The organism is Paenibacillus sp. PAMC 26794, from assembly GCF_000316035.1.
In the GTDB taxonomy this organism is placed as follows: Bacteria; Bacillota; Bacilli; order Paenibacillales; family Paenibacillaceae; genus Paenibacillus.
On sequence record NZ_ANHX01000004.1, the window covers coordinates 173,014 to 288,356 of the forward strand.

104 protein-coding genes, 2 tRNA genes, 1 other RNA gene and 1 other annotated feature (2 of these 108 only partly in view) are annotated in these 115,343 nt (G+C 46.3%); of the genes, 98 read left to right on the forward strand and 9 right to left on the reverse strand.

Annotated elements, in window-relative coordinates:
• The 15 genes from D829_RS0102430 to rnpB all read left to right on the forward strand — a co-directional run.
• Window positions 1-1,599, forward strand: the 3' portion of a protein-coding gene (locus D829_RS0102430; protein WP_017687244.1) for an HDIG domain-containing metalloprotein. The gene continues 651 nt to the left of window position 1, outside the view; only the last 1,599 of its 2,250 coding nucleotides appear in the window; its start codon lies beyond the left edge, outside the window; it ends in the stop codon at window positions 1,597-1,599.
• Between the two features lie 34 nt (window positions 1,600-1,633).
• Window positions 1,634-2,131, forward strand: a complete 498-nt coding sequence (gene ybeY, locus D829_RS0102435; RefSeq protein ID WP_017687245.1) for an rRNA maturation RNase YbeY — start codon at window positions 1,634-1,636, stop codon at window positions 2,129-2,131.
• A complete protein-coding gene (locus tag D829_RS0102440) occupies window positions 2,131-2,502 on the forward strand; it encodes a diacylglycerol kinase family protein (RefSeq protein WP_017687246.1) in 372 nt (123 codons plus the stop codon). Before ybeY ends, D829_RS0102440 begins: the two co-directional genes overlap by 1 nt.
• A 263-nt stretch (window positions 2,503-2,765) precedes the next feature.
• Window positions 2,766-3,179 carry a cytidine deaminase gene (locus D829_RS0102445; protein ID WP_017687247.1) on the forward strand — a complete coding sequence of 138 codons (414 nt, stop codon included), beginning with the start codon at window positions 2,766-2,768 and terminating at the stop codon, window positions 3,177-3,179.
• Between the two features lie 37 nt (window positions 3,180-3,216).
• Window positions 3,217-4,116 (forward strand): GTPase Era, encoded by a 900-nt coding sequence (era, locus tag D829_RS0102450; protein ID WP_017687248.1) that lies wholly within the window; start codon window positions 3,217-3,219, stop codon window positions 4,114-4,116.
• Window positions 4,117-4,220: 104 nt separating this feature from the next.
• A complete protein-coding gene (locus D829_RS32760) occupies window positions 4,221-4,361 on the forward strand; it encodes a YqzL family protein (RefSeq protein ID WP_017687249.1) in 141 nt (46 codons plus the stop codon).
• Between the two features lie 33 nt (window positions 4,362-4,394).
• Window positions 4,395-5,147 (forward strand): DNA repair protein RecO, encoded by a 753-nt coding sequence (gene recO, locus D829_RS0102460; RefSeq protein WP_017687250.1) that lies wholly within the window; start codon window positions 4,395-4,397, stop codon window positions 5,145-5,147.
• 410 nt (window positions 5,148-5,557) lie between these two features.
• A complete protein-coding gene (gene glyQ / locus D829_RS0102470; RefSeq protein ID WP_017687252.1) occupies window positions 5,558-6,445 on the forward strand; it encodes a glycine--tRNA ligase subunit alpha in 888 nt (295 codons plus the stop codon).
• The gene (gene glyS / locus D829_RS0102475; RefSeq protein WP_017687253.1) at window positions 6,438-8,513 is read left to right on the forward strand and encodes a glycine--tRNA ligase subunit beta; all 2,076 of its coding nucleotides are present in this window, start codon (window positions 6,438-6,440) and stop codon (window positions 8,511-8,513) included. The genes glyQ and glyS overlap by 8 nt, the downstream gene beginning before the upstream one ends.
• Window positions 8,514-8,721: 208 nt before the next feature.
• A complete protein-coding gene (locus D829_RS0102480; RefSeq protein WP_047843776.1) occupies window positions 8,722-9,210 on the forward strand; it encodes a YaiI/YqxD family protein in 489 nt (162 codons plus the stop codon).
• A 47-nt stretch (window positions 9,211-9,257) separates the two neighbouring features.
• Window positions 9,258-11,078, forward strand: a complete 1,821-nt coding sequence (gene dnaG / locus D829_RS0102485) for a DNA primase (RefSeq protein ID WP_017687255.1) — start codon at window positions 9,258-9,260, stop codon at window positions 11,076-11,078.
• 43 nt (window positions 11,079-11,121) lie between these two features.
• The gene (gene rpoD / locus D829_RS0102490; protein WP_017687256.1) at window positions 11,122-12,261 is read left to right on the forward strand and encodes an RNA polymerase sigma factor RpoD; all 1,140 of its coding nucleotides are present in this window, start codon (window positions 11,122-11,124) and stop codon (window positions 12,259-12,261) included.
• A gap of 184 nt (window positions 12,262-12,445) precedes the next feature.
• Window positions 12,446-13,204 carry a class I SAM-dependent methyltransferase gene (locus D829_RS0102495; protein WP_017687257.1) on the forward strand — a complete coding sequence of 253 codons (759 nt, stop codon included), beginning with the start codon at window positions 12,446-12,448 and terminating at the stop codon, window positions 13,202-13,204.
• A complete protein-coding gene (locus D829_RS0102500) occupies window positions 13,180-14,295 on the forward strand; it encodes a Nif3-like dinuclear metal center hexameric protein (protein WP_017687258.1) in 1,116 nt (371 codons plus the stop codon). Before D829_RS0102495 ends, D829_RS0102500 begins: the two co-directional genes overlap by 25 nt.
• 82 nt (window positions 14,296-14,377) lie before the next feature.
• An RNA gene (gene rnpB, locus D829_RS32305) (RNase P RNA component class A) lies at window positions 14,378-14,787 on the forward strand.
• Window positions 14,788-15,045: 258 nt separating this feature from the next.
• On the opposite strand, the gene D829_RS0102505 is transcribed toward rnpB, so the two are convergent.
• A complete protein-coding gene (locus D829_RS0102505; RefSeq protein ID WP_017687259.1) occupies window positions 15,046-16,275 on the reverse strand; it encodes a PLP-dependent aminotransferase family protein in 1,230 nt (409 codons plus the stop codon).
• A gap of 107 nt (window positions 16,276-16,382) precedes the next feature.
• On the opposite strand from D829_RS0102505, the gene D829_RS0102510 reads away from it, so the two are divergent.
• Window positions 16,383-17,903, forward strand: coding sequence for a PLP-dependent aminotransferase family protein (locus D829_RS0102510; RefSeq protein WP_017687260.1), 1,521 nt, complete (start codon window positions 16,383-16,385; stop codon window positions 17,901-17,903).
• 86 nt (window positions 17,904-17,989) lie between these two features.
• On the forward strand, window positions 17,990-18,247 hold the full coding sequence (locus D829_RS0102515; protein ID WP_017687261.1) for a hypothetical protein: 258 nt from the start codon (window positions 17,990-17,992) through the stop codon (window positions 18,245-18,247).
• Window positions 18,248-18,347: 100 nt separating this feature from the next.
• On the opposite strand, the gene D829_RS0102520 is transcribed toward D829_RS0102515, so the two are convergent.
• Window positions 18,348-20,222, reverse strand: a complete 1,875-nt coding sequence (locus D829_RS0102520) for a S8 family peptidase (RefSeq protein ID WP_017687262.1) — start codon at window positions 20,220-20,222, stop codon at window positions 18,348-18,350.
• Between the two features lie 283 nt (window positions 20,223-20,505).
• Between D829_RS0102520 and D829_RS0102525 the strand changes: the two genes are divergently transcribed.
• From D829_RS0102525 to thiI, 6 genes are all read left to right on the forward strand, one after another.
• Entirely contained in the window at window positions 20,506-21,012 is a 507-nt protein-coding gene (locus D829_RS0102525) for a YpuI family protein (RefSeq protein ID WP_017687263.1), read from the forward strand.
• 165 nt (window positions 21,013-21,177) lie between these two features.
• Complete coding sequence (locus D829_RS32765; RefSeq protein WP_074095869.1) at window positions 21,178-21,396, forward strand: DUF1540 domain-containing protein; 219 nt, start codon at window positions 21,178-21,180, stop codon at window positions 21,394-21,396.
• 35 nt (window positions 21,397-21,431) lie between these two features.
• Window positions 21,432-21,845, forward strand: coding sequence for a hypothetical protein (locus D829_RS0102535; RefSeq protein ID WP_017687265.1), 414 nt, complete (start codon window positions 21,432-21,434; stop codon window positions 21,843-21,845).
• Between the two features lie 149 nt (window positions 21,846-21,994).
• Entirely contained in the window at window positions 21,995-22,747 is a 753-nt protein-coding gene (locus D829_RS0102540) for a lytic transglycosylase domain-containing protein (protein WP_017687266.1), read from the forward strand.
• Window positions 22,748-22,919: 172 nt separating this feature from the next.
• Window positions 22,920-24,068, forward strand: a complete 1,149-nt coding sequence (locus D829_RS0102545; RefSeq protein ID WP_017687267.1) for a cysteine desulfurase family protein — start codon at window positions 22,920-22,922, stop codon at window positions 24,066-24,068.
• 5 nt (window positions 24,069-24,073) lie between these two features.
• Window positions 24,074-25,315 carry a tRNA uracil 4-sulfurtransferase ThiI gene (gene thiI / locus D829_RS0102550; protein WP_026080966.1) on the forward strand — a complete coding sequence of 414 codons (1,242 nt, stop codon included), beginning with the start codon at window positions 24,074-24,076 and terminating at the stop codon, window positions 25,313-25,315.
• Between the two features lie 123 nt (window positions 25,316-25,438).
• Here the strand turns inward: thiI and D829_RS0102555 are convergent, their stop codons facing one another.
• A complete protein-coding gene (locus D829_RS0102555) occupies window positions 25,439-26,149 on the reverse strand; it encodes a TerC family protein (protein WP_017687269.1) in 711 nt (236 codons plus the stop codon).
• 87 nt (window positions 26,150-26,236) lie between these two features.
• Here D829_RS0102555 and D829_RS0102560 point away from each other — a divergent pair, with 87 nt between their 5' ends.
• The 7 genes from D829_RS0102560 (at window position 26,237) to D829_RS0102590 (ending at window position 32,420) form a co-directional block, all read left to right on the forward strand.
• Window positions 26,237-26,893, forward strand: coding sequence for a TerC family protein (locus D829_RS0102560; RefSeq protein WP_017687270.1), 657 nt, complete (start codon window positions 26,237-26,239; stop codon window positions 26,891-26,893).
• Window positions 26,894-27,015: 122 nt separating this feature from the next.
• Window positions 27,016-27,357: a hypothetical protein gene (locus D829_RS0102565; protein WP_017687271.1), complete on the forward strand. Its 342-nt coding sequence runs from the start codon at window positions 27,016-27,018 to the stop codon at window positions 27,355-27,357.
• A 247-nt stretch (window positions 27,358-27,604) separates the two neighbouring features.
• Window positions 27,605-28,099: a hypothetical protein gene (locus D829_RS0102570; protein WP_017687272.1), complete on the forward strand. Its 495-nt coding sequence runs from the start codon at window positions 27,605-27,607 to the stop codon at window positions 28,097-28,099.
• Window positions 28,100-28,276: 177 nt separating this feature from the next.
• Window positions 28,277-30,121: a translational GTPase TypA gene (gene typA, locus D829_RS0102575; RefSeq protein WP_017687273.1), complete on the forward strand. Its 1,845-nt coding sequence runs from the start codon at window positions 28,277-28,279 to the stop codon at window positions 30,119-30,121.
• A gap of 299 nt (window positions 30,122-30,420) precedes the next feature.
• A complete protein-coding gene (locus D829_RS0102580) occupies window positions 30,421-30,717 on the forward strand; it encodes a YlaH-like family protein (RefSeq protein ID WP_017687274.1) in 297 nt (98 codons plus the stop codon).
• 90 nt (window positions 30,718-30,807) lie between these two features.
• A complete protein-coding gene (locus D829_RS0102585) occupies window positions 30,808-31,869 on the forward strand; it encodes an LCP family protein (RefSeq protein ID WP_017687275.1) in 1,062 nt (353 codons plus the stop codon).
• Between the two features lie 98 nt (window positions 31,870-31,967).
• Window positions 31,968-32,420: a pyridoxamine 5'-phosphate oxidase family protein gene (locus D829_RS0102590; RefSeq protein WP_017687276.1), complete on the forward strand. Its 453-nt coding sequence runs from the start codon at window positions 31,968-31,970 to the stop codon at window positions 32,418-32,420.
• 7 nt (window positions 32,421-32,427) lie between these two features.
• Here the strand turns inward: D829_RS0102590 and D829_RS0102595 are convergent, their stop codons facing one another.
• On the reverse strand, window positions 32,428-33,123 hold the full coding sequence (locus tag D829_RS0102595; protein ID WP_017687277.1) for a YhcN/YlaJ family sporulation lipoprotein: 696 nt from the start codon (window positions 33,121-33,123) through the stop codon (window positions 32,428-32,430).
• A 152-nt stretch (window positions 33,124-33,275) separates the two neighbouring features.
• On the opposite strand from D829_RS0102595, the gene D829_RS0102600 reads away from it, so the two are divergent.
• Both D829_RS0102600 and D829_RS0102605 read left to right on the forward strand, forming a co-directional pair.
• Window positions 33,276-34,610, forward strand: a complete 1,335-nt coding sequence (locus tag D829_RS0102600; protein ID WP_017687278.1) for a PhoH family protein — start codon at window positions 33,276-33,278, stop codon at window positions 34,608-34,610.
• A 221-nt stretch (window positions 34,611-34,831) separates the two neighbouring features.
• Window positions 34,832-36,103 (forward strand): extracellular solute-binding protein, encoded by a 1,272-nt coding sequence (locus D829_RS0102605; protein ID WP_017687279.1) that lies wholly within the window; start codon window positions 34,832-34,834, stop codon window positions 36,101-36,103.
• Between the two features lie 2 nt (window positions 36,104-36,105).
• Here D829_RS0102605 and D829_RS0102610 read toward each other — a convergent pair whose 3' ends face one another.
• Window positions 36,106-37,185, reverse strand: coding sequence for a hypothetical protein (locus D829_RS0102610; protein WP_017687280.1), 1,080 nt, complete (start codon window positions 37,183-37,185; stop codon window positions 36,106-36,108).
• A 182-nt stretch (window positions 37,186-37,367) separates the two neighbouring features.
• Window positions 37,368-37,604, reverse strand: coding sequence for a DUF2626 domain-containing protein (locus D829_RS0102615; RefSeq protein ID WP_017687281.1), 237 nt, complete (start codon window positions 37,602-37,604; stop codon window positions 37,368-37,370).
• 313 nt (window positions 37,605-37,917) lie between these two features.
• Between D829_RS0102615 and D829_RS0102620 the strand changes: the two genes are divergently transcribed.
• The 37 genes from D829_RS0102620 to D829_RS0102805 all read left to right on the forward strand — a co-directional run bounded on the left by D829_RS0102620 (window position 37,918) and on the right by D829_RS0102805 (window position 80,882).
• Window positions 37,918-38,568: an RsfA family transcriptional regulator gene (locus tag D829_RS0102620; RefSeq protein WP_017687282.1), complete on the forward strand. Its 651-nt coding sequence runs from the start codon at window positions 37,918-37,920 to the stop codon at window positions 38,566-38,568.
• A gap of 150 nt (window positions 38,569-38,718) precedes the next feature.
• Window positions 38,719-39,678 carry a 2-dehydropantoate 2-reductase gene (locus D829_RS0102625; RefSeq protein ID WP_017687283.1) on the forward strand — a complete coding sequence of 320 codons (960 nt, stop codon included), beginning with the start codon at window positions 38,719-38,721 and terminating at the stop codon, window positions 39,676-39,678.
• The gene (locus D829_RS0102630; protein WP_017687284.1) at window positions 39,678-40,052 is read left to right on the forward strand and encodes a DUF3397 domain-containing protein; all 375 of its coding nucleotides are present in this window, start codon (window positions 39,678-39,680) and stop codon (window positions 40,050-40,052) included. Before D829_RS0102625 ends, D829_RS0102630 begins: the two co-directional genes overlap by 1 nt.
• Window positions 40,053-40,205: 153 nt before the next feature.
• Window positions 40,206-41,903: a peptide ABC transporter substrate-binding protein gene (locus tag D829_RS0102635; protein ID WP_017687285.1), complete on the forward strand. Its 1,698-nt coding sequence runs from the start codon at window positions 40,206-40,208 to the stop codon at window positions 41,901-41,903.
• Between the two features lie 191 nt (window positions 41,904-42,094).
• Complete coding sequence (locus D829_RS0102640) at window positions 42,095-43,027, forward strand: ABC transporter permease (RefSeq protein ID WP_017687286.1); 933 nt, start codon at window positions 42,095-42,097, stop codon at window positions 43,025-43,027.
• 2 nt (window positions 43,028-43,029) lie between these two features.
• Window positions 43,030-43,956 carry an ABC transporter permease gene (locus tag D829_RS0102645; protein WP_017687287.1) on the forward strand — a complete coding sequence of 309 codons (927 nt, stop codon included), beginning with the start codon at window positions 43,030-43,032 and terminating at the stop codon, window positions 43,954-43,956.
• 17 nt (window positions 43,957-43,973) lie between these two features.
• On the forward strand, window positions 43,974-45,743 hold the full coding sequence (locus D829_RS0102650; RefSeq protein ID WP_017687288.1) for an ABC transporter ATP-binding protein: 1,770 nt from the start codon (window positions 43,974-43,976) through the stop codon (window positions 45,741-45,743).
• Window positions 45,744-45,899: 156 nt separating this feature from the next.
• Window positions 45,900-47,531: a bacillithiol biosynthesis cysteine-adding enzyme BshC gene (bshC, locus tag D829_RS0102655; RefSeq protein ID WP_017687289.1), complete on the forward strand. Its 1,632-nt coding sequence runs from the start codon at window positions 45,900-45,902 to the stop codon at window positions 47,529-47,531.
• 45 nt (window positions 47,532-47,576) lie between these two features.
• On the forward strand, window positions 47,577-48,842 hold the full coding sequence (locus D829_RS0102660) for an adenosylhomocysteinase (RefSeq protein WP_017687290.1): 1,266 nt from the start codon (window positions 47,577-47,579) through the stop codon (window positions 48,840-48,842).
• Window positions 48,843-49,115: 273 nt separating this feature from the next.
• On the forward strand, window positions 49,116-49,553 hold the full coding sequence (gene mraZ / locus D829_RS0102665; RefSeq protein WP_017687291.1) for a division/cell wall cluster transcriptional repressor MraZ: 438 nt from the start codon (window positions 49,116-49,118) through the stop codon (window positions 49,551-49,553).
• Window positions 49,554-49,571: 18 nt separating this feature from the next.
• Complete coding sequence (rsmH, locus tag D829_RS0102670) at window positions 49,572-50,522, forward strand: 16S rRNA (cytosine(1402)-N(4))-methyltransferase RsmH (protein ID WP_017687292.1); 951 nt, start codon at window positions 49,572-49,574, stop codon at window positions 50,520-50,522.
• A gap of 27 nt (window positions 50,523-50,549) precedes the next feature.
• Window positions 50,550-50,978 carry a hypothetical protein gene (locus D829_RS0102675; protein WP_017687293.1) on the forward strand — a complete coding sequence of 143 codons (429 nt, stop codon included), beginning with the start codon at window positions 50,550-50,552 and terminating at the stop codon, window positions 50,976-50,978.
• A gap of 12 nt (window positions 50,979-50,990) precedes the next feature.
• A complete protein-coding gene (locus tag D829_RS0102680) occupies window positions 50,991-53,324 on the forward strand; it encodes a penicillin-binding transpeptidase domain-containing protein (protein WP_017687294.1) in 2,334 nt (777 codons plus the stop codon).
• Window positions 53,325-53,418: 94 nt separating this feature from the next.
• Window positions 53,419-55,371, forward strand: a complete 1,953-nt coding sequence (locus tag D829_RS0102685; protein ID WP_017687295.1) for a stage V sporulation protein D — start codon at window positions 53,419-53,421, stop codon at window positions 55,369-55,371.
• Between the two features lie 140 nt (window positions 55,372-55,511).
• Window positions 55,512-56,999 carry a UDP-N-acetylmuramoyl-L-alanyl-D-glutamate--2,6-diaminopimelate ligase gene (locus tag D829_RS0102690; RefSeq protein ID WP_017687296.1) on the forward strand — a complete coding sequence of 496 codons (1,488 nt, stop codon included), beginning with the start codon at window positions 55,512-55,514 and terminating at the stop codon, window positions 56,997-56,999.
• Complete coding sequence (murF, locus tag D829_RS0102695; protein WP_026080968.1) at window positions 56,999-58,411, forward strand: UDP-N-acetylmuramoyl-tripeptide--D-alanyl-D-alanine ligase; 1,413 nt, start codon at window positions 56,999-57,001, stop codon at window positions 58,409-58,411. Before D829_RS0102690 ends, murF begins: the two co-directional genes overlap by 1 nt.
• 12 nt (window positions 58,412-58,423) lie before the next feature.
• Complete coding sequence (gene mraY, locus D829_RS0102700; protein ID WP_017687298.1) at window positions 58,424-59,392, forward strand: phospho-N-acetylmuramoyl-pentapeptide-transferase; 969 nt, start codon at window positions 58,424-58,426, stop codon at window positions 59,390-59,392.
• A 3-nt stretch (window positions 59,393-59,395) separates the two neighbouring features.
• A complete protein-coding gene (gene murD / locus D829_RS0102705; RefSeq protein WP_017687299.1) occupies window positions 59,396-60,817 on the forward strand; it encodes a UDP-N-acetylmuramoyl-L-alanine--D-glutamate ligase in 1,422 nt (473 codons plus the stop codon).
• Window positions 60,818-60,865: 48 nt separating this feature from the next.
• Entirely contained in the window at window positions 60,866-61,963 is a 1,098-nt protein-coding gene (gene spoVE / locus D829_RS0102710) for a stage V sporulation protein E (RefSeq protein ID WP_017687300.1), read from the forward strand.
• 7 nt (window positions 61,964-61,970) lie between these two features.
• Window positions 61,971-63,080 (forward strand): undecaprenyldiphospho-muramoylpentapeptide beta-N-acetylglucosaminyltransferase, encoded by a 1,110-nt coding sequence (murG, locus tag D829_RS0102715; RefSeq protein WP_017687301.1) that lies wholly within the window; start codon window positions 61,971-61,973, stop codon window positions 63,078-63,080.
• Between the two features lie 149 nt (window positions 63,081-63,229).
• Window positions 63,230-64,135: a UDP-N-acetylmuramate dehydrogenase gene (murB, locus tag D829_RS0102720; RefSeq protein WP_017687302.1), complete on the forward strand. Its 906-nt coding sequence runs from the start codon at window positions 63,230-63,232 to the stop codon at window positions 64,133-64,135.
• Window positions 64,136-64,152: 17 nt separating this feature from the next.
• Window positions 64,153-65,436 carry a UDP-N-acetylglucosamine 1-carboxyvinyltransferase gene (gene murA, locus D829_RS0102725; RefSeq protein ID WP_017687303.1) on the forward strand — a complete coding sequence of 428 codons (1,284 nt, stop codon included), beginning with the start codon at window positions 64,153-64,155 and terminating at the stop codon, window positions 65,434-65,436.
• 58 nt (window positions 65,437-65,494) lie between these two features.
• On the forward strand, window positions 65,495-66,262 hold the full coding sequence (locus D829_RS0102730; RefSeq protein WP_017687304.1) for an FtsQ-type POTRA domain-containing protein: 768 nt from the start codon (window positions 65,495-65,497) through the stop codon (window positions 66,260-66,262).
• 293 nt (window positions 66,263-66,555) lie between these two features.
• Entirely contained in the window at window positions 66,556-67,836 is a 1,281-nt protein-coding gene (ftsA, locus tag D829_RS0102735) for a cell division protein FtsA (RefSeq protein WP_017687305.1), read from the forward strand.
• Window positions 67,837-67,986: 150 nt separating this feature from the next.
• On the forward strand, window positions 67,987-69,102 hold the full coding sequence (ftsZ, locus tag D829_RS0102740) for a cell division protein FtsZ (protein WP_017687306.1): 1,116 nt from the start codon (window positions 67,987-67,989) through the stop codon (window positions 69,100-69,102).
• 261 nt (window positions 69,103-69,363) lie between these two features.
• On the forward strand, window positions 69,364-70,344 hold the full coding sequence (spoIIGA, locus tag D829_RS30265; protein ID WP_017687307.1) for a sigma-E processing peptidase SpoIIGA: 981 nt from the start codon (window positions 69,364-69,366) through the stop codon (window positions 70,342-70,344).
• Between the two features lie 11 nt (window positions 70,345-70,355).
• On the forward strand, window positions 70,356-71,078 hold the full coding sequence (gene sigE, locus D829_RS0102750) for an RNA polymerase sporulation sigma factor SigE (RefSeq protein WP_017687308.1): 723 nt from the start codon (window positions 70,356-70,358) through the stop codon (window positions 71,076-71,078).
• A gap of 111 nt (window positions 71,079-71,189) precedes the next feature.
• Complete coding sequence (gene sigG, locus D829_RS0102755; protein ID WP_017687309.1) at window positions 71,190-71,972, forward strand: RNA polymerase sporulation sigma factor SigG; 783 nt, start codon at window positions 71,190-71,192, stop codon at window positions 71,970-71,972.
• A 174-nt stretch (window positions 71,973-72,146) separates the two neighbouring features.
• Window positions 72,147-72,539: a YlmC/YmxH family sporulation protein gene (locus D829_RS30270; RefSeq protein WP_017687310.1), complete on the forward strand. Its 393-nt coding sequence runs from the start codon at window positions 72,147-72,149 to the stop codon at window positions 72,537-72,539.
• Window positions 72,540-72,590: 51 nt separating this feature from the next.
• Window positions 72,591-73,490, forward strand: a complete 900-nt coding sequence (gene pgeF / locus D829_RS0102765; protein ID WP_017687311.1) for a peptidoglycan editing factor PgeF — start codon at window positions 72,591-72,593, stop codon at window positions 73,488-73,490.
• A 6-nt stretch (window positions 73,491-73,496) separates the two neighbouring features.
• Window positions 73,497-74,198 (forward strand): YggS family pyridoxal phosphate-dependent enzyme, encoded by a 702-nt coding sequence (locus tag D829_RS0102770; protein ID WP_017687312.1) that lies wholly within the window; start codon window positions 73,497-73,499, stop codon window positions 74,196-74,198.
• Window positions 74,189-74,656 carry a cell division protein SepF gene (locus D829_RS0102775; protein ID WP_017687313.1) on the forward strand — a complete coding sequence of 156 codons (468 nt, stop codon included), beginning with the start codon at window positions 74,189-74,191 and terminating at the stop codon, window positions 74,654-74,656. Before D829_RS0102770 ends, D829_RS0102775 begins: the two co-directional genes overlap by 10 nt.
• Before the next feature lie 7 nt (window positions 74,657-74,663).
• Complete coding sequence (locus D829_RS0102780) at window positions 74,664-74,933, forward strand: YggT family protein (protein ID WP_017687314.1); 270 nt, start codon at window positions 74,664-74,666, stop codon at window positions 74,931-74,933.
• A 15-nt stretch (window positions 74,934-74,948) separates the two neighbouring features.
• Entirely contained in the window at window positions 74,949-75,731 is a 783-nt protein-coding gene (locus D829_RS0102785; RefSeq protein WP_017687315.1) for a YlmH/Sll1252 family protein, read from the forward strand.
• Window positions 75,732-75,971: 240 nt separating this feature from the next.
• Entirely contained in the window at window positions 75,972-76,481 is a 510-nt protein-coding gene (locus D829_RS0102790; RefSeq protein WP_017687316.1) for a DivIVA domain-containing protein, read from the forward strand.
• A gap of 57 nt (window positions 76,482-76,538) precedes the next feature.
• Window positions 76,539-76,832 (forward strand) — a binding site (T-box leader).
• A gap of 426 nt (window positions 76,833-77,258) precedes the next feature.
• A complete protein-coding gene (gene ileS, locus D829_RS0102800) occupies window positions 77,259-80,357 on the forward strand; it encodes an isoleucine--tRNA ligase (protein ID WP_017687318.1) in 3,099 nt (1,032 codons plus the stop codon).
• A 165-nt stretch (window positions 80,358-80,522) separates the two neighbouring features.
• Entirely contained in the window at window positions 80,523-80,882 is a 360-nt protein-coding gene (locus D829_RS0102805) for a DUF5665 domain-containing protein (RefSeq protein ID WP_017687319.1), read from the forward strand.
• A 31-nt stretch (window positions 80,883-80,913) separates the two neighbouring features.
• Here D829_RS0102805 and D829_RS0102810 read toward each other — a convergent pair whose 3' ends face one another.
• On the reverse strand, window positions 80,914-81,651 hold the full coding sequence (locus tag D829_RS0102810; RefSeq protein ID WP_017687320.1) for a TraR/DksA C4-type zinc finger protein: 738 nt from the start codon (window positions 81,649-81,651) through the stop codon (window positions 80,914-80,916).
• Between the two features lie 221 nt (window positions 81,652-81,872).
• Between D829_RS0102810 and lspA the strand changes: the two genes are divergently transcribed.
• The 8 genes from lspA to D829_RS0102850 all read left to right on the forward strand — a co-directional run bounded on the left by lspA (window position 81,873) and on the right by D829_RS0102850 (window position 88,391).
• The gene (gene lspA / locus D829_RS0102815; RefSeq protein WP_017687321.1) at window positions 81,873-82,367 is read left to right on the forward strand and encodes a signal peptidase II; all 495 of its coding nucleotides are present in this window, start codon (window positions 81,873-81,875) and stop codon (window positions 82,365-82,367) included.
• Complete coding sequence (locus D829_RS0102820) at window positions 82,351-83,322, forward strand: RluA family pseudouridine synthase (protein WP_026080969.1); 972 nt, start codon at window positions 82,351-82,353, stop codon at window positions 83,320-83,322. Before lspA ends, D829_RS0102820 begins: the two co-directional genes overlap by 17 nt.
• A 110-nt stretch (window positions 83,323-83,432) precedes the next feature.
• Entirely contained in the window at window positions 83,433-84,686 is a 1,254-nt protein-coding gene (locus tag D829_RS0102825; protein ID WP_017687323.1) for an LL-diaminopimelate aminotransferase, read from the forward strand.
• Window positions 84,687-84,889: 203 nt separating this feature from the next.
• Entirely contained in the window at window positions 84,890-85,780 is an 891-nt protein-coding gene (locus tag D829_RS0102830; protein WP_026080970.1) for a decaprenyl-phosphate phosphoribosyltransferase, read from the forward strand.
• Window positions 85,781-85,798: 18 nt separating this feature from the next.
• On the forward strand, window positions 85,799-86,431 hold the full coding sequence (locus D829_RS0102835) for an HAD family hydrolase (RefSeq protein WP_017687325.1): 633 nt from the start codon (window positions 85,799-85,801) through the stop codon (window positions 86,429-86,431).
• Window positions 86,419-86,748, forward strand: a complete 330-nt coding sequence (locus tag D829_RS0102840; RefSeq protein ID WP_017687326.1) for an EamA family transporter — start codon at window positions 86,419-86,421, stop codon at window positions 86,746-86,748. The genes D829_RS0102835 and D829_RS0102840 overlap by 13 nt, the downstream gene beginning before the upstream one ends.
• Window positions 86,735-87,055: an EamA family transporter gene (locus D829_RS0102845; RefSeq protein ID WP_336886750.1), complete on the forward strand. Its 321-nt coding sequence runs from the start codon at window positions 86,735-86,737 to the stop codon at window positions 87,053-87,055. Before D829_RS0102840 ends, D829_RS0102845 begins: the two co-directional genes overlap by 14 nt.
• 31 nt (window positions 87,056-87,086) lie before the next feature.
• Window positions 87,087-88,391: a DUF6080 domain-containing protein gene (locus tag D829_RS0102850; protein ID WP_017687328.1), complete on the forward strand. Its 1,305-nt coding sequence runs from the start codon at window positions 87,087-87,089 to the stop codon at window positions 88,389-88,391.
• Window positions 88,392-88,481: 90 nt separating this feature from the next.
• Here D829_RS0102850 and D829_RS0102855 read toward each other — a convergent pair whose 3' ends face one another.
• Window positions 88,482-91,157: a YhgE/Pip domain-containing protein gene (locus tag D829_RS0102855; protein WP_017687329.1), complete on the reverse strand. Its 2,676-nt coding sequence runs from the start codon at window positions 91,155-91,157 to the stop codon at window positions 88,482-88,484.
• Window positions 91,158-91,865: 708 nt separating this feature from the next.
• Here D829_RS0102855 and pyrR point away from each other — a divergent pair.
• The 21 genes from pyrR (at window position 91,866) to D829_RS0102960 (ending at window position 114,355) form a co-directional block, all read left to right on the forward strand.
• The gene (gene pyrR, locus D829_RS0102860) at window positions 91,866-92,429 is read left to right on the forward strand and encodes a bifunctional pyr operon transcriptional regulator/uracil phosphoribosyltransferase PyrR (protein ID WP_017687330.1); all 564 of its coding nucleotides are present in this window, start codon (window positions 91,866-91,868) and stop codon (window positions 92,427-92,429) included.
• Window positions 92,426-93,340 carry an aspartate carbamoyltransferase catalytic subunit gene (locus tag D829_RS0102865; RefSeq protein WP_026080971.1) on the forward strand — a complete coding sequence of 305 codons (915 nt, stop codon included), beginning with the start codon at window positions 92,426-92,428 and terminating at the stop codon, window positions 93,338-93,340. The genes pyrR and D829_RS0102865 overlap by 4 nt, the downstream gene beginning before the upstream one ends.
• A 127-nt stretch (window positions 93,341-93,467) precedes the next feature.
• Complete coding sequence (locus D829_RS0102870; protein ID WP_017687332.1) at window positions 93,468-94,772, forward strand: dihydroorotase; 1,305 nt, start codon at window positions 93,468-93,470, stop codon at window positions 94,770-94,772.
• A 367-nt stretch (window positions 94,773-95,139) separates the two neighbouring features.
• Window positions 95,140-96,282 carry a glutamine-hydrolyzing carbamoyl-phosphate synthase small subunit gene (gene carA / locus D829_RS0102875; RefSeq protein ID WP_017687333.1) on the forward strand — a complete coding sequence of 381 codons (1,143 nt, stop codon included), beginning with the start codon at window positions 95,140-95,142 and terminating at the stop codon, window positions 96,280-96,282.
• 1 nt (window position 96,283) lies between these two features.
• Complete coding sequence (gene carB / locus D829_RS0102880) at window positions 96,284-99,502, forward strand: carbamoyl-phosphate synthase large subunit (protein ID WP_017687334.1); 3,219 nt, start codon at window positions 96,284-96,286, stop codon at window positions 99,500-99,502.
• 102 nt (window positions 99,503-99,604) lie between these two features.
• Window positions 99,605-100,345, forward strand: coding sequence for an orotidine-5'-phosphate decarboxylase (pyrF, locus tag D829_RS0102885; protein ID WP_017687335.1), 741 nt, complete (start codon window positions 99,605-99,607; stop codon window positions 100,343-100,345).
• Entirely contained in the window at window positions 100,342-100,983 is a 642-nt protein-coding gene (pyrE, locus tag D829_RS0102890; protein ID WP_017687336.1) for an orotate phosphoribosyltransferase, read from the forward strand. The genes pyrF and pyrE overlap by 4 nt, the downstream gene beginning before the upstream one ends.
• A gap of 272 nt (window positions 100,984-101,255) precedes the next feature.
• Window positions 101,256-102,203: an ATP-binding cassette domain-containing protein gene (locus tag D829_RS0102895; protein ID WP_017687337.1), complete on the forward strand. Its 948-nt coding sequence runs from the start codon at window positions 101,256-101,258 to the stop codon at window positions 102,201-102,203.
• Entirely contained in the window at window positions 102,166-103,275 is a 1,110-nt protein-coding gene (locus tag D829_RS0102900; RefSeq protein ID WP_017687338.1) for an efflux RND transporter periplasmic adaptor subunit, read from the forward strand. The genes D829_RS0102895 and D829_RS0102900 overlap by 38 nt, the downstream gene beginning before the upstream one ends.
• Window positions 103,275-106,196 carry an FtsX-like permease family protein gene (locus D829_RS0102905; protein ID WP_017687339.1) on the forward strand — a complete coding sequence of 974 codons (2,922 nt, stop codon included), beginning with the start codon at window positions 103,275-103,277 and terminating at the stop codon, window positions 106,194-106,196. The genes D829_RS0102900 and D829_RS0102905 overlap by 1 nt, the downstream gene beginning before the upstream one ends.
• Before the next feature lie 2 nt (window positions 106,197-106,198).
• Window positions 106,199-107,065 (forward strand): ABC transporter ATP-binding protein, encoded by an 867-nt coding sequence (locus D829_RS0102910; RefSeq protein ID WP_017687340.1) that lies wholly within the window; start codon window positions 106,199-106,201, stop codon window positions 107,063-107,065.
• A 20-nt stretch (window positions 107,066-107,085) separates the two neighbouring features.
• Complete coding sequence (locus tag D829_RS0102915; RefSeq protein ID WP_017687341.1) at window positions 107,086-108,537, forward strand: extracellular solute-binding protein; 1,452 nt, start codon at window positions 107,086-107,088, stop codon at window positions 108,535-108,537.
• A gap of 106 nt (window positions 108,538-108,643) precedes the next feature.
• Window positions 108,644-108,835: a hypothetical protein gene (locus tag D829_RS33315; RefSeq protein WP_047843730.1), complete on the forward strand. Its 192-nt coding sequence runs from the start codon at window positions 108,644-108,646 to the stop codon at window positions 108,833-108,835.
• 71 nt (window positions 108,836-108,906) lie between these two features.
• Window positions 108,907-108,980, forward strand: a tRNA-Met gene (locus D829_RS0102925).
• 56 nt (window positions 108,981-109,036) lie between these two features.
• Window positions 109,037-109,110, forward strand: a tRNA-Ile gene (locus tag D829_RS0102930).
• A gap of 183 nt (window positions 109,111-109,293) precedes the next feature.
• Window positions 109,294-109,716 (forward strand): hypothetical protein, encoded by a 423-nt coding sequence (locus D829_RS0102935; RefSeq protein ID WP_017687343.1) that lies wholly within the window; start codon window positions 109,294-109,296, stop codon window positions 109,714-109,716.
• A 195-nt stretch (window positions 109,717-109,911) separates the two neighbouring features.
• Window positions 109,912-111,462, forward strand: coding sequence for a hypothetical protein (locus D829_RS0102940; protein ID WP_017687344.1), 1,551 nt, complete (start codon window positions 109,912-109,914; stop codon window positions 111,460-111,462).
• A gap of 180 nt (window positions 111,463-111,642) precedes the next feature.
• Window positions 111,643-112,458 (forward strand): alpha/beta hydrolase, encoded by an 816-nt coding sequence (locus D829_RS30275; RefSeq protein WP_017687345.1) that lies wholly within the window; start codon window positions 111,643-111,645, stop codon window positions 112,456-112,458.
• A 500-nt stretch (window positions 112,459-112,958) separates the two neighbouring features.
• Complete coding sequence (locus tag D829_RS0102950) at window positions 112,959-113,633, forward strand: hypothetical protein (RefSeq protein WP_017687346.1); 675 nt, start codon at window positions 112,959-112,961, stop codon at window positions 113,631-113,633.
• Between the two features lie 116 nt (window positions 113,634-113,749).
• Window positions 113,750-113,866, forward strand: a complete 117-nt coding sequence (locus tag D829_RS32770; protein WP_017687347.1) for a YjcZ family sporulation protein — start codon at window positions 113,750-113,752, stop codon at window positions 113,864-113,866.
• Between the two features lie 159 nt (window positions 113,867-114,025).
• A complete protein-coding gene (locus tag D829_RS0102960) occupies window positions 114,026-114,355 on the forward strand; it encodes a DUF1904 family protein (protein ID WP_017687348.1) in 330 nt (109 codons plus the stop codon).
• 41 nt (window positions 114,356-114,396) lie between these two features.
• Here D829_RS0102960 and D829_RS0102965 read toward each other — a convergent pair whose 3' ends face one another.
• On the reverse strand, window positions 114,397-115,343 hold the 3' portion of the coding sequence (locus D829_RS0102965; RefSeq protein ID WP_017687349.1) for an MFS transporter. Its footprint extends 277 nt past the window's final position; only the last 947 of its 1,224 coding nucleotides appear in the window; the start codon falls outside the window, past its right edge — the gene reads right to left on this strand; it ends in the stop codon at window positions 114,397-114,399.

The window sequence follows — 115,343 nt, forward strand, 5'->3', positions numbered from 1 at the left end:
GTGAGTGTCAGTTCTCTTAGTAAGCGTACGCAACGTGAGGTCGTGCAAGAGCTTGCTCGCCTCGTAGTGACCGCTAACCGCTTCTACGATGAAGAGGGAACCAAGGAAGCGAAAGTTCAGGCGCGTGAGAACACGCAAACCGTCTTTATCAAGCAAGGGGACACATTAGTTGCCAAAGGTGAGATGATCACCCCGGAGATGTATACTTTGCTGGATGAAAATGATTTGCTGAAAAATGAAGTGAACTACTGGCCGCAGCTTGGACTTCTTATGTTCTCCTGTCTGTTGTCGGCAGCAATTCTGATGTATATTCAGCAATGCAGCGGAACGCATTTTAAATATAATAATGCGCAGCTGTTGATGCTTGTTCTTATTTTTATTATTACGATTGTAGTTATGCACGTGACGGCGATTATTCAGACCAATGAGACGTCATACGTGGGCTTCCTTGCACCTGTTGCGGTAGGGGCAATGTTAATCGCGTTGTTGCTGGATACGTCGCTCGCCTTTGTATGTTCGATCTTGATCGGTATGTTGTCCAGCATCATTTTGAACACGCATCAGGGTCAGCTTTTTGACTTCGAACTAGGGTTCTTCGCCGTGGTAGTTTCGTTTGTTGCGATCTTCGCAACGCATCGGGCTAGCCAGCGATCGACGATCCTGAAAGGGGCCATTATGGTCTGCCTGTTCGGGTCCATAGCCGTCTTCACCCTGGCTTTGATTGACTCGGGAGATTGGAACCGAACCACGACACTGTATGGCATTGGATTTGCATTTGCGGGTGGCGTATTAACTGCCATACTGGTCATTGGGCTGATGCCATTTTTCGAAACTTCATTTGGCATTTTGTCAGCGCTCAAACTGGTGGAACTGTCTAATCCGAACCATCCGCTTCTACGCAAGTTGCTCACGGAGACACCGGGTACCTATCATCACAGCGTTATGGTAGGGAATCTGTCCGAAGCTGCAGCAGAAGCCATAGGAGCTAACGGATTGCTCTGCCGAGTCGGTTCGTATTATCATGATATTGGCAAGACGAAGCGCCCCATCTATTTTATTGAGAATCAGAACAATATGGAGAATCCGCATGATTCAATTGATCCGAAACTGAGCAAGTCCATTATCGTTGCCCATGCGCGCGATGGTGTGGAAATGCAGAAGGACTACAAGCTGCCCAGACCTATTCGGGATATTGCGGAACAGCATCACGGCACAACATTTCTCCACTATTTCTATCACAAAGCATTGCGCCAGGCTGAAGAAGCAGGCGTTGAGCCTGATTTCACGGAAGAAGATTTCCGTTACCCTGGGCCGAAGGCTCAGTCCAAGGAATCGGCTATTGTTGGCATTGCCGATAGTGTGGAGGCTGCTGTGAGATCTTTGCGCAAACCGACAGTGGAGCAAGTGGAGTCCATGATTGAGAAGATTATAAAAGGACGATTGGACGATCATCAATTCAATGATTGTGACCTTACGATGCGTGAACTGGATATCGTCGCCAGAACATTGAAGGAAACGGTGATGGGTATCTTCCACTCCAGGATAGAATATCCGGAGGAGATTAAGAAACCAAAGCCGACTTCACCCGAAGCAGGCTAATTCAATAATATTAGTAGACAGGAGTTATGAAAGAATGAGTCTTAACCTGGCATGGAATAATGAACAACAGGATAAAGAAATTACAGAACCGATGATTGCAATGCTGGAACAGCTGCTGAATCTTGCCGGAGAAGCGGAAGATGTAGCAGACGGGGAAGTGGCTCTGACTTTTGTGAACGATGAGCAGATCCATGAGTTGAACCGTGATTATCGCGGTATTGACCGTCCTACGGATGTATTGTCTTTTGCAATGAACGAAACGGTGGATGAAGAACTCGATATTATCTATGAGCTGGACGAAGATGAAGAAATGGAAGAAATGCCGGATGTTCTTGGAGACATTATCATTTCCGTACCACGGACCATCCTGCAAAGTGAGGAGTATGGACACTCATTTGAACGTGAGCTTGGTTTTCTGTTTGTCCATGGTTTCTTGCACCTGCTCGGATACGACCATCAGGATGAAGCTAGTGAGGCTGAAATGATGGGCAAACAAGAAGCGGTATTGGCCCAGGCCGGGTTGACACGATAATGAAAAGACGCTCCTGGGGTCTGGTATTCCGCAATGCTGCGGAAGGAATCGCATATGGGTTGCGGACTCAGCGTAATGTGAGAGTTCACACGGGAGTGGCTATTTTGATGTGTGTAGCCGGCTTTTTTTTCAGAATCTCAAGAACGGATTGGATGTTTGTGCTGACCGCTGTCTTTTTGGTCCTGGTGACTGAATTGATGAACACGGCTGTAGAGGCAGCAGTTGATTTGGCACATCCCCATATCCATCCGCTGGCAAAAGCGGCGAAGGATACCGCGGCCGGGGCAGTTCTGCTGGCTGCGGTATTCGCCGTCATCATCGGTTGTATCGTTTTTATTAAGCCGGTGATGAGCTGGCTAGGTTTGTACTGATTTTGTATTAACTTTGATTCGTTTTGATTTGATTTTAATACTACACACTAATATAAATTTACTTGATGCAAACACGATAACGGAGAGGTCAGAAAAAACCTGAAGAAACGGAGTGTGCGCCTTTATCCCCGGAGTTCCCCTTAATTAAAAGGGATCAAAAAAATCTGGGGATAACAGCGCTCGGAAGGTTGTTCTGACAGCGGAGTGTCCAGTGTAAATGCACTAGTTTGATTTTATATTGCACCCTAAGGGAGAGAATAATGATGGATAACGGTTTGTTAATGCAAGAAGCAATTAAGGCACGTACGAAGGCGTATACGCCTTACTCCCATTTTGGTGTTGGCGCGGCTTTGCTTGACAGTGAAGGTCATGTGCATCATGGTTGTAATATTGAGAATGCTGCGTATACACCAGGTAATTGTGCTGAGCGTACGGCGATGTTCAGTGCCATTGCAGGTGGGCAGAAGCCTCGAAGCTTCAAAGCGATTGCCATTGTGGGAGACACGGATGGTCCGATTGCCCCATGTGGCGTATGTCGTCAGGTCATGTACGAACTGTGTGAACCCGATATGAAGGTCATCTTGGGGAACTTGAAAGGTGATCTGCAAGAGACCACCGTTGCTGAACTGTTACCTTGGGCTTTTGGGCCTTCTGATCTGAATTCTGCCAAAAAATAAACCGATATTCCAGGCCTAGGCGCCTGAGGAGGAACATATGAAAAAACAAAAATTCAAATCCGGTTTTGTAGCCATTATCGGACGTCCTAACGTTGGTAAATCCACTTTGATGAACCAAGTCATCGGACAGAAAATTGCAATTATGTCGGACAAGCCGCAAACAACCCGTAATAAAATTCACGGTGTATATACATCGGACAATCAACAGATCGTTTTTCTGGATACACCAGGGATTCATAAACGTCAGTCCAAATTAGGCGATTATATGAACCAGACCGCTTTGAACACACTGAGTGAAGTAGAAGCAGCCTTATTCTTGATTGATGCTTCCGAAGGTATGGGTGGTGGTGACCGCTATATTGCGGAACAGCTGAAAAATATCCGTACGCCTGTCATTCTCGTCATGAACAAAATTGACAAAATTGAGCCGGAAGCGCTGTTACCACTTATTGAAGAGTATCGCAAATTACACGATTTCGCTGAAATTGTCCCTGTGTCTGCCAAGCATGGCAATAATGTCAGCACATTACTGGAACAGCTCGGCAAGTATTTGCCTGAAGGTCCACAGTACTATCCTGATGACCAGGTTACTGACCATCCGGAGCAGTTTGTATGTGCCGAGTTGATTCGTGAGAAAATTTTGCAAATGACTCGTGAAGAAGTGCCTCACTCCATTGCTGTAACGATCGAAGATATGAAAGTGCAAGATAACGGTGTCGTTTATATCTCAGCTGTCATATTTGTGGAACGGGATTCGCAAAAAGGGATCATTATCGGGAAGCAGGGTGCCCTTCTGAAAGAAGTGGGTAAACGAGCTCGACATGACATTCAAAACTTGCTTGGCTCCAAAATTTTCATGGATCTGTGGGTCAAAGTGAAAAAGGACTGGAGAAATCAGGATCGAGTTCTGCGTGATCTTGGCTTCGGGCGCGACTAATAATCCAAGTTGTATCCAGTAATTGCAACACATAGTTTACCTTGCAAGACTCCATCCTATTTGGTAGATGCAGACGTCATTTCCGAAGAGAGGATGAAATTCCGATGCGAGATTTTTCGTGGAAGGTTTTTGCGATGACGGGGGATGTGGAGTCCTATTTGTTATATACCGAGGCGTGTAACTCGTTAGGACAGGAGTCGGATAATGCAAGCGAAGTGATTGAAGATGAAGAAGTCGAAGGATAACTGGCTGATTCGGGAATGGTTAGGTGACGAGGCATGCTATACAGGGTGGAAGGCATTGTCATCCGCAGCATGGACTACGGCGAAGGGAACAAAATCATTACGCTTTGCACCGAAAGCGGCGGGAAAGTAGGGGTACTCGTCCGCGGTGCCAAAAAGCCCAAGAGCCGACATGCTGCACTGGTGCAGCCGTTTACGTATGGTCAATATGTATATTTTCGCAATACAGGTCTAGGCACACTGAACGCTGGAGAAATTATTGAATCTTATCATGAGTTGCGTGAAGATTTGGTGAAGGCCTCATATGCCTCTTATGCGTGTGAACTATTGGATCGGGTGCTTCAGGATGAAGAGACAGGTACATTTTGGTTCAAACAGTTAAAGGCGTGTTTGCAGGCGTTGAAGGAAGAGAAAGATCCGGTTGTTATTACAAGTCTGTACGAAATGAAAATATTACAGGCATCCGGATATGGTCCACAGTTCGATGAGTGTATCTCCTGCAACCAGGAGCGACCAGATGAGCAGTTGTTTATAAGTCCCAGACTTGGTGGCGTCTTGTGTCGAGCATGCAAACATTTTGATCCTCCAGCGATGTCAGTTAGTCCAAAGGCTCTGAAGTTGTTGCGTTTGTTCGCACAGTTGGATCTGCAGCGCCTGGGGAATATATCAGTGAGTGAATCTACCCGTGATGAGATCAAAAAGTTGATGCGTGCTTTTATGGATCATCAGCTCGGTCTGAATCTTAAATCCCGTTCTTTCCTCGATCAGATGGAGAAGTACGGGATTTGAGGCGTTTTGGTGGAAGTGAAACTATATCTTGACTTCATACTAAATCTTATATATTATGAGTTATAATTTCTCTTTATGAGACATGCATTGAACGAGAAAGTAAAAGACTGGATTTATTGCATTTATGGAGACAAGTCGTTGTATAACACTTGGGAATCATGAATGAGCGAGCCGGGGATGGTGGGAGCCTGGCTGAATCGGTTTTTGAAACGGCACTCGGGAGCATGAATGGACACGGAAAAGTGGGCGGGAACGAACAGGATCATCTTGTTTGATCTAAGCCAAGTAGGGTGGAACCGCGGGAATAGCTCTCGTCCCTACGTCTGTACAACAGGCGTAGGACGGGGGCTATTTATTGTTGTCTGCGCCGTCCTAAGCTTGCTAACAAACCATTGAAAAGGAGCATGATTATGAATTTTCAGCAGATGATTCTAACGCTGCAACAATTCTGGGCCGAGCATAACTGTATTATTGTCCAGCCATACGATACGGAAAAAGGGGCAGGTACGATGAACCCGATGACCTTTTTACGCTCGCTTGGACCCGAACCTTGGAAAGTGGCCTATGTGGAGCCTTCCCGTCGTCCTTCGGACGGACGTTATGGTGAGAACCCTAACCGGCTGTACCAGCATCATCAGTTCCAGGTAATCATCAAGCCTTCTCCGGACAATATTCAGGAAATTTACCTGGAAAGTCTAAAGCGTCTGGGCATTGATCCGCTCAAACATGATATTCGGTTTGTTGAAGATAATTGGGAGAATCCTTCCCTTGGTTGTGCAGGTCTTGGTTGGGAAGTATGGTTGGACGGAATGGAAATCACGCAATTTACGTATTTCCAACAGGTTGGTGGAATTGAGACAAATCCGGTAGCTGTTGAAATTACGTATGGTATGGAGCGTTTGGCTTCTTACATTCAAGATAAAGAGAATGTGTTTGATCTGGAATGGGTGGAAGGTATCACTTATGGTGATGTATTCCGTCAGCCAGAATTCGAACACTCTAAATATACGTTTGAAGTATCTGATGTCAAAATGCTGTTTACACTCTTCAACATGCATGAAGAAGAAGCAAACAAGGCCATGGCGCAGCATCTGGTATTCCCGGCATATGACTATGTGCTGAAATGTTCCCACACGTTCAACCTGTTGGATGCACGTGGAGCCATCAGTGTAACGGAACGTACGGGTTACATCACACGTGTCCGTAATCTGGCTCGCCAAGTCGCTGCAACATATATGGAAGAGCGTGAGAAGCTAGGCTTCCCGCTGATCAAGAAAGGGGGAGCCGAGCATGTCTAAGGATCTGTTGTTTGAAATCGGCCTGGAAGAAGTACCTGCACGCTTTATGCGCGCAGCGATCGCACAGCTGCAAGAACGTGTCGTGAAATGGCTTGATGCATCCCGCATTGCTTATGGTGAAGTGAATGCGTATGCTACACCGCGCCGACTGGCTGTTTTGATTCAGAAAGTGGCCGAGAAGCAGGAAGATATAGAGGAAGAAGTGAAAGGTCCTTCACGCAAAATTGCCCTAGATGACAGTGGCAACTGGAGCAAAGCTGCACTTGGATTTGCCCGCAGTCAAGGTGTTGAACCAGACCAGTTCACGTTCAAGGAATTGAACGGTGTCGAATATATCTATGCTACGAAGAGCAGCAAAGGTGTGGAAACGGCTTCTGTTATTGGCGAAGGGTTGCTCTCTGTACTTCATGCCATGACGTTCCCGAAATTCATGCGTTGGGCTTCCTATGATTTCAAATTTGTACGTCCAATCCGCTGGATGGTGGCTATGCTTGGCAGTGAAGTCATTGATCTTGAAGTGGCAGGCGTCAAGTCTGGCAATGTAACTCGCGGACATCGTTTCCTCGGCAAGGAGGCCGTGATCTCCAATCCGTCTTCTTACGTGGAATTGCTACGTTCCGAACATGTCATTGCAGATATCAAGGAACGTGAACAGATGATTGTATCCCAGATTCAAGCATTGGCTGCCGAGAAAAAATGGGATATTGCGATTAAGGAAGACTTGCTGGAGGAAGTATTGTTCCTGGTGGAAACACCGACGGTATTGTTCGGGACATTTGACTCTTCATTTTTGAATATTCCACAAGAAGTATTGATTACTTCCATGCGTGAGCATCAGCGTTATTTCCCTGTACTGGACAATGAAGGACAATTGTTGCCATTCTTCGTGACGGTACGTAACGGTGGAAGTGATTCACTGGACGTTATTGCCAGAGGGAATGAAAAAGTTCTGCGTGCACGTCTGTCTGATGCCAAGTTCTTCTATGAGGAAGATCAGAAACTTCAGATTAAGGATGCATTGTCGAAGCTGGAAAGTATCGTCTTCCAGGAAGAATTGGGAACGGTTGGAGATAAAGTGCGTCGTATTCGCAAGATTGCCGATGGACTTGCTGCCAAACTGCAAGTATCCGGTGATGTTGCTGAATCCGTTAGCCGCTCAGCAGATATCTGCAAATTCGATCTGGTGACACTGATGGTGGGAGAATTCCCGGAACTGCAAGGTGTGATGGGTGAGGATTACGCTCGTAAAGCTGGCGAAAAAGAAGAAGTGGCCAAAGCGGTATTTGAACACTATCAGCCACGTTTCGCTGGAGATCAATCCCCTGCTTCTCTTGTTGGTGCCATTGTGAGTGCTGCGGACAAAATGGATACAATCGTGGGTTGTTTCTCCATCAACATTATTCCAACGGGTTCGCAGGATCCGTATGCGCTGCGCCGTCAGGCTGCAGGGATTGTACAGATTTTGCTGGATCACAAGCTTCCGCTGACATTGTCAGACGTGTTCGGAGTAGCACTTCAAGTACATGCCCAGATGAACCTGTTGAAACGTGCAGATGAAGAGGTTCGTAAAGATCTGCAAGACTTCTTTGGTCTTCGTGTGAAAAAATTGTTGTCCGAAACGGTTCGCTACGACGTAGTGGATGCCGTAATTTCTTCCGGATTCGATGATATCAGCGCTGTGGTACCAAAAGGTGAAGCGTTGATGGCGGCTGTTCTGACAGGAGACGCATTCAAAACAACGGTTGAATCGTTCAACCGTGTAGGTAATCTGGCTGCCAAAGCATCCAATGCTTCCGTACATCCAGAACTGTTCACAGAAGATGGAGAACGTCAGCTTCATGAGGCATGGAGCAAAACGAATGCAGAATATCGTCAGGCGTTGACTCAGCATCACGCTACTGAAGCACTGGCTATTGCATCTGCCTGGAAAGATGGTATTACCTCATTCTTCGATTCGGTCATGGTTATGGCTGAAGATGAAGCTGTTCGGGCGAATCGACTTGCCTTGCTCGCGGCTATTGATCGTGACTTAAAAGGATTTGCTGATTTTTCCAAGTTGGTTTGGTAATTGTGTGTATTTCATAAGTCCTTTTCAACAGACTTGGCGCAAAGCTAAAATTCAGTATTAAAGAAGGATACATGAGGGTATAAATATACGGAACGGGTTGTGAAATGTATTTTTTACAACCGCTCCGTATTTTAGCCGTTGATTTCCCTTGTTGTGCCAGAAGGATTTTGCCTGGCCGGGGTCGTATATTACAATATGCAGCTATTTTATGAAACCGGGTGGTCTGGGTTTGAGTGAGTTAAATATACGTCACATTGTTGTGGATGGTGATGCTTGCCCGGTCAAAACCGAGATTGCGCAAACCGCTCGCCTTTTCAACATCCCTGTACTGTTAGTCTCTTCATTTGATCATTTGCTCCAAGGAGGAGAAGGGGTACGAACCGTGCAAGTGGATCGCAGTGATCAGAGCGCAGACCTGTATATTGCTAATCATATTAAGCCATATGATGTGGTTATCACTCAGGACTATGGACTTGCGGCACTTGCGCTTGGCAAACGTTGTTATGTTTTGTCCTTTCGTGGTCGTGAGTTCAACGATCGTGACATTGATTTCATGTTGGATTCTCGTCATACTGCGGCCAAAGCACGAAAAAGAGGCCATTACGGGAAAGGCCCAAAGCCTTTCACAGAGCAGGATCGAGAAATGTTTCAACATAAACTGACAAAACTTTTAAAAGATTTGCAGGAGAATGTGTAAGTTTATCGAATTATATTTACGTGTTGAAGAGATGAAGGTGGCCAGAGATGAGTACCGGACAAGGCGGTATACCCGAAAGTATTATTGAATCGGTGTTACAGCAGAATGATATTGTCGATACGGTGAGCCGATTTGTGCATCTGACCAAACAGGGGAAGTATATGAAAGGCCTCTGTCCTTTTCATTCCGAGAAGACGCCTTCGTTCACCGTTACACCTGAGAAACAAATTTTCTACTGCTACGGTTGCGGCACGGGTGGAAATGCCATCAAATTCAGGATGGAAATCGAAGGGTTATCCTTTCCCGAGGCTGTCAAGACGATGGCGGAAGAAAGTCACATCTCTATGGGGGACTGGCAAGGGCGTGAATCTGCTCATGTGAATCCGGAGACTGAACGTCTGTTGGAGGCTTATGAGCTTACCGCGAAGCTGTATCATTTTTTGTTGAAAAATACAGAGCACGGCAAGTCAGCCATGGAGTATTTACGCTCAAGAGGTTTTGGCGACAAGTTGATCGACCAGTTCCAGATTGGTTTCGCACCAAATCGTTGGGACACACTGGTACAATTTCTTGAGAAACGTAACTATCCGCTCGAAGAGATGGAAAAGGGTGGACTTCTGTCACCACGAAATGAAGGTCAGGGATATGTGGACCGATTCCGAGACCGGATTATGTTCCCGATCAATGGCAGGAGCGGTAAGCCGATTGCATTTGCAGGACGCATATTGGGAGATGGGCAACCGAAGTATCTAAATTCACCGGAAACCCGGTTATTTAACAAAAGCCGTGTTCTCTATAATCTGCATCATGCCAAAAATGCAATTCGCAAACAAAGACAAGCCATTTTGTTCGAGGGATATGGTGATGTCATCTCCGCATGGGATCAGGATATCCAGAATGGTGTAGCGGCGATGGGCACTGCGTTAACCGAGAATCAGGCACTGATGCTCAAAGGGATGTGCGACGAAGTCATCATATGTTATGACGGCGACAGAGCAGGACAGGCTGCTGCACTCAAAAACTTCCCTATTCTTGAGGAAGCTGGATTGCAGGTCAAAGTGGCTCTCATTCCCGAGGGACTTGACCCGGATGATTTTATCCGGAAGCATGGTGGTGAACGGTTCCGAAACCAGATTGTGGACGGTGCCGTGACAACTACAAAATTTAAACTTATAAACTTAAAAAAAAGCCATATACTGCTAGAGGGTGGCGGACAAATCGCCTATTCGAAAGAAGCAGTAAAGTTGATTGCACCCTTACCTTCTCCAACAGAAAGGGAAGTGTATCTTCGTGAACTGGCTGCAGAAGTGGACGTATCGTTCGAAACATTGAAGCAGGAGTGTAATGAAGAACGGGAGGCAATGAAAAATAACCTCCAGTATGGGGATAATAACCCGAGAAGGTGGAATAATGGTAGGCAACAAAATAGGCAGGTGCCTACACCCAATCTGTTGCCGGCTTATCACGCTGCCGAACGCAAACTGATTGCCTGGATGTTGCAGGATGATGAGGCTGCCCAGTACGTGAATGAGCATCTTGGTGAAGCTTTTAACTTGGATGATCATGCAGCTATTGCTGCTTATCTATATGCCTACTATGCGCAAGGCAAACCGTCGGATACAAGCCGTTTTATGTCTTCACTGCATGACGACCGCCTTGAAAAGACGGTCAGTTCAATCTCGATGATGGATGGTCCGGGTGACTGGAGTATTCAAATGCTCGACGATTGCATCAGGGAAGTGCTGAAGCATCCGCGTAAAAAAGAGTACGATTTGAAAAAAGAAGAAATGATTGCTGCAGAGCGGGCAGGTGATTCTGTACGCGCGGCACAAATTGCAATTGAAATGATTGCCCTAGAGAGACAGTGAACGTCTGATGATTGGATGTTTCTAGGGAGGAGGGAGTCGAATTATGGCGAATGATCAGCATACTGAACTAGAAACAGAATTGACACTGGATCAGGTTAAAGATCAATTGATTGAATCAGGTAAGAAAAGAGCTTCGCTGAATTACAAGGAAATTATAGAAAAACTCTCTCCTTTTGAGCAGGATGCAGAGCAAATGGATGAGTTCTATGAGCAACTGAGCGATCTGGGTATCGATGTGGTAAATGAAAATAATGAAGAGGTTACACTTCGTCCTAGTGAAGATTCCGAGAACAACACCAGAGAGGGAGAGGACGAATTCCACTTTGATGATGATCTGAGCTTGCCGCCAGGTATCAAAATCAATGACCCTGTCCGTATGTATCTCAAGGAAATTGGTCGTGTGCCATTGTTGTCGGCAGATGACGAAGTACAACTGGCTAAACGGATTGAAAACGGGGATGAAGAAGCCAAGCGTCGTCTGGCTGAAGCGAACCTACGGCTCGTTGTCAGTATCGCCAAGCGCTACGTTGGACGTGGAATGTTGTTCCTTGATTTGATTCAGGAAGGTAATATGGGTCTGATCAAAGCGGTTGAGAAGTTCGACCACAAAAAAGGATACAAGTTCAGTACGTATGCTACATGGTGGATTCGCCAAGCAATCACTCGTGCTATTGCTGACCAGGCGCGTACCATTCGTATTCCTGTGCACATGGTGGAGACGATTAATAAGCTGATCCGGGTATCCCGTCAGCTGTTGCAGGAACTTGGGCGTGAACCGACACCAGAAGAAATCGCTGCTGAGATGGATCTGAGTGTAGAGAAAGTTCGTGAAATTACGAAGATTGCACAGGAACCGGTTTCTCTGGAAACACCGATTGGTGAGGAAGATGATTCCCATCTGGGTGACTTCATTGAGGATCAGGAAGCACTTGCTCCGGCGGATGCTGCTGCGTATGAGTTGCTGAAAGAACAGCTCGAAGATGTATTGGATACACTGACTGAACGTGAAGAGAACGTGCTTCGTCTACGTTTTGGTCTGGACGATGGACGGACGAGAACGCTGGAGGAAGTCGGCAAGGTATTTGGTGTTACGCGTGAGCGTATTCGTCAGATCGAAGCCAAGGCTCTTCGTAAATTGCGTCACCCGAGTCGTAGTAAACGACTCAAGGATTTCCTCGAATAATCGAACTATGGGAGACTTTCCGCAAGACGCTTTAGCGGCGGCGGGGTCTCCTTTATTTTTAATTTAAACGTCTTGATTTCTTGGTTTTGGAAATTCATCCTTGAAATGTTTTATTGGATTTTATTTTATCGCTTTTCCTTGTTCAATGCAAATCAATAAATTAAATGAATGGTGTAGGTGCTTCATGAAACTTTCGAATCGATTACAGCGAATACATGATCAAATTCCCGATGGCAGCCGCATGGCTGATATCGGTTCAGACCACGCGTTGCTGCCAGTAGCCGCAATCCGCAGTGGGAAAGCTGCAAGTGCAGTAGCCGGGGAAGTCAATCCTGGCCCTTATGATGCTGCATGCAAACAAGTCAGCGATGCTGGCCTGAAAGAAAAAATAACGGTACGCCGTGGAGACGGATTGGATGTAATCTCTGCAGGAGAAGTGGATGTCATCACCATTGCAGGCATGGGTGGTGCCTTGATTGCCTCTATTTTGGACCGAGGTTTATCCAAACTGGAAGGAGTCCAGTTACTTATTTTGCAACCAAATGTGGGTGAGGATATCCTCAGACGCTGGTTACTGGAACATCACTGGGTGGTTGTAGCAGAACAGTTGCTCGAAGAAGATGGCAAGATCTATGAGATTATAACGGCGATGCCACAATCTGTAAGCCCGATTGCCAATGTAGAGGTGTATCGTGCACGTCCGCTTCAAGGCGGGGCAGAATTAACGGAAGATTTGCTGCTGCGGATGGGACCTTATTTGGTGGATCGTCCAACGGATGTATTCTTTGCCAAATGGGAAAGTGAGATCATCAAACTGCAAGGGGTTGTAAACTCCATCTCCAAATCCGATCAGGATTCTTCCCGGGACAAGGCGGCTGAGGTAGAGCGTCTTATCGCAAACTTGAAGGAGGTCTTGGAATGTTTGCCAAAGGTCAAACTGTAATTCAACTGATGGAGCAACTCGCTCCCAAACATCTGGCTGTACCGGATGACCGCATTGGTCTGCAGCTCGGCAGTTTGCAAAAAGAAATCAGTCACGTGTTAGTTGCTTTGGATGTGACGGATGAAGTGGTGGACGAAGCGATTCGCATCGGTGCCAACCTGATTATCGCTCATCACGCCATCATTTTCCGTCCAGTTAAATCACTGAGTACAGATACACCCGTGGGTAAATTTTATGAAAAGCTGATTAAGCATGATATTGCTGTCTATATCAGTCATACAAACCTGGACGTGGCCGAGGGTGGTATGAATGACTGGATGGCTGAGGCACTTGGCATCGAGAGTAAAGAATCGCTTGAGGATGTACACACAGATCATCTGTACAAGCTGGCTGTGTTTGTGCCTCGTACCCATCATGAACAGGTTCTTCAGGCCATTCTGGAAGCCGGAGCGGGGAGTATCGGTCAATACAACAAGTGTAGCTTTAACACGGAAGGTACAGGAACGTTTGTACCTGGTGAAGGGACTCAACCGTTTATCGGTACCCAAGGGCAGATGGAGCGTGTGGAAGAAATGCGGATTGAGACCATCGTACCCCAAAGTCTGCGCAGTAAGGTCATTCAGGCGATGCTTAAGGCTCATCCGTATGAGGAAGTGGCCTACGACCTCTATGCAATGGATTTAAAGGGCCGTACGCTCGGTCTGGGACGCTTGGGACCCCTTAGGGATCCTAAGACATTAGGTGAGCTGGTGGAGGTCGTGAAGACCCAATTCAATGTGCCTCATGTGCGTGTAGTAGGAGATCTGAACAAGCAGATCAAAAAAGCAGCGGTTCTTGGCGGCTCGGGCAGCCGTTATGCGCTCACTGCCCGCTTCAAAGGTGCGGATGTTATTGTGACCGGAGATATTGATTATCACACGGCTCATGATGCGTTAATGGCAGGTATGTGTATCATCGACCCGGGACATAATTCCGAGAAGATTATGAAACCAAAAACAGCGGATTGGCTTCGTTCCCGTTTGGAAGATAAACGATATGATACGCAAGTTACAGCTTCAGAGGTAAATACGGAGGTATTCCAATTTATCTAAAAAGACCGTTGAAGTAAGGCTCCCAGTAATATTAAGCTTGTCTGGGAACCTAAATGCCTGTATACTATGTAATGTTGTTCGGAAAGCTTGACAGACAATCGCTGGTGGCCTTTGTTGCCACGAGAGGAAAGTCCGGGCTCCACAGGGCAGGATGCTGGATAACGTCCAGTCAGCGCGAGTTGAAGGATAGTGCCACAGAAATGGACCGCCGATGGCCGGATTTTCCGGTACAGGCAAGGATGGAACCGAGGTGTAAGAGACCCCGAGGAACGCTGGTGACTTCGTTCCTGGTAAACCCCATCTGGAGCAAGACCTAATGGGACACAGCCGCCTTTTTGGAGGAGGCAACCTTAGCCCGAGGTGTGTCTAGGTTGGTCGCTTGAGCTGTGCAGCAATGTATGGCCTAGATAGATGATTGTCGCTTCTGGTGGGAGGGTAGTTCCCGTATGAACCACGAAGAGCACAGAACCCGGCTTACGGTAAGCTTTCCTAACTGCAACAACAACACTATTGCAAACACAATGTAGTCCACCTATCAGTCGAGGACAACTCGTATGAATCATCCGATGGCCTGACTGATCAGAAGGACCCATGAATATCTAAAAAACATAACTCCTGTTGATAACAGGTTCTATAAAAATAAGGCGGCAGCTCCGAGGTTCTCGGGCCTGCCGCCTTATTTTTGTTACTCAATATCAAGTTATTAACCTTCATACGCTAATGGAATAGTCAAACGTTTATGACAGTTCATTACAGTGTAACAACACTGTCCGATGTTAAGGAAGCATGCCAGCGTTGGATAGCGCGATCCATTCTTTCCGCAGCTTCCGGAAGAAGCTCAGGGTCCGTATGAGTAAAGTTGATTCGCATGCGGTTTAACTCTGGTGTACCTGCATAGAAGGAATCACCCGGGACAATGCACACTTTCTCCTGGATACCGTAAGTGAACAGATTGCTTGCAAGCATGCCTTCAGGCAGTTGCAGCCACAAGAACATGCCACCTTGTGGTGAATTCCACGAGATGCCTTCCCAAGCTTTGGCTGCCATTAGAGTAGTCAGTGTTTTCATGCGTTGTTCGTAATCCTCTGAAATATGACGGATATGCGCATCCAGATCGAAAGATTCAAGCAGTGCATGAAGCGCTCTTTGGTCAATGCTGCTGGAGTGCAAGTCAGCACCTTGTTTGGCTCGTGCTGCCATTTTGACAATATCGGGAGCAGCCAGTATCCAGCCAGTACGAAGGCCAGGTGCTACCGTTTTGGAGAATGTACTGGTGTAGATAACGTTGGAAGGGCCGTCATAGGATACTGCATCCAGTTCTGCGAGAGCAGGGACATCCAATTGCTCCGGATTGAACCGAATTTCACCATAGGGATCATCTTCCAGAATGAGTACACCATACTTGCGGCAAAGATCCACAGCCTGCTGTCTTCTTTCTCGCGACCATACTTTTCCCGTAGGATTGGAGAACGTGGGGTTAATATAGACAAGTTTTGGACGATGCAACTGGAGCTGTTCCTCAAGAGATTCAGGCAACATACCGTGATCATCACAGGCTACGCCGTGAGATTCAGCCTGATAGGAATGAATGACTTGCAGAGCTGCGAGGTAGGTTGGTGATTCAACCAATACGCGGTCACCCGGGTCGAGAAGGATGCGGCAAACCAAGTCAATGGATTGCTGTGAACCCGTAGTGAGAAGCATGTGATCGGGTGAAGCGGGAATGCCCTTGGATTCAAGACGTTCGGCGATTTTGGCGCGAAGAGGACGGTAACCCTCAGTCTCCGCATATTGAAGAGCGGCTGCTCCGCTCATAAATACTTTTTCATATGCAACGCGGATGGCTTCCAGCGGGAATGAAGCCTGGGCTGGTAATCCACCGGCTAGTGAGATCATTCCAGGTGCCTGAGCGGCCTGGAGCATGTCGCGAACGACAGAGGACGGGGTGTTTTGTGCCATTTTGGACCAAGGGATACTCATGTTATTCTCATCTCCTGTTATTCACTGTTATACTGATATTATAAACTATAATAGACGGACTACACTATAACAGTAAAATGAAGATCATAACAGTTGGGGGAGCACACATGCATATTGAATTAAAGCGGGGAAGCAGTACCAAATTATACGTGCAGATTGCGCTAACGATTGCCGATCGCATCAGATCAGGACTCATTGAACCTGGAACCCGACTTCCTTCTATTCGTAAAATGACGGCGGATTTGGGTGTCAGCCTGGTCACTGTATCTAAAGCGTATGCTGAACTCGAAGCGATTCAATTGATCACGTGCTCCCAGGGGAAAGGTTGTTATGTTAGAGGTACATTGAACGTGGATCAGATGGAGGATGTGGACCGAACGAAGCGAAACAATGCCAACAGCGAATCCAGTACGTCATGGAATTGGCAGATGGCACTGGTGGATTATTTACCGCGAGCGCAGCTCTGGAGACATTTTGATACCTCACCTCAAGTGCGGTATGAACTTCATATGTCAGCGATTCAGCCTGAACTGTTGCCTACACGCGAGATTATCGACAGCGCCTACCGACTCTCCTCTGATCATACAGAGCGTATGGCAGCGTACGGATCTTTTCAGGGAGATCGGGAGCTTAGACAGATCTTCGCCGAACATTTTGCCGAGCGTGGACTACAGGTGGCACCTGAACGCATGCTAGTTACAAGTGGTGCTCAGCAGGGAATTGATCTTGTGGCACGGACTTTTGTCGGACCTGGGGATGTTGTATACATGGAGGCACCAAGCTATACCGGAGCTATTGATGTATTTACGAGTAGAGGTGCAAAGATCATTACGGTCCCGATGGATGACGAAGGCATGCGTATTGATCTGTTGACCCGGTTATGTGATACCTATCCGCCCAAGCTGATCTATACGATCCCGACATATCACAATCCAACAGGTATTACGATGAGTGCAAGAAGACGAGCACAACTTCTTAATCTCGCGCAAAGCTACCATTGCCTTATTCTGGAGGATGATCCGTTTGCAGATCTTTATTTTCGGGACCCTCCCCCGGCTTCCATTAAATCGATGGATGGGACAGGTCATGTCGTATATATCAAAAGCTTCAGCAAGGTGCTCTCTCCCGGTTGCCGTATAGCCTGCGCCATTGCTGACGGAAGTGTATTGACCCGGCTTGTGGCTGCGAAATCTACGGCGGATTTGGGCAGTCCGCTGCTTACACAAAAGGCATTGCAATCCTTTATTCAGAATCAGTACGGTGCCTATGTATCCCGATTGAGGGATGAGTTGTATTCCCGCTTGTGCGCAGCATCTGAAGTGCTGGAAGAGCATGCTACTATGGGCATGCAATGGCGCTTGCCGGAGGGAGGACTCAATCTGTGGCTCCAACTTCCGAGTAACTTGGATATGCGTGAGTTGCATCATCAGTCACTTGCTGCAGGGGTCTCTTTTCTGCCGGGTTCCGCCTGTTATGTAGGGGAGATGGATACCCCAAGTCTGCGCATCTGCTTCACTGTAACAAACGTTGAGCTTTTGTGTGAAGGGCTTCGTGTACTGTGCGGAGTCATTGACAGAGTAACACCTGGGCAGGGTGGGACAGTGGCGGACAGGCTACCGCTCATATAATTTTTCGGAGTATGGACATACATCCAATCCACTTTCGATCTGCTGCAATAGGTTATAGTATCACCAGAAAGGGAGTTGGTTTTGAAATGAACCATTACTGTCCACCGCTTTGCCCAATTGTCTGTGACCCGATCCAGGTTGTTGAGGATTATTACATCCCACAAATCGTGCCTGTAATCCACCCGATTGAAGTGATCAAAAAACATCACTGTGTTCCAATTCACCACCACATGTACCCTATTGTTGTCAAAGAAGAAGATCCTTGCTATGTATCCAGCCATAATGCGAAGAAAAAATCCGTGAAAAAATCAAGCAAAGCCCGCACAACTTCTCGCAAACGCTAATTGCAGCGGGGCCCCGGGGAATTGGATATCCAAACCAAAGAGCAGCGTACGCCCCGGGGCGCAGCTGCTTTTGTATTTTTACTGAGTAGAGTTATTACGGTTACTGGGTATACTTTTTCATCGTATTATCCATTTGTTGTCTGACATGTTGCGGCCAGAACTGCAAAGGAGCGCTGTTGCCTGATGCGGCTTGCAGTGCCTTATAGACATCGATTTGCCCATAGCCAAAATACTTATCGTGACCCGGATCACCGAGATCAATAACACTTTGGCGCATCAAATCCATCACTTCCGTGTTGGTCAAGTCCGGGTTTAACGAACGAATCAAACCTGCAAGTGCGGCTACATGGGGGCTAGCCATGGACGTTCCAGACAAGGCCGCATACTGATTATTTGGATAGGTACTGGCGATACTGGACCCTGGGGCCATCACATCTACATAATCCCCGTAGTTGGAATAGGAAGCTTTGCTCATATCCGGGTCCGTAGCAGATACAGCAAATACTTCCGGATAGGCAGCAGGGTATCCTGGACGCTCCGTATTATCGTTCCCCGTGGCTGCAATTAGGACGATATCCCTGTCAAAAGCGTATTTAATGGCATCATGAAGAAATTGCGCATCAGCATAATTGCCCAGACTCATGTTGATAACTTTGGCTCCATGATCGGCTGCCCAGATGATGCCTTCGGCAACGGCATACGTGGTACCAGAACCCGAGTTGTCGAGTACTTTAACCGGAAGTACCTTGTTGTACCAGCTCATGCCTGCCACGCCTTCATTATTGTTGACAATAGCACCGATAATGCCTGCGACGTGTGTGCCATGACCCACATCATCCATCGGTTTGCTCCCCGGCTCAACCACATTATAGCCCTCAAGGAGCTTACCCTTCAGGTCAGGATGATTCATATCAACCCCCGTGTCGACCACGGCAACGATGACATCCTTGTTTCCCTTGGTAATATTCCAGCCTCTGTTCGTCTCGATCGCAGGCAAATTCCACTGATAATCGGAGAACAGAATATCATTGGGTATCGTTACATCTGTTTGTTCAGTTACGGTGTCATTGGTTAAATACATGTAGTGGGGCTCCATATAGAGTGGATTCCATTTACTTTCGAAATAGGTATGCAATTGCTTGTAATTCATGTGTTCTGACCGGAAAACATACGTGTATCCCAGCTTGCGTGCAGATTGCGCTCTTAGATCAGATTTAATGATACGCATATCCCGTTCACCGGGATCCTGCCGAAAACGAATGACGATTTCATTTTCGTAAAAATGACTGGCATTGGCATTATCATGTCCGGTTTTCACTGTGATTTCGTTAAGCGTATCCGGGTGAACAGACTCAATTTTGAATTTACCTTCACGCGGATAAGGGATCATGCGCAGATTTTTGCGCTGATGTTGTTCAACAGAATTCAATACGTTCTGACTGAACAAGGCAATCACAGCTCTTTTGCCATCTTTCGAGGGTTGCCCCATAACAAAATATTTTTCTTTCCCCAAAGGAAAAGAAGAGGATTCGAAGCTTTGACGTTTGTTTACCGCTTTTTTGGCAAGGTTCAGCGCATGTTGAAGCTTCTGTTTTTCCAACTTGCTTCCTTGTGTGGAGGCGTGATCAAAGGGCTTGTTAAAAGAGCCATTGGTATTCATGAGATGAATGGATCTGATATGTTCATGTGAACTTTGGAGATCCTTCACATATCGGCTAGCCTGCGCAGCATTCATTGTGGCGGTTTTCTCCAGCATGATACTGAGATGTTGCTTGGCATCCATACGGGTCAGAAGATCGGTTGCTTTGACATCCTGCACTTTCAGACGCTGCTTACTCGTGTGCTCTTCATGAGCCGAATCGGACAGGGCGCCTGGCTTAGGTTCGGGACGATTGGATGTTGGAAGCAAGAGCGTCAGGGCGAGTACTCCTGCACCAGCTGCAAGGGCCCAGTTAATCCATTTCGGTCTGGACATAGTGGATGGAACCTCCTTCGTTCATTTTGGACAATCATTAACAGTGCTTCGTCGTTGTCACTGGTTATATCTATCGTTAGAAAAAGCGGATATTTTTATGCAGGCGAGTTCGAGTCTGACTGCGTATAATAGGCATGTTTAACGGCAGAAGCGGAAAGCATGATTAAGGGATACCGCTCGTCATCTTTTTATGGTAGGATTATAGCTGAGAATTCAAAGGTCAGGGGAAAACCACCGTTGGCCGACCTATATGTAAGGACTTATTTAAGGGGGAGCTACCTTTATGTCAGCAGCCAATGTACAGAAAACATGTGAGTCAACTAGGGAAAAGTTAAAACCGGCTATCGATCGGATTGAAAATTTTTTGAATGAGAATGCTTTGCCTGAACTGGATCAGAATCAGACGGAAGAATCAACAGCCTTCTACAAAGGATTTCTTTCAGATCTCCGTCATTTGCTCGTTTTTTCTGAAGTTTCTTACGAAAAACTTGGCGTTGTGCTGCGTCGTGCCAACTTTGATGTCGATTTTGCCGAAAAGGCTCTTTATAATACGTATCATCAATGCGTAAACAGCTTTTTCTATCCCAAAAATGAATGTTATTCCGAAGACGGAAGATACGCTTACACAGGACAAGATGCCATTCGTTTCCGTGACAAGCCAATCCGTGCAGTACGGGATGTTATTCTTGAGGTTTCCAAAACGTACGAAGAATTGCGCGATGATCTGGCATATTATGAAAGTGATTATTTGACTCAGCGCCGTATGCAAAATCAACGGAATCACGCCTAATTAACGTTTAAACCTTTATATGAAATTGGACGAAACCGCCCTTGTGGCGGTTTTTTTGTGTTTTTAATGAGAATCAGACGAGGTGTGATCATGTCATCATCTGGCATTTTGAAGGGGAATATCAGGTTTGTGGCGGGGAGACAATAGTAGTCGAGGTGATAAAAAATGAGCCAAGACAAACCAATTGTCAAATGCAGCGTCTCCAACTGCAACTTTTGGGGAGAGAACAACTTCTGCCACGCTGATGCCATCATGATTGACATCGACCAACATGCCACCCGTCGTCTGCATGAGGAATTTGCCGGTGAGACATTTGACTCCGATCACCATGATCATGCACGCACATCCTCTGCAACATGCTGTCACACGTTCAAACCCAAGTGAGCAGTCATCCCTATTCATAACGGAGGTGCTTCCCAATGAAAAATGACGATAATAAGTTTAATTTTCAGGATCGCCCTAAAATCAATGTTGACGGTGAAAAACAGCGTATACGCGTCGATTATCCCAGAAAAGCACATCGGGAAGAATACGGGGCAGAGGTCGCTCCTCCGACTGTCGTAAGAACTGGAGGTACCGAACGTTCAGAACCTGTGCCTGAGAAGCATGAGGCAGACCGTGTTATGGAGTCAACAGGCAAGGTCGCAGGTTATATGGGACTGGCCTTCGGAATAGCGTCCTTGTTCATGTGGTCAATCGTACTTGGACCGGCCGCAGCCGTACTGGGTTACTATGCATATGTCAATGGTCGGAAAACAGCGGGAGCTTGGTCCATTGGACTGGGTATTGTAGCCACGCTGAGTTATTTTTTTATGATTCCATTTGCTCGCTAGAGTATAAAATGTTATTTAAAAAGCCTTCTGTTCTCACCCAAATGTGGTGAACTACAGAAGGTTTTTTTTTGAAAACAATGGAACCTTGCTGTAAAACGATGTAGAATAAGGTCATAATACGCTTAATTATACGGGAGTGGGTATAACTCATGCAGATTGATCCAAACGGATCGCGGCAGTTGTTGGAACTGCAATTGTCCAATGTGAATAACCAAACCAGTGGATCACAATCGGATGCTGGTTCAACAGTGGATTTCGCCAATGTGATGGACGGGCTGTTAGGTACGGGTGCCAATTCGACGAGCAATACAGATTCCACCGCTACGGTCTCCAAAAGATCCAGTGATGGTTTGTTGTGGCTGCAACTCGGAAGCACGTACAATCCGGATATAAATACGGCAGGATCGTCCTCTGTCTCCAGTAACATCGTTGAGTCTTTATTATCTTCATCCAATACAGGAATCGTGAATTCCGGTGCATCTGTACCTACGGATTATGAATCTTTGATTGCCGAGGCAAGTGCGAAGTACGGTGTTCCTGAATCATTGATCAAGGCCGTTATTGACACAGAGTCCAATTTCAACCCAAATGTGGTGTCCTCTGCCGGTGCCAAAGGGCTTATGCAATTAATGGATGGCACGGCTGCAGGGCTGGGTGTGAGTAATTCATTTGATCCTGCCCAGAACATTGATGCGGGTACGAAGTATCTTTCCCTTCAGCTCCAGCGTTTCGGTGGAGAAGTGAAGATGGCACTTGCTGCATATAATGCAGGACCAGGTCGTGTTTCACGTCTGGGTGTGTCGAGTGATAGCGAACTGATGAGTGTACTTAACCGTCTCCCTTCCGAAACTCAGAATTATATCTCCAAGGTGGAGAAGGCACAGTCGAAATATGTGATCTAAACTCACAGATAGACATTTGTGAAAACACATGATAGGCAGGATGAGATCAAATGTGGGAGCAGTAGCGCTTGAAACGCCTGTTCCCGGTTGGTCTTTTTGTGTTGTATGGGTATCGTGTTACAATGCTCACTGTAGGTTCATGAACGAAGAGATAAGGGAGGTCTAACCTCATTTGAAATATTTTGATTATGCTGCAACCACACCTCCCCATCCTGATGTGATTCGTACGATGGCCGAAATTATGGAGACACAATTTGGTAATCCGTCCTCCATCCATGGGTATGGAGAGCGTGCCGATCAGTTGCTGCGTCGTGCTCGATCCGGATGTGCTGCGGCAATCGGCGTTAAGCCTGAAGAGATTGTATTTACTTCCGGTGCGACCGAGAGTAACAATCTCGCGATAAAAGGTGCGGCATTACGTTATCAGTCACGAGGCAGACACATCATCACTACGGCTACCGAGCATGCCTCGGTGTACGAAAGTTTTATACAATTGCAGCAGTGGGGATGGGATGTGACGTTTATTCCTGTCAATTCCGCTGGTGTGGTGAATGCTCAGCAGGTTGTAGACGCGATCAGGCCCGACACGGTGCTTGTGAGTCTGATGCATGTAAACAATGAAACAGGAGCCATCCATCCGATTGCAGAGATTGGCAAACAGCTCAAAAAGAAAGCACCACGGGTGCTCTTCCATGTAGATGGTGTTCAGGGTTTTGGGAAAATGGAGGCGACACCTGCCGCTTGGGGTGCAGATCTGTACAGTCTGTCTGCTCACAAGATTCGTGGACCGAAGGGAGCAGGTCTCCTGTATGTGCGAAGTGGAGTGGAGCTTACGCCACTATTGTCAGGAGGATCACAGGAGCAAGGCCTAAGAGCAGGCACAGAAAACGTGGCGTTGCTGGTAGGCATGGCAAAGGCCATGCGAATGGCAGCAGAAGATCAGGTTGATTTTGCCCGGCGTACAACGGTGCTCCGTGATCGATTGATGGAAACGATACGTGTTATTCCTGAATTTGAATTGAACAGTAGCCCAGAGGGTGCACCTCATATTGTGCACTTCTCCTATCCCGGGATGAAGGCAGAAGTGGCGCTGCACACCTTGGAGCAACTTGGCGTAACCATATCGACCCAATCTGCCTGTTCTTCGCGTTCGGCTGAACCGAGTCGGGCTCTACTTGCGATGGGCAGAGATGCAGCTTGTGCTGGTGGCGGATTGCGTATTAGTCTTGGAGATGAACATACAGAAGAAGATGTAGCCTTGCTTGAACAGGCTTTACATCAGATGGTGGCGCAATTGCGGCCCCTCGAAAGGCGGATGTAATGGATATGAAATATGATATGCTGCTTCTCCGTTTCGGAGAGTTTATGTTAAAAGGGAAAAATCGTGCCCGATTTGAGAAAACGATCATTACACAGGTGAAAGCTTTGCTTAAACCTTATCCAGGAGCGAGCCTTCGCAAAGAATATGGCCGTGTCTATGTGGATCTTGGCGGTGAATCACATACTGAACTGATTAAGGTGCTGAAGCGGGTATTCGGTGTGATGTCGATTAGTCCGGTTAAAGTTACTCCATCCGAGCTTGATGAGATTGTGAAAACAGCAGTCGCATTTATGGACGAAAGGGAAGACGAATTCAAGGAAGGCACCACATTTAAGGTAAATGTAAGGCGGGTATGGAAAGAGTTCCCGAACTCTTCCCATGAAATGAATCATCTGGTCGGTTCCCCGATCCTTCGGAAGTTTCAGCAATTGAGTGTTGATGTTCGCCAACCTGATATTGAACTGCGAGTGGAAATTCGTGATCAGGGTACCTATATTTTCAACGAAACCATTCCGGCAGTAGGTGGCTTTCCACTGGGTACGAATGGAAAAGCGATGGTACTGCTATCAGGTGGAATAGACAGCCCGGTGGCAGCCTGGTCTTCCATGCGCCGTGGACTTGAAGTGGAATGTGTACATTTTTACAGTTACCCGTTCACAAGCGAGCGCGCCAAAGAGAAAGTCATTGATTTGGCACGTGCCCTTGCTGATCATGCAGGAACAATCAAGCTGCACCTGGTTCCATTTACAGAGATCCAAACGGCATTTACCCAGCTGGGTCAGGACAATCTGATTATTACGCTGATGCGACGTTCAATGCTACGAATTGCATCCAAACTTGCCGAGCGTGAGCGGGCACTCGCACTGATCACCGGGGATAGCCTGGGCCAAGTAGCGAGTCAGACTCTTCCGAGTATGAATGTCATTGGTCGTGCTACGGATCTGCCACTTTTGCGACCACTGGTTATGATGGATAAACAGGAGATCATTACCCTGTCCAAACAGATCGGAACGTATGACATATCTATTTTGCCATATGAGGATTGCTGTACTCTCTTTGTGCCAAAGTCACCTTCAACCAATCCAAATCTTCGAATTGTGGATAAAATTGAATCTACAATGAGCCATCTGTCAGAATGGGTGGATCAAGCGGTGGAACAAACTGAAACGATTACTCTGCATGCCGGTGAAACTTCTGTGGTATCGAATCAGACAGGTGATAATGACATGAAGGATGACTGGTTCTAAAATCAACAAAAATTAGCATGCCTTACATAATAAGGGCTATGTAAACTGCAAAAAAAGGACTGTTCGATGAAATATCGTTCAGTCCTTTGCTGTATTCAGATGTTAATTTTAGTTTAAATTAGCCTACGAATAGGAGCGCTGCTGTTCCCCGCCAGATCCCTTGTGGCTGGAGCTACTGGAGCGTTTGCGATAACCTGCAAAGACTACGCCTGCAATAACCACAACGATGAAGAGAATGCGCAATGCCGTATGTTCAGTAAAGTAAGGCAAGAGTCGCTGCTCCTCAGTGATCATATTAGAAGCCGTATACCCGAGAACAATGGCTCCGACATAGATGATCCAAGGAAAGTGATTAATTAGCTTGATAAACAGGGTGCTGCCCCAGACGATAATGGGTACGCTGATCAGGAGTCCGAGAATGACAAGCACGAGATGCTGCTGTGCAGCTCCGGCGACTGCAATCACATTATCTAATCCCATGGCTGCATCCGCGATTACGATGGTACGAATAGCCGTCCACAGAGAAGTTCCTGCCTGGATATCATTGTGTTCATCTCCCTGATCCGCCAATAATTTATAGGCGATCCAGATCAGAAGTATGCCTCCCACAAGCAAGAGCCAAGGCACCTTAAGCAACCATAAAACAACAACCGTTGCCAAAATTCGAATCAGAAGTGCGCCGCCCGTTCCGTATAGAATCGCCTTTTTCTGCACGGAAGGGTGCAAATTTCGAGCTGCAAGACCAATGACGATGGCGTTGTCTCCAGCCAAAATGAGATCAATAAAGACAACGTTCAGCAAAGCCAGCCAGAATGTGGGGCTAAATAGCTCCATGTGATATGTCACTCCTTATATACGGTTCAATCATTAAGAATAGCATGGACAACTCTGACATACAAGTTAATGTGGGGGGATGAGGACATGGATACACTCTGGCTTTTAACTGAAATCTTAATGATCAATCTGGTATTGAGTGGAGATAATGCGGTTGTTATTGCGCTTGCCAGTAAGGATCTGCCACCGATACAACGGAAAAAGGCGGTATGGTGGGGGGCTTTTGGTGCCGTTCTGTTACGCTGTGTATTAACCTTCGTAGCGGTATTACTGCTGGGGATTCCGTTTATCCAAGCTGCAGGTGGGCTGCTGCTACTCTGGATTGCAGTAAAGCTGCTGCTTCAAAATGAGGATGAAGTACATATTCGAGAAGCTTCTACGACCTGGAAAGCTATTCAAACCATTCTGATTGCCGATTTTGTAATGAGTCTGGATAATGTTTTGGCCATAGCGGCTTTGGCAGATGGGGATTTGGCTTTGATCGTCATCGGGATTGCAATCAGTATCCCCATCGTCGTATGGGGGAGCGGGTTGATTGTTGGTTTGTTGAAGCGATTTCCGATTCTTGTATTCGTCGGATCAGGCATCCTGGCCTTCACAGCAGGTGAGATGGTAATGAAAGACCCCAAGTTAGGAGAATGGCTGGGAGGAATGGCATCAGAAGCTCATATGTTATTACCGATTGTTATGTCTTGTTTTGTTGTTATCTTGGGAGTATTTAAAAAAAATGTACGGATAAAGTGAAGTGTTAATATAGATGGTTATAAATAGTTTAAAATACTTTTTTGTAAAAAAATTATAGAATAATATATATTTTTGTGGTATTATCTGGTTGTGATTGAATTATAATTTGGAAGGTGAGATCAATGAAAAAAATATCAATTATCCTGTCTGCTTCTATTTTATCACTCTCTATGGTGACACCAGCATTAGCATCCAATGCTTCTACACTTAATGTAATTCAGGCGTCTCAAAGTGTATCATCAATTAAGGATCCAATAACTATTCAAAATCATTCTAAAAACGTTAAGATTGTAAAATATTATCCAACATCTGAATATGTTGAATCCATGATTCCATTATCAATAAGTTACAGTGCAGAGGTTCAAGATGGATATTATGGAATTCTTAAATTGTCATCAAGCCCTAAGATTGTAGGAAGTAACTGGACGGTAGTATATTCCGGAACTGTTCAGGAGCTAGATTGATCATCACCTATATTTACAAGGTAATTCGTTAATAGTAAAATGAAATTAGAATCCCATCTAATCTAAGATGGGATTCTAATTTTTTGTAAGAAAAAATAGAGTGATCATTCTTAACATATTGAAATCAAAATGCAGTTTTCTTGTGAAAATGGATAAACTAGACGCAGGACAATGAAAGTGTCATCATGAAACGCTAGTTGATTAAAATTTACAATATACATAGCCATAGTATAAGAGGTGATTGTAGATGAGGATGAGAAATGAAAAAGCGATTGGACTATTTATTGTAGCTGCGGGAATTATTATTCTGCTTGGCAAGTTTGGCGTGTTTGGATTTATTGGTCGTAATTTCTGGCCTTTGCTGATCCTGCTGCCAGGCATCGCCCTTCATGCGTTATATTATGCGCGTATTTCACCATCGTGGTCACTCGTTCCTGCCGGCATACTAACGGTGTATGGTGTTTTATTCAGTATAACAAATACATGGGGCGCTGGACTTATGAGCAGGCTGTGGCCAGCATTCTTGCTTGGGATCGCCATAGGGTTACTCGAATATGGTATGGCTGAGCGGCGAAGACCGGATTATGTGCTACCTGCAGCTTTGATCCTTGGTGCGGTGTCCATCATATTATTCGCATTTACCTTGCTGCAAACGGGAATAATCTATGTACTTGCTGTCCTTTTGATCTTGGGCGGAGTCTGGTTATTGCTTGGACGAGGACGTCAAGGTAGAGGCTGGTAACATTTCCAGTGGTCTTCTCGTGCGAAATATCTTGATTTTTACCTATAATAAACTATAATATAAGGGATATAGACATGCGTCGGGATATCACCGACGCTTATTTTGTGAGTAACCTGCGAAATTGCGGGAAGTTTAAGTAGATATGATTTGAAATTGGAAAGGATATGGATACAAAACATGCATTCAAGAGAACACATTCGCAATATTGCGATTATTGCCCACGTCGACCACGGAAAAACAACACTCGTTGACAAGTTGCTCCAGCAATCCGGTACTTATCGAGATCACGAAACGGTACAGGAGCGCGTAATGGACTCCAACGATTTGGAGCGTGAACGCGGTATTACGATTTTGGCCAAAAACACGGCTATAACTTATAAAGATTACCTGATTAATATTGTGGATACACCAGGACACGCCGACTTCGGTGGTGAAGTTGAACGTATCATGAAAATGGTTGACGGTGTATTGCTCGTTGTTGATGCTTATGAAGGCTGTATGCCACAAACGAAGTTCGTACTTCGTAAAGCACTTGAGCATAACCTGACACCAATCGTTGTTGTAAACAAAATTGACCGTCCAGCGGCTCGTCCGACTGAGGTTATTGATGAAGTATTGGACCTGTTCATTGAACTGGGTGCCAACGATCAACAACTTGAATTCCCTGTTGTATATGCTTCCGCATTGAACGGAACATCCAGCATGGATAATGATCCTGCCAAACAAGATGACAACATGATGGCGATCTACAATACCATCGTTGGTCATATCCCACACCCTACCGAAAATGTTGAAGAACCGCTTCAATTCCTCGTTACTTTGATGGACTACAATGAATACCTTGGCCGTATTGCCATTGGTCGTGTTAACCGCGGTGTGATCCGTCAAGGACAATCGGTAACGGTTATTATGCGTGATGGTAAGAGCAAAACTGCACGTATCGAGAAACTGTTCGGTTTCCAGGGTCTCAAACGTATTGAGACGGAAGAAGCAGGAGCAGGCGACATCGTTGCGATTGCAGGAATCAAGGACATCAACATTGGTGAAACCATTGCCGACCCTAACAACCCGGAAGCTTTGCCAGTTCTGAAAATTGATGAGCCAACACTGCAAATGACGTTCCTCGTGAACAACAGTCCGTTTGCGGGTCGTGAAGGTAAATGGGTAACTTCCCGTAAACTTCGTGAACGTTTGTTCAAAGAGTTGGAAACAGACGTTTCCCTTCGTGTTGACGAAACGGAAAGCCCGGATGCATTTGTCGTCTCCGGACGTGGTGAGCTTCACTTGGGTATCCTGATTGAAAATATGCGTCGTGAAGGATATGAGCTTCAAGTATCCAAACCAGAAGTTATCGTAAGAGAAGTTGAAGGTAAGAAAATGGAACCTGTTGAGCGCTTGTTGATTGATATCCCTGAAGAGAGCATGGGTTCCGTAATGGAGAGCCTGGGCGCACGTAAAGCAGAGATGGTTAACATGGTTAACACAGGTAGTGGTCAAGTTCGTCTGGAGTTCCTGATTCCAGCACGTGGTTTGATCGGATATAGCACCAACTTCCTGACATTGACTCGTGGTTACGGTGTAATGAACCATGCATTTGACAGCTATGCTCCAGTAGTATCCGGTCAAGTGGGTGGACGTCACCAAGGCGTGCTGATCTCAACTGAAACGGGTACATCTACGTTCTATGGCATGATGGGCGTTGAGGATCGCGGTACGCTCTTCTTGGAGCCGGGTACTGAGATCTACGAAGGTATGATTGTTGGTGAACATACACGTGACAATGATATCGTTGTTAACATCTGCAAAGAAAAACAACTGACTAACGTTCGTTCTTCCGGTAAAGATGATACGGTTAAAATTAAAACTCCGATTATCTTCTCGTTGGAACAGGCGCTTGAATATCTGAATGAAGATGAATATTGTGAGATTACACCAAAATCTATTCGTCTTCGTAAGAAGATCCTGAATAAATCCGAGCGTGAGCGTTCAGAAAAACAACGCAAAATGGCTTCTAAAGCCTAATAACAACAAAATAAACTATATAAGTTAGCATTTGATGGAATACAGAAGTTAACGATGTTATGCACAGTGGATGTAGTGAAGGGATCGGAATCGATTCTGAAGAAGCGAAGCGTTCGCCTTTATCCCCGGATTTTACCATTGAGTGAATGGATAAAAAAAATCTGGGGATAACAGCGATCATAAGAACGATCCGATACCGAAACGGTCACCTCCGATGTGTGTTTTACTCAGAGTTATCGAAAGGGTTTCACAATAGTTAACTTATATCCTAGCATGAACACGAAAGGAGCTGGCTGTGCATGCAAGCATGGTTCGCATCACACCCGATCGTAGCCTACATCGTCATCTTTGTATTGATTACTTACGTATATAACAAGGTGTTTCGGGTACGTCAGAAATTGCCACTTGGTAAGGAAATCGTTCTCTATATTTTGATGGCGATGGGCACATTCATGCTTCTTGTTTTTCAGATCGACAAGCTGCCCATCATTCAATGTTTGTTGGTCGCGGTTGGTTTGATGTTGTTAGTGAGAGTGCGTTATTTTATTGAAGGTCGTCAAAAGAAAAAAGCGGAAGCTACCGCTCGAAACTCATAAATCCTGTCTTGTACAGACCATCCGTTTTCCTTAGGGAAAGCGGTTGTCTTTTATTTAGACAAAAACAGATGTGATAAAGGTGTTGAAGATATGAACTCAAATTCGAACGGACTGCCTCCACGGAGACAGGCACCGACGCAATCTGGTGCTTCTGGATCGAAGAATGGCAAGGGCAAGCAGCCTAAGAAGAAAAAGAGAATGAATGCTTTTGGCAGAATCCTTTTAAGTCTATTGGTTATTGCCATTGTGGTAGGCGGTGGATATGCGTACTGGGTATACAATCAAGTCGTGGATACAGGCATCGATAAACCGGTACCTCCCGGGATGTCAGCCACAACCAAACCGATCACGATGCTGTTATTAGGCACAGATAACCGTCCTGAAACTGGCACATATCTCTCGGATGTTGTTATGGTGGCTTCATTGAATCCGGAGACGAAGACGGCAACCATTGTATCTTTGCCTCGAGACACGCGTATTCAATTGGATGGGTACAAAGCGAGCAAGCTGAATTCCTATTATCCAAGATTCAAAGCACAGGAAAAAACCACTGGCAAAAATGCAGAGGATCAGATGAAGGAAATGATGGGCAAGTATTTGGATGTAGATATTAATTATACAACCGTCCTGAATTTCCAGGCATTCCGTGACGCTGTCAATGCCGTGGGTGGCGTAGATGTGACTGTGGATAAAAATATGTGTTATAGAGATACAGCCGATGGTACAGATATCAATCTGGTCGCAGGCGCACAACATCTCGATGGTAAAGCAGCACTGGATTTTGTTCGTTACCGCAAATCCAATTGTAATCCAAAGACTGCTGAATCCAATGACTTTGATCGTAACAAACGTCAAAACCAAGTGCTGAACTCCATGCTGGATCAGATGAAATCTCTTGGGGGCATTACAAAGATCAGCAAAGTGATTGGTGCAGTTGACAAGAACATGACGACAGATGTGGAATCGGAACAAATGAAAAACTTTATCTCGACGTATTGGAACATTTCCACCTCGGATGTACATTATACTCCGGTTACCGGAGAGTGGAGAAGTCCATATGTGTATATTAATGAGACGGAACTCGCCAATGCCAAGCAGGCATTACAAGATACACTTTCAGGTAAAGTAACGGCTTCACCTTCAGGCGAATAACCTTCATTCTTTTGGGATTGGAAGCACGTTAATCGGTATGCTATAATAACATAAACCAAGTATAAGAATTGCATAAAGAAGGTTAGGGGGCTGGTTGAATGTCCGAAGCCGTCACACAATTAACTGAATCTCTTTTACAGCAATTCAAGAATGAGACCTTTGTGCTTCTGAGCACAGTGGATGTAGAATCCGGAGGTCCGACTTCAACAGCCATCTCCTGGATTTATGCGGAGAATGCTTCTACTTTTCGTGTAGCGATCGATCATCGTTCACGTTTAGTGAATAACATGATTACTAATCCGCTCATTACGGTTACTGTCTTTGGAGAAGAGACGGTGTACGCAGTGAACGGACGTGCTGCGGTACGACAAGATCCGCTGCTGGACGTTCCATTTAATATGTGCTGTTTCGACATTACAATTGAAGCGGTGAGGAATGCTCTGTTCTACGGCGCTCAATTGTCCTCTGTGCCTCAATATGTCAAAATATATGATCAGCGTGCTGCTGAGAAATTAGATGAGCAGGTTTTTGCTGCCATGAAAAAAGCCTAGTGAGAGATCACTGGGCTTTTTGTTGTCTTTTGTCAGATGAATGCAGCTGCTGCATTTGTTGTTTTTGATTCACAGGTTCATCCGGATTTTGACGGACTTTGACGTCTTTCGGGAGTTGAGGGATAATTCGTCCCACCATGTCAGCGATTTCTGAAGCAAAACCGGAGATTGGGTGCCCTTGACGAATATGTTCACCGATCTCTTTAATTCGTTCAGTGACATCTGCATCTGCAGTAACGATGGAATCTATACCTTCGGGGTCTTTGCGAAGTGCTTCGGCAACAGAGTACTTAATGGTACCCACCCGAGCACGTTCCAGTTCACCATCAACATCGATGCCAACTACGGCTGTATTACCGAGTATGACGCAGTTCGCATCTTCAACACCTTCCACTTGCTTGGCAAGGGCTTTGAGGTGATTGACTCGTTTTTCATTTGGCATCCGGCCACTCTGTGCATCATCCGCAATGTTGGTATCATGGACTTCACCTGTATTCTCATTGAGACGGTCCAATCGTGAAGGATTCATCCGATCTTCCTGTGCATTGAGCATGTGAGATCCTTTCCTTTGATCTTGCTGAGTTGTTACATTTCCTCCGTAACCTTTCGCATGTGTACCTTGATTCGGCGAAGCGCTGCGTGTGGAACTGTTGCAACCTGTAAGTATAAAGATCAGAAGCAGCGTGCAAACCCATATTTTCATAAATGTTCATCCTTTCTTGGAGTTTTTCAGAATGGTTGACAATTATTTTGCCCTAGTCGAATACATTTATGTATGGGATCATGATTGTCCATGCCGCTGCTGAAAGATCACACTATTCATGCCTTTAACGACGCCGCTTTGGAGGGGATTGAATGAAAAAGATTTTTGTATTGGATACCAACGTGCTTCTGCATGACCCCAATGCCATATTTGCCTTTGAGGAACATGAGGTAATCATTCCCGCGGTTGTACTGGAGGAGATCGACTCCAAAAAAAGAAATGCCGATGAAATTGGGCGTAATGCCCGTAATGTATCCAGACTGTTAGATGGATTACGAGAGCTGGGTCACTTGCACAGCGGGGTACCTTTGGCTAATGGAGGTAACCTGAAAGTAGAGCTGAATCATCGGAGTTTCGTGAGAGTTCAGGAAATGTTTGGTGAAGTGTCCAACGATAATCGCATTTTGGCTGTCGCACTGAATTATCAGATTGAGGAGAATGAAAAGGAAGTAGTCGAAAGACAGGTCGTGCTTGTCAGTAAAGATGTACTTGTGCGTATCAAAGCGGATGTACTTGGTCTGTTCACACAGGATTACTTATCAGATCGGACGGCAGGACTCAGTGAGTTATATCCAGGTTATACGGCCCTAAAAGTTCATCCGTCAGTGATTGATGAGTTTTACACATATCGTTTTTTACCGATCAAACCGTTGCAGTTGTCTTATTCGTTGTATCCGAATGAATTCGTCATTCTCAAAGATGAGATGGGAACCAATAAATCTGCTTTGCTTAAAGTCAATACAGAGGGAACAAAGCTGGAGCCGCTTTTCCTCAGTAATGATAATGTTTGGGGTATCAGCGCACGTAACGCACAACAACGCATGGCACTGGAACTGCTTTTGAATGATGACATCCCGCTTGTTACCATCACTGGCAAAGCTGGAACAGGGAAAACCTTGCTGGCACTGGCAGCAGGACTGCTTAAGGTAGAGGATGATCATAAATACAAAAAACTGTTGATTGCTCGTCCTGTCGTTCCGATGGGGAAAGATATCGGTTACTTGCCCGGTGAGAAGGAAGAAAAACTCCGTCCATGGATGCAGCCGATTTATGATAATCTCGAGTTTTTGTTTGACACCAAAAAAGCCGGAGATATCGATAAAATTCTAATGGGGCTTGGCAGTATTCAGGTGGAGGCCTTAACGTATATTCGTGGAAGATCGATACCTGGACAGTTTATCATTATTGATGAAGCCCAGAACCTGTCGCGCCACGAAGTGAAGACCATTGTATCAAGGGTCGGTGAAGGCAGTAAGATTATTTTGATGGGAGACCCCGAACAGATAGACCATCCGTATCTTGATTCTGCCAGTAACGGTCTGACGTATATCGTGGAACGGTTCAAACAAGAGGGAATCAGCGGACACATCATGCTCGAAAAAGGAGAACGGTCCAAGCTGGCACAGCTTGCAGCTGATTTATTGTAATATTTAGGGGATTTATTTCCCGGAAAATGTTGTTATTAAAGCCGGCTCCTGAAGCCGGCTTTTTGCTGAAAAAATAAGTAAGCGTTATTACACAGAACTCGATATGCTCGTATTATGCAAAAATCCGAAAAAGTGTTTTTCGGCAGGGTAGGACAAGAGTACTACTTATTTGTTACAATAACTGCTGCAGGAAAAAACTAGGTGAACAGGGAGGGAAGTTAATGAAGCGTAGACATCAGGTTGTTTTATTCGCGGTATTGCTGCTTTCGTTAACGATCTTGTCACCGAGTTTTGACTTTAGAGGTTCGCAGCTCAATCAGGAACGCGATCAGGAGAAGGATGCTTTTCCTGGGTCTTCGTCCCGTAATGAAGATGCTCAAGCTCCGCTGGAGATTGTAGTGGCCATGTCGGATGAAGAGTTTCAAGCCTTTCAAAAAATAGCTAAAGAAGTTGCTGCTTCCCAGCTGGTAGAGATTAATCTTCGGAATGAGAAGCCGGATACATATAAGCATGTTTTGGATCTTGAATTTTCACTAGGGGAGAACGGTGATGTTGTTCTGCTTGATAGTGAGGAAGTGCAATACTATGCCCAAAAAGGGTACCTGTATCCATTAAACGGAACAACATTATCGAAGTCGCTAGGAGATACGATGGTTGGGTTACGGGGAATGACAGAGTGGAATGGTTATCAGTGGGGAATGCCTTTTGATTTTGATCCGTACATTCTGGCTGCACAATCTTCATTTCTGAAGAGAGCTGGTCTGGAGTCATTACCTCGCAATAAAGATCAGTGGGTCAAACTTACTCAACAAGCCGTTGCGGAAGGCATCCCTTTGATTACAATGAACATCAATGATATGTACGGGACGAATGCGTGGCTGAATCATTTGGAACCGAGAATGGCACCAGATCAAGTTAAACGAACACAATTAGATTCGCAAACAAGGGATCTTCAGCAAGGTATTCAGTTGATGAATCAGATTCAGACTCTTATTAGGCTTGAGTCTACCAATTCGGAATTCTCTCCAACTGCTGACCAGAACGGCACACCGATGGTTGTATCATTGTTATCTCAATTATTAAGTGCGGATCAAGCGAGTACAGTGGATAAAGATTCTTTGGAGCGGATTTCTTTCGAAACCTTGGAAACTGTAAACTCCAGAAGCCTTGTCATTACTGCGGGTTCGGTTGAGGCTGAGGAGGCCAGTAGATGGATTGAAGGAATGACGTCCGCTACGACACAGCTGAAATGGTACCAACAGGTTAACCGGTTGCCCGCAAAGCAACAGGAACTGGATATGGAGTCTGAGAAAATCGTTGAACGTTATGACATGACAAAGGGACAATCCTGGTTCCCGACCACCCCAGATGTCCCTGCTGCAACGACCGAAAGTCATGCTCTAATAACTCGTTTTCATAAAAAAGTACAACAATTCTTAAAGGGAGAAATTACAGCGAATCAATACGTAGACAGTATTAGAACGACGAATTAACTTTAAAAAGATATAGCCAGCGTTACTTCCAGTACACCCTCACTTGTTGAAACATCGGTTGCTTTGACAAACGACAGGATTTTCTGTGGATAGAACCCAAGGTCAAATTCTCTTTCCAGCATTCGGCGAGTGGTGTCTGGTAATTCAAGCTGGTTGAATACAAGTTTGTCCACATGAAAACGAATGGAGTTTTGAGGTTCATTTTCTACCGTATAATGTCCTTCGATGCTTAATTGCAACTCATCCCGCTGACCGGAAGCTATAATCTTATCCTGATTAAACTGAAAGGCAAAGTCTTCAAAGATGGGATTTTGGGAACGTAGAAATGCATTAAGCTCATCCTGACCAATTCGAATCGTATACGTTGTTCCAGTTGTGGATATGCCTCCGTTTTGTTTTTGGATAAAATCGGGCAGGTTCTGCATGGCAGATGCCAATGCTTTGAAATATCGTTTCACCTCATAGATGCCGATATTTTCCCAATAAAGGGTCAATTCATCCATCAGTTTCTGAATCGCTGCCGCATCTCCGCTGGTGGCTATTTGGGCGTCCACTTCTTTTTGCAAGGCGACTACACGTTCCCGCTGGTTTTGAAGACTAGTCTTCATTTCGGATAATTCTGCTGTAGTCTGATGAATCTGAGTGGAAGTCTGTTGCAGGTTGCGATAACGGTCCTGATATTTGTCCAGCACAGCCTGATCCCGTCCGATAATAATCTGGTAATAATCATACAGTACAAACAGGTCTTTGAATGACCTTGCTCCCAGGACCGTCATGAGAAGACTGTCGCGTTCTCCTGTATAGTAGGACCTCACTACAGCTCCGGCCCGATCTTGCTGAATATGTATCTGCTCTTCCTGTTCCTGAAGCTGGACGGATAATGTCTCGTATTGTTGAGCCAGCTGTTTCTGCCTTTCGGTGATGCGTTCGATTTCGTGATCGATTTCAACGATGGATAGACTTTTTTGCAATATTTCACGTGTATCCTCAGGTGAAGACTCTCCATAGGCATGAGCTAATGGTAGCTGGAGGAATAAAATGATGCATAATATAAATGCGGCAATGCCGTTATGACGTCTCACCGATCATTCTCCTTCCACTTCTTAAATGACAATAGTACAGGCTTGTTGTCTTCCAGACAATATATGAAACAAATACGTGAATTATCCTTAGTGGTTACATATCACCATGAACATTCATTTAATCTGAACACAACAAAAAAGCAACCCGACAGATATCGGATCACTTTGATGCTGCAGGTGGATTAGAGCGGCAAACCCATTTCGAATACGGTCCAGTAGCTGAACCCCGTGAATGTTACGATCATATAACCCCAGAAGAGCAATATGTACGTTCGCTCGGTAAATTTCAAGTATCCCAAAATGACAAAAAACGCAGTCTGCAGGAAAAAAAGCAAAGCCATTTCCACCAGATCTCCCGCAAAAGCCATCAGGCCAATTGCAAGCGTAAAGAACCCGAGTACCCGAAACATGCGTGCCACGGTAAATCCTCCTCTCCTAAGTACGATCATAGATTGTCTACACAACATTATACCGGGAAAGGAAAAACGTGTAAACAAATTTGGATATGAAAGCGAATTCTTTTTTGCTCAAAGTAAGTATAGAGGGATATGTTTTACGTATGTCACGTATGAGCAAGCCTGAATGTGGAAATACATTTTAGTATGAAATCAATTCTATGAACTCTATGAGAGGCATAAGAATGAATGAAGCAGCTTTTATACCTAATTCACATACCGGGCTTCCGGTAATGCGGACGGTTATTTTAGGATGTTGTTAGGAGGGTATTATAGCATGACTGCAGTGAGACAGGATGCTTGGAGTACAGAGGACGATTTGATATTGGCTGAGGTTACTTTGCGTCATATTCGGGAAGGCAGTACACAATTGGCCGCTTTTGAAGAGGTGGGCGAAAAAATAGGCAGAACATCTGCCGCATGTGGTTTTCGCTGGAACAGTTGCGTACGTAAGAAGTATGAGTCTGCCATCAGTAACGCCAAGGCACAACGACAAAAACGAAGTTATCTCAGAAAGCAGCCAGCTATGCTCGGACCGCAGGTTGCGGCATTGTCTACACTGGACACGGAAGAACATCTGTACAAATCAGATGGGATTTCAGACGATTCATTATCCATGGATGCAGTAATCCGCTTCCTGCGACAATGGAAAGGAACAGTGCAGGAGAGTAGTCGTCAACTCAAGATGCTGGAGAAGGAGCTTCGGGAGAAAGAAGATGAATTGCTTGAACTGCGTTGTGAGAATGACCGTCTCTCCAAGGAAGTGAATGAAGTACAGACGGATTACCGTGTGGTGAATGACGACTACAAAGCTTTGATTCAGATTATGGATCGGGCTCGCAGACTCGCATTTTTGTCCGAAGAAGAAGAGGAACTTAAAACACGTTTCAAGATGGATGCCAACGGGAATCTGGAACGAATTGAGTAACAAATTCAGACGCTTGATTTGTGAAAGTCAGGTATGAACCCGCCACACCTCCGTTACATAACGGCAGGTATGACGGGTTTTTAGTTTGGTGTTTTTGTTCTATTATAGATAATAGAAGAGCAACTACTGAAGCGGAGAGGAGTGCATCATATGATCATTGACATCGTAGGAGCGGGGGCAATTGGTCTTTTGTATGGCGGGAAACTGCTGGCGTCAGGTAACCAGGTCAGATTTTGGACCAGAACAACTGCTCAGGCAGACCTCCTCAGCCATGATGGAGTAACTATTGTGGAACAAGACGAGCAGATACATATTCTACCGGATCAAATACAGGCGAAACCAATAAGTAAACTGACTGACATATGGAAGAACACACCAGGAGAATGGTTACTGCTCATGGTTAAGCAGACAAGCATCGATGATTTCATTCATGAGATTAGTCCATTGCATGATCATGTGCTGAATATCGCTTGTTTTCAGAATGGGATGGGCCATCTGGCCAAACTTCAAGCAGCTTTGCCAAAGTCGCTTCTGTGTAGTGCGGTTACAACAGAAGGTGCGAAGCGTACACAGAGTCAGGTGACTCGTGCAGGTACAGGTGAAACCAGGCTGGGCAGGTACAACATACATATAGTAGCTTCTACCTCTATAGAGGAGAAGAGAACATTTACTTTGTCGGGATCATTGCAGCAGGCAGGATTTGACTGTACAGTGTCGAATGAAATCGATAAGCTGATATACAGGAAACTATTGATTAATGCAGTCATTAACCCGCTTACAGCACTATGGCGAATCCCTAATGGAGAATTGATCGTCAAGGAAGAACGAAAGAGGTTAATGCGCCAGTTATATGATGAAGTAATGTTAATCTACTCTGCAAGTGGAATATGTTTGGATCAGGATATGTGGGATCAACTAATATCGGTCTGTCGTTCTACTGCCACGAATACTTCCTCCATGCTTGCAGATGTTCTCGCTGGACGCGGTACAGAAGTGAGGTCAATTAATGGTTATATTGTAAGGATGGCTCAGAAGTTGGACCTTGTTGCACCTACACATGAAATACTGCTTGATCTGATTGAAGGAATGCAACCGGAAGGAGTGAATTAATGGGACTTTTTATTGTGTTAAGCATATTGCCCTTTTTTCCGTTCTTTCTTGTCTACTGGGGCATGTACCTATGGAAAAGAGACAAACGGAACGCCATGCGGATGGCAATGGATGTAACCACTTTTTTTCTTGTCTTTTCAGTATCGGCGTTATTCAACTTAACATTTGATTTGAATTTTGGTTTTTATCTGACACTATTACTCATACTACTAGCACTTGGATTCATCGGAGGTGCGCAAAATCGACTAAAGGGGAAGGTCGATGGGGGTAGAATGTTCCGGGCCGTATGGCGCATGACCTTCATCATTATGAGTTTCGGGTATGTTTTGTTTACTTTATTTGGATTATTTAGATACTTCATGAAACAGATGTGAGGTTACATAACGCAAAAGAGGCAAAAAATGTGTCGATTTTGTCGAAAACTGAAAAAAACATTACTTTCTGAAAAAGTAATGTAGATTTTTTTGACCGGTGGTTGTATAATCTATAAACATATAAACCATATCAATTTAGGGGGAACGTGTTAGATGAAAAGGAAAAGTCTATTAGTCCTTTTGACGCTGATTTTGGCGTTCGGTACCGTACTTGCAGCGTGCGGATCGAAAAACGAAGGCACAGGTAACACCGATACTGGTTCTGCAAGCGAAGGAAATGGTCTTGCTAAAGATCAAATCCTGAAAATCAACTTATCAGCTGAGCCTCCTACGTTTGACCCGGCTCAAGCAAAAGACAGCCAAACTAACACAGTTCTGAAATTCTTGTATGAAGGTCTTGTACGTATCGATGCTGATGGTAAAGAAGCTCCAGGTGTTGCTAAAGACTGGACTATCTCCGAAGATGGGTTGAAATATGTTTTCAACCTGAACCCGGAAGCAAAATGGAGCAACGGTGATGCACTTACTGCCGAAGACTTTGTACGTTCTTGGGAACGTGCTTTGAAACCGGAAACAGCTTCTCCTTATGCTTACCAACTTTATTACATTAAAGGTGCAGAAGGATTTAACCGCAGTGTTGACGAAACATATAAAGGTACTAAAATCACTGATTTCTCTCAAGTAGGTGTTAAAGCTACTGATGAGCACACGCTTGAAGTAACGTTGGAAAACCCAACACCTTACTTCTTGGGTCTGACAGCATTCTACACGTACTACCCAGTACATGCATCTGCTGATACAAATGACAAATTCTTCACAGACTACAAAAACATGATCGTTAACGGACCATTTGTAATGGATCAATACGCTAAAGGTCAAAAAATTGTTGTGAAGAAAAACGAAGGCTATCATGCAGCTGCTGACATCAAATTGGCTGAAATTAATATGTCCCTGACAAATAGTAGTGCTTCCGAACTGCAAGCTTACAAATCAGGACAATTGGACTACACTGGTGCACCTAACGGTGAAATTCCATCCGACCAAATTCCTTCTGTAAAAGCGGAATTGCCGGACGAGTTCAAAGCTACTGGTATTGCAAGTACGTACTACTACCAGTTCAACGTAAACGAAGCACCATTTAATAATGCTAAAATCCGTAAAGCATTTGCAATGTCCATTAACCGTCAGCTGATTGTTGACAAAGTAACACAAGGTGGACAAATTCCAGCATTCGGCTTTGTACCTCCAGGTATCCGTGGTGAAAACGGTGAATTCCGTGATGAGCACAAAGACGATTACTTCACTGAAAATGTGGACGAAGCTAAAAAATTGCTTGCTGAAGGTATGAAGGAAGAAGGCTACACAACACTGCCAGCAGTGACTTTGATCTACAACACAAGTGACGGTCACGCGAAAATCGCTTTGGCGGTTGCTGACATGTGGAAACAAAATCTTGGTGTTGATGTGAAAACAGAAAACCAAGAGTGGAAGGTCTTCCTAGATAACCGTCAAAAACAAAACTTCCAAGTTGCTCGTGCGGGCTGGTCTGCTGATTACAACGATCCGTTCAACTTCTTGGAAATGTGGAAAACTGGAAATACAAACAATGACTCCAAGTTTAGCAACGCACAGTATGATAAAGACCTCGAAGATACTGTAAAAACAACTGATGTTGCTGCACGTATGAGTGCTTTTGCTGACGCAGAGAAAGTTCTGATTCAAGATGAAATGGGCGTTATGCCAATCTATTACTACACTAACGTATCTTTGACTAAGCCTTACCTGAAAGGTGTACAACTTGATTTCAGTGGAGCTATTGACTACACTCGTGCATATCTGGAAGAGAAATAAGTTGTTCTGAAGTCTAATATGATTACTTCGGGATATATATGTGGAATTCCATATATATCCCGATTTTTTTTGTATGTGCACCGATTTTCCTTATAATTCTTGAAATTTCCGATAAATGGATTGGACTTTATTTTGGTCTAATTCTACAATCGATTTGTATACAAAATATTGTTTGTGGAGGTGTGCAAGGGTTGGTTAAGTACGTATTGAAAAAACTACTATTTATGCTGCTATCTCTTTTCATACTCGCATCAGCTACATTTTTCCTGATGAAGGCCATTCCGGGTGATCCTTTTACATCCGAAAAAAGAGTATCACCTGAAATTCGGGCCCTTCTTGAGGTGAAATATGGTCTGGACAAGCCGATGTATGAACAATACCTGAAGTATATGGGTGGTATTTTAAAGGGAGACTTCGGGGTTTCAATGAACTACCTTAATCAAAGCGTGTCTGACATGATTGTCCAGACTTTCACCGCTTCGCTGAAGCTTGGAATCTTTGCGATCATTATCTCCATTATTGTTGGTGTGTTGCTGGGTCTTCTGGCAGCGGTTTACCATCGCAAATTGCTTGATGATGTCACGATGGTCTTTGCCGTTATAGGTATTGCTGTTCCGAGCTTCTTGCTTGCGTCACTATTGCAGTATCTCTTTGCTACTAAATTAGGCTGGTTTAACGTTATGGGCTTTGATGGTCCTTTGGATTACGTTCTTCCGGTTGCAGCGTTATCTGCATCTCCGATTGCTTTTATCGCTCGTTTGACGCGTTCGAGCATGCTTGAAGTCTTACATGCAGATTATATCAAAACAGCTAAAGCCAAAGGTTTGAAATGGCCTGCAATTATGTTTAAACACGTTGTAAGAAACGGTATTCTACCAGTAGTAACTTATGTTGGTCCAATGACAGCGAATATCATCACAGGTTCCGTTGTAATTGAACAGATCTTTAACATCGGTGGAATTGGTAAAGTATTCGTAGAGAGTATCACAAACCGTGATTACACTATGATCATGGGGATTACGATTTTCTATGGTATCATCCTGATGTTGGCTCGTTTCTTTACGGATATCGCTTACGTGCTGATTGATCCTAGAATTAAGCTGGAAAGCCGGAAGGGGGCATAACGTTGTCTGGCACGAATAATAAAAAGAATGAAACGGCGAACACGAACCTGACTAGTCAGGCAGCGGTTAAACCGCAAGAAAGTGTATCCCTTTTTAAAGATGCCATGTACAGACTAGCAACCAATAAGGCTGCAATGATCAGTCTGAGTGTGTTGGTTCTTGTCGTGATTTTCTCTTTGATTGGTCCAACTTCTTTGTTTACAAGTTATAATTATTATTCCAATGATTTGTTGAATGCCAATGCAGCACCGAGTGCGGAGCACTGGTTCGGTACGGACGAGCTTGGTCGTGACGTGTGGGTAAGAACTTGGGTAGGAGCACGTGTATCCCTTACTGTAGGTTTGGCCGCAGCCTTGATTGACCTTGTTATCGGGGTTATTTATGGAGCGATCATGGGTTTCTACGGTGGACGTGTAGATGGAATTATGAACAAGTTTTCCGAAATCCTCTACTCCTTGCCGTACATGCTTGTTGTAATTTTGTTGCTGGTTGTACTGGAACCAAGTCTGACAACGATTATCATTGCCCTCACCATCACAGGCTGGATCAGCATGTCATGGATTGTGCGTGGTGAAATTATGCAACTCAAAAACAGAGACTTTATTCTTGCCGCAAGGTCCATGGGAGCAAGCACAGGGCGTCAATTGTTCCGTCATTTGTTGCCCAATGCAATAGGACCGATTCTTGTAACATTGACGTTGTCCATTCCAAATGCAATCTTTGCCGAAGCGTTCCTGAGCTTCCTTGGATTAGGTGTATCTGCACCAAGATCTTCACTTGGTTCTATGATCAATGATGCACTTACCGGTTGGACGCTATTCCCGTGGCGGATGTGGTTCCCAGCAGGTTTGATGGTTCTTACAATGCTTGCATTTAACTTGCTCGGAGACGGTCTGCGTGACGCACTCGATCCGAAATTACGTAAATAGAAATAGGAGGTGGGATTATGGAGCCGATTTTAACAGTCAAAGACCTGAGTGTGTCGTTCTCAACACGTTCTGGTGAATTTGATGCCGTTAAAAATGTGAGTTTTGAAATTGGCAAAGGAGAGACGCTGGGGATCGTAGGTGAATCGGGTAGTGGTAAGAGTGTTACCGCCCAAACCATCATGAAATTGATTCCCTCCCCGCCTTCGAAGGTCAAAAGCGGAGAAATTACTTTTCACGGGCAAGACCTGCTGAATAAGACAGACAAACAAATGGAAGCGATTCGTGGTAAAGATATCGGCATGATCTTCCAAGATCCAATGACTTCATTGAATCCTACCATTAAAATTGGTAAACAAATTACTGAAGTATTGCGCAAGCATCAGAACATGTCCAAACAAGCGGCGAATAAAGCGGCTTTGGAGATGCTGGAACTTGTAGGTATTAAAAATGCGGCTATTCGCATGAATCATTATCCTCACCAATTCTCTGGTGGTATGCGTCAGCGTGCCATGATTGCGATCGCGCTTGCATGTCGTCCATCCCTTCTGATTGCGGATGAGCCGACAACTGCACTTGACGTTACAATTCAGGCTCAAATTCTGGATGTCATGAAAGACATGCAGCAAAAACTTGGAACATCGATCATGCTGATTACGCATGACCTTGGTGTCGTAGCGGGTATGTGTGACCGTGTTGTTGTTATGAAGGAAGGCGAAGTTGTTGAAACAGGAACAACTGCAGAAATATTTAGTAACCCTCAACATCCATACACGATTAAATTGCTGAATGCCTTGCCTCGTCTGGACGAGCCCAAAAAGGAAAAACCAGCTCCAGCTGGGATTATCAAAGGCAGCAATAAGCCTCTGGTACAAGTGAAAAACTTGAAACAGTACTTTAATTTGGGTAAAGGTAACATTCTCAAAGCGGTCAATGACGTAAGCTTTGATATCTTTGAAGGTGAAACACTTGGCGTTGTAGGCGAGTCTGGCTGTGGTAAATCCACAACAGGTCGTACCATTCTGCGTCTTTATGAGCCAACTGGCGGAAATGTTAACTTCAACGGAACGGATATCTACAAGTTGTCCCCGCGTAAAATGAAAGAAATGCGTAAAGATATGCAGATGATTTTCCAAGATCCATATGCATCTCTTAACCCGCGTTTCAATGTTATGGATATTATCGGGGAGTCCCTCGATATTCATGGTCTGGCTTCCAGCTCTAAAGAGCGCAAGAGACGAGTGGAGGAATTGCTTGATCTGGTAGGTTTGAATCCAAGTCATGCTCTTCGTTATCCACATGAATTCTCCGGTGGTCAAAGACAACGGATCGGAATTGCGCGTGCACTTGCTGTAGACCCTAAATTCATCATCTGTGATGAGCCATTGTCTGCACTGGATGTATCTATTCAGGCGCAGGTCGTAAAATTGCTTGAAGAACTTCAGCAACGTCTCGGCTTGACATACCTGTTTATTGCGCATGACTTGTCAATGGTTAAACATATCAGTGACCGTGTAGCTGTAATGTACATGGGTAAAGTGGTTGAGCTCGCAGAAAGTGAAGAACTATATGCGAACCCTGTCCACCCTTACACCAAAACATTGCTTTCCGCGATCCCTGTACCTGATCCGGAAGTGGAAGCGAACAAACGTCGCATCTTGCTGCCAGAAGAGCATATGAGCCCGATTCAGAATGGATCTGGCGGTCCTGCAAATGATCCGTACAACCTGGAAAATTCTCAATTGATTGAGGTTTCCAAAGGTCACTGGGTTGCAGAACCTTACGTATAATAGGAATATTAAAGCGATATGCTATTATTGATGTATTAAATGCCGCCGACTCTTCGGCGGTTTTTTTCGTATTTTAATCACTTTCTTTTGACGAAGCGGCCTTGAATTCGGTACAATCAAGAAAGGCTCTTTGAAGCAGAATAGGAGGCAGACCTCATGAACGGTATTACCGAGGCACTCCGCAGCGGATCAAAACTTGCAGAAGATTATATCTGTTCAAGAGATGCTGCGCGTGGCCTTTACGAGTATGACATTCGCTGGGAATCAGGACTTCAGGCGCGTGCCGAGTGGCTGGACCAATCGGAAAACACACGTATTGATCGTCGTGATCTGGCAGAGTATTTACGTATATATAATAAGCGGGTGAACGACCATGGAGAGGTTCATGCGTCCATCACACGTATTGCAGAACAAGATGCACTAGTGGTTATAGGAGGACAGCAGAGCGGTCTGCTCACCGGACCACTGTTCGTCATATACAAAGCCGCCAGCGTAGTGGCAGCTGCGCGTGAAGCGGAAGAAAGACTTCAACGCCCGGTAGTCCCAGTATTTTGGATTGCCGGTGAAGACCATGACTGGGATGAGGTTAACCACACCTATCTACCTGATCATCAGGGAGACGTGAAGAAGGTTAAGTTACAAGGACGATTCGCAGGAAGGGATTCTGTGAGTAATGTTCATGTGGACTCGCAGCAGTGGATGAATGTACTCGAACAGGTGGAACATCTTTTACCTGATACGATACATAAACCAGGACTGATGAAATGCATCACAGAGATCCATCAATCCAGTTCAAATCTGAGTGATGCATTTGCCCGCATGATATCTGCTTTGTTTGCCAGCAGTGGACTTGTTCTAATGGATGCATCGGATCCAGATTTACGCAGGTTGGAACAGCCCGTGTTTGAGCGGTTGATACGAAAAAATGAAGTGCTGCGCAGCGCATACACACAAGGTGCTTCGCTGGTACAACAAGCTGGGTATGCTATGCCTGCCGAAGTAGCGGAGGATGGAGCCAATCTGTTCTACATTCATGAAGGTACGCGTCTGCTCTTGTTATTGAAGGATGGCTTATATGGTGACCGCAAAGGCTTGGTTTCTTTCACAGAGGAGCGTCTGCTGCAGGAACTGGAGGAACATCCGGAGCGTTTCAGTAACAACGTATTGACTAGGCCATTAATGCAGGATTCTGTTCTGCCTGTAGCCGCTGTTATTTTGGGGCAAGGTGAAATTGCATATTGGGGACTGACTCGGGAAGCATTCCGTCAGTTCGGACTGCAAATGCCCATTTTGTTGCCGCGGTTGTCCTTCACTATTATGGAAGATATTCATCACAAACATATGAAACAATATGGACTTTCTTTTCAGGATGTTCAATATCATATGGAAGACAAGAAGGAAAGGTGGCTCGCACAGCAGGAGACGTTCCAGGTAGATGAACAGTTTGACAAGGTTCAGGAAGCGTTTCTTGATCTGTACGGACCGTTGTTAGATGAGATCGCGGAGATTCATCCGGGGCTGGAACGAATTGGCGATACCAATTTGAGTAAAATTAACGAGCAAATGCAGTATCTGAAACAGCAGACTCACAAAGCTATCGAAGATAAACATAATGTGAGTCTAAGGCACTGGAACGGCATTCAGAACTCCTTATTCCCAACGGGCAAACCACAGGAACGAGTACATAATGCACTCTTTTACCTGAATCGTTATGGCACCGTGTGGATCGATGAACTGATTAAGGCCTCAAGTGAATTCCTTGGAGAGCACAAGGTTATTGCACTATAGAGCTCTTTATATATAAAAGAAACACAAAAACGAGGAGGATATGAAATGACTACACCTGCATTGCAAAACAGTATTGTTAAAGATATGGGACTCGCTTCAGAGGGTCACCTGAAAATTGATTGGGTAGAAGCGCATATGCCGGTATTAAACCGCATTCGTCGCCAGTTCGAACAGGATCTGCCCTTCAAAGGTTTGAAGGTTGCCATTTGTCTTCATCTGGAGGCGAAAACAGCTTACTTGGCAAAAGTGATCAAAGCGGGTGGGGCAGAAGTAACAATTACGCATAGCAATCCATTGTCTACACAAGATGATGTTTGCGCAGCATTGGTGGAAGACGGCGTTACGGTGTATGCGAAGTACAATCCGGAGCCTGCGGAATTCAAATCACTGCAACTGCGTGCGCTTGAGGTGAAGCCTGATCTCATTATTGATGATGGTGGAGACTTTGCAACCATTATTGCATCCGAGCGCCCTGACCTCGCAGCAACAATTCGCGGAGGAGCAGAAGAAACGACAACGGGTATTATTCGTTTGAAAGCATTGGCGAAAGAAGGCCAATTGAAGTTTCCGATGGTTGCGGTTAATGACGCATACTGCAAGTATCTGTTTGACAATCGCTACGGTACTGGACAATCTGCATTCGACGGGATTATTCGTACAACTAACTTGGTTATCGCTGGTAAAAACGTAGTGGTAGCAGGTTATGGCTGGTGTGGTAAGGGTGTAGCGATGCGCGCCAAAGGTCTTGGTGCGAATGTGATCGTAACCGAGATTGATCCAATCAAAGCGGTAGAAGCGCACATGGATGGGTTCCGGGTCATGACGATGGTGGAAGCCGCCAAATTGGGCGATTTCTTTATCGCAGTTACAGGCAATAAGGATGTTATCACAGGGGAGCATTACGATGTGATGAAGAATGGAGCGATCCTGAGTAATGCGGGTCACTTTGATGTTGAAGTGAATAAACCTGAACTGGCTAAACGTTCAGAATCGATTCGCACAGTTCGCCGTAACATTGAGGAATATCGTTTCAAAGATGGTCGTAAAATGTACCTTCTTGCAGAAGGTCGTCTTGTGAACCTGGGTGCAGCAGATGGTCACCCTGCCGAAATTATGGATACGACGTTTGCTCTGCAGGCGCTTGGTCTACGTTATGTGAGTGAGAATTATGAAAACTTGGGTAAAAACGTTGTTAATGTACCTTATGATATTGACCAGCAGGTTGCCAGCTATAAACTTGAAAGCCTGAATATTGGCATCGACTCCTTGTCAGCTGAGCAAGAGAAATACCTGGATAGCTGGAAATTTTAAGCACTATCCAATAATTACAAGCTGATGAAATGGTTCAATAGGTATAGAATGGTTTATTGATGATATGGCTCATGTGCGGGTAGACATACGATTGCCCGTTTAAGGGAAGCGTCTTTGATCCTGAGTGACAGGATCAAGGACGTTTTTTTATGCTGAAAAATTAAAAAATCAAGTCATGCAAGAAGGGTTTTGATTTTTTTGTGCGAATCTATTATGCTTAGGTGGTGGAAAGTGGGGCAAAGTGGGAGAAACGGGTGAGGAGTGAGTGGGCCAATGTTTATGGGGGAGTTCCAACATAGCATTGATGATAAGGGTCGGGTTATCATTCCGGCTAAATTCCGCGAATCTCTGGGACCGTCTTTCGTTGTCACACGGGGTTTGGACCAGTGTCTTTTCGTGTACCCCATGGAGGAGTGGGGGGTCATGGAACAGAAGCTCAAAGCACTGCCATTGATGAAATCTGATGCACGTGCGTTTACCCGGTTTTTTTTCTCGGGTGCAACCGAATGTGAACTGGACAAACAGGGCAGGGTAAATCTGCCGGGCAATTTAAGAGAGTATGCCAAGCTGGACAAGGATTGTGTTGTTCTTGGCGTGTCGAACCGGGTGGAGATTTGGAGCAAAGGCATATGGGAGAGTTATTTCAATCAATCCGAAGAAGCATTCAACGACATTGCCGAAAAGCTGGTCGATTTTAATTTTGATTTATAAAGTCAGGAGGGGTGCAGGTTGTTTCACCACATAACCGTACTCAAAGAAGAGGCAACAGAGGGATTAAACATCAAGCAGGACGGTATATACGTGGACTGCACTTTAGGCGGTGGCGGACATAGCTCCGTGATTGCTTCCAAGCTCGGTCCAGGGGGACGTCTGATCGCACTTGATCAGGATGATTGGGCTTTGGATAATGCTCGCGAGAAGCTCGCAGCTTATGGAGAACGTGTAACATTGGTGAAAACCAATTTTCGAGATCTGGAACAGGTACTCAAGGATCTGGATGTACCAATGAAGGATGGTGCACCACAGGTCGACGGTATTTTGTACGACTTGGGTGTGTCATCTCCGCAATTTGATGAAGGAGAACGTGGATTCAGCTACAATCACGATGCTCCGCTCGATATGCGAATGGACCAGGATGCAATGCTGACGGCCAAAGAGATTGTGAATGAATGGCCAGAAGAAGAGATTGCTCGAATTTTGTATCGCTATGGTGAAGAGAAGTTTTCGAGAAGAATTGCCCGTGTTATCGTCGGAAAACGAGCGCAGTCTACCATTGAGACGACAGGTGAACTCGTGGAACTGATCAAGGAAGGCATCCCGGCGGCAGCTCGCCGTACTGGTGGACATCCTGCCAAACGCAGCTTCCAGGCATTACGGATTGCCGTCAACGATGAGTTGGGTGCGTTTGAAGAAGGTTTGCATCAGGCTGTTCGTTGTCTGGCACCAGGAGGACGTGTATCTGTTATTACCTTCCACTCCCTTGAGGATCGGATATGTAAACAGATTTTAAGCAGTTATCTGGAAAAATGCACATGTCCACCCGACTTTCCGTTGTGTGTATGCGGGGGCAAGGGGTCCCTGCGTTTAATTAACAGAAAACCGCTGATTCCAACGGAAACGGAATTGTCCGAAAATTCACGTGCACGTTCAGCCAAGCTGCGCGTAGCCGAGAAATTGTAGATCAAGAGTGGAGGAGAGAATCGGAGTATGGCATATACACGTGGTAATCTCGCTGTAAAAGAAAAAGCGTCCCAGGAACGTGTGACCCAGCAACGATACAAAGAAACCACCAAAGTGGTGACCCGTCGTACGGGTCTTCCGGCACGCGAGAAGATTTTGTATCTGATTACCCTGGTTGCAGTGATCCTTGTTGGAGGAGCCTTGATGTCTCGTTATGCTCATATCTATGATCTGAACAAGCAGGCACAGTCCACTATTTCGGAAGTCAAGGGGTTTGAGAAGACGATTGCAGACCTGCAAGTGGAAAAAGAAACATTGAACAACCAAGTCATCGCAAATGCAAAACAACTTGGGTACGTTGAAGCTTCCGGTAAGGATGTCATTTTTGTACCTCGCTCAACAAGTACGAAATCAACAGGTACTGAATCCTCCTCGAATACAGCAAGCAGTAAGTAAAGAGGTGTTCCGATGATAAAAAGAATAAAGATGCGCACGTTGCTCATAGGGGGATGTATCACCCTCTTTTTTCTTGTACTCGTAACCCGAATCTTTTTCATTCAAGTAGTGAATGGCGGTGTATGGCAGGAACGGGCAGCCGGTTTGGTAGAGCGGGAACAGACGATTAAGGCTGCACGTGGAACGATTACGGACCGAAATGGTAACATTTTGGCTACCGATGCGCCTGCGTATACGGTTTCCGTTAATCCGTTATTAATTAATGAACTCGGAATTCAGGATGTTGTTACGGAGAAGCTCTCTACCCTTCTTGGGAAAAATGAGAGTGAGATGCGTGCTCTGGTCACAGCCAAAAATGCAAAGGGCAAGTTTTTTCAGCAGCGTGAAGTACGCAGTGAAGGATATAAGATAAGTCCTGAGCTTGCGGAAAAAGTCAACGAACTGCGTGAGGAATTACAAGAAGAGTACAAGGCTCGTAATGCCATTGTCATGGCTCAAGAATCGAAGCGGTTTTACCCTGAAGAAACACTTGCTTCTCATCTCTTGGGATATATGAGCCGTGATGGGAAAGCTGTCAATGGACTTGAAGTCTCATATGATGAAGCACTGACAGGTACAGATGGATATCTGAATTATCAGAAGGATGCCAAAGGCATTAAACTTCCGGATTCACAGGATAACTATCTACCACCTCAGAACGGTAAGAACCTTACGCTGACCATCGATGATACGATCCAGTTCTACATTGAGGATGCAATGAAAGAAGCCGTTGCCAAGTATAATCCACTGAGCATGACGGTCATTGCTGCAGACCCAAACACGATGGAGATTCTAGGGATGGCGAACTGGCCAACCTTTAACCCGAATACGTATGGGAGTACACCTGATCAAAAGAATTTTATCAACCATGCTACGCAATCCATCTATGAGCCAGGTAGTACATTCAAAATAGTTACGCTAGCAGGGGCTGTTGAAGAAAAACTCTTTGATCCCAATGCAAGTTTTGAATCCAAACGCATGTATATCGGTGGTTTCCCGATTAGTGATAATGGTCATTCCTATGGTTGGATCTCGTATCTCGAAGGTGTCAAGCGGTCAAGTAACATTGCTTTTGTTAACTTGGGTTACAACATGCTTGGCGGCGAACGTCTGCGTCATTACATAGACGAATTCGGCTTCGGCAAAAAGACGGGTATTGATCTGCCAAATGAGGCAGCGTCCCCGATCAAGCCACTGGTTTACAAATCCGAGATTGCTACCGCAGCCTACGGTCACGGTCTTGTACAGGTAACACCAATTCAACAGGTCGCAGCGATCTCAGCGATTGCCAATGGTGGCAAGTTGCTTGAGCCGCATCTGGTGAAGGAGATCAAGAACCCGAATGACGGGACAACGGAAGTGATCAAACCCAAAGTTGTTCGTCAGGTGATTTCCAAGGAATCTTCCAAACTGGTGAGCGGTTATCTGGAACAAGTGGTTGCAGACCAAACGATTGGTACCGGTCGTAATGCTTATATCGAGGGTTACCGTGTAGCTGGTAAGACAGGTACGGCAAGAAAGGTTGTTAACGGAGCATACAGCAAGTCCAAAGACGTTGTATCGTTTATTGGATTCGCACCCGTGAATAATCCGAAGATTGCTATACTTGTTGTCATTGACCAACCGGATGGAACCAACATTGGGGGAGGAACCGCAGCTGCCCCGGTGTTCAAAAAGATTGTCAGCCAGACTCTTCAATACATGGGAATACCCAAAGATACAGCCAAAACTACTGACAAAAAGTCAAAAGAAGTCTCTGTCGTGCAAGCCAAGGCGCCTGACTTGAGTGGCAAGACAGCCAAACAGGCCAGAAGCCAGCTTCTAAGCGCAGGTATTGCTTATGTGACTCTTGGTCAAGGTGATAATGTAATTCGGCAGTATCCGGTTGCTGGCGCTTCTATGAATCCTGGCCAACGAATCTATCTGCTAACGGAAGAAAGCAGCAAGATGAAGATTCCCGATCTAACAGGTGAATCTCTCCGGGATGCCCTTGAAGTACTCTCTCTCATGAAAGTGGGGGTTACGGTCAAGGGCGAGGGTTATGTCGTGAAGCAAACCGAGCAGGTTGCAGGTGAGCAGAGAACCGTACAGTTGAACTTGCAAACTGCCAAAGCTGCAGTGACAGGTATAGCCGATGAGGCTCCAATCTCTTCTGATCCGTCGTCAGAAGCTGAGGTGAAGGAACAAGAGGCTTCGGGCGGAGAAGGTAAAACCGAAGGAACAGACGAAACAGATAACAATAAGGCTCCTTCCAATGAATCCCAATCCTCTGATAATCCAGCAACAAACGGGGCTTCTCTTCCATAGGGAGCTCTGACAGCTTGTTCTAACCCCCGGTTGTCCTGAATATTCATGAATGGAACGAATGTCATGATTTTGGGACGAGTGGGGGGATCTTTTCGTGAAGGGATCAAGCGTAAATCTGCGGCGCAGGCTGCTATGGAGTTTAATGATTTTAGTTTTGTTATTTTCGGCCCTGATGATCAGGCTTGCTTATGTACAGCTCGGGGAAGGCCCTGAATTGTCAGCAAAAGCAGAAGAATCCTGGCGGCGTAATATTCCTTACTCAGCCAAGAGAGGGGAGATCCTGGATCGAAATGGAACCTCTCTGGCCTATAATGTGACAACACCAACCATTATGGCCATTCCGGCTCAGGTTAAAGAAGCTGAAACGACGGCTAAAGCGCTGGCCCCATTGCTTGGGATGACGGAAGAAAAAGTGCTCGCAACCATCAAGAAACGAGAACTCATTGTACGACTACAACCCGGTGGCCGCAAAATTACGATGGAGAAAGCTCAGCGCATCCGTGATTTGAAGCTTCCGGGTATCGTTGTTGCTGAGGACAATAAACGTTTTTATCCTTATGATGATTTGGCTGCCCATATTCTTGGTTTTACGGGCATTGATAATCAGGGCTTAACGGGTGTTGAGAAGAAATATGATGATAAGCTGAATGGTTTGAATGGCAGTGTGTCCTACTTGTCCGATGCGGCCGGAAGGCTAATGCCGGGCTCATCCGAGAAGTATGTGGAACCGAAGGACGGCCTTAACCTCAGACTGACCATTGATAAATCCATTCAGTCCATCATGGAGAGAGAACTGGATCAGGCCATGGTGAAGTTCCAGGCGAACTCTGCATTGGCCATAGCGATGAATCCCAAAACGGGTGAAATTTTGGGGATGTCCAGCAGGCCGGGATACGAACCTGCTGATTATCAGCAATATCCCGCGGAGATATACAATCGGAATTTACCGATCTGGATGACCTACGAGCCGGGCTCCACATTTAAGATCATTACTTTGGCAGCAGCGCTTGAAGAGAAAAAGGTCAATCTGCAACAGGATCAATTTTTTGATCCCGGATATGTTGAGGTGGGTGGAGCCCGTCTGCGTTGCTGGAAAAAGGGTGGCCATGGAAGTCAGACCTTCTTACAAGTTGTGGAGAACTCATGTAACCCGGGCTTTGTGGCTTTGGGGCAGAGGCTGGGCAAAGAATCGCTCTTCTCCTATATTAAAGACTTTGGTTTCGGTACCAAGACAGGGATCGACCTCAGCGGAGAAGCGAGTGGAATTCTGTTCAAACTGTCCAGAGTGGGACCTGTTGAGCTTGCAACGACTGCTTTTGGTCAAGGTGTATCCGTAACGCCCATTCAGCAAGTAGCTGCTGTGTCAGCGGCCATCAATGGGGGGAAACTTTACAAGCCTTATGTTACGAAAGCGTGGGTCCATCCGGTCACCGGAGAAGTCATGGAAGAAGCCAAGCCGGAACTGGTTCGTCAGGTGATCTCGGAGAATACATCCAAACAAGTACGTGAAGCACTCGAGAGTGTTGTCGCAAAAGGTACCGGGCGTCCGGCATTCATTGATGGATACCGGGTCGGTGGCAAAACAGGTACAGCCCAGAAGGTTATCAACGGACGTTATTCCTCGACCGAGCATATCGTATCCTTTATCGGATTTGCACCGGCAGATGACCCTCAGATTGTGGTCTATACCGCAGTTGATAATCCCAAAGGAATTCAGTTCGGAGGTGTGGTTGCCGCCCCGATTGTGCAGAACATCCTTGAAGATGCTTTGCATTATATGAATGTCCCTGTTCGGAAGGATCAGGTCGCCAAAGAATACAAGTATGGTGAGACCAAAATCGTGACCGTTCCAGATCTGACAGGCGCTACAGTTGCTGATTTATACGAAGACCTGAACATGAATTTTATGCTGGCGAAGTCCGGTAGTGGAAAATATGTGATTAACCAGGCGCCTAAGCCTGGCGCAAGGGTAGATCAGGGCTCAACCATCCGCATTTATATGGGGAATGTACTGAACGATGCACATGATCACACAAAGGATGAATAAAGGGACTTAGGGGTAGTTTGAGGCTTCTAGCGCAACAAAATTCATCCAAGTGCGTTTCAATATTTGGTTGTATTGACGATATTAATAAATACAGACATATGTTAAAACAGAAGTATAATTGGAAAAGTGAGGTTATTCATGTGCTTTTAAAACAATTTGCATCGATGCTGACCACCGCCCGCCTCGTGGGCGAATCAAATACAGAATGCCAAAACCTTCAGACAGATTCCCGGCAGGTAAAACCGGGTGATCTGTTTATCTGTCTTCCGGGGCATACGGTAGATGGTCATGATTATGCAGAAAAAGCTGTAAATGCCGGTGCAGTTGCATTGGTGGTTGAACGGCAGCTGGATCTGCCTGTACCACAATTGCTGGTGAAGGACAGCCGATTTGCGATGGCTGTTCTAGCAGATTTCTTTTTTGACTCTCCAAGCCAGAAGATGAATATGATTGGTGTAACGGGAACGAACGGAAAAACAACGACCACCTATTTGATTGAAAAAATCATGAGTGATTACGGACGCAAGACGGGATTGATCGGTACTATTCAAATGCGGTATGACGGTCGCACCTACCCGATGTCAGGAACAACACCAGAGGCGCTTGATCTGCAGCGTAGTCTGCATGATATGGTTCAGAAAGGTACAGACTGCTGTGTTATGGAAGTTTCTTCTCACGCATTGGAACAAGGGCGAGTAAAGGGAACAAATTTCCGTACTGCAGTGTTCACTAACTTGACGCAAGATCATTTGGACTACCACCATTCCATGGAGGAATATCGCGGGGCCAAAGGATTGTTCTTCGCACGACTGGGTAACGGTTATACGGAAGATGTCTCACAGCGTAAATTCGCTGTTATCAATGCAGATGATCCGGCTGCAGCTTATTTCATCTCTGTGACTGCGGCTGAAGTGATTACATATGGCATGGGTGAAAAGGCGGATGTACGCGCATCCCAAATCTCAATCACGTCTCAGGGAACTTCTTTCCACGTGGATACATTTGCAGGCAGCACGGATATTCGCTTGCGCATGGTAGGCAAATTCAATGTGTACAATGCAATGGCAGCAATCTCCGCAGCGCTGGTTGAAGGCATTCCGCTGGAAGAGATCAAGCGCAGTCTGGAGACGGTTCCGGGCGTGGATGGACGTGTTGAAGGAGTGGACGAAGGACAGCCATTTGCTGTTATTGTCGATTATGCCCATACACCGGATGGACTGGAGAATGTGTTGCGTACGGTGAAAGAATTTGCCGAAGGACGTGTAATCTGCGTGTTTGGCTGTGGTGGTGACAGGGACCGTACCAAACGCCCTCTCATGGGGAAAATTGCTGCGAATTATAGTGATTTTGTACTGGTTACTTCCGATAATCCACGGACAGAAGATCCGGATCTGATTCTCAAAGACATTGAACAGGGCCTGATTGAAGAATCCGTTCCTGCTGAACGTTATACGATGATTGTGGATCGGCGCCAGGCGATTCATGAAGCTATTGAAATGGCAAGCCCAGCCGATGTAGTATTGATTGCGGGCAAGGGTCACGAGACCTATCAAATTATCGGCACAACCAAAACCGATTTTGATGACCGAATCATAGCCAAAGAAGCGATAAGGGGCAAATCCAATTGATAAAAAGAACATTGGCACAATTGGCCGAGATGTGTGGAGGAACATTAAGTGACGTTGCTGCTCATGGCAATGTAATGGTTGAAGGGGTATTTACCGATTCGCGTAAACCCCTGGAAGGCAGTTTGTTTATCCCGCTAGTGGGTGAAAGGTTTGACGGACACGAATTTGTGCAAGCCTGTCTAGAGAAAGGGGCTGCAGGGGCGATCTGGCAAAAGGATCATGGTATTCCGCCACAAGGAGCTGTCATTGTTGTTGACGACACACTTGTCGCACTGCAAGCACTCGCATCTGCTTATCTAACGGAGAATAAAGCGGCTGTAGTCGGCATTACAGGCAGCAACGGCAAGACAACAACAAAGGACATCGTGGATGCCATTCTCTCGACGACGTTCAAAGTGCATAAGACGCAAGGCAACTTCAATAATCACATTGGTTTACCACTGACTGTACTAAGCATGGACCCGGATACCGAGATTATCATTTTGGAGATGGGTATGAGTGGTCGCGGGGAAATTAACGATCTGTCGGTTATTGCGCAGCCTGATGTAGCGATCATTACCAATATTGGTGAATCACATCTGCTTCAGCTGGGGTCCAGATTGGAGATTGCCAGAGCCAAAGCCGAGATTGCCGCGGGATTGAAGCCTGGCGGGTTACTGATCTACAACGGAGACGAGCCTTTAATTGCACAAGTCCTTGAAGAGCCCGCAACGAAACAACCCGATGGATTGCAGCGGTTTACATTTGGTCTGCAAACCGATAATGATGACTATCCTACCGGACTTATGAATGCGCAGAACGGGGTAGTTTTCACCACCAAACAGTCTGGAGAACATGCATTTACGCTACCTCTGCTAGGAACGCATAATGTTGTTAACTGTCTGGCTGCTTTGGCTGTAGCCCGTCATTTCAAAGTGACGACGGAGCAGATTGCCGCGGGATTGTCTCGCTTGAAACTAACAGGCATGCGTATTGAAGTTACTCAAGGCGTTAGTGGTCTAACCCTGCTGAATGATGCATACAATGCAAGTCCAACCTCCATGAAGGTCGCAATCGATGTACTAGAAGGTCTGAAAGGATACCGCATGAAAGTGGCTGTGCTTGGTGATATGCTTGAACTCGGTCCCCAAGAGCAGGATCTGCATTACGGAATCGGAGAGTATATCACATCGGCCAAAATGGACATGGTGCTGGTATATGGTCCGCTATCAGCCAAGATTGCTGAAGGAGCAAGCAAGCATATGCCTACAGAGGCTGTGCATGCTTTTATAGATAAAGAAGAAATGACCCGTTATCTACTGGAGAAACTACATCCCAGAGACGTTGTCTTGTTCAAAGCCTCAAGAGGCATGAAGCTGGAGGACGTGGTCGAAGCACTACAAATAGCACCATTACAGAATCGAGTAGACTAGAGGGGTGAACCCATGGATTTTCAGGTATTACTGTTAACAATCGGCGTTTCATTTATTCTGGCGGTGATTGCCGCACCGCTCCTGATTCCGCTGTTACGTCGAATGAAATTCGGACAGCAAGTTAGGGAAGATGGGCCTCAGAGCCATTTGAAAAAAAGCGGGACACCTACAATGGGTGGAGTCGTCATTTTAGTTGCGTTCACATTGGCCTTTTTGAAATTTTCAGCAGTCAAGAATACAGACTTTTATGTCTTGCTCGTGGCTACGCTGGGATTCGGGCTGATTGGCTTCCTGGATGATTACATCAAAATTGTGTTCAAACGTTCGCTGGGACTGACGGCCAGACAAAAAATGCTGGGCCAATTGTTCTTCAGTGCAGTGATGTGTGTCTTGCTGATCCAGAATGGACACAGCACAGCCATCTCTATTCCGGGTACGTCATTCTCGTTTGACTGGACTGGATGGTTCTATTATCCGTTTGTCGTATTCATGATGCTTGCCATTACCAATGCGGTTAACTTTACCGACGGTCTGGATGGTTTGCTGTCAGGGGTAAGTGCGATTGCCTTTGGCGCGTTTGCCATTGTGGCGATGCAAGCCACGTCGATGCCGGCAGCAGTGTGTGCAGCAGCGATGATCGGAGCCGTACTCGGTTTTCTGGTATACAATGCACATCCGGCCAAAGTGTTTATGGGAGACACCGGTTCTCTGGGGATTGGCGGTGCGATTGGTGCGGTAGCGATTGTAACCAAAACAGAGCTTCTATTTGTCATCATTGGCGGTATTTTTGTTATCGAGATCCTGTCTGTCATCATTCAAGTGGTATCTTTCAAGACTCGTGGCAAGCGTGTATTCAAAATGAGCCCTATTCACCATCACTTTGAATTAAGTGGTTGGTCAGAATGGCGGGTTGTTATTACCTTTTGGGCGGTAGGCGCAATTTTGGCCGCTCTTGGACTTTATCTCAACAAGGGGTTGTAGATCATGAACCATCCTGAATCATATCGCGGACAACAAGTAGTTGTGCTCGGATTGGCCAAAAGCGGCGTACAGGTCGCCAAAGTCCTGGATCGCGCCGGAGCGAAGGTTACAGTAAATGATAAAAAAGAGAGAGATCAATGTCCCGAAGCTTCCGAATTGGAGGCTTTGGGAATTTCTGTTGTATGCGGAGGGCATCCGGATGATCTGATTCACAGTGGTGTGAAGCTGGTTGTCAAAAACCCGGGTATCCCATACCATGCAGCTCCTGTGCAGCAAGCTTTGGCATTGGGCATTGAAGTGGTGACCGAAGTAGAGGTTGCTTATCATCTATGTGCTGCACCCATGATTGGGATTACGGGCTCCAACGGCAAAACAACAACGACCACTTGGGTGGGAGAAATGTTGGAGCATGCCGGCCTCAAACCGATTGTTGCCGGTAATATCGGAACACCTCTCTGTGAAGCGGCAGAGCAAGCTTCTCCAGATAACTGGATGGTTGTGGAGCTTAGCAGTTTCCAGCTCAAAGGAACGGTTGATTTCCGTCCTCGGATTGCCAGCTTACTTAACGTTGCAGAGACACATCTGGACTATCATGGGGATCTGGATGATTATGTGGCTTCCAAAGCCAAACTGTTCGCCAATCAGCAGCCTGACGACGTAGCCATCCTGAATTGGGATGATGCGGTATGTCGTGGTCTGGTTCCTTACATCAAAGGCAGATTGCTTCCCTTCTCAATGATTGAGAAATTGAATACAGGTGTGTATGCAGATCCTCCTTATGTGGATGGAGAAGAGGATGATGTGAAGCGTCAGCTTATCTACGCGGATGAAAACGGAGATCACCACATCATTATTGACATCGAGAACATTGGCATCGCTGGACTCTTCAATGTGGAAAATGCAATGGCTGCTGTGGCCATTGCCGTAGCTGCAGGAGCTGATCCAGCAGTGCTGGCTGCTCCACTTGCAGACTTCAAGGCGGTTGAACACCGACTTGAATATGTTCTGGAGCATAATGGCTCTGCATACTACAACAACTCCAAAGCGACCAATTCCAAAGCTACGGTTATGGCCCTGAATTCGTTCAAGGAACCGGTCGTATTAATTGCCGGAGGGCTGGATCGTGGATCAGACATGATGGAGTTGTTACCCTTGTTCCAGGAACGGGTAAAAGCTGTCGTTGCAATTGGAGAGACACGGACAAAAATTGCCAAGGTCGCGGAACTTGCCGGATTAAAGCAAATTAAGGTCGTCGATAATGAGGAGGACGCTGCCCGTACGTTAACCGTTGCTGTGCAGGAAGCATCGAAGCTTGCCACTGCTGGAGATGTCGTTTTGTTATCCCCGGCATGCGCAAGTTGGGACATGTTTGCTTCCTATGAAGAGCGGGGACGCATTTTTAAAGAGGCGGCGCATAACTTGTAAGTAGGGGGGTGGAAAAGCCCCTACTTCCATGCAAGGGGTGGCCTCCTGATGAAACAGACGCGACCGGCACCAGATATTTGGTTGCTGATTTGTATTTTGGCATTGCTTGCCATCGGCATTATTATGGTATATAGTGCGGGCTCGGTGCTTGCCTTTCATGACTATGGCGATTCATTTTATTTTGTAAAAAGACAGGCCCTGTTTGCGGTGCTTGGGCTTGTAGCCATGTTCGTAACTGCTAATGTAGACTACCGGGTGTGGAGGAAATATGCCAAGCCTATATTGATTGCCTGTTTTATTATGCTCATTGCGGTGCTCATTCCTGGCATCGGTGTGGTTCGCGGTGGTGCACGAAGTTGGCTGGGCATTGGTTCGTTCGGTATTCAGCCCTCAGAATTTATGAAGCTGGGCATGATTCTGTTTCTCGCTCACTGGCTGAGCAAGGAACCGGGCAAAATAAAAACCTTCACAACGGGGCTTCTGCCACCGCTGGGACTGATCGGTTTGGCTTTTGGGATTATTATGCTGCAACCTGATTTGGGGACTGGCACCGTGATGATGGGCGCATCGATGCTTATTATTTTTACAGCCGGAGCGCGAATGAAACATCTAAGCCTGCTTGCTCTTGGTGGCATAGCGGGGTTTGCAGCTTTGATTGCAGCAGCACCCTATCGGTTGCAGCGTATCACAGCGTTTTTGGACCCGTGGTCCGATCCGCTGGGTGCCGGATATCAGATCATTCAATCCTTATACGCGATTGGTCCGGGTGGACTGGCGGGATTGGGGCTGGGTATGAGCCGGCAGAAGTACAGTTATGTACCTGAACCGCAAACGGACTTTATTTTTAGTATTTTGGCCGAAGAACTCGGCTTTATAGGTGGAATGATTGTATTATTGTTGTTTCTGGTGCTGGTGTGGAGAGGGATGCGTGTAGCCATGACCGTTCCGGATGCCTTCGGCAGTCTGCTTGGTGTTGGTATCGTAGGTATGGTCGCCGTACAGGTCATTATTAACATTGGTGTTGTCATTGGCATGATGCCTGTTACAGGTATTACATTGCCTCTGATCAGTTACGGCGGATCATCATTGACCCTCATGCTCACAGCACTGGGCATTTTAGTGAATTTATCCCGTTATGCGAGGTGACTATGCGATGCGAGTCGTTCTAAGCGGTGGCGGTACGGGTGGACATATCTATCCGGCCGTTGCCATAGCAAGACAATGCGAGGCGGAGAACCCGGACTCGACATTTCTATACATCGGAGGAACCAGAGGGCTGGAAAGCAAGCTGGTTCCCCAAGAAAATATTCCTTTTAAATCCATTGATATTACGGGCTTTCGGCGGAAATTGTCCATCGACAACCTGAAAACGGTCATGCGTTTCATTCAAGGTGTACGCAAGTCCAAAAAAATGCTGAAGGAATTCAAACCGGATGTTGTGATTGGTACAGGTGGATATGTGTGTGGACCTGTGGTATATGCAGCAACAAAACTGGGAATTCCGAGTATAATTCATGAACAGAACGCCATCCCTGGTCTGACGAACAAATTTTTGATGCGTTATGTGGACACGGTTGCCGTTAGCTTTGAAGGTTCTGAAAAATCGTTTTCCGGCGCAAAAAAGGTGATCTACACCGGTAATCCGCGAGCGACTACGGTAGCCCAGGCTAGCCGTGATCGTGGTTTTGCCACATTAGGTGTACCGATGAACAGCCGCGTTGTTCTTGTGGTTGGTGGCAGTCGCGGGGCAAAAGCAATCAATCAGGCCATGGTGGACATGTCTCCAATGCTGGAACAATTGGACGATGTACATGTAGTTTACGTGACAGGGGATACCTATTTTGATGGAACGCGTGAAGCCATTCGCAGCTCATTGGGGACGATGCCAAACCATCTGCATGTCCTGCCTTACGTGCACAATATGCCTGAGGTGCTTGCCTGCACATCCTTGATTGTAAACCGCGCAGGTGCATCATTCCTTGCGGAGATTACATCACTGGGTATTCCTTCGATTCTGATTCCGTCACCTAACGTGACTAATAATCATCAGGAAGCCAATGCACGCACGCTTGAAGGTGGAGGCGCATCACTCACGATGCTGGAGAAGGATCTTACAGGAAAAGTCCTGTATGAAGCCATCGCCAAGATTATGAATGATGAATCGGGACGCAAACGAATGGCTGAAGCCTCCAGGAAACTGGGGAAACCCGATGCAGCTGAAGTGCTTGTTCATGAAATTCAGCGTCTTGCTGCACGCCGATAAAGTGTGATTGTGGGCGATTGTCACACACAAGACGGGGCTGACATAAGATACCGTATAAATCGTGACCATCGTTCCATGGCGCCAGAACACGGTCTGTAGCAACAGAACATACCGTGCTCATCGGTTTTGAAGCAAAGGAGGAAGCAAACATGCATCAGTGGATATCGTTACTATCCCAGAATAATGTTGGCAGAGTTCTTGAAAACGAATCGCTAGCCAAATACACCACATGGAAGATCGGCGGTCCTGCGGATGCACTGGTCATTCCCGAGAATAAAGAGCAGATAATGAATCTCGTTCAATTGCTTCACACGTATCAGATTCCGTGGATGCAACTTGGACGGGGCTCAAACATGCTGGTGTCAGACAAAGGAATACGTGGTGTTGTGGTGAAACTAGGCGAGGGCTTTGATTATGCCGAATTTCACGAAGGCGGTGTAACCGCCGGAGCGGCGCATTCTTTTGTTAAACTCAGTGTGGTTGCTGCCAAAAAGGAATGGGCCGGTCTGGAATTCGGCAGCGGTATCCCCGGCACTGTCGGTGGAGCTGTGTACATGAATGCAGGCGCGCATGGATCGGATGTGTCACGGATATTCAAATTCGCTGAGATTGTACTGGAGACAGGGGAATTGGTACGTTACAGCAAGGAGGACATGGATTTTGCCTACCGCCACTCTGTTCTGCATGATCGGAGAGGCATCGTGCTGGAAGCTGCATTTGAACTCCAGCATGGAGAGCGCAACGTCATTTCGGAAACGATGGCGGCTTACAAAGATCGCCGGCGCCGCACACAGCCACTGCAGATGGCATGTGCAGGTAGTGTATTCCGAAATCCACCGGGTGATCATGCAGCCCGCCTGATTGAAGCAGCAGGGCTGAAAGGAATGACCCAGGGAGGCGCACAGGTATCCACCATGCATGCCAATTTCATTGTTAATACAGGCCAAGCAACAGCAGAGGACGTTATCACCCTAATGCAGCAGATACAGAGCACTATATCATCTCAAAACGGTATTAACCTGGTACCGGAAGTCTTCGTAGTGGGTGAGCGGTAAACCCCGGAGGTGATACATTGGACAAATTGGTGATTGAAGGCGGGAAACCCCTCTCAGGATCCATACGCATCCATGGAGCAAAAAATGCCGCTTTACCGATTATGGCCGCAAGTTTGTTGGCAGATGGAGAAGTTACACTGCATAACGTTCCATACTTGCTGGACATTGAAGTGATGCTGTATATCCTGGAACGGCTTGGATGCACGTGTCGGCATGAACAGGGAACAGTGACGATTAATACCTCGTCTATCCGGTCATATGATGTGCCAGAAGATCTAATGAAGCAGATGCGCTCTTCCATTTTTTTGATGGGACCATTGCTGGCTAAGTTTGGGCAAGTGTCAGTGTATCAGCCAGGAGGCTGTGCCATTGGAGAACGCAAAATTGATCTTCACCTCCGGGGCCTGGAAGCGCTCGGAGCTTTGATTGAAGAGCAGGACCAACAGATTATCTGTCATGGACACAATCTGGTGGGTACAGATATTCATTTGGATTTCCCGAGTGTGGGAGCGACCGAGAATATCATGATGGCAGCCGTTATGGCTAAAGGGACGACAACCATTTGCAACGCGGCAAGAGAACCTGAAATACAGGACCTGCAACACTTCCTGAATGCTATGGGTGCAAGCATCATTGGTGCAGGAACGGATACGATTACGATCAATGGCGTTGAGAAACTGAAGCCATGTTCCTATGAGATTATACCGGATCGAATCGTTGCCGGAACCGTGATGATTGCAGCAGCAGCAACGCGAGGCAATGTTACGCTTACACACTGCAATCCTGCTCATCTTACTTCACTTATACATGTATTGAAGCGCACTGGTGTTCAAATCACAGTCTGCAATGATATAATGACGGTGAGCTGTATGAGCCGTCCCAAATCAGTAGACCGTATTGTGACTTCTCCGTATCCTTCGTTTCCGACAGATTTGCAATCGCAAATCATGGTGCTGCTCAGTCTGGCAGACGGAGTCAGTGTGATGAAGGAAACGGTATTCGAAGGCCGGTTCAAACATGTGGATGAACTGAATGTGATGGGGGCTGATATTTCAGTCGACCTAAACGCAGCATTTATCCGTGGTGTTCCCCGTCTGTACGGGGCTACAGTAGAAGCAACCGATCTTCGTGCAGGTGCAGCTCTGGTCATTGCTGGTCTGGCTGCTCAAGGCAAAACGGTTGTGGAGCAAGTGCATCATATTGACCGGGGCTACGATCAGATCGAGAAGTTATTCCAAAGTCTTGGAGCATCGGTTGAGCGACAGTCGCCCGTTTCGAAACAGTTGGATTTTGCCAATTAACGTCCTTGGAGTCCCCTTCTTGAAGGGAGGGGACCTGAGGCTTTGTGGAGCGCTACTTATGCCTAAAAGTCAAATTCCGGTTCTGAAGAAGAATCGGCCAAAAGGAAACACAAGCCGCAAAATTGTAATTATTCTCTTATTATTATTTATTGTATTGCTGGCTGTATTATTCTTTCGTTCTTCCATGAGTCGGATTTCGGCAATTGAAATTACGGGTAATGTATATACAGCGACTTCAGAACTGCTGGAGAAAAGTGGTCTGAAAGAAGGCGAACAATTTTTTGGGACAAGTACTGCCGAGGTTATTGAGCGTCTCAAGACTATCAAGGCGATTTCCACCGTTACCGTGGACAAGCAATTTCCGGGGATTATCCATATCAAGGTTCAGGAATATGCTACGGTTGCTTATGAGCTTGGTTCTGACGGTACGTTAAAAGCGATATTAGCCAGTGGGACAAGCTTGACGGTTCCGGCAACAATTGGTGTTGCTGTGGAGAAGCCTATATTGACCCAATGGAAGGCTGATGATCCACTCAAAGCCAAACTGAGCCAGACACTGGCTAAAATTCCGAATGAATTGACGACGGATATTTCGGAAATTATTCCGAATCCAACGCCTTCATTTCCGGATCAGATTCGGATGTATACCAAATCGCAGTTTGAAGTGATTACAACCGTCTCTCTTTTATCGGATAAAGTGGAGTATCTGAATCAGGTGATTGAGACCGAACGGCCTGGGAAAATCACCATGCTTGAGGCAGATACCTATGTCCCTTTCATCCCGGATGACCCGGAAGATGATGCTGAACCAGGAGCAAGCCCCTGATCTTTGCCATTATGAGGCTGGACTGAATATGAAAGCCTAGGCAGGTCGGGGTTTGACCCCGTCAGAGCAATGAAACTTGTTCTTTCTGAGATGAAGAAAAAATGATACACTTGAACTTATGGCACATGAGTTGCCTCCTTCTTTTTTCTTCAATGTTTTATGTCTGGCAACCAGATTTTGACACCCAAAAACATTGTAGAAAAAAGAGGGAAAGCCTGAAGTGTGTTGAATATGTTTTAAGAGTGTTTAAATTCGAACGTAATTTACTATTGGAGTCAGGAGGTGCCACAGACTTGAGCAACAATGACATCATTGTTAGTTTGGACATCGGTACATCCAAAATTCGCGCTATTATTGGGGAAATGAATAATGGAACCTTTAATATTATAGGAGTTGGATCTGCCGACTCGGAGGGAATTCGCAAAGGTGTAATCGTAGATATCGATCAGACGGTGCAGTCGATTCGCAACGCAGTGGATCATGCAGAACGTATGGTAGGTATTCAAATATCCGAAGTGTATGTTGGAATCTCGGGAAATCATATCGGACTGATGAGCAGTCACGGCGTCGTGGCTGTGTCTAACGAGGATCGTGAAATCGGAGAAGAAGACATGGAACGGGTGTTGAAAGCAGCCGAAGTCATTGCAGTTCCGCCGGAACGGGAAATTATTGATGTTGTCGCCAAGCAATATGTTGTGGATGGCTTGGAGGGCATACAGGACCCCCGTGGTATGATTGGTGTTCGTCTGGAAGTTGAAGCAACGATCATAACGGGTGCAAAAACCGCGATACATAATCTTTTGCGCTGCGTGGAAAAAGCGGGTCTGAAAGTAAGCGATCTGGTTCTCATGTCGCTTGGAGCGGGTCAACTGGCTTTGTCCAAAGATGAAAAAACGATGGGTTCAGTGCTTGTTGATATTGGAGCAGGTGCAACAACCATCGCCATTTTTGAAGAAGACAGTCTTGTTGCAACATCAACGTTGCCTATAGGTGGGGAATTCGTAACAAATGATATCGCCTATGGCTTACGCACGTTAACGGATCAGGCAGAGAAAGTGAAACTGAAATATGGCTGCGCCTGGTTGGATGATGCTGCTGCGGATGTGATGTTCAAAGTCACCCGAATTGGCAGTAATGTAGACAAGGAGTTTTCACAGGAGGATCTGGCAGCAATTATTGAACCTAGGGTTCAGGAAATATTCCAGATGATATCCCAAGAAGTGAAGCGTCTTGGTTACAACGAGCTTCCTGGAGGTTATATACTAACGGGAGGTACGGTCTCTATGCCGGGGGTTCTGCAGGTCGCTCAGCATGAGCTTGCTGCTTCGGTACGAGTTGCAGTTCCGGATTATATTGGTGTGCGTGACCCTGGGTTTACAAGCGGAGTCGGCATATTGCACAGTGTAATTCGCAGTTTGCGCATTCGTCCCTCGATCAATAACAGCGGTGGAAACAACAACAATAATAACAACAAGAAACCGACCAACCGTCCGAAGCCAAATACGGCACAGGAATCGGAGCAAAAACCCGGTCTGTTCGAGCGGCTGAAGAATATGTTCAGCGAATTTATATAACAGGTTGGATCCATTTCATACATTCTTGAAGCCGTCTGAATGCGCCGGTACTAAAATAAACGCTTTCGTTCGTCGATATATGAAATTGATTCGGTTCAAATCAAAAATTGGACGGGCCATCCATGCACATTGAGGGGGAGATGGAATAATATGTTGGAATTTGATTTCGAGATGGAGAGCTTGGCTCAAATTAAAGTCATCGGTGTAGGCGGCGGCGGAAGCAATGCAGTCAACCGTATGATTGAAAATGGTGTACAAGGTGTTGAATTTATTACGGTGAATACGGATGCTCAGGCGTTACACCTGGCGAAATCCGAGCATAAATTGCAAATCGGTGATAAATTGACTCGTGGTCTTGGTGCTGGCGCCAACCCGGATGTAGGTAAAAAAGCAGCGGAAGAGTCCCGCGATCTGATCATGAACACGTTGAAAGGTGCAGACATGGTATTTGTTACAGCCGGTATGGGCGGCGGTACAGGTACAGGTGCGGCTCCGGTTATTGCCGAAATCGCTAAAGAGTGTGGTGCACTTACCGTTGGTGTCGTAACTCGTCCATTTACATTTGAAGGACGCAAGCGTTCCAGCCATGCAGAGCAAGGTATTGAAGCTCTCAAAGAAAAAGTCGACACACTGATCGTGATTCCTAATGATCGTTTGCTCGAAATCGTAGACAAAAAGACTCCTATGCTTGAAGCATTCCGTCAAGCGGATAATGTACTTCGTCAAGCTGTACAAGGTATCTCTGATTTGATCGCTGTACCGGGTCTGATCAACCTTGACTTTGCTGACGTCAAAACGATTATGCATGAACGTGGTTCAGCCCTTATGGGAATTGGTGAATCAACTGGTGAGAATCGTGCCGCAGAAGCAGCACGGAAAGCCATTATGAGTCCTTTGCTTGAAACTTCTATTGAAGGTGCTCGCGGGGTAATCATGAACATTACGGGTGGCGTTAATCTGTCCCTGTATGAAGTGAACGAAGCGGCAGAGATCGTAACGTCTGCTTCCGACCCGGAAGTAAACATGATCTTTGGTGCCATCATTGACGAAGACCTGAAAGAGGAGATTAAGGTTACAGTTATTGCAACTGGTTTTGAAGATAAGCCTGCTCCACCACCACCAGGACGTAAGCCAGCTCCAGCAACAGCGGAGACGACAGATACGCGTTCGCCGAACCTGCGTCCTTTCGGAAATCAGCCGAGCAATGATCAGCTGGACATTCCGACATTTTTACGCAATCGTTCACGCAATAATAACAACGATTAATACGCAAATCAATTTATTGGAAACCCGGTACTCCTTATGGAGCGACCGGGTTTTTTCTGTTTATTTAGATATCATAGCATACAGCAATGAACAAATTCTGAACAAAGGGCCTGAGCAATTCCGACAAAAAAAGTTGGAACCACACCCCCATGATTAGACAGACTTTGAACAGGGGGCTCCGTATACTTGTGAATATGCTCATGAATATCAGGATATCGGGTACCGGTATTTCGATATGCTGCGCGCAGGCAGGTGAAGACTTTGGTTGTTTATGTGGATCTAATTTTTTTGACAAACCTGTGTATTGACGGTGCACTCATCGGAATGACCGCCTGGATGCGCAAGACAAAGCTGGTTTGGTGGCGATGGTTGCTGTCAGCCATTGTGGGCGCATTATATGTGGTCATGATGTTTGTACCGGAGTTTGATTTTATGTTCACCTTTTTGATCAAGTTCGGGTTCTCACTGGTCATGCTTACGATTGCTTTTGGTTTTAAAGGTCTGCAGGCTTTTGCGAGGACGCTGGGTACCTTCTATGTGATTAATTTTGTCGCTGCCGGAGGTATTCTGGGTGTGCATTACATGCTTCAGAGCTCCGGTGAGCTGTTTAACGGCATTTGGTTTACAGCCTCTGGCGGTATGTCATTTGATCTGAAAATTGCTTTCTGGTTCACGTTTATCGTATTTTTTGCTGTCCTGTTTTTATTCAAAACTGTGCAGAGCTCAAAACGGAAAACGGATCGCATGACGACCTATTTGGGTAAAGTTGAGGTCTGCATCGATGAGGTAGTCATTTCTTGTACAGGCCTTCTGGATACGGGCAATCAACTTACAGATCCCTTATCGCGTATGCCGGTCATGGTGATGGAGGTTTCGTTATGGCAAGACATGTTACCTGCTTCATGGAAGGGTAGACTCAAGGACGAGGCGCCGGACAACCTTATTCTGGAGCTTGATCAGGAAAGTTTTCAGTGGCAGGATCGACTGCGGCTGGTGCCTTATCGGGGCATTAACAAAGGGACTGCGTTTATGCTGGCAATGAAGCCGGACCGGGTGAAGGTGACGATGGAGGAAACATGTTATGAGACGACAAGAGTACTCATTGGGCTGGATGGAGGTGTTTTGTCGTCGGATGGGAAATACCAGGCCGTGATTCATCCTGAACTTGTGCAAGACGCTGCTTCTGCGCAGTCTACGGCTCTCTCTGCGGGAGCAACAGAAAAGCCGCTGAATGTGGTATAGGAGGAACGTACATGCTTGTGAAATGGAAACTGGTGGCGCAGCTGCAATATTACCGTCTGTTATTTTTATTGGGACTCAAAAGTGAAGAGATCTATTATATTGGGGGAAGTGAGGCACTTCCGCCGCCTTTGACAAGGGAAGAGGAAGAATTTTTGCTGCAAAAATTATCCTCGGGAGACTCAGCCATTCGCGCGATGCTCATTGAGCGTAATCTGCGTCTGGTGGTATACATCGCACGAAAGTTTGAAAACACAGGAATCAATATTGAGGATTTGGTCTCCATTGGAGCCATCGGATTGATCAAGGCAGTTAATACATTTGACCCGGAAAAGAAAATCAAATTGGCAACCTATGCTTCACGTTGTATCGAAAATGAAATTTTAATGTACCTGAGACGTAATAGTAAGATCCGAACTGAAGTTTCTTTTGATGAACCGCTAAACATTGATTGGGATGGAAATGAACTATTATTATCCGATGTATTGGGTACAGAAAACGATACAATCTATCGGAATATTGAAGAGCAGGTAGACCGGAAACTTTTGCACAAGGCACTGGAAAAATTAACGGAGCGCGAGCGAATGATTATGGAGCTTCGTTTTGGCTTGACGGATGGGGAAGAAAAGACACAAAAAGATGTAGCGGATCTCCTAGGAATCTCCCAATCCTACATCTCTCGTCTCGAAAAAAGAATCATTAAAAGACTTCGCAAGGAGTTCAATAAAATGGTCTGAAATACATCATTGGTCAGAATGGGTATTACTGGCAAGGGTGCCAAGTACGAATAAAAAAGCCTGCCCCGGAGATAATGTACATTAATGTTTCTCCTTGGGAGGTAAATCACGATGACCCGAAACAAAGTCGAGATTTGTGGCGTGGACACCGCAAAATTGCCTGTCCTCACCAACACTGAAATGCGGGAATTGTTTCATTCCCTTCAGCAACACCATGATCGCTCAGCAAGAGAGAAATTAGTGAATGGCAACCTGCGTCTGGTACTCAGTGTCATTCAGCGTTTTAACAATCGGGGGGAGTTTGTCGATGATCTGTTCCAGGTTGGTTGCATCGGCCTGATGAAAGCCATTGATAATTTTGATTTATCCCAGAATGTCAAATTTTCAACCTACGCGGTGCCGATGATTATCGGTGAAATCCGTCGATACCTGCGTGATAATAACCCGATTCGGGTATCTCGCTCCTTGAGGGACATTGCTTACAAAGCACTTCAGGTCCGTGACAGCCTGACGAATAAAAATTCCCGGGAACCGACGATATTCGAAATTGCGGAAGTACTGAATGTGCCGAAGGAAGATGTTGTTTTTGCATTGGACGCCATTCAGGACCCGGTCTCGCTCTTCGAACCGATTTATCATGATGGTGGAGATCCGATCTATGTCATGGATCAGATCAGCGATGACAGAAACAAAGATGTGTCATGGATCGAGGAAATTGCACTCCGTGAAGCGATGCATCGTCTTGGTCAGCGGGAAAAAATGATTCTGTCGATGCGGTTTTTCGAAGGGAAAACCCAGATGGAAGTGGCTGATGAAATTGGCATTTCCCAGGCTCAGGTATCACGTCTGGAGAAATCAGCGATACAACAGATGCAAAAACATGTGAAGTCGTAACACGATGCAAGGGCAGGAGGACGATCAATCGGGGAAGTGTATTCCGTTGGTCGTCTTTTTGTTTTGGGTAGATTCAATATTCGATGAAAAACAGGACATTTTTCGCCCCTGAAACATATATTGTATAGAAGCGTCAGGAACGGGCAGAAGAGGAATAACAGGGGGCGGAAATGAATGAAAGTGAATACGAGCGAAGTAGCGGCACGAGGCATGAAAATCTCGGACTTTCAGACAAAGGATGTCATTAACATTACGGATGGTAAACGCCTCGGTCAGATCAGTGATTTGGAGCTGGATCTGAAACAGGGACGAATTGAAGCGATTGTTGTGCCAGGGTACAGCCGTTTTATGGGTCTTTTTGGCGGGGGAACGGATCTGGTGATTCCCTGGAGAAACATTGTGAAGATTGGTTCAGATGTGATACTGGTGAAGATGGATGAGGTGAAGGAAAATACGTATGACGAGCGTGATCGCGAAGCGCGCCTGTATGATGAACAGCAGCATAACCGCACAGAGCGAGTGGAACGCATTGAACGGTCGGAACGTAATCAGCGTCGAACGATATAAATGAGACAGAATGTGGCTCATTTGGTACACTGGAAGTGGTGAGGTGAGATAATGGAACCCTTTGTATTGGATAAAGAATTACTTGAACAGACCAAGAACCCAAATTCAGATTTCGGTCCTGATCCGTTATTATTATATGTTGAGCCTTGGACACAGCAATTTGAACAGCTGTCAGTCGGGTTTACGACGAGACATGGTGGAGTTGGAAAAGTTCCGTATGCTACGCTTAATTGTGCTTATCATGTGGGGGATGACCCTGAAGTTGTACTTAACAACCGCAGGCTTGTAACCGAGGAGCTTGGTTTTGCAGCAGAAGCATGGACCTGTGGAGAGCAGGTGCATGGCAAACACGTAGCTGTAATTACCGCTGAAGATCGGAGCAGAGGATTACTTGATCGTCAATCTGCGTTGCAGGATACGGATGGATTGGTCACGAATGTGCCTGGTGTGCTGTTGACTTCTTTCTACGCAGACTGTGTTCCGCTTTATTTCTATGACCCTGTGCAGCAGGCTGTAGGTCTTGCTCATGCCGGATGGAAAGGTACAGTCGCGGGTATCGCTGTATCCATGGTGGAGACGATGGAACGGGAGTATGGCAGCCGTAGGCAGGACATTCGAGCTGCAATTGGTCCGTCGATTGGGGATTGCTGTTATGAAGTGGATGAGGCGGTCATGCAGCATGTACGGGTTTGGTTTGATGATTCCCCGGTTAATGATGAATACAAGGATTCTGCTTCTAAACAAGCATATCGAGCCGTGAATAACGGTAAAACGATGTTAAACTTGAAAGAATGTAATCGACACATTATGATGAAAGCAGGAATAATGCCGGATCATATCGAATGTACAACATGGTGTACAAGTTGTCATCCCGAACTATTTTTCTCCTATCGGAAGGAAAATGGTGTTACAGGGCGGATGGCGAGCTGGATTGGGCTGGAAGAGAGGTGACCCTCTGTGTCATTGGAGGAGCGTATACAACAGGTAAATCAGAAGATCGAGGATGCATGTCGGCGCAGTAACCGTCATCGTGATGATGTGAATGTGATTGCGGTCACGAAATATGTCTCACTTGAAACAACGGGATCGGTGCTGAATCATGGTCTTGAGCATATTGGAGAAAACCGGTGGCAGGATGCACAGGCCAAATGGGAAGCTTTTGGTCAGCAGGGTACCTGGCATTTTATCGGTCATTTGCAGACGAATAAGGTCAAAGACGTGATTGGCAAGTTTCGTTACATACATTCACTGGATCGTTTGTCATTGGCGAAGGAGTTGGATAAGAAAGCAGCTTCACTTGGCATCCAAGTGGAAACGTTTTTGCAGGTGAATATTTCGGGTGAAGAGAGCAAGTATGGCTTACAGCCTGAACAGGCAAGTTCTTTTTTGCGTGATATTCGTTCGTTCAACAATCTCAAGGTCGTCGGCCTGATGACCATGGCACCTCATGAGGAAGATCCGGAGCTGACGCGTCCCGTATTTCGTGGATTGCGTGAGCTGAGAGATCAATTGAATGGACAAGCCCTTACAGCAGAGCCATTGACTGAGCTGTCAATGGGGATGTCCAATGATTTTGAAGTGGCCATTGAAGAAGGTGCAACCTGGGTACGGCTAGGATCGATTCTCGTAGGAAAAGAGGAGGGTTCACGATGGGCGTAATGAATAAATTTATGAATTTCCTCGGACTTCAGGAAGAGGAAGAGATTGTAGAACGTGAACGAATGGCTGCGCAGGAGGAAAATGAGTCTGAACATCAGGAAGCTGAAACCTCCAGTCTCGATAAACGTAGAAACCAAAGGGGGAATAATGTGGTGAGCATTCATTCCCAGAAAAATGTTAAAGTTGTCCTGTATGAACCGCGTTCTTATGACGAGGCTCAGGAAATTGCCGACCATCTGCGTTCGCATCGTACCGTTGTGGTGAACTTGCAACGAATTCGCCAGGACCAAGCGCTGCGTGTTATTGATTTTTTGAGTGGCACGGTATATGCATTGGGTGGCGGTATTTCCAAAATCGGCGGAAACATTTTTCTCTGTACGCCAGATACGGTTGAAATTCAGGGATCAATTACGGAAATACTGGCTGACAGCGAGCAAGATTATAACAGAATGAGGTGAGCCGTTTTTGGAGTCGTTAGTTAATATTTTGGGTTTTGCATATCAAATTTACTTTTACATGGTCATCGTCTACATATTGATGTCATGGCTTCCCAATGCACGGGAAAGCTTTATCGGTGAATGGTTGGGCAAATTAGTGGAACCATATCTAAGTCCGTTTCGCCGATTTATACCGCCTTTGTTCGGTGTGCTGGATATTTCCCCGATTGTGGCGCTGATCGTTCTGCAACTTGCGCTTAATGGGCTAATCTCCATACTCCGGTATTTTGCATATTAGGGTAGGGTGACATAGATGAGCGGTGAAATTTACGAACATTTTAGCCATGATGAGCGGGATTTTGTAGACAAAGCTTCGGATTGGGTTGAGCAGGCAGGTAAGTATCATGACATGAAGCTAACTGACTTCCTTGATCCTAGACAGGTTTTTATCTTACAGACTCTTGCCAATCGCCGTAACGACGTTCAGATTCGTCTGGATGGTGGTTACGAGGCTGCTGAACGCAAGCGTGCGCTGGTTGCACCTGATTATATGTATCTGGATGATGAGGATATGGGAATGCAGGTGCTCAGTATCACGTCTGATGATCAGAAAATCTCGGAGCTGGAGCATGGGGACTATATGGGTTCCCTGCTCGGGCTTGGGATGAAACGTGGAAAGATCGGAGATATCCAAGTGCTGGAGGACGGTTGCCATACAGTGGTGGCGGCGGAAACCGGCGCTTTTTTATCGCTTCAACTGAATCAGGTGCATCGGTTACATGTGTTCACAGAGTTACTTCCTTTGGATCAGATGCGATGGTCAGAGAGTAAACTGGAGACGATGGACATTACGGTCGCTTCTCTTCGTTTGGATGGAATCTGCGCAGATGTGTATCGGCTTAGTCGCAGTAAAGTGCTGGTGCCGATCAAAGCTGGTCGCTGCCGTGTGAACTGGAAGGTTGAGGAAGATCCCTCCAAATCGCTAAAAGACGGTGATGTCGTATCCATTCAGGGATTTGGCCGTTTCAAGGTTATGGAACAGGATGGGATGACCAAAAAAGGGCGCTGCCGAGTGAAAATCGGCAAATTTGCCTGAGTCTGTTGCAGGAAAATCCGCTTTCTTGTCGAAATGTTTATCATAAAGGTGTAGAAAATACGCGGTGTATCCGATAAACATTAAGTCAAAGCTTTACATGAACGTTGGAGGATGCAATTCTAATCCTGCATTCCGTATACGTTGCCAAGGTTAGGCATCAACGATACGGCCCCTTGGGTGGTACCCATATGCTACAAACCTTCTCTGGACGGGAAGGAACTTTAACAGGAGGTGGACAGCATGCCATTAACGCCGCTGGACATACACAACAAGGAATTTTCCCGACGTTTGCGCGGGTATGACGAGGATGAAGTCAATGAATTCCTGGATCAAGTCATCAAAGATTACGAAGGCGTCATTCGCGAGAACAAAGAGCTGAGCAATCAGTTGCTGTCCGTTCAGGAAAAGCTGGATCATTTTTCTACAATTGAAGAAACGCTTAGCAAAACGATCATCATTGCGCAGGAAGCTGCTGATGATGTGAAGGGTAATGCGAAGAAAGAAGCGCAGTTGATCGTGAAGGAAGCAGAGAAAAACGCAGACCGGATCGTGAACGAATCGTTGGGCAAATCTCGCAAAATTGCTTTGGAAGTGGAAGAACTGAAAAAGCAGGCCTCGATTTATCGTGCCCGTTTCCGCACGCTTGTTGAAGCGCAGCTTGAACTGTTGACTCAGGATGGTTGGGAAGTGCTGGAGAGCCGGGAGCAGGAAGTGCGTGACCGTGAGCGGGAGATGAAAGAAATTTATTAGTCTGTCGCCTGGTTGACTTTTGTCTGCAAAGAGGCTATAACTATATTCATAATGAATAGTGATTCCATGACGGGTTCAGTACGTTATGATCTCATCCCTCAGAGAGTTGGTGGTTGGTGCAAACCAATGGATGAGTTATAGCCGAATATCTCCCCGGAGAAGTGACGCTGAAGCGGTGATCTTGATTGCCGTGTGTAAGCCGAACCGTAAGCCGTACGTTATAACGGCACCCTGCCGTAGTTTAGCGGGGCATAAGCGCTGTTGATGACAGAGCATACTCAGGCTTTGCCTGGATGTGGTTTGTGATGAACAGAATTAGGGTGGTAACGCGAGTATAGCCTCGTCCCTTTCCAGGGACGGGGTTTTTTTGTGTCCAAAAAAGGCGAACGCCCATGAGGCCCGAAGGGACCTCAAGGAGAGAGCCGATCCGCCGCGGGAGCGAAGCACCCGGCACACGGGTTCGCCAAGGCGAACGCCCATGAGTCCCGAAGGGATCTCAAGGAGAGAGCCACCCGCCGGGGGAGCGAAGCACCCGGCAACACCCGCCTCGCGGTAAGGCCATGCGGCGTTCACGCAGGGAACAGCCGCAAAATGGCCGCCACTACGCACATCCACCCCTCGCCCATAAGCGCCACCGATCCTCCAACGACAACCCATCCCGGGTGTCCAGAGGGCGGAGCGCCTATGGGGTCCCCCTTGGCAAGGGGGATTTAGGGGGATTGAAACGCTTTTTGTGGACGGTCCACAATCCAACCAAAGAAAGGGAAGATAATCATCATGCAACGAGTTGACGTCAAAGAGAAGGCACGTGCCAGAGAATTACGCGTGTTAGATAAATGGAAAACGGAGAATACATTCAAAAGATCCATCGAAAACCGGGAGGGCAAGCCAAACTTCGTATTTTATGAAGGGCCGCCTACAGCAAACGGTAAACCGCATATCGGTCACGTACTGGGACGGGTAATCAAGGATTTCGTTGGACGGTATAACACGATGAAGGGTTACCGTGTCGTTCGTAAAGCAGGTTGGGATACACATGGTCTGCCTGTAGAACTGGGTGTACAGAAGAAGCTTGGTATCTCCCACAAGTGGGAAATCGAAGATTACGGCGTGGAGAAATTCATTAACGAATGTAAAGCGAGCGTATTCGAATACGAGCAACAATGGCGTGATTTGACAGAAGGCATCGGATATTGGACGGATATGAATAACCCGTATATCACCCTTGATAACAACTACATCGAGAGTGTATGGAACATCCTGGCGACGATCCATGAGAAAGGCCTGTTGTATCGGGGTCATCGTGTGAGTCCGTATTGCCCATCTTGCCAGACAACACTGAGTTCCCATGAAGTTGCACAAGGGTACAAAGACGTTAAAGATCTGAGTGCTACAGCGAAATTCAAACTGAATGACAGCGGAGAATTTGTACTGGCTTGGACGACAACACCTTGGACACTGCCTTCACACGTTGCACTTGCCGTGAATCCGGATATGGACTACTCCCGTGTTCGTCAAGGTGATGAAGTGTACATTATGGCAACCAATCTGGTTGAGAAAGTGATGAAAGATGCCAAGGGCGAGTATGAGATCATCGGTGCACTGAAAGGTGCCGACCTCGTTGGCAAAACATATGATCCTCCTTTCAACTACGTACAGGCTGAGAAGGCCAACATCATTCTGGGCGCAAGTTTTGTAACGGATGCAAGTGGTACGGGTATCGTACACATGGCTCCTGCCCATGGTGAAGATGACTACCGTGTGTGTCGTGAGAATGGTATCAGCTTTGTGAACATGGTGGACTTGGAAGGTAAATTTGTCGCTGAGGTTACTGACTTTGCCGGACGTTTCGTGAAGGACTGTGATATTGATATCGTGCGATATCTGTCTGAGCATGGACGTTTGTTCAGCAAAGAAAAATATGAGCACAGCTATCCATTCTGCTGGCGTTGTGATACACCACTTCTGTACTATGCAATGGACAGCTGGTTTATCCAAACAACAGCCATCAAGGACCAATTGATTGCCAACAACAGTGAAGTGGATTGGTACCCGGGTCACGTTCGTGAAGGTCGCTTCGGGAAATTCCTTGAGGATCTGGTGGATTGGAACATCAGCCGTGATCGCTATTGGGGAACTCCACTGAACATCTGGGTATGTGAGGAGACTGGCGAACAATTTGCTCCACACAGCATTGCAGAGTTGCGTGCCCGTGCGGTAGGAGACGTTCCTGAAAATCTTGAATTGCATAAACCGTATGTGGATGACGTTAAAGTCATAAGCTCTTGTGGCAAATATGAAATGAAACGTACACCGGAAGTGATCGATGTCTGGTTCGACAGCGGCTCCATGCCGTTTGCCCAGCAGCACTATCCATTTGAAAATAAAGAAGTATTCGAACAGCAGTATCCTGCGGATATGATCTGTGAGGGAATTGACCAGACACGTGGCTGGTTCTACAGCTTGCTGGCGGTTTCCACCCTTTTGACAGGCAAAGCGCCTTACAAAGCGGTTATGGCTACAGGACACGTTCTTGATGAGAACGGACAGAAGATGTCCAAATCCAAAGGTAACGTTATCGATCCTTGGGAAGTGATTGAAGAATACGGTACAGATGCATTCCGCTGGGCTTTGTTGTCTGACAGTGCACCGTGGAACAGCAAACGTTTCTCCAAAGGTATCGTAGGCGAAGCAAAATCCAAAATGGTGGATACGCTGGTCAACACCCATGCATTCCTGACGCTTTATGCTACCATTGATGGATTTGATCCACAGGAGCACCCGTTCCAACTGTCCGCACACAAGCTGGATCGCTGGATTCTGTCGAGACTGAACAGCCTGATCCTGGTTGTAGAAAAAGCGTTGCTGGTTAACGACTATCTGAACTCTTCCAAAGCGATTGAAGCATTTGTCGATGAGTTGAGTAACTGGTATATCCGTCGTTCCCGTGACCGTTTCTGGGGAAGTGGCCTGACAGACGATAAACTGGACGCTTACCGTACATTGACTGAAGTACTGGTGACTACTGCGAAGTTGGTTGCTCCGTTCACACCGATGCTGGCAGAAGATATCTATCTGAACCTTGCAACAGGTGAGAGTGTGCACATGGAAGACTATCCGGTAGCTAATGAATCGCTGATTGATGCAGCTCTGGAACAAGATATGGAGACGGCTCGCCGCGTGGTTGAACTTGCCCGTAACGTTCGTAACGAAACAGGCATCAAGACACGTCAGCCACTGTCGGAATTGATTGTTTCCCTGGATAAAGGGTTTGACCTGGCAAGTTATGAAGAGATCATCAAGGAAGAGATCAATGTAAAAGGAATCCGTACGGAGCATAATGATGCGGAATTCGTTGACTTTACATTGAAGCTGAACCTGAAAGTTGCAGGTAAGAAATACGGTAAAAACGTAGGATTATTGCAAAACTTCTTCAAGGGAATGTCGGCTGATGAGACGCGTAAAGTGGTTTCGGAGGGTGTGCTGAACATCGTTTCTCCGGAAGGCGAAGAGCTGCAAGTGACGAGCGAAGAATTATTGGTTGATAGAAAGGCCAAATCAGGTTTTGCTTCAGCATCAGGTTACGGTCTGACGGTTGCGCTCAATACCGAAATCACGCCAGCATTGGAACAGGAAGGCTGGGTCCGTGAAGTGGTTCGTGCTGTGCAGGATACCCGGAAACGACTGGACCTGCCAATTGAGAAAAGAGTACGTTTGACACTGGATGTGGATGCTTCCCTTCAGGAAGCTATTCAGGCGTTTGATGATGTATTGCGTGAAAATGTTCTCGTAACCGAAGTGACATTTGGCACAAATGAGGCGATGGAACGCGTTGAAGCCGGAGGCAAATCGATCGGTATTTACATCGAAGCGTAATTCGGAGCATGTCCCATTCAACTAGGACAGAATATAGAGTATAAACCAACGAGCCGCAGAGGCAGGGACATATTCCCTGTATCTGGGCTCGTTTGTTTTTTAGGCAATAAGGCAATGATTCTATAGTGCAGTCAATCTATATTGATCAAAGGAACTGACCAAAACATGAGCGAACATGACAAGCAAACCGCATCCACTTCACAACAATCAACATCAGATAATCTGAATTCCCATGACAAAATTGAAGAGTTACATACCCTGACGAACCGTCTGGCTAATGAACTGGAACGTTCACGAATTGCGCAATACACAGAATTGCTGAACAGGCCATGGAAATTGATTGGACTTAACCTGTTGTCTGGAGCCGCACGGGGTGTGGGGATTGCGATTGGGTTTACCTTTTTCGCAGCAACGATCATTTACGTTTTGCAGCTACTTGGGGCGCTCAATCTTCCCATTGTTGGAGACTACATCGCTGATATTGTGCGCATTGTCCAGCGTCAGCTTGATATGAACACGTACTAAGCGATTAAAGGTGAATGATATAAGAGTGCATTTAGTACATGTCATCCGTCTCTATATCCGGTTCTAACAGACCCTCGCCCTCACGGTTCTCCAGATACTGGCGATATTGCCGATTCCGCACGATGGAGACGTCATGACCATAGATGTCCGTTGCAACAAAGCTTTCGTACGCTTCAACGCAGCCTTCCACTTCATCGGTGGCTTCAATGGCCATAACATCATAGCTGTCGATATCGCGTCCTTCAGCCATGGCTGGTGAGTTCGATGTGCCCCAGCTCTCAACAATCTGCCAGGTGTCTTCACCATCGAAGCCATTTTGATCATCACGCTCGTCCAGACTGGTTCGACCAAATGCCGGGGCAAGGAATTCTTCCTCTATAGGACGGTTCTCAGAGACAACGGTTTCGGGTTGATGTTTTTTGCAATATTTCGTGTAGGGAACAGCTTCCATACGTTCATAAGGGATGGGTTGCTGGCAGACCGCACATGTACCGTAATGTCCTTCTTCGATGGAGTGCAGTGCAGAATCGATTCGCTCCAATTGGAATTCATCATGTTCCAGCAGGGCAATATCTTTCTCGCGTTCATACACCTCCGTGGCTAAGTCGCCAGGATGGTTATCAATCGGTGATAATTCACCTGTCTGTAGTTTAAGGGAGTCTCCAAGGCCATAATGCTCGTTTTCCGAAAGTCTATGTTCAATATCGCGCTTATCGGACATCAGTTGGGAACGTAAAAATTGCAGTTGTTCGTTAGTAAAATGTGACATGATTTTCCCCTTTCTGCTTTCATGCTGGAATCCGGATTTTGACTCTATTGTAGGATGTGCCATTGAGGGCAAGATTACAGAAGGGAAATGTTATCGTTTTTGCCATAAGCATTGCGATGTAGCGCGTCGTGGACGATTTCCAAACAGCTGTGCTACAATAAACAAGTCTGGCGTAAGCCTGGTATCGTTTGGAAAAGACAAGAACGGAGTGACAAACAAACGTGGTGTATTATATCCTCGCTTTTATCGTATTTTTATTGGATCAGGGAACCAAGTATCTGATTGCAACCCGGATGGAACTCAGAGAAGAAATTCCGGTCATCGGCAATTTCTTTGTCATCACATCACATCGTAACTCAGGAGCAGCATTTGGCATTCTGCAAGACCAGCGTTGGTTCTTTATCGTGGTTACGTTGATTGTGGTCGTTGCCTTGATTTGGTATTTGCAAAAGGTAAAAGATACCCCGCACAAATTGCTGCCTGTGGCGCTTAGTTTGGTGCTTGGTGGAGCAATTGGCAACTTCCTTGACCGGGCATTGACTGGAGAAGTTGTAGATTTTGTACAACTTAATTTTGGAAGTTATACGTTTCCCATTTTTAACATCGCCGATTCGGCAATCTGCATCGGTGTAGGGTTGATCATAGTGGAGACATTGCTTGAAGGACGGCGCGAAAAAGCAGCCGCGAAGATTGAAGGGAATGAACATCATGAGTAATCCGAATAAGGAACAGATTAACGACGAAGAACTAATGAATGGCAATGAACGTATGGAATGGACCGTTGCCGCTGAACATAAAAAAGAACGAATTGACAAATATATTACGGAAGCCGTGGATAACGTATCTCGCTCCCAAGTTCAATTGTGGATCGGAGACGGAATGGTTACGGTAAATGGTGCTGTCGTCAAAGCCAATGCCAAGTTATCCGAAGGGGATCTGATTGAGCTACAGATTCCAGAACCGACTGCTGTGGAGATCGTCGCCGAAGATATTCCGCTGGAAGTGGTATATGAAGACAGCGACCTGATCGTGATTAACAAACAGCGTGGTCTTGTGGTGCATCCAGCACCAGGACATACGTCTGGCACACTCGTCAATGCACTCATGCACCACTGTAAAGACCTTTCCGGGATAAATGGAGAGTTGCGCCCGGGTATTGTGCATCGTATCGATAAGGATACATCAGGCTTGATCATGGCTGCCAAGAACGATCGTGCCCATGCATCACTGGCTGCTCAGTTGAAGGACCATACGGTGAACAGACGGTATATTGCGCTCGTTCATGGTCATCTTAATCATGATCAAGGGACCGTTGATGCACCGATTGGACGCGATACCAATGACCGCAAAATGTATACAGTCACGGAACGTAACAGTAAACATGCCGTTACGCATTTTACCGTTACAGAGCGGATTAATGATTACACCTTGCTGGAATTGAAACTGGAGACCGGACGTACCCACCAGATCCGGGTTCACATGAAATTTATCGGTCACCCGCTTGTAGGAGATCCAACTTATGGACGGAATAAAGGCATCAAAATGCAAGGACAGGCTCTTCATGCGGCCATTCTTGGATTTGTGCATCCAACAACGGGAGAATACCTTGAATTTTCAGCTCCGATTCCGCAAGATATGGAAGACGTGCTTGCCTCGCTACGCAGTCGTTAACAGCTCCAAAAAAGTACAAATGTTCGGATACTTTGTCCATGGCTTTGATCACGCAAATGCTTCATATTAAAGTGTAGAAATTTGCGTCAAATGAGGAGATGAACAACGTTATGAGTATCGATAAATATCAAGAAACTTACATTCAGACTAATTTTGCCGACCGTATCGGTGGCTCCAACTATGGTAAAGACACGAACATTTATAAATTCGAGAAAATCAAACGTGCCAAAGCTTCGGCCAAAAAAGATTTTCCCGATGTGGAACTGATTGACCTTGGTGTAGGTGAACCGGACGAAATGGCTGATGCAGGCATTGTAGCTGCACTTGCAGAAGAAGCTTCCAGACCTGAGAACCGTGGTTATGCCGACAATGGTATTCCTGAATTCAAAGCTGCTGCTGCTTCTTACCTGAAAAACGTATTCAACGTAGAAGGTATCGATGCAGATACTGAGATCGTGCACTCCATTGGTTCCAAACCGGCTTTGGCGATGATGCCTTCATGCTTCATCAATCCGGGTGATGTGACCATCATGACCGTTCCAGGTTACCCGGTTATGGGTACACATACGAAGTATCTGGGTGGAGAAGTGTTCAACATCCAATTGACGAAAGAGAACAACTTCCTGCCTGATCTGACGGCGATTCCGGAAGACATCGCAAAACGTACGAAGTTGCTCTACCTGAACTACCCGAACAACCCAACAGGCGCAAGCGCGACGGTAGAGTTCTTCACTGAAGTCGTTGAGTGGGCTAAGAAATACAATGTTGTGGTTGTACATGATGCTCCATATGCAGCATTGACGTATGATGGCAAAAAACCGTTCAGCTTCCTGTCGGTACCTGGAGCGAAGGATGTCGGCGTAGAGCTGCACTCTCTATCCAAGTCCTACAACATGACGGGTTGGAGAATCGGATTCGTAGCGGGTAACCCGCTTGTAGTCAAAGCATTCAGCGACGTGAAAGACAACAATGACTCCGGTCAGTTCATCGCGATTCAAAAGGCTGCTGCTTATGGATTGAATCACCCTGAAATTACGGAAAAAATTGCAGAGAAATATTCCCGCCGTCACGACATGCTCGTTGCCGCATTGAACGAACTGGGCTTCCAAGCTGAAAAACCTAAAGGTTCCTTCTTCCTGTATGTTGAAGCACCAAAAGGTGTGGTTGGTGGACGTCGCTTCGAATCCGGCGAAGATTTCTCCCAATTCCTGATCCGTGAGAAATTGATCTCATCCGTACCTTGGGATGATGCGGGTAACTTTGTTCGTTTCTCCGTAACCTTTGAAGCGAAGGGTGAAGAGGAAGAAAAACGTGTTATTGCTGAGATCAAACGTCGTCTGAGCGACGTGCAATTTGAATTTTAATCGCAGTACCCAATAGTTCAATCATGTACTAACGAAGAGACCGGATACGGTCTCTTTTTTTATGCCCATATTAGATTTTTTTCATTTACTCCCTTTACAAAATTATACAAGCAACATATGATTAGATCTTTACGTTATTTGTTATATACAGAAGTTGTTGTTGAAGGGAGTTATTACAATTGTTATCATCACGAACAAGTACGGTGTCCTCACGGGCTACAGGAACAGGCAGTACAGTGTCAGGATTAATCAGATTGTTAAGACCCAAACAGTGGACTAAAAATCTGCTGTTATTTGCTGCGTTACTATTCTCTTTTGAGGAGATTCGGACTGAAACCATTCTTGCGACGTTGCTTGGTTTTATTCTATTTAGCCTTGTTGCAGGCTGTGTTTATATTTTAAATGACTTTGTAGACCGGGACAGGGATCGGCAGCATCCGGTGAAAAAGTATCGTCCTATGGCTTCTGGGCAGGTGAATCCGAGTCATGCTTTGTTGTTTGGCATTATTCTATTAATCCTTTCCGTAGGAACGGCCTTCATGATGAACCCTCTATTTGGGGTGTTATGTATCGTCTATTTCCTGTTGAATGTATCGTATTCATTTGTGCTGAAACATCTCGTTATCCTGGATATGATGACCATTGCAGCCGGCTTTGTACTTCGTGCCATTGCAGGTGGTGTGCTGATCCATGTGCCATTCACACCGTGGTTTTTGATTTGTACCATGCTGTTGTCGTTGTTTTTGGCCATTGGCAAACGCAGAAATGAACTTACGTTGCTTGAGGGAAATACGGGATCACACCGTAAAGTTTTGGATAACTACTCTATTACTTTACTGGATCAATTCAATACGATTGTGACGACAGCTACGATTATCAGTTATTCCCTGTTCACATTCACTTCAGATCGAACGATTCATCTCATGTGGACGATTCCATTGGTCATTTACGGCATGTTCCGTTACCTGTATCTGATCCACATGAAGAACCAGGGAGGTTCGCCCGATCGTGTGCTGTTTGAGGACAAACCCATATTAATTACGGTTACGTTGTATGTGATAAGTGTTATTACAATCTTTGCAATCTTTGAATAAAGGCTGAGGGGGATCAGGGTGAAAAGCACGAAAGTCGCAATTTTTGATATTGATAAAACGATCATACGCAGTGATTCCATGTTTCAATTTGTGCATTACGGTGTTCGCCGTTACCCGTGGCAGGTATGGAGATTACCTGTCATCGCATTACATACCGTGTTATTCAAGGCAGGCTTCATGACGGTTGAACAAGTCAAACGATCCTACTTTCAAGAAATTGAGCGTATGTCTGAAAAAGATCTCGAACATTTCTTTGATACCCGCTTGCGTACGTCCATTTTTGCCGAGGCCAGTGTAGAGATGCAACATCGCAAAGAAGCAGGTTATCATGTCTTGCTGGTAACTGCATCTCCGCATGCCTATATGAAATACTTTAAAAATTTTCCCTGGGTGGATCATGTAATTGGAACTGAACTTGTCCGTCATGAGAATGGTTACACATGCAGAGTTGATGGCAGCAACTGCAAAGGGGAAGAGAAGGTACGCCGAATTCAGGCTTATCTGAGTGAGAAGAATATGGTCATTGATTATGACCAGTCATGTTCCTACTCGGACTCCTTATCCGACCTTCCAGTCATGCAGCTTGTAAGTCAACGATACTTTATTAACAAGCGTGTTCCGGACATGGAGGCATTAACGTGGGGGAAATAAAATCGCGTCATACTGGTAAATGGTTGATGCTCGTTTCCGCTTTTCTGACAGCAACGGGTCAATTGTTCTGGAAATGGGGACTAACCGAGTGGATCTACCTGGGTGTTGGTTTTCTGTGTTATGGACTTGGAGCGATTTTGATGATTAAAGCTTTTGCTCTGGAAAAACTCTCTGTTGCTTATCCTCTGATGTGTGCCAGCTACGTATTTGCCTTAATCTATGGATATTTTTTGCTTGGGGAAGAAATTACGGTGCAGAAGCTGGCAGCAGTTGTGTTGCTTGGAATCGGGGTGACATTAACCAGTGTTGATCGATAGCTGGATGGTTGCCGTATTAATTGTCATGACGTTGTGTGGTGCACTGGGCGGGGCTGGACTGAAAGCTTATGCATCCAGTCGTAATCGTCTGCATGTACTCATGGGGCTTGGATTCTACGGAACGGGTGCGTTGCTGAATATTGTATTGCTGAAGTTTCTTCCATTAACCGTAGTGTTGCCTGCGAACGCATTAACATATGTCTGGACTCTCATCATAGCGCGGCTGGTATTTAAAGAGACAGTGGGCCCTTTACGCTGGATAGGTGTGGCATGTATTATGGGTGGCTTACTATTACTGGTATTTTAGAACTTAATTAATCAGGATGTGAAATGAAAGCATGAACTTTTTAGATTACTTATTTTATAATCGCAGAGCCAACTGGACAGCCTTTTACCTGTTTGCGGGATTTGCTCTGTTCTATGGTTTGATGAACGGCTTGTATGTTCTGTACATTGAAAATAATGCAGAGATGCTTGGGGCGTATAGCCCATTTAATACGACGCTGTTTCCGATCAATTTATTCAACTTTGATCCTTCCATGTATTATGGGGACAACAGTTCTTCCGTGATCCATCCGCTGATTTCCTTTCTCGCAGTCACCCTTGCGGCTGTAGCGAAACTTCTGGGCGGCAACTGGTTCTTTCTAGTCCTACAATCGCTGGTGAATGCGGGTTCGGTGGTGCTGGCGTATCTGTTCCTGAGTCAAAAAGAAGATAAACCGACCATCGTACCGCTGCTGTTCGCCTTACTGTTTGGTTTCAGTTCCTACTTAATGTTTACTGCATTGATTCCAGACTCGTATCCTTATGTACAGTTCGTTATTCTGTTCTCAGTGGTTTACATGCAGTATACTCGTGAGCGTCAGGACGTACGTTATGTACCCAATGCATTGCTTGCATCGATTAACTTTGGACTAACCTCGACCAATATCGTACCATTTGCTGCTGCCATATTCTTCAATATGCATGTATGGCGCAATAAGACGAATTTGAAAAAATACATCGGCATCATGGCAATGGCGGTTCTGATTATTGTTGTGTTTACCGGCATTCAGTATGTTGCGTTTGGAGGCCGGAGCTGGGTTAGTAACTGGCTGTTGGGCATTCAAAATGGTGGAACCAGCTATGCAACGCCATTCCAGTTCGCTGTTCACTGGAAAGCATTGAACATGTTAACGATTAATCCGATGCTGACACCGGATATGCATTTACTGGACCCGGGCATGGCAGCCTTTGTTACGGATCTATCCCGTTCCAATCCAATCTATGTGCAGATGACAGGTATCTTTATTTTACTACTGGCATTCATGGGCTTCATTAAGGGCATTCGTGAACGTGAAGTGTGGACCCTTGTGCCATATATTTTGTTTGCCTTTTTGCTTCATGTCGTCGTGGGCTTCGGTCTAGCTGTGTTTCAATACGATATGTACCTGTATGCGGGGCACTATCTGTTTGCGTTCTTCCTGTTGGGTGGAGGTTTTGTGATCAGCCTTCGTCCGGGATTGGGGAAAAAAGTGGTTATAGGCTTGATCATGTTATGTGTTATCGTCACGGCAAGTAACAACATCTATCGCCATGTAGAAACATTAACAACAATTAAACAATCCTATAATCAGCTGGAACAGGAACGCTCAGTCAAATAGTCAAATGTATCGATTCACATTATGAAACGAGAAAAGGCCATTGGATGGAAAGTCCAATGGCCTTTTCTTATTTAGTGTTGAGCAAATGAGTTAAGCAATAATTTTGGTCTTCTTGGCATTCTCGGCTGAACGTTTGGTGAGACTGCTGAGTGGACGTTTCAAAGCGAGAGCAACAATGAGACTCAGCGCGATGAACATACACAACCACAGAATATCCTTGATGGCAGTAGACCACAATATGCCGCCGACCGACTCACGCAGCAGACTGATCGCATACGTGAAGGGCATGAACGGATTCAATGCTTGGAAAAAGGGGGATGTCATGCTGATCGGGAACGTACCACCCGAGCTGGAGAACTGGAACACCATGAAGATGATCGCAATCCCTTTTCCGATATTCCCAAATACGGATAGCAGAGTGTACGTTATGGTGACAAATACGGCACTCACCAGCATGGCAAACAGGACAAACCACAGTTTATCTGCGACATAAGTACCCAGGATTAATATATCTCCCAAGGTGACGCATACCGCTTGGAGCAATCCAATCGTTAGAAAAGTAGCAAGACGTCCGAGATACAACTCGTATCCCCGGAACTTGCCATCCGGATTCTCGGCTTCAGCACGAAGCAGGGATATCAGCAGCGTTGAACCGACCCACAAGGACAAGACGCCGTAAAATGGCGACATGGCCGATCCATAATTCGGAATTGGGTAAAGCTGCTGTTCCTTGATTTGTACCGGACTCGAGAGGAAAGCACTCTCTTCCTCAATATCGCCGCGCAGTAGCTTGGCAAGTTCCGCAAACTGGTTATTACCTTCGACTTCCCTAAGCTTGTCTGCAGCCTTGGTGATGGCACTTTCCAATGCTGGCAGATCATCACGTACCAGCGTGGCAACACGATGTACTCCTTTTTCGACCTCCGGAAGCTGGTTCTGGACAAAATCGGATGCCTTGCCTATCTGTTTCTCGGCATTAGGCAGATCATTACGAACAAAATTAGCTGCTTCGTTCAGTTTGTTTCCCAGCTTGGGCAGATCGTTTCGAATTAATGAAGACACTGTGTTCAAAGCTTGGATAAAACCTTCACTTTTGTTCGCGAGTGTTTCTGATATCTCATGGATCTTAGATTGTATTTGAGGCAGTTCGCTCTGGATTTTTGTCAACTCGGCCTGCCCAAACGTAATTCCTTCTTTGGCAGATGCAAGAATGTCCGCAATATCCGGAATACGATCTTTTGCTCCTTGTAGAGTTTCTGCTGAAGTGGAGAGGATGGACCTGAGCTTGTCCGCACCAGCTGCAAGTGCAGGCGATATTTCACTTTCGTAAGTGTTCAAGAAATTGCCAATGCCGCTGCTAATGTCCTTGGAGAGCGTATTTAACTGAGCGATGACGTCTGCGGGCAGAGTTGTATTACGACGCATGGCATCACTGATGATACCAGCCAAGCGGATCTGCAACTGAAGTTTATCTGAAATGGAGTTCAGTTGTGTGATTTTATCGGCAAGTGGTTGGCTTGGAAGCAAGTTATTGATGTTGCCCAGTAGTTCTGCCATACTGTCCACGAGTTTTACCGCAACCCCTAAACGTGAAGCAATCCGGTCGAGATCTTCTACTGTAGGAAGGTTATTAAGATCCGAATTTTGCAATTGTGCAAATACGTCTCCTGTAGCGTTAGTAATCTGCTGCACCAGCAGCAGATTTTGGCGGATCGTCGGGCCAATTGTCTGAAAAGCTTCTTCACTGGAATCCACAAACTGATTTAATCCCTCTGCAAGCTCAATCCCGTTGCCAGCGATTTGTGATACTTTGTCCAGATCTTGTTCTGCTGCCGTTACGATAGACAGAGCTTTGTTGGTTTTATCCAGCGCCGTTTGGATGACATCTGATACCTGGCCAAATTTTTCATCCACTTCTCGAATGCGTTCTACCGCTTTTTGTATATCCGGTATCCGCCCTTGAATAGCCAGCACTTCGGAAGCCGCATCATTAATTTGTGGCCAATACTCCTGCACCTTGAGCACATACTGTGCTGCTTCATTGATTTCAGGCAGTTTTTTCTCGATTTCAACGATCTTTTGAGCATCTTTTACAATCTCGGGCATGGCTTTTTCTACTTCCAGAACCTTTTGACCTGCGGCTTGAATAGCCGGAAGATTTTTCTCCAGCGTAAAAATGCCATTCTCCATTTTGCGTAATGTTGGAAGCTGGGCGTTAATTTCAACCCCGGCTTCTTTCAACTTTGTTAGAACGGCCTCACTGACGGCTTCGGTGAAATTCTCATTGATTTGTGTTGTTATGGCAGATACACCAGAGCCTGTGATTTTAGGAGCAATGGCATTCACCTTCTCATTAACGGTATAGATTACCTCTGGGCGCTCCAGCTTTCCGTTAACGATACCTGTAATTTTGGACGAAAAGTCTCCGGGAATGAGCAGGTTTGCATAATAATCTCCTGTTTGTACACCCCGACTAGCCTCGGTCCGATCTACAAAAGTCCAGCCCAGCTTTTCATTGTGTTTGAGGCTGGATACCAGTTCATCTCCAATATTGACGTTGGTTCCTGCAACAGTCGCACCCTTGTCCTCGGTTGTCACCGCAATTTTGATCCCTTGGGTATTACTGTACGGGTCCCAGACGGATTTCACATTGACCCAGTCATACACCCCGGGGAGTAAAATAATAGCGATAATTAGAAATATACCTGTGGGAACCTTCAGAATATGCAACCAGTCTGTTTTGTAAACGTGCCATATGTGACGCATGACTTCCTCCTAAATGTTAATAAATGTAGGGCTTTTCTTATTTCTATGACTCATATTTGTGAATCGTATGTATATCGGCTTTATTGCAGCATCTATGAATGAGTTCATGTTTATAAACTGTACCCATTTCACTTGGACCTAATTCAGAGCCTTCATATATTCCGTAAGAGGAAACTCACCGCTCGTTCTAAAAAGAAGGGATTTATCTCAACATTGAATATAGTCAGAGGGTTATTTTGGTTATATCGGATTTCTCATTTGCCTATGGATAAATATACAGAAATGTTGTATAATTATGAATAACCAATGAGATGTATTGTGCATGGATGTTTTTCGGCCTAACTGCTGATTCTAAGAAGAACGTAGCAGAGGATTTTCACCTGCGATGGTGAGGTGTTGACAGGGGGTTGTCTTTCTGTCATAATTCATGAAGACAAACGGACATATTGATTACGGAACCCTGTGAGGTCCTGCAATATGAACGACATGAATAGCACCTTTAAATCAGTCCCGTGAGACTGGCAAGGTAACGTGAACGATACATCGTTTTTTGCTGCGGCAAATGAAGCGATGCATCCCGAGAGTAAACTTTCTTCAGAGCGGTCTGAAGTTCGGAGACTCCTTGCCAATAAACACGGCAAGGAGTCTTTTTTGTTCTCCTCGTCACGGGGCCATGATCTGAAGGGAAATCCTGAGGAGGCTGAACGCATGAGCACAGAGACACATGTCATTATGGATGAGACGGCGATCCGCCGCGCATTAACACGGATTGCCCATGAGATATTGGAGAAAAACAAAGGAATCGACGATTGTGTGCTGGTCGGTATCCGTACACGTGGGGTTTACCTCGCAGAACGGATTGCCGCGAAGATTGAAGAAATCGAAGGCGCCAAAGTCCCCTGGGGAGAACTGGATGTGACTCCTTACCGCGATGACCGCTTGGACGAAAATAAAGCGAATCGCAAGGAAATGTTGATTATGACACCCGAATCACTTTCGATCCATAACAAAAAAGTGATTTTGTTCGATGATGTGCTCTATACCGGACGGACGATTCGCGCAGCGATGGATGCCCTGATGGACTGTGGAAGACCGCAGAACATCCAGTTGGCTGTACTCGCAGACCGCGGACACCGGGAACTTCCGATTCGACCTGATTTTATCGGCAAGAATGTACCGACTTCCAAATCAGAGGAGATTGAAGTTGCACTCATGGAAACGGACGGACAGGATGAAGTCAAAATCACTCAGAACCGGGGGGAGCAAGCATAATGATTACACAGACAGCATTGAGAGACCGAAGCTTGCTTGGACTGAAGGAACTTAGTCGAGGAGAAATCGAATCCATTCTGAACAGAGCGGCTCACTGGGAAGCGCAGAAAGATAAACTGGTTCCTGTACTGGAATCACGCTTCGTTGCGAACATGTTCTTCGAGAACAGCACACGTACCCGGTTTTCCTTCGAAATGGCAGAGAAACGCCTGGGCGCACAAGTGCTGAACTTTACGGCAGCTGCATCCAGTGTGGAAAAAGGAGAGTCCATCTACGATACGGTACGAACACTTGAGTCGATGGGCATTGATGCAGGCGTGATCCGGCTGAAACCGGCAGGCGTTCTGCAACAACTGGCTCAAAAAGTGAACGTACCACTCGTGAACGCCGGAGACGGCAACAATGAGCATCCCACACAGGCGTTGCTGGATCTCTACACGATGAGGAAAGCATTTGGCGAACTGAAGGGCTTGCGTGTCTCCATCATAGGTGACATTCTGCATAGCCGCGTAGCTCGTTCCAACCTGTGGGCACTGCAAAAGTTTGGTGCAGATGTACGCTTCTGTGCACCGCAAACGATGCAGGCACCGGAACTCGCAGAGCATGCTCCTTATGTCGGTCTTGAAGAAGCGCTGGATGCAGATGTGGTCATGATGCTCCGTGTTCAACTGGAACGTCATCAACATGGCTTAATTACTTCAGCTGAGGATTATCGCGAACACTACGGATTGACGGAAGAACGGGCATCACGCCTAAAACCAAGCACCATTATCATGCACCCTGCTCCTGTGAATCGCAACGTCGAGGTAGATGACGCGGTTGTGGAGAGTGAAGCATCGCGGATCTTCCCGCAGATGGCAAACGGCGTTCCAATCCGCATGGCGGTTATGGAACGTGCGATGAAACTGTAACAGGGTCTGGCTGTGGGTCATAGGCTGACGAAGATGGAAGTTCTTATAGAGCAATAAGAGAGTACACGATATAGAAAATCATCCGGCTTGCCTGGTAAGCCGGACAGAACCGAAGCGGAGGGCAATTATGCTACAGATTATAAAAAACGCGAACGTCTTGAACCAACAAGGGGAACTTGAACGGAAAACCATCATTATAGATGAAGGTAAAATTAAAAAGATCGCTGGTCTGGAAGACCAAGCCGTTCTGGATGCCGAAAAGTCAGCGCAAAGTGTGACAGACGCATCAGGCAAACTGGTCATTCCGGGATTGATCGATATGCACGTGCATCTGCGTGAACCTGGATTCGAACACAAAGAGACGATCGAGACAGGTGCCCGTTCAGCAGCACAAGGTGGTTTTACAACAATCGCTTGCATGCCGAACACAAGACCAGTAACAGATACAGCGGAAGTTGTGAAGCTGGTATTGGATAAAGCCAAAGAAGCTGATCTGGTTAAAGTGTTGCCTTATGCAGCCATTACAAAAAACGAACTGGGTCGTGAACTTACCGATTTTGCCGCATTAAAAGAAGCAGGTGCTATTGGATTCACAGATGACGGTGTAGGCGTACAAAACGCTCAAATGATGAAGGATGCCATGAGCCTCGCGGCAAGCATGGATATGCCCGTGATCGCTCACTGTGAAGATGACTCACTGGTTGTTGGTGGATATGTGACGGAAGGTGAGTTTTCGAAGCGTCACGGCATCAAAGGGATTCCAAATGAATCCGAAGCTATCCACGTTGGCCGTGATATCTTGCTCGCAGAAGCAACAGGAGTTCATTACCATGTCTGCCACGTAAGTACAGAGCAGTCGGTTCGTCTGATCCGTCTGGCGAAGTCCATCGGCATTAAAGTAACTGCTGAGGTATGTCCGCACCATCTGGTGCTGTCGGATGAAGATATCCCGGGCATGGACGCCAATTGGAAAATGAACCCGCCGCTGCGCTCACCACGTGATGTGCAGGCTTGTATCGAAGGTTTGCTAGACGGCACGCTGGATATGATCGTAACTGATCACGCGCCACATAGTGAAGAAGAGAAAGCCAAAGGCATGGTGCTGGCACCTTTTGGAATCGTAGGATTCGAAACAGCCTTCCCGCTGCTGTACACGAAGTTTGTGGAAACAGGACTGTGGAGCTTGGACTTCCTGGTGAAACGCATGACAGCTGATCCTGCACGTGTATTCCGACTGGATACAGGTAAACTGGAAGAGGGAGCACCAGCCGATATCACGATGATTGACCTGAACGAGGAAAAAGCGGTTGATCCTGCAACGTTTGCAACCAAAGGAAGAAACACACCATTCACAGGTTGGAAGCTGAAAGGCTGGGCCACACAAACATGGGTGGATGGCAAATGCGTATGGCATAACACGGTACAACAGTAAAACGGTAATTTAGTAAATTAATAAATCAGTAACTCTAAAACTTAATCTACAACTTTTACACCAGTAACATTTTTTCAACTAACTCGAGGCAAATCATGCCGAGAGTCTAACATACGAAACAAGCAAAGTTGAATGTCATGATTTTGAACTTGGACACCAACGTAACTGCGGAGCGGACAGAAAAGACCCGAAGAAGCAAAGCGTTCGCCTTTATCACCGGATTACATCATTTGAAAAATGATAAAAAGTAATCCGGGGATAACAGCGATCAAAGGGTTTTCTGTACGCGGAGCCGCACAATCGTAACGTCCCCCATGTTCAACCCAAATGCCATTCAACGTTGATAAACACAGAGGAGTGAAATGGGATGCAGGCACAGGCAAGATTATTGTTGGAAGACGGCACACTGTTCACCGGGAAAGCATTTGGTGCTGAAGGTGAAACGACAGGTGAGGTCGTTTTTAATACGGGAATTACAGGCTATCAAGAGGTGCTTTCGGATCCTTCCTATTGCGGTCAAATCGTAACCATGACGTATCCGCTGATCGGAAACTACGGCATTACGCGTGATGACTTTGAGTCGATCCGTCCATACGTACACGGTTTCGTTGTGCGTCGTCATGAGCCAACGCCGAGCAACTGGCGTGCGGAATACAGCGTAGACAATCTGCTCAAAGAATACGGCATCGTAGGAATCAGCGAAATTGATACACGCATGTTGACTCGCCGGATTCGTCACCACGGCACAATGAAGGGAATTCTCACAACAGGATCGAAGCCTGTGGAAGAACTGCTGGAGATGATGGGAGACACCACCATTGCTGAACTGCGTAACCAGGTGCCAATGACTTCTACAGAGCATGTCTACAACAGCCCGGGAACGGCTGAGCGTATTGTGCTCGTGGATTACGGTGCAAAAACAGGGATTTTGCGCGAACTCAGCAAACGTGACTGTGACGTAGTTGTTGTTCCACACGATGTAACAGCAGACGAGATTCGTCGCCTGAACCCGGACGGAATTCAACTGTCCAACGGCCCTGGGGACCCGAAAGACGTACCTCACGCGGTTAACATGATCAGTGAACTGCTTGGCGAATACCCGATCTTCGGCATCTGTCTGGGTCACCAGTTGTTCGCACTTGCGGCAGGAGCAGACACCGAAAAACTCAAGTTTGGACACCGCGGCGGAAACCATCCGGTAAAAGAACTGGAGAGCGGACGTTGCTTCATCACATCCCAGAACCATGGATTTACCGTAAACGAAGAGTCCGTGAAGAGCACGGACCTGGAAGTTACACATATCAACAATAACGATAAAACCATTGAAGGTCTGAAACATAAATCATTCCCGGCATTCTCGGTTCAATATCACCCTGAAGCAGCCCCGGGTCCTTACGACAACAGCTACCTGTTCGACCGCTTCATCGAGATGATTCGCGAGCACAAGATCACTAACCCGCAAAAGCCGCGTCAAGCTGTATTGGCAGCCGCAGTGAAAGGAGCACAATAACATGCCGATTAACAAAGATCTCAAAAAAATCCTGGTGATTGGTTCCGGTCCAATCGTCATCGGTCAAGCGGCCGAGTTCGACTACGCCGGTACACAAGCTTGCCAGGCACTGAAAGAAGAAGGCGTGGAAGTTGTACTCATCAACAGCAACCCGGCGACCATTATGACGGATACAAACATGGCTGACAAAGTCTATATTGAGCCAATCACACTGGATTTTGTGACCCAAATCATTCGTCAGGAGCGTCCAGACGGTTTGTTGCCAACACTGGGTGGTCAGACAGGTCTGAACATGGCTGTGGAACTGGCACGTGCCGGAGTTTTGGAACGTGAAAATGTGAAATTGCTCGGAACACAGTTAACATCCATCGAGAAAGCGGAGGATCGTGATCTGTTCCGTGATCTGATGCGCGAACTGGAACAACCTGTACCTGATAGTGTAATCGTCACGACACTTGAGGAATCACTTGTTTTTGCAAATGAGATTGGTTATCCAATCATCGTGCGTCCTGCTTATACCCTTGGCGGAACTGGCGGCGGAATCTGTGCGAACGAAGAAGAACTGCGCGAGACAGTGGCAGCCGGAATTCGTTACAGTCCGATTGGTCAGTGTCTGGTCGAGAAGAGCATTGCGGGCATGAAAGAAGTCGAGTATGAAGTTATGCGGGATAAAAACGATAACTGTATCGTGGTCTGCAACATGGAAAACTTTGACCCGGTAGGTATTCACACAGGTGACAGTATTGTCGTGGCACCAAGCCAAACGCTGTCTGACCGTGAATATCAAATGCTGCGTTCAGCTTCCCTGAAAATCATCCGTGCCCTCAACATCGAAGGTGGATGTAACGTACAGTTTGCACTGGACCCACACAGCTTCCAATACTATGTTATCGAAGTAAATCCACGGGTAAGCCGTTCATCGGCCCTGGCTTCCAAAGCAACGGGTTATCCGATTGCAAAAATGGCTGCCAAAATTGCCATGGGTTACACGTTGGATGAAATCGTAAACCCGGTAACAGGCCAAACGTATGCTTGCTTTGAGCCTACACTGGACTATATCGTGAGCAAAATTCCTCGCTGGCCGTTCGACAAGTTCATCTCGGCGAACCGTAAACTGGGAACTCAGATGAAAGCAACAGGCGAAGTAATGGCTATTGGCCGGACATTCGAAGAGTCGATCCACAAAGCAGTTCGTTCCCTGGAAATTGGCGTACATCGTCTCTACCTGAAGGATGCCGAAACGCTGGACGAAGCTACCCTGAATGAGCGTCTGATCAAAGCAGATGATGAGCGTATCTTCCTGATTGCCGAAGCATTCCGCAGAGGATATACGTTGCAACAGCTGCAGGATCTGACCAAGATCGACTGGTGGTTCCTAGACAAAATTGAAGGTCTGATCGCATTCGAAGATCGCATTCGCGAAGAATCCGAATTGTCTTCCGACATTCTGTATCAAGCGAAACGTCTCGGCTTCACGGACCGTGCCATTGCCGAGCTGCGTGCGCAAGGTCAACCTGGCGGCACATTGACGACAGAAGCGGAAATTAGAACTCGTCGGGAACAGGAAAATCTTCGTCCAGTCTACAAAATGGTAGATACATGTGCAGCCGAGTTTGAAGCAACAACGCCATATTACTACTCAACTTACGAGACAGAGAATGAAGTTATCCCTTCAGACAAGAAAAAAGTTGTGGTGCTGGGTTCAGGACCAATCCGGATCGGTCAAGGGATTGAATTTGACTACTCTACTGTACACGCGGTATGGGCATTGCAAAAGGCAGGCTACGAAGCAGTTATTATCAATAACAACCCGGAGACGGTGTCTACCGATTTTAATACATCAGATCGCCTGTACTTTGAACCGCTCTTCTTCGAAGATGTCATGAACGTGATTGAACAGGAGAAACCAGTAGGGGTTATCGTACAGTTCGGTGGTCAAACGGCCATCAACCTGGCAGCACCACTGCGTAATGCAGGTGTAACCATTCTCGGAACGGATCTGGAAAGCATCGATGAGGCGGAGGATCGCAAGAAGTTCGAGCGTCTGCTCTCCCGTCTGGAGATTGCACAGCCAAAAGGTAAAACGGTCATTTCCGTTGATGATGCGGTAGAAACAGCTCAAAGTCTGGGCTATCCGGTACTGGTCCGTCCTTCCTATGTACTCGGCGGTCGTGCGATGGAGATTGTATACTCCGATGCTGAATTGCTGACATACATGGAACAGGCGGTTAAAATCAATCCGGAGCATCCGGTCCTGATCGACCGTTACATGATGGGTAAAGAAGTTGAGGTTGACGCCATCTGTGATGGTGAAACGGTATTGATTCCAGGAATCATGGAACATATCGAGCGTGCAGGGGTTCACTCTGGTGACTCCATCGCGGTATATCCTCCTCAACATCTGTCCCAGGATTTGAAAGAGAAAATTGTAGAGATTACAATCAAAATTGCGAAAGAACTGAAAACGGTAGGTTTGGTCAACATCCAGTTTGTTATCCATGATGGCCAAGTGTACATTATCGAGGTGAACCCGCGTTCATCCCGTACCGTACCATTCCTGAGCAAAGTAACCAACATTCCGATGGCGAACTTGGCAACACAAGCCATTCTGGGTGTGAAACTAAAAGATCTTGGTTATGTTGACGGGTTGTGGCCTGAATCGGATCATGTATCTGTTAAAGTTCCGGTCTTCTCCTTCGCGAAGCTGCGTCGTGTAGAACCAACCCTCGGACCTGAGATGAAGTCTACAGGTGAGGTTATGGGCCGTGACCCGAATTACGCTAAAGCGTTGTTCAAAGGTCTCATCGGTGCAGGAATGAAAATTCCGGCAACCGGAGCGATTGTTGTGACTGTAGCAGACAAAGACAAGGACGAAGCTGTTCCTTTGCTCGAAGGTTTCTACAGACTGGGTTACAAAATAATGGCTACCGGCGGAACAGCAGCTGCGCTTGAAGCAGCGAACATTCCGGTAACGACTGTGAACAAATTAAGTGAAGGTTCGCCGAACATTCTGGATATGATTCGTAGCGGCGAAGCAAACTTTGTCTTCAACACACTCACCAAAGGCAAAACACCGCAACGTGACGGATTCAGAATTCGTCGTGAAGCGGTAGAGAACGGCATTGTATGTATGACTTCACTGGATACGATTCGTGCGCTGCTGATCATGCTGCAAACGATCAACTTCTCTTCAGAAGCAATGCCTGTCTCTGTAAAATAAATAGTTAATGATGAAGGACATCAGTCAGCCTGCGGGCTGGCGGGATGTCCTTTATATCGGGCAAAAACGGAAAAAATGAGCAAGTTGAAGGGAGCGCTGGTGATGAATCACACGAATTTCAATGAAATGGCTGGCCGTCTGATGGTGGCACTGGATTACCCTGGAGCGGAAGAAGCGAAAGCATTGGTACAAGCTCTTGAAGGCATTCCCTGTTATCTCAAGGTGGGCATGCAGCTGTTCTACGCCGCAGGACCGGACTTTATTCGGGAGCTGAAATCCAAAGGCTACTCCGTTTTTCTGGATGTGAAAATGCATGACATTCCCAACACCGTTCGTGGTGGAGCTGAGAGTATCACACGTCTGGGTGTAGACATGTTCAATGTGCATGCAGCGGGCGGAACCATCATGATGCGTGCTGCACGTGAAGGGGCTGAGGCAGCTATAGCCGCTGATCCTTCTCTACAGAGACCTGAGATCATTGCAGTCACCCAACTGACCAGTACAAGTCTGGAAACGATGAATAACGAGATTGGCATCCCGGGAAGCGTGGAAGCTGCTGTGGTCCGTTATGCAGGACTGGCCCAAGAGGCCGGACTGGATGGGGTTGTTGCTTCTCCACTTGAAGTGCCCGCAATTCGGGCAGCGTGTGGCAGTGCTTTTCACACCGTTACACCAGGAATTCGTCCAGCGGGTAGTGGTCTGGGAGATCAGACACGCGTCTTGACGCCGGGTGAAGCCATCGCCAGAGGCAGTCATTACATTGTTGTAGGCAGACCCATTACAGGCGCTCCCAATCCGCGTGAAGCGGCAGAAACCATTTTGAAGGAGATGTTGAACGCATGATCGAACTGAATGAGATTCCTAATCATATTGCTTCCCAACTGTTGAAAATTAAAGCCGTGGCGTTACGTCCGCAACAGCCATTTACATGGACATCCGGCATCAAATCACCAATATACTGCGACAACCGCTTAACGATGTCCTATCCGGAGATTCGCAACGATATCGCTGAAGCCTTTGCAACGATCATTCGTAACCAATACCCGGATACAGAAGTTATTGCAGGTACGGCAACCGCAGGTATTCCGCATGCTGCCTGGGTAGCTCAGAAGCTGAATCTGCCGATGGCCTACATTCGTGATAAAGCGAAAGGACACGGCAAGGAGAACTTGATCGAAGGTCTGATTGCCGAAGGACAGAAAGTGGTTGTCATTGAAGATCTGATCTCTACAGGTGGCAGTTCGATCAAAGCAGCCGAAGCTGTACGTGTAGCAGGTGCAACACCGCTCGCCGTACTTGCCATTTTCAGCTACCAGCTGGATAAAGGTGTTAAAGCATTTGAAGATGCTGGAATTCCACTTCAGACGCTGTCCAATTACACGGCGCTGATGGATGTGGCTTTGGCTCAGGGAACGATTCAGGAGAGTGATTTTGAATTGCTCAAATCCTGGCGTGAAGATCCTTCTTCATTTGGTAAATAATATCATTGATACCTCGAAAAAATGTTCAGGAATGAACGGTATCAAAATTGTAATGATTGCCGGCATAGCGGCAAAACCATCGAATATGCAAGAGGCATCCCGCACTTTGGGGTGCTTTTTTCGTTTGTTCATCAAAATATTAACTTTTTCCCACTACCGTTGTAAAAAGCTTGTAACTTTTAGTTGGGATCGGTCGTTTATAATTCAGTGTAGGATGGAACAGATTTCTAATTTTAGGTTTTTTGAAGAAATGAACGGGATTTCAAGAAAGGATGAGCGTGATTGCTGGCATGAAGAATTTATTTCTCAGAAAAAGACCTGCCAAGAGCCAGTCAGGCGATGAACATCAACAGGGGGAAACACCGTTGGAGGCAATTACGGAGTCGGGGGAAAATACATACAACAATGAACACGATTACCCGACGAGTGAAACTCCGTTACCTGAAAGTGAAATCGCTTCGGATGAAGTGGCTGCAGCTGCTGTCACTACCGTTGATGAACCCCAGAAGAAGATCAAACCAAAGAAGGATATATTGCCTCCATATGATGGACCTGTACTGGAGGTGCGTAACGTGCATCGCAGTTTCCAGACAGGCAGTCGCATTATCCATGTGCTCAAAGGCATTGATATGGAAGTGAATCCGCAACAACTGGTCATGCTGAAGGGGCGATCAGGCTCAGGCAAAACAACGCTGCTGAATATGCTCGGTGGACTGGATCAGCCTTCAAGTGGAGACATTCTGTTCTCTGGCCAGCCTCTTCAGGATTGGGGAGACCGGCGGCGGACCGCTTTGCGGCGCAAAGAGATCGGTTTTATTTTCCAGGCATATGCACTCATGCCCTTATTATCTGCTTGGGAAAATGTAGAGCTGTCGCTGCGCATGGCGGATGTGCCACGAGCAGAGTGGAAGGACAGGGTTGGTCATTGTCTGGATCTGGTTGGACTATCCAAACGCGTGAAGCACCGTCCTTTTGAGATGTCTGGGGGAGAGCAACAGCGTGTGGCTATAGCCAAGGCCATTGCCCACAGACCCCGATTGTTGCTTGCGGATGAACCTACGGCAGAACTGGATTCCAAGATGGGCGCTCAGGTCATGGCCGTATTCCGCAATATTATTGAAGTAGAACAAGTAACGATATGTATGACTACACACGATCCTACAATTTTGGAGGTTGCGGACCATGTTTATGAAATGGCGGACGGCAGATTTATCAAGTAAAGGGGCCGCTCCGAAGAGGGGGAAACGCGCAGCACTTATTGTACTTGGTGCGATAATGGTTGCAACGATGTCCGGCTGCTCATTGCTGCCGTCAGAAACAGAGGAAGAAGTGCTTCCGCCTATTACACCACCAACAATCTCCAAGAAACCGGAATATGAAGTCCGGACGGAAACGTTGGAGAAAAAAGTAAGTGGTAGTGGCAAGATGATGAGTCAGCGGGAAGAGAAGGTGTACTTCACGCTCGATGGCATGCATGTCAAAGAGTTAAATGTTAAACCAGGGGATAAAGTGAAAAAGGGTCAACTTCTCGCGGTGCTCGATGTGGAGAGTGTAGAGAAGGAGATCCGTGGCAAGAAACTTGCTATTCGCAAGTCCGAAGTTCAAATGAAGGAAACACTCCGCAAGAAGGATGAGATGGACCCGGTGGAGTTCGAAGAAGCAACGATTGCGTTTGAAGAACTGCGCCAGGAACTCGCTGATCTGGAAGAACAACTGGGCAAAGCCACGTTGACCGCTCCGTTTGGCGGCACCGTTATTGCTGTGCAGGTAGAGAAGGGTGCAGCTGTGAAAGCGTATGATCCGATTGCTACGATTGCGGATACATCGAATCTGGTTGTGGCTGCAACCTTTGCCAAGGAAGATCTGGAGAAGTTCTCAGCGGGTATGAAGGCAGAAGTAGATATTAATGGAGCTGGTAAAGTCGCTGGCAAAATTAAAGTTATGCCTATCGCGGAAGCATCGGGAAGCGGCAGTGGCGAAGGAACGGGGGAAGGCGGTACGCCTCCAACCAAGGAAACGCTGGATAAGTATGTTATCGTTACACTTGCAAAAATGCCAAAAGGCGTGGAACGTGGCACACCACTATCAGTCTCGATTGTAACGCAGCGTACCGAGAACGCGATTGTGATTCCTGTATCCGCTTTACGCTCCATCGGTTCAAGAACGTACGTACAAGTCGTGGAGAGTGATGGCAGCAAGCGTGAAGTGGACGTTGAAGTTGGACAGCAGACGTCGACAGATGTCGAGATTCTGAAAGGTCTGACCGTAGGCCAGAAAGTAGTGGGACGCTAATGGGGCTGCCATTGCTTCGGCTGCTGTTCCGCAAAATGTGGAACACGCGCTGGATGACCTTCAGCACACTGATCGGATTGATTGTGGCGGTAGCGTTCACCGTCAGTATTCCAATGTATGCCGATGGTGCGTTGAAACGGGTCGTTGCGCAAACGCTGCAGGATAACAGTGAAGGGTTGCCAGCCGGTTCGTTGCTTATGAGTTATCAGGCACCTGGTGGCGTGAAGACAGATACACGGGGTCTGGACGAAGTAGATCGTTATATTCGTGAGGATGTTCCTCGCGATATTGGTTTTCCTTTTCATACGTATGTGAATTCGAGATCCATTCGCAGCACAGAGGTGAGCCCGGAGGATCCAACCAAAGTGGATGCCAGCAGGGCGCGCAGTATGAGTCTGGGTACGATGAGTGGGCTGGATGCACAGGTGAATTACTCTGCCGGGGTGAAACCTGGAAACCAGGTCAAAGATGACATGATCGAGGCAGTCATGTTGGAAGAGGGTATGTACCGTAACGACCTGCATATCGGTGACATTCTGGAATATCCGGTGTATAGCGGTCTTGATATCACGTTACGTGTGAAGATCACGGGTTCCTTCAAGGCGGATGATCCAAACAGCCCTTACTGGGTACAAGGATTTGACGGCATGATGAATGGACTTTACGTGGATGAATCGGTTTTTAATGATGTTTTACTGAAGGAAAAAGGGATTCCACTTCAGAGTTCACGTTGGTATTATGCCTTTGATCTCAAAGAAATTCAAACCAGCCAGTTATCAGGTCTGACTTCCATGCTGGAAAGGCTGGATATCGATCTGTATCAGCGACTGAAAGATACAAAAGTGGACATCACCTTTGGTGATCTGCTCAAGCAGTTCCGCAGTCAGAGTCTGCAATTGCAGACCACGCTGTTTACCTTGGCAGCACCGATGATTGCGATGGTCTTTTATTTTATTGCAATGAACGCCAGACAGTCATTACAGAAGCAAGAGAGTGATATTGCGGTATTGCGCAGTCGTGGAGCTTCAGCTCGGCAGATCTTCTCTCTCTACCTGCTTGAAGGCATATTTCTGGGCGCTATTGCGCTGGTTATTGGGCCGTTTCTCGGTTGGTTCATGGCCAAGAGTATCGGTTCAGCAAGTGGCTTTCTCTCGTTCGTAGATCGGAAGTCCATTCCGATCGGTGTATCCAAAGAAGCTATTCTCCTGGGCGTAGCAGCGGTCCTTGTTGCGATCATCGCATCACTTATCCCTGCGATAACCTATGCAAGGGCAACCATTGTATCTGCCAAACGGCGGCAAGCACGTACAGACCGCGCTCCAGTATGGCAACGCTGGTTCCTGGATGTTGTGTTGCTGGGTCTGGCTGGATATGGATACTACCTGTTCTATGAACGTCAGATGTTGACCTTCCAGACAGGAATGACAACCGATCAGTTGCAGGTACAGCCGTTTTTATTCTTTGTACCCGCACTCGCGATCTTTGCGCTCGGACTATTCTTCCTGCGTTTGTTCCCGTGGATATTAAAGCTTATTCAGCTGCTCGGTCGCAAATTTCTCCCGGTCCCGCTGTATCTGACATTAACACAGCTATCGCGTTCATCTTCTTCATATTATCCGCTGATGATCCTCCTTGTACTGACACTGGGACTTGGAGTGTACAACTCAGCTGCGGCTCGGACGATTGATCTGAATTCCACTGAGCGTACCTTGTACCGTTATGGTTCTGATGTGATTATGCAGACTGTGTGGGAAGGAACACCTGAGGTTAAACCCGGTGGTTCCGGACAGAACGGCGGTACGGGTGGAGGTCAACAAGGTGGTGGCAATGGAGGAGGAGGTTCTGCTGGTGGTGGTTCCGGCGGAGGCAACGGCGGTGGAGGTGCTCCAGGTGGTGGCGGCGGTTCTTCGCAGCCATCCAAAGTCATTTACTCTGAACCTCCATTCGAAGTATTCCGCAGATTAGACGGGGTTGAACATGCAGCACGCGTGCTGCAGACCAAAGGCAATATTATCGTCTCTGGTAAATCGGGCGGACAGGGGATGCTGGTCGGAATTGATAATGTGGACTTTGCTCAAGTGGCATGGTTCCGCAACGATCTGTTCCCGGCACATCCCTACAAGTACCTTGACTTGCTTGGTAAATATGAAGGGGCTGTATTGATCTCTTCCAAATTTGCTGACAAGTTCAAACTCAAAACTGGAGATCTCGTCTCCATGGGTGTACAGGGACAGGCGATTGAATTCGTCGTGTTTGGGATCATTCCTTACTGGCCCGCCCAGTATCCGGATCAGATGCCATTTTTCGTGGCGAATCTGGATTATATCTATGATCAGGTACCTTTGATTCCTTATGAGGTGTGGCTGAAAATGGAACCGGATGCCAAAGTGGCTCCACTAATGGAGAAACTCGCAGCAGAAGGCATTGAGTTATCATCTGTACGTGACGTACGCACCGAATTGGTATCTCAGGCTAAACATCCGTCACGAGGTGGCGTATTCGGGATTCTAAGCCTTGGGTTCCTGGTATCCGTTATTATCTCGTTGATCGGATACGTGCTGTACTGGTTCTTCAACCTGTCCGGACGTGTTGTGCAATTTGGTGTATTACGGGCCATGGGGTTATCCCGGGCACAACTGAGTGGCATGCTGCTGCTTGAACAGGTGTTCACAGCGGGACTGTCGATCCTGCTAGGTATTGGGATTGGTCAGGTATCCAGTCGTTTATTCCTGCCATTCCTGCAAACGACGGATAATGTATCTGCTCAGGTACCTCCGTTCCGGATTGTGTTTGAACAGCAAGATATGTTGCAACTGTATGGGGTCACTGTAGTGATGCTGGTCATTGGTGCAACGATGTTACTCTGGCAGATTCGCAGATTGCGGGTTCACCAGGCAGTCAAAATGGGAGAGGAGAGGTAAACGTGATCCAATGCGAAGGACTTGTCAAAATTTTTAAATCCAGCGATGTGGAAGTCGTTGCCCTTCAGGGTCTCAACCTGACTGTCAATCAAGGTGAAATGATGGCCATCATCGGGAACAGCGGTAGCGGTAAATCCACGCTGCTGAATATTCTGGGCGGACTTGATCGTCCTACAGCTGGTACGGCTGTTGTGGGAGACTGGGATTTGCTGAAAATGACAGATGCCCAATTGGTCGAATACAAACGTCATACGGTAGGTTTTATCTGGCAAAATAACGGTCGTAACTTGCTGCCTTATCTCACTGCACTGGAAAATGTGGAGACTCCCATGATTCTGGGAGGCAAGCGTGATCGTGCTTACGCGAAACAGTTGCTCGAATGGGTAGGCCTTAAGGATCGGATGCATAACAAATTGCATCAATTGTCAGGAGGAGAGCAGCAACGGGTAGCGATTGCGATCTCATTATCCAATCGTCCCAAAATTCTGCTTGCAGATGAACCAACCGGTTCGGTCGATTCCGAGACATGTGATACAATCATGGGCATTTTCCGAAGAATGAACAAGGAACTCGGCGTTACGATTGTCATCGTTACCCATGACTTGACGCTAGCTGGCAAGGTAGACCGGATCGTAGCGATCCGGGACGGCTTGACCAGTACTGAGTTTGTGAAGCGCAACCCGAATCTGGATGATGAACACAACTTGTCCGAGGCGGGTATGCCAGACATCCATGAAGCATTTGTCATTATAGACCGTGCAGGGCGACTTCAGGTGCCAAAAGAGTATCTGGAGGCCTTATCTATTGATAACCGGGCTACATTGGAATTTGACGGTGAACGCATTGTTATTACACCGCCAAGATTATAATTAAGAGGGGGAACTGGGATATGAAGAACAGTATGTGGGGAAAACGTGTTTTGGCCGTCATGGCTACAGCAACGCTGGCAATGCCGCTGATTGCCGGTTGTACGGCAAGTGAGGCCAAGGATACGGAGCAGCGCGTATTGCGTGTGGCTACGATGTGGGGCGGACAGGATGACAGTTACTTCCGTCAGCAATTTACCGATGCTTTTGAACTGACACACCCCAATGTAACGATCGAGATTGTAGCTGCCGTTGATCAGAGTAGCATGTATGGGTATGGCAACACCGAAGAACAGCAGGAAGTTCCGGATACGATGGAAAGTCTGAAGAAGATTATGACTGGCGATAATCCGGTTGACGTCATCGTGGCGGATACCTCTACAGTGAAATCATTAATTCAGGAGAATCTGGTGAAACAGCTGGACCCACTGATGCAGGAAGACAAGTTTGACACCAGTGATATCGTGCCTAGTGTGCTGGAGGGAATTAAGGACCTTGGGGACCAGAGCATCTATGCATTGACACCAACGTTTTCCTCCTCCGCTTTGTTCTATAACAAGGGTATGTTTGAAAAAGCAGGTGTGGAACCGCCAACGGACAATATGACTTGGGACGATATCTTCAATTTGGGTACCCGACTTACAAAAGGCGAGGGTAAAGATCACGTATTTGGTTTCACCTTCACGACATATCAGGGTGGTTCGCCGTACTACTCCATGCAGCAGTACTACAGCTCGTTGCAGCTGAAGACGTTTGATGACAAAGCAGAGAAGATGACAGTAGATTCTCCTCAATGGGAGAAAGTGTGGAGCACTATCAGCAAACTTGCGATTGACAAAGTTATCCCTAAAGGAGACGAACCGCAGGATCAGAATCCGAGTGGACGTTATGATCCAATACAGGGTGACCTGTTCCTGAGCGGCAAGGCAGCCATGGCTATTGGTGATTACAGCTATATTAATCAATTAATTGATGCCAATAAAAATGCGGATAAAATGAAAGACTTTACGAAAGTGGATTGGGATGTGGTAACACCTCCAGTTCACCCGGAAGCTCCTGAAATTGGAGGTAGCATCTACCTGAGCAATCTCATGGCAATCAATAGTGCGGCTCAGAACCCGGATGATGCGTGGGAACTGATCAAGTACATGAACAGTGAAGATTGGGCTAAAATCAAGGCGCGTAGCAGCTATGAGATGGTATCCCGGAAGAGCTTCATCAAGCCAAAAGATGGCCTGGATTACAACATTCAAGCATTCTATTCTTTGAAGCCGATTCCGCCAACCAATACCAATCTGGATAAAATGTATCAAAAATCCCCAGGCTTATGGCAAGTCAATGAAAAAGGTATGGAATATTTCAACCAGGTACTAGAGAACAAAAAGACACCAAAAGAAGCGCTTGGTGAGTGGGCAGCTAAAGGAAACGAGATGCTGGAGAAATTGAAAAAGGATCCTAAAGCTACGTTTCAATGAGATTTGATGAAGTAGTCATATCATAAGTTAAGGATAGCCGCTGAAGATTTTAATCTTTGGCGGCTATTTTTATGAAAATGGGGTATTCTACAAAAAGCAGGAATAAATGACGACTCCGGAAAGGACGAGCGGTATGCACTGGGTATATTTCAGCAAGTTGTATGCAACCAAATTTCAGGCAGGATGTCTGGCCAAACGTATGGAGCAGGATGGATGGATTTACGGTCATAATGAACCAGCAGAAGTGGAAGTTTATCGATCACGCAAAGGACGTTATGGTGTACGTTTTATTCCCTGACATTACCCCTTGACTTATTGGGATAGAATGGTGTATATTAATTAAGTCGCTGTTTTAATATTTCTTACTGACGCGGGGTGGAGCAGCCCGGTAGCTCGTCGGGCTCATAACCCGAAGGCCGCAGGTTCAAATCCTGCCCCCGCAATTTAGTTTCACTTGGATGATTCACAGCCATCATCTGCACGTTATACATTATGTCTAGGGCCCTTAGCTCAGTTGGTTAGAGCGGTCGGCTCATAACCGATTGGTCACAGGTTCGAGTCCTGTAGGGCCCATACTCTTAAAACCCTTGCCTAGCAAGGGTTTTTTTTCTGTCTGCATGTAAGCTCTGGAGTAAAAGGTATCTTGTTAATGGTGTCTTTCTAGTATGCCCTTTTTTTCGAATCACGTTGTATGTCCATGCCATATCTCAAATCTCGCATATACTACCTTATCCCAACCCATAGGAGGTAGATTTCATGAGTCAATTTCTTGATGCAAGAACATCTCAGAATGCGAGTTTGGCTAACTCTATTGCAATACCAATCCTGGTAATTGACACACCGCAATTATTCGGCCAGATTGGTCTGCAAACAGCAGGAGCAGGGGCAAACCCACGGGTACAATTCTCGGGGACGGTATCACTGCAACTTCCATTAGCACTCGTAAGTGTAACCATCACGATTGTCAGGGGGACGTTGTCAACCGATCCCGTTATCTATTCTGCATCCTCTACGTTCAGCTTGAGTGTTCTGGCCCCTCAGGTTATTACGTTCTCCGCGAGTGATTTCAATCCACCGATCACGCCTCAATTGACGTACACTGCATTTATCAGCTCCAACTTGCTCGGAACGATCCGTGTAGGCCCTGAGAGCTTTGACGGAGCCTTGTATTCCGACTAATTAAATGAAAGACATCAATTGACCTGCCCTCAAAAGCAGGTTTTTTTCTTGTTGAAGGGGAAAACTGAACTTCACCGAGTAGGTAGGGTTCTATGATATAATGCATTACAGAGATTGAATGGTATTGGACATCAAATAGTACGTGAACATCTGAGAAACGTATGAAATTAGTGATAGAAAGCAGGTTTCCGTTTAATGACGTCAAATGAAAGTCAACGTTTTCGTTACAGTGAAGCTCCGGTCTGGGATTGGCAGAGAGCTTATTATGAACAGAAGGGGTTACAAGCTTGGACAGAGAACCAAGTCCCTCAATATATTACCAGTAATCCGATGATTGCCACGGCGTATGCTGAGATGATTTTTGGCTTTCTTCAGGACCTCGCTAACAAGGGACAGGTTACCGAGACCGTGACCATTCTGGAACTCGGGGCGGGCGTAGGGCGTTTAGCACATCAGGTTCTTCTAAAACTGCTTGAGTTAAAGGAATTCGCTGGCATACAGTTACCGCCTTTCAGATATGTGATGACGGATCTCGTAGCGGAGAATGTGCTGGGTTGGCAGGAGCATCCATCCATGCAATCCTTTATTCAACAAGGTATAGTCGATTTTGCACGTTTTGACGCTGTCGCGGATACGGAATTGAATCTGGTCGTCGCAGGCACGGTTATTCGGCCCGGTGATCTTAAACAACCGTTGTTGTTGATTGCCAATTACTTTTTTGACAGTATTCCGCAGGAATTAATCTACATTGGGGATGGCGAGATATACGAGTGTGATCTGCTTGTACAGTCTCCGGATCGTCGTCTTGATCTTGAGCCCGCTGAGATGCTGAAGAACATGACGCTGAGTTATGAGTATCGCCGAGCACCGGAATACAGTGCAGATAACTATCCGTATCAGGAACTTATCACATTGTACAAAGAGGAACTGGAGGATTCGCACATTCTGTTCCCTGCAATCGGGTTGTCCTGTCTCGAACGGTTGAACAAGCTGTCACAGTCAGGTTATGTGTTGATTACCGCTGATAAAGGGGATCATCGCCTGGATAACTGGAAGTTCGCAGAGCCACCTGAATTCGTTCTTCACGGGAGTTTTTCTCTAACCGCTAACTACCATGCCATTCAATATGTCTTGGAACAACAGGGTGCCCTTACACGATTCACAACACATCATTATAAAGATCTGAATGTTGGCTGCATGTTGATGGTGGACGAACCCATCAGTTATGTGAACACACGTCTGGCCTACCATCGATTTGTTGAACGTTTTGGACCGGATGACTTTTTCAGCATGAAACAATGGATAGACCAACGGATCGAAAGTATGGAGTTGAAGCATATTTTGCCGTTTTGGCGTCTGGGTGGATATGATGCCGAGTTCCTGATCCACAGTGCGACGCACATTTCCAGTCTTCTTCCTGATGCAAGTGATGAGGAAATGCTCGATATTCAGTCTGGAATTCATACGATGTGGTCGTCCTACTATGTGATGGAGCAGCAAGGAGGGCTCGCATTTCTGGCAGGGCAGCTATTATATGAGATGTATATGTATGAGGATGCAAAACGGTTTCTGGAGATATCATTGGTTGCAGATCCGAGTAACCATAATCCAGCCGTCTTATACGATTTGGCTGTGTGCTGCTATGAACTTGAACTGGAAGAAGAAACACTGTCATATACCCATAAAGTATTGGCTCTGGAACCTGATCATGAAGAGGCAGGGGATTTACTGAGGAGTTTCGAGTGATATTTTTATAGGCTAATAAACAGTACGGCTCCGTATGAATACGGGGTTGCGCTGTTTTTTTATTGGACTGAAATGAGTTGAGATACAAATGAAAGAATATAATTCTTTAATTTACATAATGACCCATTATAGATATACTTTTCATATAACTCACTTCAATATTTTAAGGAGGATATGTAAATGAAGAGTAAATTAGTTTTAATTTTGACGTTTTGTCTCGTGTTTCTGATCCCTTCAGAATTAGTAGAAGGAAAATCAAGCCAGGTCGGTTCGAGTGGTTTGTATGAAGTTAGTACCGGAGTATCGTTATATGCCGAAATACAAGGAATAAAACATTCTTTTCCCACGGTAGTTTTTATTAGTGGATATGGAGATAGTTCAACGATCTGGTCGGGAGTTCAATCTGAGATAGCAAAGCATACTTTGACAGTATCTTATGATCGTGCTGGACTTGGACTTAGCGGAGACACAAATAAAGATAAAACGACGAAACAACAAGTGAAAGAATTGCATAAGTTGCTAAGAAAAGCGAATATACCTGGTCCATATTTACTGGTTGGACATAGTATTGGTGGTTTGAATGTCAGAGCATTTGCTGATCGTTATACTTCTGAAGTGGCTGGCGCAGTTCTGATAGACTCTTCTCATGAAAATCAGGAAGAGGCAATTTTGGCAACACTGCCACCAGAGATTATAGACTTATACAAGTCGCAGTTTTCAACAGAGGGTGACTATACGGAAGTGACAAAAAGCTTTTCATTTGTTGGTAAAATACGGGAAAATGATGCATTGCGCCATACTCCATTAACGGTGATTTCAGCGACGGAACACGGAATGGGTCCTGAGATGGAAGTGAAGTGGGCAGAATTGCAAGAAGACCTGGCTACTCTATCCGATAAAGCCAATCATATTACCGTCGAAGGTTCTGGCCATTACGTACATTTAGAGAATCCTGCACTTGTTATAGATGAGATTATTTCGTTGCTTAGGGATTGAAGTAGTTGGATAAAGAGAAGTGATACTAGGATTAATATGCATGGACGATGTTGTTGGGTTATCAAAATTGAAACTTATGTTCTTTTTAATCATATTAATGGGATATTCAACCAATCATCTATTTTAACAGCAAAGGAGACAAAGACATGAGAAAAGCCTTACCGTTGCATTATATCCATTAATGTGGGTTGTGGGTGCATTTAGCGTTCTGTCTGTTAATGCAAACAGTGCGGCAGGAAGCGCCCTCTTTGTGAAAGATATCGCTACAGATCGAAGCTATGATGGGCAGGCTATATATGATAGTATTGAACGTAGAAATGCCTAACTACATATCATTGAACTGTAAAGGTAATTGTGTCGTCGAGCAATAACATGAGAATCAATTACTCTTGAAGCGAAGTACGTTGAGCAGGAATATTACCTGTCCGTACAACCTTTAAGCCGGTTTCGTACCTTATTCAGGTATGAACCGGCTTTTATTGATGAATGGGGGATGCCAGATGAAAATTATCATTGGACAACCGAGGCTCGAACAGGATTTGTTGCAGCTTGAAGCCGAACTCAAGCAACATCCTGATGCAGATGTATTATTTTTTCCTGAAGGTTATCTGAACCAGAATGTCGAAGACGCTTGCCGCCTGGCGGCTGAATATGGGACCATGATTGTATCAGGTCATCGCAGGTTGCACGAACGTCCAAAGGACCGATCGATTATCATCAGTAAGGCTGGAGAGATTGTATTGGAGAAAGCTAAATATACACCTGCTGAGACGGCTCAGGAACAGGATTGGGCGATAAGTACTTTGTTGTGTGATGAGCTGGTCCTGCAAGGATTTCGCAACGAGAATATAGGGGATGTGGACATTGTGATGCATTCCATTGGTGTGGGTATGTTCAGTGAAGAGCAATACAGTGAGTGGGTCGAAGAGGCTCGGCAGATCGCCTTGCAGCATCAATGTATTGTCATGGGGACAAGCCATGCGGATGGTTCGTACCGTGATAGCGAGATCTCCATTCCGATCGCCTATTGTATAACACCTGATGGAGAGGTTGTTCTGGCATCCCGAATTGATACACGTACTCGTACAATCCTTCTGAACAGAGGAAATACAGACTCTTCACCTCAGGAGTCACAAGAAAAACAACTGAAAATTTCCATAGCCCCATCCGGTTAAATTAACGGGTATGAATCCCAGATGAATGGGCTGTTGAACTTGCCGATTCGCCCTGTCACTTGCGCGGAATACGCATATGTTATGGCATACCTTGAAATTCAAAGGAGGCCAATCAAATGAGTCAAGTTGGATACGGTTGTTGTAATGTTGGTGGCGGCGGATGGACTTCCACAAGTGCAATTCTCGTGCTTTTCATCCTGCTGGTGATCATCACAAAATCTTTCTGGCTGTAAGTCACGTATAGAAACGTGCAAACAGTGGCTCCGCTGAGACTTCAGCGGGGCTTTTCCTATTTATAAGAAGCAACATATGCCATCCATGACATTTGACAACTGAAAACAATGTGCTTAAAATCACATAAGAGACTATTAACAGAGATTGAAGGGATAGCAATGCCGTTTATTCGCTTTAAAGGATTCACAGGTCCTCAGCTAGAGGAAGTTGTACCCCAAATTACAGAGCAGATGGCCCTAATTACTCATATTCCAAGGGAGAGAATGAAGGCAGAGCGTCATGATGTACAAGCGCTAACACCTTCTCCAGCTTCTATAGAGATTCTGATGTTTCAACGTGACCAGGAGATTCATAATCGGATTGCATCGTCGGTGCAAGCTATTTTGGAAGAAGCATACATGCCGGATGTGCATATTTTCTTCAATATATTGTCACCTACTTTGTATTATAAAAAAGGCAGGCCGCTGACAGATTATCGATTGGATTGAGATTGTGAGGGACGAGCAGAATGCTGCTCGTCTCTTTTGCTTTACATATTTTTCGTATGTTTAGCATTGTGATGGTTCCTGTGAACCCTGCTCAACGATATTGAGCATATGGCAGACACAATAAACAAGGCTCCACCGATAAGGTATATCCATCGAACGCCCAGTTGATCGGCGACTAGACCGAAGATGACTATGGATACACTCATGACTATGGAGATCAGGACGCCATGAGTGGCGTATACCTTGGTTAGGAATTCGACAGGTACACTGTTCTGAAGCGCTGTCTGCTGAGCCACATCACGAATCTGATGAACTGGACCCATGAGTATGCATAACACCAGAGCGAGCCATGGCAGGTTGTTTAGACCATAAACGATGGTCAGCAGGCTGAAGAGAAGAGAACCCATGGTCATGCTAGCGATCAGATGCTTCTGAATACGTTTGGCCAGTGCAAGAGCCAGAATACCTCCAAGCATGGTTCCAGCAGCGTAACTCGAGTTCATGAGTCCCCACCAACCTTCTCCTCGTCCCAGAGCTTCTTTTGCAAAGGCCAGCGTAACAGCTCCGATCCAGATGGAACCCGCGAGTGCTTGGGCAATGTCCATAAGCGTAATCAGTCGTAAGGTTGGATTGTTCCAAAGTATACTCCAACCTTCCCTCAATACATTCCGCGATACAGCAGATTTCTGGGGTTGTTCTACATTCCGTGTGAGCGAGCCCATGGCAATCATGAAGATCAGAACGGCCCAGGACAGGCTTGTAGCTGCCCAGAAGGTCTGTGATGCCCCCCAGTTCATCACGGCGAATCCCGTCATGGCGTAACCGACAATAATTACAGTCTGATTAGAGAAAGATAGTAGGCTATTTGCTTTTATAAGGTCTTCACCTTGAACCAATCGTGGCGTTAAAGTCTTCAGTAACGGAGTTTCCCATCCATCCAAAAAGGATAGTATGACCACTCCAAGCAATAGAAGCGGAAGTTGTGAAA

Excerpts from the sequence above, each read along its gene's own strand:
- D829_RS0102500 (WP_017687258.1), top strand. The coding sequence starts at position 13,180 with ATGTTTGCCAAAGGTCAAACTGTAATTCAACTGATGGAGCAACTCGCT.
- D829_RS0102440 (WP_017687246.1), top strand. The coding sequence starts at position 2,131 with ATGAAAAGACGCTCCTGGGGTCTGGTATTCCGCAATGCTGCGGAAGGA.
- D829_RS32770 (WP_017687347.1), top strand. The coding sequence starts at position 113,750 with ATGAGTCAAGTTGGATACGGTTGTTGTAATGTTGGTGGCGGCGGATGG.
- sigE (WP_017687308.1), top strand. The coding sequence starts at position 70,356 with ATGCTTGTGAAATGGAAACTGGTGGCGCAGCTGCAATATTACCGTCTG.
- D829_RS0102820 (WP_026080969.1), top strand. The coding sequence starts at position 82,351 with ATGAACATCATGAGTAATCCGAATAAGGAACAGATTAACGACGAAGAA.
- D829_RS0102560 (WP_017687270.1), top strand. The coding sequence starts at position 26,237 with ATGGATACACTCTGGCTTTTAACTGAAATCTTAATGATCAATCTGGTA.
- D829_RS0102915 (WP_017687341.1), top strand. The coding sequence starts at position 107,086 with ATGAAGAACAGTATGTGGGGAAAACGTGTTTTGGCCGTCATGGCTACA.
- D829_RS0102580 (WP_017687274.1), top strand. The coding sequence starts at position 30,421 with ATGCAAGCATGGTTCGCATCACACCCGATCGTAGCCTACATCGTCATC.
- era (WP_017687248.1), top strand. The coding sequence starts at position 3,217 with ATGAAAAAACAAAAATTCAAATCCGGTTTTGTAGCCATTATCGGACGT.
- sigG (WP_017687309.1), top strand. The coding sequence starts at position 71,190 with ATGACCCGAAACAAAGTCGAGATTTGTGGCGTGGACACCGCAAAATTG.
- D829_RS0102540 (WP_017687266.1), top strand. The coding sequence starts at position 21,995 with ATGCAGATTGATCCAAACGGATCGCGGCAGTTGTTGGAACTGCAATTG.
- D829_RS0102635 (WP_017687285.1), top strand. The coding sequence starts at position 40,206 with ATGAAAAGGAAAAGTCTATTAGTCCTTTTGACGCTGATTTTGGCGTTC.
- D829_RS0102585 (WP_017687275.1), top strand. The coding sequence starts at position 30,808 with ATGAACTCAAATTCGAACGGACTGCCTCCACGGAGACAGGCACCGACG.
- ileS (WP_017687318.1), top strand. The coding sequence starts at position 77,259 with ATGCAACGAGTTGACGTCAAAGAGAAGGCACGTGCCAGAGAATTACGC.
- D829_RS0102940 (WP_017687344.1), top strand. The coding sequence starts at position 109,912 with ATGACGTCAAATGAAAGTCAACGTTTTCGTTACAGTGAAGCTCCGGTC.
- D829_RS0102595 (WP_017687277.1), bottom strand. The coding sequence starts at position 33,123 with ATGAAAATATGGGTTTGCACGCTGCTTCTGATCTTTATACTTACAGGT.
- D829_RS0102775 (WP_017687313.1), top strand. The coding sequence starts at position 74,189 with ATGGGCGTAATGAATAAATTTATGAATTTCCTCGGACTTCAGGAAGAG.
- D829_RS0102785 (WP_017687315.1), top strand. The coding sequence starts at position 74,949 with ATGAGCGGTGAAATTTACGAACATTTTAGCCATGATGAGCGGGATTTT.
- D829_RS0102480 (WP_047843776.1), top strand. The coding sequence starts at position 8,722 with ATGAAACCGGGTGGTCTGGGTTTGAGTGAGTTAAATATACGTCACATT.
- murG (WP_017687301.1), top strand. The coding sequence starts at position 61,971 with ATGCGAGTCGTTCTAAGCGGTGGCGGTACGGGTGGACATATCTATCCG.
- bshC (WP_017687289.1), top strand. The coding sequence starts at position 45,900 with ATGAACGGTATTACCGAGGCACTCCGCAGCGGATCAAAACTTGCAGAA.
- glyQ (WP_017687252.1), top strand. The coding sequence starts at position 5,558 with ATGAATTTTCAGCAGATGATTCTAACGCTGCAACAATTCTGGGCCGAG.
- D829_RS30275 (WP_017687345.1), top strand. The coding sequence starts at position 111,643 with ATGAAGAGTAAATTAGTTTTAATTTTGACGTTTTGTCTCGTGTTTCTG.
- D829_RS0102630 (WP_017687284.1), top strand. The coding sequence starts at position 39,678 with ATGGGACTTTTTATTGTGTTAAGCATATTGCCCTTTTTTCCGTTCTTT.
- D829_RS0102510 (WP_017687260.1), top strand. The coding sequence starts at position 16,383 with ATGCATATTGAATTAAAGCGGGGAAGCAGTACCAAATTATACGTGCAG.
- ybeY (WP_017687245.1), top strand. The coding sequence starts at position 1,634 with ATGAGTCTTAACCTGGCATGGAATAATGAACAACAGGATAAAGAAATT.
- D829_RS32760 (WP_017687249.1), top strand. The coding sequence starts at position 4,221 with ATGCGAGATTTTTCGTGGAAGGTTTTTGCGATGACGGGGGATGTGGAG.
- D829_RS0102505 (WP_017687259.1), bottom strand. The coding sequence starts at position 16,275 with ATGAGTATCCCTTGGTCCAAAATGGCACAAAACACCCCGTCCTCTGTC.
- carB (WP_017687334.1), top strand. The coding sequence starts at position 96,284 with ATGCCGATTAACAAAGATCTCAAAAAAATCCTGGTGATTGGTTCCGGT.
- spoVE (WP_017687300.1), top strand. The coding sequence starts at position 60,866 with ATGAAACAGACGCGACCGGCACCAGATATTTGGTTGCTGATTTGTATT.
- pyrR (WP_017687330.1), top strand. The coding sequence starts at position 91,866 with ATGAGCACAGAGACACATGTCATTATGGATGAGACGGCGATCCGCCGC.
- carA (WP_017687333.1), top strand. The coding sequence starts at position 95,140 with ATGCAGGCACAGGCAAGATTATTGTTGGAAGACGGCACACTGTTCACC.
- D829_RS0102525 (WP_017687263.1), top strand. The coding sequence starts at position 20,506 with ATGTCAGCAGCCAATGTACAGAAAACATGTGAGTCAACTAGGGAAAAG.
- D829_RS0102565 (WP_017687271.1), top strand. The coding sequence starts at position 27,016 with ATGAAAAAAATATCAATTATCCTGTCTGCTTCTATTTTATCACTCTCT.
- rpoD (WP_017687256.1), top strand. The coding sequence starts at position 11,122 with ATGGCGAATGATCAGCATACTGAACTAGAAACAGAATTGACACTGGAT.
- D829_RS0102950 (WP_017687346.1), top strand. The coding sequence starts at position 112,959 with ATGAAAATTATCATTGGACAACCGAGGCTCGAACAGGATTTGTTGCAG.
- D829_RS0102605 (WP_017687279.1), top strand. The coding sequence starts at position 34,832 with ATGAAGCGTAGACATCAGGTTGTTTTATTCGCGGTATTGCTGCTTTCG.
- D829_RS0102600 (WP_017687278.1), top strand. The coding sequence starts at position 33,276 with ATGAAAAAGATTTTTGTATTGGATACCAACGTGCTTCTGCATGACCCC.
- D829_RS32765 (WP_074095869.1), top strand. The coding sequence starts at position 21,178 with ATGAGCCAAGACAAACCAATTGTCAAATGCAGCGTCTCCAACTGCAAC.
- D829_RS33315 (WP_047843730.1), top strand. The coding sequence starts at position 108,644 with ATGACGACTCCGGAAAGGACGAGCGGTATGCACTGGGTATATTTCAGC.
- mraZ (WP_017687291.1), top strand. The coding sequence starts at position 49,116 with ATGTTTATGGGGGAGTTCCAACATAGCATTGATGATAAGGGTCGGGTT.
- D829_RS0102515 (WP_017687261.1), top strand. The coding sequence starts at position 17,990 with ATGAACCATTACTGTCCACCGCTTTGCCCAATTGTCTGTGACCCGATC.
- murD (WP_017687299.1), top strand. The coding sequence starts at position 59,396 with ATGAACCATCCTGAATCATATCGCGGACAACAAGTAGTTGTGCTCGGA.
- D829_RS30270 (WP_017687310.1), top strand. The coding sequence starts at position 72,147 with ATGAAAGTGAATACGAGCGAAGTAGCGGCACGAGGCATGAAAATCTCG.
- D829_RS0102895 (WP_017687337.1), top strand. The coding sequence starts at position 101,256 with ATGAGCGTGATTGCTGGCATGAAGAATTTATTTCTCAGAAAAAGACCT.
- D829_RS0102825 (WP_017687323.1), top strand. The coding sequence starts at position 83,433 with ATGAGTATCGATAAATATCAAGAAACTTACATTCAGACTAATTTTGCC.
- D829_RS0102675 (WP_017687293.1), top strand. The coding sequence starts at position 50,550 with ATGGCATATACACGTGGTAATCTCGCTGTAAAAGAAAAAGCGTCCCAG.
- D829_RS0102520 (WP_017687262.1), bottom strand. The coding sequence starts at position 20,222 with ATGTCCAGACCGAAATGGATTAACTGGGCCCTTGCAGCTGGTGCAGGA.
- pyrE (WP_017687336.1), top strand. The coding sequence starts at position 100,342 with ATGATCGAACTGAATGAGATTCCTAATCATATTGCTTCCCAACTGTTG.
- D829_RS0102570 (WP_017687272.1), top strand. The coding sequence starts at position 27,605 with ATGAGGATGAGAAATGAAAAAGCGATTGGACTATTTATTGTAGCTGCG.
- murB (WP_017687302.1), top strand. The coding sequence starts at position 63,230 with ATGCATCAGTGGATATCGTTACTATCCCAGAATAATGTTGGCAGAGTT.
- D829_RS0102590 (WP_017687276.1), top strand. The coding sequence starts at position 31,968 with ATGTCCGAAGCCGTCACACAATTAACTGAATCTCTTTTACAGCAATTC.
- D829_RS0102620 (WP_017687282.1), top strand. The coding sequence starts at position 37,918 with ATGACTGCAGTGAGACAGGATGCTTGGAGTACAGAGGACGATTTGATA.
- D829_RS0102650 (WP_017687288.1), top strand. The coding sequence starts at position 43,974 with ATGGAGCCGATTTTAACAGTCAAAGACCTGAGTGTGTCGTTCTCAACA.
- pyrF (WP_017687335.1), top strand. The coding sequence starts at position 99,605 with ATGAATCACACGAATTTCAATGAAATGGCTGGCCGTCTGATGGTGGCA.
- D829_RS0102905 (WP_017687339.1), top strand. The coding sequence starts at position 103,275 with ATGGGGCTGCCATTGCTTCGGCTGCTGTTCCGCAAAATGTGGAACACG.
- D829_RS0102445 (WP_017687247.1), top strand. The coding sequence starts at position 2,766 with ATGGATAACGGTTTGTTAATGCAAGAAGCAATTAAGGCACGTACGAAG.
- D829_RS0102555 (WP_017687269.1), bottom strand. The coding sequence starts at position 26,149 with ATGGAGCTATTTAGCCCCACATTCTGGCTGGCTTTGCTGAACGTTGTC.
- D829_RS0102535 (WP_017687265.1), top strand. The coding sequence starts at position 21,432 with ATGAAAAATGACGATAATAAGTTTAATTTTCAGGATCGCCCTAAAATC.
- D829_RS0102660 (WP_017687290.1), top strand. The coding sequence starts at position 47,577 with ATGACTACACCTGCATTGCAAAACAGTATTGTTAAAGATATGGGACTC.
- D829_RS0102935 (WP_017687343.1), top strand. The coding sequence starts at position 109,294 with ATGAGTCAATTTCTTGATGCAAGAACATCTCAGAATGCGAGTTTGGCT.
- recO (WP_017687250.1), top strand. The coding sequence starts at position 4,395 with ATGCTATACAGGGTGGAAGGCATTGTCATCCGCAGCATGGACTACGGC.
- D829_RS0102790 (WP_017687316.1), top strand. The coding sequence starts at position 75,972 with ATGCCATTAACGCCGCTGGACATACACAACAAGGAATTTTCCCGACGT.
- D829_RS0102680 (WP_017687294.1), top strand. The coding sequence starts at position 50,991 with ATGATAAAAAGAATAAAGATGCGCACGTTGCTCATAGGGGGATGTATC.
- typA (WP_017687273.1), top strand. The coding sequence starts at position 28,277 with ATGCATTCAAGAGAACACATTCGCAATATTGCGATTATTGCCCACGTC.
- mraY (WP_017687298.1), top strand. The coding sequence starts at position 58,424 with ATGGATTTTCAGGTATTACTGTTAACAATCGGCGTTTCATTTATTCTG.
- D829_RS0102810 (WP_017687320.1), bottom strand. The coding sequence starts at position 81,651 with ATGTCACATTTTACTAACGAACAACTGCAATTTTTACGTTCCCAACTG.
- pgeF (WP_017687311.1), top strand. The coding sequence starts at position 72,591 with ATGGAACCCTTTGTATTGGATAAAGAATTACTTGAACAGACCAAGAAC.
- dnaG (WP_017687255.1), top strand. The coding sequence starts at position 9,258 with ATGAGTACCGGACAAGGCGGTATACCCGAAAGTATTATTGAATCGGTG.
- D829_RS0102870 (WP_017687332.1), top strand. The coding sequence starts at position 93,468 with ATGCTACAGATTATAAAAAACGCGAACGTCTTGAACCAACAAGGGGAA.
- D829_RS0102900 (WP_017687338.1), top strand. The coding sequence starts at position 102,166 with ATGTTTATGAAATGGCGGACGGCAGATTTATCAAGTAAAGGGGCCGCT.
- D829_RS0102730 (WP_017687304.1), top strand. The coding sequence starts at position 65,495 with ATGCCTAAAAGTCAAATTCCGGTTCTGAAGAAGAATCGGCCAAAAGGA.
- D829_RS0102850 (WP_017687328.1), top strand. The coding sequence starts at position 87,087 with ATGAACTTTTTAGATTACTTATTTTATAATCGCAGAGCCAACTGGACA.
- thiI (WP_026080966.1), top strand. The coding sequence starts at position 24,074 with ATGAAATATGATATGCTGCTTCTCCGTTTCGGAGAGTTTATGTTAAAA.
- D829_RS0102805 (WP_017687319.1), top strand. The coding sequence starts at position 80,523 with ATGAGCGAACATGACAAGCAAACCGCATCCACTTCACAACAATCAACA.
- D829_RS0102855 (WP_017687329.1), bottom strand. The coding sequence starts at position 91,157 with ATGCGTCACATATGGCACGTTTACAAAACAGACTGGTTGCATATTCTG.
- D829_RS0102495 (WP_017687257.1), top strand. The coding sequence starts at position 12,446 with ATGAAACTTTCGAATCGATTACAGCGAATACATGATCAAATTCCCGAT.
- ftsZ (WP_017687306.1), top strand. The coding sequence starts at position 67,987 with ATGTTGGAATTTGATTTCGAGATGGAGAGCTTGGCTCAAATTAAAGTC.
- glyS (WP_017687253.1), top strand. The coding sequence starts at position 6,438 with ATGTCTAAGGATCTGTTGTTTGAAATCGGCCTGGAAGAAGTACCTGCA.
- D829_RS0102625 (WP_017687283.1), top strand. The coding sequence starts at position 38,719 with ATGATCATTGACATCGTAGGAGCGGGGGCAATTGGTCTTTTGTATGGC.
- D829_RS0102960 (WP_017687348.1), top strand. The coding sequence starts at position 114,026 with ATGCCGTTTATTCGCTTTAAAGGATTCACAGGTCCTCAGCTAGAGGAA.